This is a genomic window from Bartonella sp. AP36NXGY (genome assembly GCF_042195865.1).
Taxonomy (GTDB): Bacteria; Pseudomonadota; Alphaproteobacteria; order Rhizobiales; family Rhizobiaceae; genus Bartonella.
In genome coordinates, this window is record NZ_JBHIPD010000005.1 from 1 (window position 1) to 114,924 (window position 114,924).

General features: G+C 37.1%; 92 protein-coding genes, 2 tRNA genes, 2 other RNA genes and 2 pseudogenes. 57 read left to right on the plus strand and 41 right to left on the minus strand.

Annotation, left to right across the window (positions count from 1 at the left end; translation table 11 throughout):
* Nucleotides 1–240: 240 nt before the first annotated feature.
* Nucleotides 241–317 (minus strand) — tRNA-Met (locus ACFINX_RS03250).
* A gap of 164 nt (nt 318–481) precedes the next feature.
* Here ACFINX_RS03250 and ACFINX_RS03255 point away from each other — a divergent pair.
* Entirely contained in the window at nt 482–1,438 is a 957-nt protein-coding gene (locus ACFINX_RS03255) for a Gfo/Idh/MocA family protein (protein WP_375612035.1), read from the plus strand.
* A 49-nt stretch (nt 1,439–1,487) separates the two neighbouring features.
* The gene (locus ACFINX_RS03260; RefSeq protein ID WP_375628772.1) at nt 1,488–2,606 is read left to right on the plus strand and encodes a DegT/DnrJ/EryC1/StrS family aminotransferase; all 1,119 of its coding nucleotides are present in this window, start codon (nt 1,488–1,490) and stop codon (nt 2,604–2,606) included.
* Between the two features lie 324 nt (nt 2,607–2,930).
* Here the strand turns inward: ACFINX_RS03260 and ACFINX_RS03265 are convergent, their stop codons facing one another.
* From ACFINX_RS03265 to ACFINX_RS03275, 3 genes are read right to left on the minus strand one after another with little or no spacing between them, the layout of a single operon-like run.
* Nucleotides 2,931–3,197 carry a hypothetical protein gene (locus ACFINX_RS03265; RefSeq protein ID WP_375611955.1) on the minus strand — a complete coding sequence of 89 codons (267 nt, stop codon included), beginning with the start codon at nt 3,195–3,197 and terminating at the stop codon, nt 2,931–2,933.
* A complete protein-coding gene (locus ACFINX_RS03270) occupies nt 3,187–3,573 on the minus strand; it encodes a hypothetical protein (protein WP_375628774.1) in 387 nt (128 codons plus the stop codon). Before ACFINX_RS03270 ends, ACFINX_RS03265 begins: the two co-directional genes overlap by 11 nt.
* 27 nt (nt 3,574–3,600) lie before the next feature.
* A complete protein-coding gene (locus ACFINX_RS03275) occupies nt 3,601–4,197 on the minus strand; it encodes a DUF1134 domain-containing protein (protein ID WP_375613340.1) in 597 nt (198 codons plus the stop codon).
* Between the two features lie 214 nt (nt 4,198–4,411).
* Between ACFINX_RS03275 and chpT the strand changes: the two genes are divergently transcribed.
* Nucleotides 4,412–5,050, plus strand: coding sequence for a histidine phosphotransferase ChpT (chpT, locus tag ACFINX_RS03280; RefSeq protein ID WP_375668331.1), 639 nt, complete (start codon nt 4,412–4,414; stop codon nt 5,048–5,050).
* A 222-nt stretch (nt 5,051–5,272) separates the two neighbouring features.
* On the opposite strand, the gene ctrA is transcribed toward chpT, so the two are convergent.
* Nucleotides 5,273–5,974 carry a response regulator transcription factor CtrA gene (gene ctrA / locus ACFINX_RS03285; protein ID WP_273790819.1) on the minus strand — a complete coding sequence of 234 codons (702 nt, stop codon included), beginning with the start codon at nt 5,972–5,974 and terminating at the stop codon, nt 5,273–5,275.
* A 563-nt stretch (nt 5,975–6,537) separates the two neighbouring features.
* Here ctrA and ACFINX_RS03290 point away from each other — a divergent pair.
* A complete protein-coding gene (locus ACFINX_RS03290) occupies nt 6,538–6,924 on the plus strand; it encodes a flagellar export protein FliJ (RefSeq protein WP_375606932.1) in 387 nt (128 codons plus the stop codon).
* Between the two features lie 139 nt (nt 6,925–7,063).
* On the opposite strand, the gene ACFINX_RS03295 is transcribed toward ACFINX_RS03290, so the two are convergent.
* Nucleotides 7,064–7,339 (minus strand): DUF1153 domain-containing protein, encoded by a 276-nt coding sequence (locus tag ACFINX_RS03295; RefSeq protein WP_273790817.1) that lies wholly within the window; start codon nt 7,337–7,339, stop codon nt 7,064–7,066.
* 390 nt (nt 7,340–7,729) lie between these two features.
* Here ACFINX_RS03295 and mnmA point away from each other — a divergent pair, with 390 nt between their 5' ends.
* On the plus strand, nt 7,730–8,953 hold the full coding sequence (gene mnmA / locus ACFINX_RS03300) for a tRNA 2-thiouridine(34) synthase MnmA (protein WP_375628779.1): 1,224 nt from the start codon (nt 7,730–7,732) through the stop codon (nt 8,951–8,953).
* 280 nt (nt 8,954–9,233) lie between these two features.
* On the opposite strand, the gene ACFINX_RS03305 is transcribed toward mnmA, so the two are convergent.
* On the minus strand, nt 9,234–10,043 hold the full coding sequence (locus ACFINX_RS03305) for a TrmH family RNA methyltransferase (RefSeq protein ID WP_375628781.1): 810 nt from the start codon (nt 10,041–10,043) through the stop codon (nt 9,234–9,236).
* A 765-nt stretch (nt 10,044–10,808) separates the two neighbouring features.
* On the opposite strand from ACFINX_RS03305, the gene ACFINX_RS03310 reads away from it, so the two are divergent.
* Nucleotides 10,809–11,717, plus strand: a complete 909-nt coding sequence (locus tag ACFINX_RS03310) for a cation diffusion facilitator family transporter (RefSeq protein ID WP_375668332.1) — start codon at nt 10,809–10,811, stop codon at nt 11,715–11,717.
* Between the two features lie 1,296 nt (nt 11,718–13,013).
* On the opposite strand, the gene ACFINX_RS03315 is transcribed toward ACFINX_RS03310, so the two are convergent.
* Nucleotides 13,014–13,853 carry a DUF1460 domain-containing protein gene (locus ACFINX_RS03315; RefSeq protein WP_375668333.1) on the minus strand — a complete coding sequence of 280 codons (840 nt, stop codon included), beginning with the start codon at nt 13,851–13,853 and terminating at the stop codon, nt 13,014–13,016.
* A gap of 757 nt (nt 13,854–14,610) precedes the next feature.
* Here ACFINX_RS03315 and ACFINX_RS03320 point away from each other — a divergent pair.
* Nucleotides 14,611–15,831 (plus strand): MFS transporter, encoded by a 1,221-nt coding sequence (locus ACFINX_RS03320; protein ID WP_375668354.1) that lies wholly within the window; start codon nt 14,611–14,613, stop codon nt 15,829–15,831.
* Between the two features lie 872 nt (nt 15,832–16,703).
* Here the strand turns inward: ACFINX_RS03320 and carA are convergent.
* Nucleotides 16,704–17,900: a glutamine-hydrolyzing carbamoyl-phosphate synthase small subunit gene (carA, locus tag ACFINX_RS03325; RefSeq protein WP_375636814.1), complete on the minus strand. Its 1,197-nt coding sequence runs from the start codon at nt 17,898–17,900 to the stop codon at nt 16,704–16,706.
* A gap of 235 nt (nt 17,901–18,135) precedes the next feature.
* Between carA and ACFINX_RS03330 the strand changes: the two genes are divergently transcribed.
* Entirely contained in the window at nt 18,136–18,633 is a 498-nt protein-coding gene (locus tag ACFINX_RS03330; RefSeq protein WP_375611965.1) for a GatB/YqeY domain-containing protein, read from the plus strand.
* 678 nt (nt 18,634–19,311) lie between these two features.
* Here ACFINX_RS03330 and ubiC read toward each other — a convergent pair.
* From ubiC to ACFINX_RS03350, 4 genes are all read right to left on the minus strand, one after another.
* On the minus strand, nt 19,312–19,818 hold the full coding sequence (gene ubiC, locus ACFINX_RS03335) for a chorismate lyase (RefSeq protein WP_375611966.1): 507 nt from the start codon (nt 19,816–19,818) through the stop codon (nt 19,312–19,314).
* Nucleotides 19,819–20,969: 1,151 nt separating this feature from the next.
* Nucleotides 20,970–21,221 (minus strand): GlsB/YeaQ/YmgE family stress response membrane protein, encoded by a 252-nt coding sequence (locus tag ACFINX_RS03340; RefSeq protein ID WP_375611967.1) that lies wholly within the window; start codon nt 21,219–21,221, stop codon nt 20,970–20,972.
* 856 nt (nt 21,222–22,077) lie between these two features.
* Nucleotides 22,078–23,769 (minus strand): Na/Pi cotransporter family protein, encoded by a 1,692-nt coding sequence (locus ACFINX_RS03345; RefSeq protein WP_375613347.1) that lies wholly within the window; start codon nt 23,767–23,769, stop codon nt 22,078–22,080.
* A 69-nt stretch (nt 23,770–23,838) separates the two neighbouring features.
* Entirely contained in the window at nt 23,839–25,056 is a 1,218-nt protein-coding gene (locus ACFINX_RS03350; RefSeq protein ID WP_375638344.1) for a mechanosensitive ion channel family protein, read from the minus strand.
* Between the two features lie 134 nt (nt 25,057–25,190).
* On the opposite strand from ACFINX_RS03350, the gene dnaG reads away from it, so the two are divergent.
* From dnaG to ACFINX_RS03365, 3 genes are all read left to right on the plus strand, one after another.
* The gene (gene dnaG / locus ACFINX_RS03355) at nt 25,191–27,128 is read left to right on the plus strand and encodes a DNA primase (RefSeq protein WP_375668334.1); all 1,938 of its coding nucleotides are present in this window, start codon (nt 25,191–25,193) and stop codon (nt 27,126–27,128) included.
* 391 nt (nt 27,129–27,519) lie between these two features.
* Nucleotides 27,520–29,535, plus strand: a complete 2,016-nt coding sequence (rpoD, locus tag ACFINX_RS03360) for an RNA polymerase sigma factor RpoD (protein WP_375613401.1) — start codon at nt 27,520–27,522, stop codon at nt 29,533–29,535.
* A 610-nt stretch (nt 29,536–30,145) separates the two neighbouring features.
* Entirely contained in the window at nt 30,146–30,607 is a 462-nt protein-coding gene (locus ACFINX_RS03365) for a YcgN family cysteine cluster protein (RefSeq protein WP_375628795.1), read from the plus strand.
* Between the two features lie 29 nt (nt 30,608–30,636).
* On the opposite strand, the gene ACFINX_RS03370 is transcribed toward ACFINX_RS03365, so the two are convergent.
* Nucleotides 30,637–31,380 (minus strand): SIMPL domain-containing protein, encoded by a 744-nt coding sequence (locus tag ACFINX_RS03370; RefSeq protein WP_375638343.1) that lies wholly within the window; start codon nt 31,378–31,380, stop codon nt 30,637–30,639.
* A gap of 170 nt (nt 31,381–31,550) precedes the next feature.
* Here ACFINX_RS03370 and ACFINX_RS03375 point away from each other — a divergent pair.
* A tRNA-Ile gene (locus ACFINX_RS03375) sits at nt 31,551–31,627 on the plus strand.
* Between the two features lie 1,696 nt (nt 31,628–33,323).
* Nucleotides 33,324–33,506: a hypothetical protein gene (locus tag ACFINX_RS03380; protein ID WP_375611974.1), complete on the plus strand. Its 183-nt coding sequence runs from the start codon at nt 33,324–33,326 to the stop codon at nt 33,504–33,506.
* Here ACFINX_RS03380 and ACFINX_RS03385 read toward each other — a convergent pair.
* Nucleotides 33,430–33,744, minus strand: coding sequence for a helix-turn-helix domain-containing protein (locus ACFINX_RS03385; RefSeq protein ID WP_007347852.1), 315 nt, complete (start codon nt 33,742–33,744; stop codon nt 33,430–33,432). The two genes, ACFINX_RS03380 and ACFINX_RS03385, sit on opposite strands and share 77 nt — an antisense overlap.
* A 610-nt stretch (nt 33,745–34,354) precedes the next feature.
* Here ACFINX_RS03385 and ACFINX_RS03390 point away from each other — a divergent pair.
* The 4 genes from ACFINX_RS03390 (at nt 34,355) to ACFINX_RS03405 (ending at nt 35,591) form a co-directional block, all read left to right on the plus strand.
* Nucleotides 34,355–34,480, plus strand: a complete 126-nt coding sequence (locus ACFINX_RS03390; RefSeq protein WP_375613352.1) for a hypothetical protein — start codon at nt 34,355–34,357, stop codon at nt 34,478–34,480.
* Between the two features lie 21 nt (nt 34,481–34,501).
* A complete protein-coding gene (locus tag ACFINX_RS03395) occupies nt 34,502–34,750 on the plus strand; it encodes a hypothetical protein (RefSeq protein ID WP_375613353.1) in 249 nt (82 codons plus the stop codon).
* Nucleotides 34,751–35,056: 306 nt separating this feature from the next.
* Entirely contained in the window at nt 35,057–35,368 is a 312-nt protein-coding gene (locus tag ACFINX_RS03400) for a hypothetical protein (protein WP_375613354.1), read from the plus strand.
* Nucleotides 35,369–35,420: 52 nt separating this feature from the next.
* The gene (locus ACFINX_RS03405) at nt 35,421–35,591 is read left to right on the plus strand and encodes a hypothetical protein (protein WP_375613355.1); all 171 of its coding nucleotides are present in this window, start codon (nt 35,421–35,423) and stop codon (nt 35,589–35,591) included.
* Between the two features lie 530 nt (nt 35,592–36,121).
* Here ACFINX_RS03405 and ACFINX_RS03410 read toward each other — a convergent pair.
* Both ACFINX_RS03410 and ACFINX_RS03415 read right to left on the minus strand, forming a co-directional pair.
* Nucleotides 36,122–36,301: a DUF1508 domain-containing protein gene (locus ACFINX_RS03410; protein ID WP_142416545.1), complete on the minus strand. Its 180-nt coding sequence runs from the start codon at nt 36,299–36,301 to the stop codon at nt 36,122–36,124.
* 389 nt (nt 36,302–36,690) lie between these two features.
* Nucleotides 36,691–37,230, minus strand: coding sequence for a helix-turn-helix domain-containing protein (locus tag ACFINX_RS03415; RefSeq protein WP_375628802.1), 540 nt, complete (start codon nt 37,228–37,230; stop codon nt 36,691–36,693).
* 358 nt (nt 37,231–37,588) lie between these two features.
* On the opposite strand from ACFINX_RS03415, the gene ACFINX_RS03420 reads away from it, so the two are divergent.
* Entirely contained in the window at nt 37,589–38,641 is a 1,053-nt protein-coding gene (locus ACFINX_RS03420) for a DUF475 domain-containing protein (protein ID WP_375668335.1), read from the plus strand.
* 450 nt (nt 38,642–39,091) lie between these two features.
* Here ACFINX_RS03420 and pncA read toward each other — a convergent pair whose 3' ends face one another.
* Nucleotides 39,092–39,700 carry a bifunctional nicotinamidase/pyrazinamidase gene (gene pncA / locus ACFINX_RS03425; protein WP_375621374.1) on the minus strand — a complete coding sequence of 203 codons (609 nt, stop codon included), beginning with the start codon at nt 39,698–39,700 and terminating at the stop codon, nt 39,092–39,094.
* A 46-nt stretch (nt 39,701–39,746) separates the two neighbouring features.
* Entirely contained in the window at nt 39,747–40,283 is a 537-nt protein-coding gene (locus ACFINX_RS03430; protein WP_375611982.1) for a hypothetical protein, read from the minus strand.
* A 160-nt stretch (nt 40,284–40,443) separates the two neighbouring features.
* Here ACFINX_RS03430 and ettA point away from each other — a divergent pair, with 160 nt between their 5' ends.
* From ettA to ligA, 24 genes are all read left to right on the plus strand, one after another.
* Nucleotides 40,444–42,093, plus strand: a complete 1,650-nt coding sequence (gene ettA, locus ACFINX_RS03435) for an energy-dependent translational throttle protein EttA (RefSeq protein ID WP_375613359.1) — start codon at nt 40,444–40,446, stop codon at nt 42,091–42,093.
* Nucleotides 42,094–42,759: 666 nt separating this feature from the next.
* Complete coding sequence (locus ACFINX_RS03440) at nt 42,760–43,698, plus strand: ArsR/SmtB family transcription factor (RefSeq protein ID WP_375636810.1); 939 nt, start codon at nt 42,760–42,762, stop codon at nt 43,696–43,698.
* Between the two features lie 2,170 nt (nt 43,699–45,868).
* Nucleotides 45,869–46,246 (plus strand): hypothetical protein, encoded by a 378-nt coding sequence (locus ACFINX_RS03445; RefSeq protein ID WP_375611985.1) that lies wholly within the window; start codon nt 45,869–45,871, stop codon nt 46,244–46,246.
* Between the two features lie 1,364 nt (nt 46,247–47,610).
* On the plus strand, nt 47,611–48,120 hold the full coding sequence (locus tag ACFINX_RS03450) for a lytic transglycosylase domain-containing protein (protein ID WP_375613362.1): 510 nt from the start codon (nt 47,611–47,613) through the stop codon (nt 48,118–48,120).
* Between the two features lie 83 nt (nt 48,121–48,203).
* Nucleotides 48,204–48,594, plus strand: an RNA gene (gene rnpB / locus ACFINX_RS03455) — RNase P RNA component class A.
* Nucleotides 48,595–48,858: 264 nt separating this feature from the next.
* Nucleotides 48,859–49,857, plus strand: a complete 999-nt coding sequence (gene rsmH / locus ACFINX_RS03460) for a 16S rRNA (cytosine(1402)-N(4))-methyltransferase RsmH (protein ID WP_375613363.1) — start codon at nt 48,859–48,861, stop codon at nt 49,855–49,857.
* Complete coding sequence (locus ACFINX_RS03465) at nt 49,854–50,258, plus strand: hypothetical protein (RefSeq protein WP_375611988.1); 405 nt, start codon at nt 49,854–49,856, stop codon at nt 50,256–50,258. Before rsmH ends, ACFINX_RS03465 begins: the two co-directional genes overlap by 4 nt.
* On the plus strand, nt 50,258–52,000 hold the full coding sequence (locus ACFINX_RS03470; RefSeq protein ID WP_375613364.1) for a peptidoglycan D,D-transpeptidase FtsI family protein: 1,743 nt from the start codon (nt 50,258–50,260) through the stop codon (nt 51,998–52,000). Before ACFINX_RS03465 ends, ACFINX_RS03470 begins: the two co-directional genes overlap by 1 nt.
* A gap of 23 nt (nt 52,001–52,023) precedes the next feature.
* Nucleotides 52,024–53,475 (plus strand): UDP-N-acetylmuramoyl-L-alanyl-D-glutamate--2,6-diaminopimelate ligase, encoded by a 1,452-nt coding sequence (locus tag ACFINX_RS03475; protein WP_375611990.1) that lies wholly within the window; start codon nt 52,024–52,026, stop codon nt 53,473–53,475.
* Entirely contained in the window at nt 53,472–54,893 is a 1,422-nt protein-coding gene (gene murF, locus ACFINX_RS03480) for a UDP-N-acetylmuramoyl-tripeptide--D-alanyl-D-alanine ligase (protein ID WP_375668336.1), read from the plus strand. Before ACFINX_RS03475 ends, murF begins: the two co-directional genes overlap by 4 nt.
* Before the next feature lie 22 nt (nt 54,894–54,915).
* Complete coding sequence (gene mraY / locus ACFINX_RS03485; RefSeq protein ID WP_375611992.1) at nt 54,916–55,986, plus strand: phospho-N-acetylmuramoyl-pentapeptide-transferase; 1,071 nt, start codon at nt 54,916–54,918, stop codon at nt 55,984–55,986.
* Nucleotides 55,987–55,990: 4 nt separating this feature from the next.
* Entirely contained in the window at nt 55,991–57,385 is a 1,395-nt protein-coding gene (murD, locus tag ACFINX_RS03490; protein WP_375613367.1) for a UDP-N-acetylmuramoyl-L-alanine--D-glutamate ligase, read from the plus strand.
* Nucleotides 57,386–57,528: 143 nt separating this feature from the next.
* Nucleotides 57,529–58,683: an FtsW/RodA/SpoVE family cell cycle protein gene (locus ACFINX_RS03495; RefSeq protein ID WP_375638336.1), complete on the plus strand. Its 1,155-nt coding sequence runs from the start codon at nt 57,529–57,531 to the stop codon at nt 58,681–58,683.
* On the plus strand, nt 58,676–59,812 hold the full coding sequence (gene murG / locus ACFINX_RS03500) for an undecaprenyldiphospho-muramoylpentapeptide beta-N-acetylglucosaminyltransferase (protein ID WP_375638335.1): 1,137 nt from the start codon (nt 58,676–58,678) through the stop codon (nt 59,810–59,812). Before ACFINX_RS03495 ends, murG begins: the two co-directional genes overlap by 8 nt.
* On the plus strand, nt 59,796–61,223 hold the full coding sequence (gene murC / locus ACFINX_RS03505) for a UDP-N-acetylmuramate--L-alanine ligase (RefSeq protein WP_375632331.1): 1,428 nt from the start codon (nt 59,796–59,798) through the stop codon (nt 61,221–61,223). Before murG ends, murC begins: the two co-directional genes overlap by 17 nt.
* Nucleotides 61,201–62,178, plus strand: coding sequence for a UDP-N-acetylmuramate dehydrogenase (gene murB / locus ACFINX_RS03510; RefSeq protein ID WP_375668355.1), 978 nt, complete (start codon nt 61,201–61,203; stop codon nt 62,176–62,178). The genes murC and murB overlap by 23 nt, the downstream gene beginning before the upstream one ends.
* Nucleotides 62,179–62,415: 237 nt before the next feature.
* A complete protein-coding gene (locus tag ACFINX_RS03515; RefSeq protein WP_375611998.1) occupies nt 62,416–63,336 on the plus strand; it encodes a D-alanine--D-alanine ligase in 921 nt (306 codons plus the stop codon).
* Nucleotides 63,324–64,235, plus strand: a complete 912-nt coding sequence (locus ACFINX_RS03520; RefSeq protein WP_375618227.1) for a cell division protein FtsQ/DivIB — start codon at nt 63,324–63,326, stop codon at nt 64,233–64,235. The genes ACFINX_RS03515 and ACFINX_RS03520 overlap by 13 nt, the downstream gene beginning before the upstream one ends.
* Nucleotides 64,232–65,533 (plus strand): cell division protein FtsA, encoded by a 1,302-nt coding sequence (gene ftsA / locus ACFINX_RS03525; RefSeq protein ID WP_375613372.1) that lies wholly within the window; start codon nt 64,232–64,234, stop codon nt 65,531–65,533. Before ACFINX_RS03520 ends, ftsA begins: the two co-directional genes overlap by 4 nt.
* A gap of 63 nt (nt 65,534–65,596) precedes the next feature.
* On the plus strand, nt 65,597–67,369 hold the full coding sequence (ftsZ, locus tag ACFINX_RS03530; RefSeq protein WP_375612001.1) for a cell division protein FtsZ: 1,773 nt from the start codon (nt 65,597–65,599) through the stop codon (nt 67,367–67,369).
* A 214-nt stretch (nt 67,370–67,583) separates the two neighbouring features.
* Nucleotides 67,584–68,468 carry a UDP-3-O-acyl-N-acetylglucosamine deacetylase gene (gene lpxC / locus ACFINX_RS03535; RefSeq protein WP_375628837.1) on the plus strand — a complete coding sequence of 295 codons (885 nt, stop codon included), beginning with the start codon at nt 67,584–67,586 and terminating at the stop codon, nt 68,466–68,468.
* 158 nt (nt 68,469–68,626) lie between these two features.
* Complete coding sequence (locus ACFINX_RS03540) at nt 68,627–69,520, plus strand: outer membrane protein assembly factor BamD (RefSeq protein ID WP_375612003.1); 894 nt, start codon at nt 68,627–68,629, stop codon at nt 69,518–69,520.
* 6 nt (nt 69,521–69,526) lie between these two features.
* A complete protein-coding gene (gene recN / locus ACFINX_RS03545) occupies nt 69,527–71,188 on the plus strand; it encodes a DNA repair protein RecN (protein ID WP_375668337.1) in 1,662 nt (553 codons plus the stop codon).
* Between the two features lie 111 nt (nt 71,189–71,299).
* Nucleotides 71,300–73,459: an NAD-dependent DNA ligase LigA gene (gene ligA, locus ACFINX_RS03550; protein ID WP_375668338.1), complete on the plus strand. Its 2,160-nt coding sequence runs from the start codon at nt 71,300–71,302 to the stop codon at nt 73,457–73,459.
* 417 nt (nt 73,460–73,876) lie between these two features.
* On the opposite strand, the gene ACFINX_RS03555 is transcribed toward ligA, so the two are convergent.
* From ACFINX_RS03555 to ACFINX_RS03570, 4 genes are all read right to left on the minus strand, one after another.
* Nucleotides 73,877–74,509, minus strand: coding sequence for a hypothetical protein (locus ACFINX_RS03555; RefSeq protein WP_375668339.1), 633 nt, complete (start codon nt 74,507–74,509; stop codon nt 73,877–73,879).
* A gap of 972 nt (nt 74,510–75,481) precedes the next feature.
* Nucleotides 75,482–77,308, minus strand: coding sequence for an aminopeptidase P family protein (locus tag ACFINX_RS03560; RefSeq protein ID WP_375668340.1), 1,827 nt, complete (start codon nt 77,306–77,308; stop codon nt 75,482–75,484).
* Nucleotides 77,309–77,330: 22 nt separating this feature from the next.
* Nucleotides 77,331–78,200 (minus strand): 50S ribosomal protein L11 methyltransferase, encoded by an 870-nt coding sequence (locus tag ACFINX_RS03565; protein ID WP_375668341.1) that lies wholly within the window; start codon nt 78,198–78,200, stop codon nt 77,331–77,333.
* 28 nt (nt 78,201–78,228) lie between these two features.
* On the minus strand, nt 78,229–78,810 hold the full coding sequence (locus ACFINX_RS03570) for an SCO family protein (protein ID WP_375628847.1): 582 nt from the start codon (nt 78,808–78,810) through the stop codon (nt 78,229–78,231).
* Nucleotides 78,811–78,946: 136 nt separating this feature from the next.
* On the opposite strand from ACFINX_RS03570, the gene ACFINX_RS03575 reads away from it, so the two are divergent.
* Nucleotides 78,947–79,576 (plus strand): DapH/DapD/GlmU-related protein, encoded by a 630-nt coding sequence (locus ACFINX_RS03575; RefSeq protein WP_375668342.1) that lies wholly within the window; start codon nt 78,947–78,949, stop codon nt 79,574–79,576.
* Between the two features lie 56 nt (nt 79,577–79,632).
* On the opposite strand, the gene ACFINX_RS03580 is transcribed toward ACFINX_RS03575, so the two are convergent.
* From ACFINX_RS03580 to ssrA, 5 genes are all read right to left on the minus strand, one after another.
* Nucleotides 79,633–81,972 (minus strand): ATP-dependent helicase, encoded by a 2,340-nt coding sequence (locus ACFINX_RS03580; protein ID WP_375668343.1) that lies wholly within the window; start codon nt 81,970–81,972, stop codon nt 79,633–79,635.
* Nucleotides 81,973–82,093: 121 nt separating this feature from the next.
* Nucleotides 82,094–82,345, minus strand: a complete 252-nt coding sequence (locus ACFINX_RS03585) for a ribbon-helix-helix domain-containing protein (protein WP_375612010.1) — start codon at nt 82,343–82,345, stop codon at nt 82,094–82,096.
* Nucleotides 82,346–82,355: 10 nt separating this feature from the next.
* On the minus strand, nt 82,356–82,538 hold the full coding sequence (locus ACFINX_RS03590; RefSeq protein WP_375612011.1) for a DUF4169 family protein: 183 nt from the start codon (nt 82,536–82,538) through the stop codon (nt 82,356–82,358).
* Between the two features lie 8 nt (nt 82,539–82,546).
* Nucleotides 82,547–83,098, minus strand: coding sequence for an SspB family protein (locus ACFINX_RS03595; protein WP_375612012.1), 552 nt, complete (start codon nt 83,096–83,098; stop codon nt 82,547–82,549).
* A gap of 179 nt (nt 83,099–83,277) precedes the next feature.
* Nucleotides 83,278–83,634: a transfer-messenger RNA gene (gene ssrA, locus ACFINX_RS03600) on the minus strand.
* A 97-nt stretch (nt 83,635–83,731) separates the two neighbouring features.
* Between ssrA and ACFINX_RS03605 the strand changes: the two genes are divergently transcribed.
* Nucleotides 83,732–84,037 (plus strand): DUF2853 family protein, encoded by a 306-nt coding sequence (locus ACFINX_RS03605; RefSeq protein WP_375668344.1) that lies wholly within the window; start codon nt 83,732–83,734, stop codon nt 84,035–84,037.
* 68 nt (nt 84,038–84,105) lie between these two features.
* Here ACFINX_RS03605 and ACFINX_RS03610 read toward each other — a convergent pair whose 3' ends face one another.
* From ACFINX_RS03610 to ACFINX_RS03620, 3 genes are all read right to left on the minus strand, one after another.
* Nucleotides 84,106–85,413: an MFS transporter gene (locus tag ACFINX_RS03610; protein WP_375612014.1), complete on the minus strand. Its 1,308-nt coding sequence runs from the start codon at nt 85,411–85,413 to the stop codon at nt 84,106–84,108.
* A gap of 654 nt (nt 85,414–86,067) precedes the next feature.
* The gene (locus ACFINX_RS03615) at nt 86,068–87,378 is read right to left on the minus strand and encodes an MFS family transporter (RefSeq protein ID WP_375668345.1); all 1,311 of its coding nucleotides are present in this window, start codon (nt 87,376–87,378) and stop codon (nt 86,068–86,070) included.
* Between the two features lie 956 nt (nt 87,379–88,334).
* On the minus strand, nt 88,335–89,642 hold the full coding sequence (locus ACFINX_RS03620) for an MFS family transporter (protein WP_375612016.1): 1,308 nt from the start codon (nt 89,640–89,642) through the stop codon (nt 88,335–88,337).
* Between the two features lie 213 nt (nt 89,643–89,855).
* On the opposite strand from ACFINX_RS03620, the gene ACFINX_RS03625 reads away from it, so the two are divergent.
* The 7 genes from ACFINX_RS03625 (at nt 89,856) to ACFINX_RS03655 (ending at nt 98,667) form a co-directional block, all read left to right on the plus strand.
* Nucleotides 89,856–90,650 carry a thymidylate synthase gene (locus ACFINX_RS03625; protein ID WP_273722957.1) on the plus strand — a complete coding sequence of 265 codons (795 nt, stop codon included), beginning with the start codon at nt 89,856–89,858 and terminating at the stop codon, nt 90,648–90,650.
* A complete protein-coding gene (locus ACFINX_RS03630; protein WP_375628859.1) occupies nt 90,647–91,156 on the plus strand; it encodes a dihydrofolate reductase in 510 nt (169 codons plus the stop codon). The genes ACFINX_RS03625 and ACFINX_RS03630 overlap by 4 nt, the downstream gene beginning before the upstream one ends.
* Nucleotides 91,157–91,275: 119 nt before the next feature.
* Nucleotides 91,276–92,403, plus strand: a complete 1,128-nt coding sequence (gene hflK, locus ACFINX_RS03635; protein ID WP_375613382.1) for an FtsH protease activity modulator HflK — start codon at nt 91,276–91,278, stop codon at nt 92,401–92,403.
* Nucleotides 92,404–92,405: 2 nt separating this feature from the next.
* A complete protein-coding gene (gene hflC / locus ACFINX_RS03640; RefSeq protein ID WP_375606990.1) occupies nt 92,406–93,344 on the plus strand; it encodes a protease modulator HflC in 939 nt (312 codons plus the stop codon).
* A gap of 151 nt (nt 93,345–93,495) precedes the next feature.
* Nucleotides 93,496–95,019, plus strand: a complete 1,524-nt coding sequence (locus tag ACFINX_RS03645; protein WP_375629936.1) for a Do family serine endopeptidase — start codon at nt 93,496–93,498, stop codon at nt 95,017–95,019.
* 705 nt (nt 95,020–95,724) lie between these two features.
* Complete coding sequence (gene miaA / locus ACFINX_RS03650; RefSeq protein WP_375668346.1) at nt 95,725–96,597, plus strand: tRNA (adenosine(37)-N6)-dimethylallyltransferase MiaA; 873 nt, start codon at nt 95,725–95,727, stop codon at nt 96,595–96,597.
* Nucleotides 96,598–96,867: 270 nt separating this feature from the next.
* Nucleotides 96,868–98,667: an acetolactate synthase 3 large subunit gene (locus ACFINX_RS03655; protein WP_375613385.1), complete on the plus strand. Its 1,800-nt coding sequence runs from the start codon at nt 96,868–96,870 to the stop codon at nt 98,665–98,667.
* 659 nt (nt 98,668–99,326) lie between these two features.
* Here ACFINX_RS03655 and ACFINX_RS03660 read toward each other — a convergent pair.
* The 6 genes from ACFINX_RS03660 to ACFINX_RS03685 all read right to left on the minus strand — a co-directional run bounded on the left by ACFINX_RS03660 (nt 99,327) and on the right by ACFINX_RS03685 (nt 102,713).
* Complete coding sequence (locus ACFINX_RS03660) at nt 99,327–99,740, minus strand: hypothetical protein (RefSeq protein ID WP_375668347.1); 414 nt, start codon at nt 99,738–99,740, stop codon at nt 99,327–99,329.
* A gap of 122 nt (nt 99,741–99,862) precedes the next feature.
* Nucleotides 99,863–100,159 (minus strand): hypothetical protein, encoded by a 297-nt coding sequence (locus tag ACFINX_RS03665; RefSeq protein ID WP_375613387.1) that lies wholly within the window; start codon nt 100,157–100,159, stop codon nt 99,863–99,865.
* A gap of 38 nt (nt 100,160–100,197) precedes the next feature.
* The gene (locus tag ACFINX_RS03670) at nt 100,198–100,320 is read right to left on the minus strand and encodes a hypothetical protein (RefSeq protein WP_375613388.1); all 123 of its coding nucleotides are present in this window, start codon (nt 100,318–100,320) and stop codon (nt 100,198–100,200) included.
* A 390-nt stretch (nt 100,321–100,710) separates the two neighbouring features.
* On the minus strand, nt 100,711–101,040 hold the full coding sequence (locus ACFINX_RS03675) for a hypothetical protein (RefSeq protein ID WP_375613389.1): 330 nt from the start codon (nt 101,038–101,040) through the stop codon (nt 100,711–100,713).
* Between the two features lie 30 nt (nt 101,041–101,070).
* Nucleotides 101,071–101,661: an MFS transporter gene (locus tag ACFINX_RS03680; protein WP_375668348.1), complete on the minus strand. Its 591-nt coding sequence runs from the start codon at nt 101,659–101,661 to the stop codon at nt 101,071–101,073.
* A 125-nt stretch (nt 101,662–101,786) separates the two neighbouring features.
* Complete coding sequence (locus tag ACFINX_RS03685; protein ID WP_375613391.1) at nt 101,787–102,713, minus strand: D-2-hydroxyacid dehydrogenase family protein; 927 nt, start codon at nt 102,711–102,713, stop codon at nt 101,787–101,789.
* Between the two features lie 1,040 nt (nt 102,714–103,753).
* On the opposite strand from ACFINX_RS03685, the gene ACFINX_RS03690 reads away from it, so the two are divergent.
* From ACFINX_RS03690 to ilvC, 3 genes are all read left to right on the plus strand, one after another.
* Complete coding sequence (locus ACFINX_RS03690; protein WP_375668349.1) at nt 103,754–104,875, plus strand: ATP-dependent RecD-like DNA helicase; 1,122 nt, start codon at nt 103,754–103,756, stop codon at nt 104,873–104,875.
* 83 nt (nt 104,876–104,958) lie between these two features.
* Nucleotides 104,959–105,693: a pyridoxine 5'-phosphate synthase gene (locus ACFINX_RS03695; RefSeq protein WP_375613393.1), complete on the plus strand. Its 735-nt coding sequence runs from the start codon at nt 104,959–104,961 to the stop codon at nt 105,691–105,693.
* A 1,067-nt stretch (nt 105,694–106,760) separates the two neighbouring features.
* Nucleotides 106,761–107,780: a ketol-acid reductoisomerase gene (ilvC, locus tag ACFINX_RS03700; RefSeq protein ID WP_375612028.1), complete on the plus strand. Its 1,020-nt coding sequence runs from the start codon at nt 106,761–106,763 to the stop codon at nt 107,778–107,780.
* Between the two features lie 115 nt (nt 107,781–107,895).
* Here the strand turns inward: ilvC and ACFINX_RS03705 are convergent, their stop codons facing one another.
* The 4 genes and pseudogenes from ACFINX_RS03705 to ACFINX_RS03720 form a co-directional block, all read right to left on the minus strand.
* Entirely contained in the window at nt 107,896–109,287 is a 1,392-nt protein-coding gene (locus tag ACFINX_RS03705; protein ID WP_375668350.1) for an amino acid permease, read from the minus strand.
* A 1,013-nt stretch (nt 109,288–110,300) separates the two neighbouring features.
* Nucleotides 110,301–111,701 (minus strand): amino acid permease, encoded by a 1,401-nt coding sequence (locus tag ACFINX_RS03710; RefSeq protein WP_375613396.1) that lies wholly within the window; start codon nt 111,699–111,701, stop codon nt 110,301–110,303.
* Between the two features lie 742 nt (nt 111,702–112,443).
* A pseudogene (locus ACFINX_RS03715) lies at nt 112,444–112,941 on the minus strand (LysE family translocator).
* A 144-nt stretch (nt 112,942–113,085) separates the two neighbouring features.
* Nucleotides 113,086–113,694: a fumarylacetoacetate hydrolase family protein gene (locus tag ACFINX_RS03720; RefSeq protein WP_375668351.1), complete on the minus strand. Its 609-nt coding sequence runs from the start codon at nt 113,692–113,694 to the stop codon at nt 113,086–113,088.
* 50 nt (nt 113,695–113,744) lie between these two features.
* Here ACFINX_RS03720 and ACFINX_RS03725 point away from each other — a divergent pair, with 50 nt between their 5' ends.
* The 3 genes and pseudogenes from ACFINX_RS03725 to ACFINX_RS03735 all read left to right on the plus strand — a co-directional run.
* Complete coding sequence (locus ACFINX_RS03725; RefSeq protein WP_375668352.1) at nt 113,745–113,879, plus strand: hypothetical protein; 135 nt, start codon at nt 113,745–113,747, stop codon at nt 113,877–113,879.
* Nucleotides 113,880–114,051: 172 nt separating this feature from the next.
* Nucleotides 114,052–114,226 (plus strand): annotated as a pseudogene (locus tag ACFINX_RS03730) (transcriptional regulator); the annotation flags it as partial.
* A 324-nt stretch (nt 114,227–114,550) separates the two neighbouring features.
* The coding region (locus tag ACFINX_RS03735; protein WP_375668353.1) for an alanine-zipper protein at nt 114,551–114,924 on the plus strand (374 nt) is incomplete at its 3' end.

A 114,924-nucleotide genomic window follows, 5' to 3' on the forward strand; every position in this document is an offset into this window, starting at 1 on the left:
CCAACTCAATGATTGATCATCTCAAATTGCGATTTTGAGCAGAAAAGAAAAAGAGGCTTTAAATGATCTTTGAAAGGTCTTTGAAGACCCTTTGAGAACACCTTAAAAACTCTTTGAAAAAAAATAAATTGGTACAAAACCTAGTGGCAAATTATACAAAACCTGCTGGCAAGCTACACAAAACCTGCTGGCAAGCTACAGCTACACTGCTGGCAAACTACACACACAATAAAAAAGTAATGGTAGCGGAGGAGGGATTTGAACCCCCGACACAAGGATTATGATTCCTCTGCTCTAACCTACTGAGCTACTCCGCCAAAATAAGCAATCATAATTGTCAATAATTACATCTTTTGCGGATATAAGGGGTAGAATAGTAAGATGTCAAGCATCGTTTTTAAGCTTTTCTCTTGTCATTCTATTTTATCCTCGATATGTAAAAGTGTAATTTTCATATGATAAAGTAAGGTAAGGCATGAAAATGGTGCCACGTGTAGCGGTTTTAGGATGCGGTCATTGGGGTGAAAATCATATACGGACACTCCACTCTCTCGGGGCTTTAGCAGCAGTTTCTGATATTGATAATGATCGTGCTGCTAGTTTTGCAACACTGTATGGTGTAGAGGTTGTTACACCAGATGATCTTTTTACTCATCGAGATATTGATGCGCTGGTATTAGCGTTGCCGCCACAATTGCATACGCAAAATGTGCTCCGTGCTGTTAAAAATGGTAAAGATGTTTTGGTGGAAAAACCAATAGCCTTGAATGTTTCTGATGCTAAACGCCAAGTTCAGGAGGCTGAGGCCTATGAGCGAGTTTTTATGGTGGGCCATATTTTGCGTTTTCATCCAGCTTTTGAAAAAATGTGTGAATTGGTGAAAAACGGAGATGTGGGAGATGTGCGATATATTTATTCTCATAGATTAGGCTTTGGAAAATTTCACACACACAGTGATGCTTTATGGGATCTTGCCCCTCATGATCTTTCAATGATTTTGGCGTTGACAGGATGTGAACCTTCCGAAATTCGCGGTGAGGGGGCTGCTGTCGTTGATCAGATTTCTGATTTTTCTCATATTCATATGATTTTTCCAAATGGTGTGCGTAGTCATCTTTTTACTTCACGCTTGAGTTCTTATCGTGAGAGGCGTTTAACTGTTGTTGGAACAAAGGCTATACTCGTTTTTGATGATATGGAACCGTGGAGTCGTAAATTGGCAATGCACCATTTTGCCGTTTGGAAAGAAAATCAAGAGTGGGCTTTTAGCATGGATGAGCTGAATTACATTGATGTTTGTGAAGATTTGCCGCTTACTTGCGAATTACGGCATTTCCTTCATTGTATTGAAACGCGTCAATCACCTCGTACAAATGGTGATGATGCTGTTGCTGTTTTACGGATTTTAACAGCTGCTGATGTCAATTATGATAGATAAAAGAGATAGGTAGCGCTTTTGCATTCTTGTGATGATCAATGGAGTTAATATGCAATTCATCGACCTTGGGGCGCAGCGTGCGCGTATTGAAGATAAAATTAATTCTGCAATTGCGCATGTAGTCGCTAGTGGTAAGTATATTTTGGGGCCAAAAGTAACAGAATTTGAAGAGAAATTGGCAGAATATCTTGGCGTTAAACATGTGATTGCATGTGCTAATGGAACAGATGCTTTGAAGATGCCTCTTATGGCTAAAAATATTGGTCTAGGGGATGCTGTTTTTTGTCCTAGTTTTACATTTTCAGCAACGGCTGAAGTGGTTGCTTTGGTGGGGGCTGAACCTGTTTTTGTCGATGTTTTACCTGATACATTCAATATTGATGTTGAAAAACTTTCTCACGCTATCGAAATGGTAAAAAAAGAGGGACGTCTAAAGCCAAAGGCTATTATTGCCGTTGATTTATTTGGGCTTTCTGCTGACTATGTGCAAATTGCTCAAGTGGCTGCAAAGGAAAATCTTTTTGTAATTGAAGATGCTGCTCAATCTATGGGGGGGAGAAGCGATAATACTATGTGTGGTGCTTTTGGTGATGTGGCTGCTACAAGTTTTTATCCTGCAAAACCATTAGGATGTTATGGTGATGGAGGCGCTATGATGACCAATGATGATCATTTTGCAGAACTTTTACGCTCTATTTTGTTTCATGGTAAAGGTGAAACGCAATATGACAATGTACGTATTGGTATGAATTCGCGCCTAGATAGCATTCAGGCTGCAATTTTACTAGAAAAGTTTGCGATTTTTGAAGATGAAATGGAAAAGCGTGTAGAAATTGCTCAACGCTATTCCAATGGCTTAAGAGATATTGTTACAGTTCCAGAAATAGGAGAAAATATTCGTTCTGCTTATGCACAATATACGATTAAGGTAAAAGAACGGGATAAATTAAAAGATTTTTTACAAAAAAATTCTATCCCTACAATGATTTATTATAAAACTCCTTTACATCAACAGCCAGCTTATAAACACTTCCCTTATGTAAAAGATTCCCTTTCTGTTTCAGAGTCTTTAGGAGAGTGTGTTTTAAGTTTACCAATGCATCCTTACTTGACACAAACGGATCAGGATATGATTATCAAAAAAATAAGAGATTTTTATCACTCTTGAGAGCGTGTTTTTATCCTTAAAATTATGGTCAAAGCTTTATTGGTGATCCATCTTAGAAGGTATTTTTTGTTAGAGTGTGTGGCCAATGTTTTGGTATTATTTCCTTTCTAGGACCTATGAAATGTTGTCCTTTAGAGCGGTGATATGATTAGAAAGTGAAGCTTCTAGACAAGAAGATATTTTTTAACAGAACGGTATGGGCTAAGAAACTTTGTCCTTTAGCTTAGCAAAAAAGTCACGTTTAGTAAAAAGGATTTGGGTTATGAAAGTTACAATGAACCTTTGTTGATTTTACTCTTCATTTAAGGTGTTTTAAAAGATAACTTATTTAACAGGGCTTTTGGAGAGAAAAGTTATTTTTTGGCGAATACGTGATGCTAGGTCATTTTTGCTTTTGGATTTTTGAATCAATGTGTTGATGGGTGATGTATTCCCCTCTTGTAGCGCTATTTGAGCTGCCAATGTTGCTGCAAGTTCTTTTGTTTCTTCTCGGAGTTCTTCTAGCAATTGGTGGTTGGCGGTCGTGTCCAGCTCATGAGTTTGGATTTTTTGTAAGCGTTGCTGATAGTGTGCGACTTTTTCACGCATCATTTGTCTTTCCTTTGGAAGTGTATAGTGTGGCGATATTTTGTTTGATTGCTATCGCTTCTTTGGTGAGAGTATCTTTTGTGGGGAGGCATAGCCGATAAAATTGTTCTGTTACTTGGCTCAGTTGTATTTTTTGTTGGACATATTTTTTTTGCAAAAATTCGTACTTTTGTTGGTTGTTTGCTAATTCTACAGCATGTTGTGCACGAAGAAAATCGTGATTTGCTTCTATTTCCGCGAGTGATAATGGCATTTTCGCACAAACATCTTTATACGCAAAATGAACGGCTTTACGCCAAATAAAAGGAGATAAAAGCACCAGTAACCAGGAAGTGAAAGCAACTCCAAGTATAAAAAAAAGAAATGATTGAATAAGCATAATACCCCTTTTCAAATAAGAAACCGTTTAAAACGGATTCCATGTCGGTCTATGTGTTAATTTTAAATATCCTATATTGATACCAAGGCGTGCGCCGACTCCTGTACGTATTGGGATTAACAAGGTATTGTGGTATTTTAGGACATGAAAACCAACACCTGCAATTAAATAGGCCGAACCTGAAATACCACCATAGCGTCTCCATAAATTATTTATGCCATTAAGATTGTAAACTAAGATCATTAAACGGGAGCCTTGGCCGCCAAAATCCCATCCTACTGAGGGACCTTGCCAAAAAACTTTATGTTGACCATAGCTTTTGGTAAAAACCATTCCTTCGCCATAGGTTAATCCAGCAAAAAAGGCACCAGAAGCTTCTTCTCCTAAAATATAGGCATTGGGATAACCGTATTTTGAAAAAATATTTTGAATTGCAACAGCCAGACCACTGGCTGTTTTTCCAAAAAAAATATGACCAGAATCAATAATTTCTTGGAGTGAATAATGAGGTTCGTTTTGCTCTATTGGTTTTAGTCGAGCTTGTGTAGTGTTTATGGTGATGAATAAAAGGAAGATTAAAGATATAATATTTTTGTACCAGTATTTGAGCAGAGAGAGAGCCATGGAGTTTTCTCCTTTTATTAGTGATAAACAAAAAGATAATATTAGAATTTTCATTCTATTCAAATAAAAAATAAGATATAAGGTTATTTAAATTCTTGAATTTATTTCTGAATTTTTTAGCATGATTGTTAATGTTTCCTATTATGCATCAGATGTTAAGAGTTTTTCTTTAAAATAAAGTTTGTTTTTTTGAATCTAGGAGTTTTCAATCATTATGACGTTAGATATTTCTTTGAAGCCTATGGATCTTGCTGCTTTGCTTTGTAGTCGTATTTGCCATGATTTGATTTCACCTGTGGGGGCTATTCAAAATGCAATGGAGCTTTATGATGAAGGAGGAGCTGAAGAAGATGCTTTACAATTGGTGCGTTTATCCGTTGCGAGTGCTGCTGCACGTCTACAATTTGCGCGATTGGCTTTTGGTTTTGCTGGTGCAAGTGGAGGACAAATAGATACACGGACTGCAGAGCAGGTTGCTCAACAATATATGAAAGAAGAAAAAGCAACTTTAAAATGGCAAGCTTCTTCTTTATTGTTAGAAAAAGATGAAGTTAAACTTTTGCTTAATTTATTATTGATTGCAAACGCAACAGTTTCTCGTGGTGGTGAAATTGTTGTTATGATTTTGCAAGAAGAAAATAAACGTTCTTTTCGATTTGAGGTTTTCGGTAGAACTCTCCGTATACCCCCTCATTTTCTTGCGTTATTTCGTGGAGAAGTTCAAGAAGAGCTTATTGATGCACATGTCATCCAATTTTATTACACAATGTTACTTGCTCAGATGACAAAGATGAAAATAAATATTGATGAAAGTGATGGTTGTATTGTTTTAGAAAGTGTAAAAAAGCTTTGAATAAGAGAGAAGCGCTTAAGCTGTGTTGGGAAAAGTGGCTTCGATTGAACTTATGAGCGATAAGGTTATATGTGTAAATTGGGTGTGGTTACTTCTTAAGCTTTAAGCGCTTTCTATATGAGATTTTTAGTGTGCGAGTTCTCTACTTTTAACAGAGAAAAGATCTCGGAAAAAATCTCGGCCCGCTACACTCCGAGATTTTACAATGTGCATGTTCACTGCTTAAGCGGTTTTTCGTACGTTCTCTTCAACTGGATCACGTAATACATAACCACGTCCCCAAACTGTATCAATGTAATTTACACTGGAAGAGACTGCTTCCAATTTTTTCCGCAATTTACAAATAAAAACATCGATAATCTTTAGTTCTGGTTCATCCATTCCACCATAGAGATGATTGAGAAACATTTCCTTGGTAAGGGTGGTACCTTTGCGTAAAGAGAGAAGCTCTAACATTTGGTATTCTTTACCGGTTAAGTGAACAGGGCGCCCTGCAACTTCGACAGTTTTTGTGTCAAGGTTAACGGTGAGATCTCCGGTAACAATAACCGATTGTGCATGTCCTTTTGAACGACGAACAACTGCATGGATACGTGCAATGAGCTCATCCTTATGAAAAGGCTTCGTCATATAGTCGTCTGCTCCAAAGCCAAAACCACGAACCTTGTCTTCAATGGCATTCATACCAGAAAGGATTAGGACAGGAGTTTTTATTTTTGCCAACCTTAGAGTCCGCAAGACATCATACCCTGACATGTCAGGCAAATTCAGATCAAGCAAAATGATATCATAATCATAGAGTTTTCCTAAATCGATACCTTCTTCACCCAGATCAGTGATATAAACATTAAAGTTAGCCGACTTTAACATCAACTCAATGCTTTGAGTAACTGCTCTATCATCTTCAATTAATAATACGCGCATTTTAGATCCCTCACTTTGCTCCTTCACGAATCATAAGGAGCATTTCTATTTTATATCAGTTAGCAAAACCACTGTTATAAAAACAATTCATTAAATCAAACACTTATAACAAAGCGTTTATGAACATTTCAGTAGTACGCGTAACAATCACTACTAAATTCCCCACTATCCATGATAGTGGTTAACAAAATATTTTTATTTTTGAAAGAGGCTACAAAATTATTTTAGAAAAATCCTATATTTTTTAACATAATAAAAAAGGAGGGCTTTTTCTATAAACTTTAACTTAAAAAAATTTGTAAAAGAGCTTTATAAATTACTTTTTTACAATTTCAGTGTTTATTTACTGAGCTTTAAACCTCTTCAGTTTATAATGGGGGAAAAGTTAAAGAAATAGTTATTGCTCTTTAAAGCAGATTGTATTTTCAGATGCTTTAATGCAAGGCAAAAATTATTATAATTTCAAGTTAATAGACTGTTTTTGTCGGATAGATATATAACTAAGAGATATTTATTGGGTGTGAATGCGAGTTTTGAGTTGGCGCAATCAAGGAGTAGTGAGTATGAAGCCACGAGAAAATATGGTGCGATTGAGGATGTTTCAAGTGCGTGGAAAGCGCCGTGAAATTGCACAGCTTGAGATGATGATCGCAGAATTTGAACGAATGGTGTTAGAGTTGGAAGCACAGATTACTCATGAAGAACGTAAATCTGGAAACAATGATGTTCACCATTTTGCTTATTCTGCTTTTGCGCGTGCAGCGCGGCAAAGACGTGATAATCTGATCAATTCAATTCGTGATTTAGAACTTCAAAAAACAAATGCTGAAATTGCTCTCCATGAAGCTAATACAGAGCTGCAACGTGCACAGCTTTTGGAAGCACGAGAAAAGAAGATTGCTGCGGATGATAAGGATATTTTGATTCAATCTAATTCAATGGTTGGCTAATTTAATGGCTGGATGATAAAAGCAATTATTGAAAAATCCATTCTTTCAGGTTTATCTTTTGGATATAGTATAAAACAGCCAAACTTTTATCAAGTTTGGCTGTTTTATAGATTGCTTTATGTTATTAATCAATGGCAACTTAATGCCTGTAGTGTTGAATCTTGGTCGTTCGTAATCCCGCTAAACCGTGTTCATCGATTAAACTTTGCCATGAAAGAAATTCTTCTACAGTCAAAGTATAACGGTGGCACGCTTCGTCAAGACTTAACAATCCACCTCTGACAGCCGCAACAACTTCAGCTTTGCGACGAATCACCCAGCGCCGTGTTGTTTGCGGCGGTAGGTCGGCAATTGTAAGCGGACTTCCATCTGGCCCAATAACATATTTCATTTGTGTTTTTATCAAGTTGCTCATTCGTATCCTCTACCTTTAGTCAAGGACTTGATTCGTTTATAGAGCATGAAATTTAAAAAAGAGCTAAAAGCGCTGAAAGAAAAAATTAATAAAGTGATTGGGTATGTAAAAAGAAGCTCAAGTTGAAGTGTGTAGAAGAGATTCTTGCAATATTTTACCGGATTTTTCAAAAGAGAAAAAAGGTTTTCTCCTAAACGATTACCATTATGCCTTATTTCCATCATTCTTTTTTTGTTTGCAGCAGCTTTTAAGAAAGTAATGCCTATGGTTGTGGAAAGGATAAAAAAATAATATAAAGACAATCAATCGCGTAAAAGTGCTAAAGAGCGTGCATCAGAATGTCAACATATGGCTAGCCATTAAACAGAGCATTAAATAGAGAACGAATACATGTTTTTAAACAGTCTTGATTTACCAGGACAACCTGAGGATTCTCGCATTGTTGTTGCAATGTCGGGGGGGGTTGATTCATCGGTTGTTGCAGGTCTTTTGAAAAAGGAAGGGTATAATGTTATTGGCATTACGTTGCAGCTTTATGATCATGGGGAAGCAACGCATCGGGTGGGGGCGTGTTGCGCAGGACAAGATATTGAGGATGCACGCCGCGTTGCAGAAACACTAGGAATACCGCATTATGTTCTTGATTATGAAAAGCGCTTTCGCGAAGCTGTTATTGATCCTTTTGCAGAAAGTTATGCTCATGGAGAGACCCCAGTACCATGTATTGCATGTAATCAAACGGTTAAGTTTGCTGATTTATTAACAACGGCACGCGAATTGGGAGCAGATGCTTTGGCTACGGGACATTATATTCGTTCGCGTTCCCACGGAGCGCATCGAGCACTCTTTCGTCCTCTCGATAATGATCGTGATCAGAGTTATTTTCTCTTTGCAACGACACAAGAACAGATTGATTATTTGCGTTTTCCACTTGGTGACCTTCCAAAAGCCCGCGTTCGTGAAATGGCAGCAGAAATGGGCTTTGTGGTTGCCAATAAGCATGATAGTCAGGATATTTGTTTTGTTCCACAAGGAAAATATTCAGATGTTATCGCAAAACTGCGTCCAGAAGCAGCTAATCCTGGCGTTATTGTCCATATTGATGGAAAGATTTTAGGTAAACATTCGGGAATTGTTAATTATACGGTTGGTCAACGTCGTGGTATTGGGGTATCAACGGGTGAAGCGCTTTATGTGGTTTATCTCGATGTGGAAAATGCACGTGTTATTGTTGGACCGCGTGAAATGTTAGAAACGCATAAGCTTTTTTTACGTGATGTGAATTGGCTTGGTGATGAGTCGTTAGATAATTTCCCTTCTCAAGGTATTGAGGTGGCTGTAAAGGTGCGTTCAACGCGTCCTCCTCACCTTGCGCGCTTACATTATAAAGAAGGTATTTTTTCCGTTGATTTATTGGAATGTGAAAATGGTGTGGCACCAGGGCAAGCTTGCGTTCTTTATGATGGAAATGGTCATGAGGCGCGTATTCTTGGGGGAGGATTTGTAACACATTCAGAACGTGCAGCCGATACTGAAATGATGTTGAAGCGCGTTTTATGTAATCTCGAAACAAAAGATTCTGTTTCCTCAGAACTAAAAACAACAGCTTTATAAAGCATAGTAAATTGATTTATAATGATATTTTTTAATCTTAAACTTGAATGAGAGACTTCCGGAAGATTTTCTCATTGAAAGTTTGTTTTATGATTGAATCCATCAAAATTATATCTTTTACACGTCATAAGCGGGGTTAGGGTGTGGAAAGTGATGATAAAGAAAATGTAAAAATGTTTTTTATCAATGCTTTCAAAGGCTAGGGAACGGCAATATTATTGGAGACTGATAGATAACATACAACATTGGGTATGTTTTATAACTTGAAGTGTTATCATCTTTAGTGGTCAAAGTTGGTAAAATGAGCAAGTGCAATACCTGAGGCTGTGGCAACATTAAGGCTGTCAAAACCGTCAGTCATGGGAATACGTAAGGTGTTTGATTGTTGTAGTATATGGGGTGGTAAGCCATCGCCTTCTGTTCCAAAAATAAGTGCCATTCTTTTGGTTTTGTTGGCTTGCTTGAGAGTGTGTGAGGCAGAAGGGGAGAGTGCATAAAGATGAAAGTTTTCATCGTTTAGAGCAGCTATAATGTCATCTATATCAGCGTTTTGCGTATAGGGTACTTTTAAAGCAGCGCCGGCAGACACTCTTATTGATTTGCGATAAAGTGGATCGCATGAGGTTTTGTCGACAATAATGCCATTACTGGCAAAGGCTGCTGCATTACGAAAAATTGATCCCATATTATCGTGATTCGAGATACCACATAAAACAAGAATCAAAGCTTTTTCTGGAAGATGTTGTAAAAAACTTTGTAAGGGTGGCAGTATTTTGCGTTTACCAATACCCAGAACACCACGATGAACATGGAAGCCGGTGATATTATCCATAACTTTTTGTGGAACGCAATAAATGGGACATAGAGGCTGTGTTTTTTCTAAAAGCGGTAGAAGTCCAGAGAGACGGTTTGCTACGATGAGCAGTGAGATGGCAGAAAACTCTTTCGAATGTAGTAATGCGGACAATGTTACTTTGCCTTCAGCAATAAATTGATGTTGCCGTCCAACAAGATCTTTTTCACGGATATTATGATAGGCTTTTAGGCGTGGATCATCTGTTTCATTGATTGTTATGATATTCAAATGCATGCGAGATTTTTAGTGCTTTTTTCTTATGATTTCCAGATGTTAGAATTTGTTTTATTTAAAAAGAAGAGATAAAAAAATATTTTTTAAAACTTATGGTAGAATTTATGTTGACAATATACAACCATAGGTATAATGTAAAAATACTGATACGGAATCATATATTTTTCTTGTATCGGGTGCAGTATCTTGGGTCCCCGCTATTTCCCAAGTTCTGTATGCCCTTAATTTCTAAGGGAAAAGAATCTGGGTCCCCAATGCCCAGATTCTTTTTTTTGAGGGTAATCATTGTTATTCTTTTTATATCTAAATTTTTTAGTAAATCATATTTTAAAATCCAGTTGACCTGTAAAATTACCGTAGAGTGCTAAGATATTTTTTCTAAGGTGCAAAGATGGCTTATAGATGGGTTATAATGCACATCATAAGACTGAAAAATAATGCATGATCATGATAGATTTGAGCAAAAACAAGTTTTTCGTTTATGAGAAGTGAGATGGCTTTAAGTTATTCAGAAAACGATTAATAATGAAGGTTATGTGTTTGATTGCTCTTGGGAAAACTCTTCTTTCTATTATTTTCTCTCTTCTTTATTTATTGGTGCTGTTCGTGTAACTGAGCAGTTTTTACGATAATAATGGTGAGCTGAGGCGTTTATTGTATGATGAAGCTTCTGTAATATTGAGGAAAGATCGTCGTTATGCCAAAAGTATAATGATATGGTTGAAAATATTAATTCCCTATTTCGTGAAGAAAAGGATGAGGTTCATGGATGTAAAAATCAATATACAAAGCTTAACTTTATACTCTATTTTTATTGCGTGTATTGTTTTTGCTTTGAAATATTGGGCATATCACATCACAGGTTCGGTTGCACTTTATTCTGATGCATTGGAATCAATCGTTAATATTCTTGCGTCATTAGCAGCATGGTGGGCTGTTAAAGTGAGTATGAAGCCAGCAGATCATGATCATCCCTTTGGGCATCATAAAGCGGAATATTTTTCCGCAATTCTTGAAGGGGTACTCATTATTATTGCGGCAATTGTTATTTTAAGAGAAGCATGGATAGCTCTTTCTACCGTTAAATTGTTGCAGAAGCCTGGAATATGGCTTGCTATTCATCTTATTGCAACTGTCATAAACTGTATGTGGGGAATGGTTCTTATTGGACAGGGAAAACTCCATCGCTCACCGGCTCTTAAAGCTGATGGAGTACATTTTATAACTGATGTTTTTACGTCGCTTGCAATTTTAATTGGTTTGATTGCTGGTTTTGTCGGAGGATGGGGAGCTTTAGATCCAATTTTAGCGATAATCGTTGCCGTTAATATTCTCTTACAGGGCTGGAAGGTGATTAGAAGTGCTGTTCAGGGATTAATGGATGTTGGCGTTGAATTGAATGAAAGCATGCGGATTCGGGAGCTGATTTCTGCAAATGCATCGGGTGCGCTTGAGGTCCATGATTTACGGACGCGTGTTGCTGGGAGGGTTACTTTTATAGAGTTTCATTTGGTTGTGCCTGCTGTAATGCAGGTAGGAGAAGCACATAAAATTTGTGATAAAATCGAAGCTGTTCTTCAAAAAGAATTTGATAATGTGCGTATTTCTATTCATGTCGAGCCTGAAGATGAGGCAAAATTGCCTCCCGGTACAACGGTGATCCCTTTTATATAAAAAGATTTTTTCAAATTGTCTGTTATGTTATAAGGGCTGTTTTTTTATGATGGGGTGATTCATACCTCTCGAAAATACAATGATGCTCTTTTGTTGATTTAATTTTTGCATCAATCAAGTATACAAGGTTAAACAGAGTATTTAAGGCAAGATTTATTCTATTTCGTTAAAACACTGTCATTTAAGGTGTGGTGAGATAAGGCATATAAAATTTGATCTATTAAGTGTTTTTAGAGTATGGAGTAAATATTCAAAATAGGACTTGCCGGTGTATTCTTTTGTAAGTGAATCTCATGAAATGGTTAGCAGCTTAAATCCATTTAAGAAAACGGATCGTTTACAGACTGTCGGGAGTAGATGTTTCGTTTCTTAGGGCGAAGAGGAGTGAAGCCTTCGTAATAAGTTTTAATGAGATTTAATTATAAATTTTATATAAAAGTTATGAATAGGGTTTTAAAGTTTGTGATCATAGATTAATCATCATTATTGTTGCTAATAAATGTGTTGTTTTATCGATACAATGTGTTCTGTTTAGAGTGTTCTTTATTGCATGAAGGATGGGGGACTCATTAAAAGATGAAAAAAAATAATGCTCATGTCTCTACTCTTTGAAGGATATTATTGTCGTTACTGTAGAAAATTGTAAAGCTGAACTAAAGAATGATGCTAAAGATAGAAACTGGTTTTTAATTGATGCCTTCATATTTTCATTCCAATCTGGCATCAAAATTTTACAAGGACTCGTACAGTTACTGGTGCATCCTAATCATAATATGCTGCTATATCAGGGCTATTTTAATTGATAGACAATAACAAAAAGCAAAGACTTTATAAGGAAAACAATGCTATAAAGTCAAAAATTTATATGCAATAAATTAGAGAGGTAGATTGAATTTTTATAAAATACTTTATGAAACAACACCAAACATATCTGGCTTTACTTTTACTTATTTTTACAAACGTTCGTTTGTGTTTTTTGCGTTATATTCGTAAAGATCAGATTAGCGGTAATCTAAAGATAACTCTTGGTTGAGAATATGAAAGGAAAGCGTGATACTATAATAGAGTCTTTTCTGTCTTTAATCTTTCAACCAGTAAAAGTGATTACAAATCCGTGATTTCTCCAAAAATGATTTTGTCATACCTATAAACAAAGTTAGATCAAAACGACTTTTTTCTCTTAAAACTGTAAACAAATATATTATATCCGTATAGCTTGAACGAAGTTAGATGTTTACCTGAATAACGACAGTATATATTTTAAGAATAGAGAAGATATTTCATATCGCTATGATGTTATTCAAGAGCTCTTAAAACAATGATTCCTGGTGTTTTTTCAACATAACTCATAAAAGGAGAATCAACGACTTTTTCGTTTTCTTTTCGTGAAGAAGCATTTCTTAACATTGGCCCTTTATCTGTCATGATAAAGAAGCCCACATGTGTTACATCCAATCCAGCAAGTTTCGTATAAATACCAATGAAATCACCAGACTGTAAACGACCTATAACCTCCTCATTAATAAAGTTACTTGGAATATACGTTATCGTGCGTTTCACAACTGGCAACCCAGGTAGATAGCTTTCACCATCAGCTTTTTTGTTGAGATATTTTTCTATTTTTACCGCATGGGGACTTATTTCAGCGGTAATATCAGTGGCGAGTTTATATTCTCTATAAGCCCAATCCGTAAAAAAATGTTTCCGATTTAAAAAATCAACATTACCGTTAATATAACGCGTTTTTATGACGTTATTTATGAATTCTGTTTGGGATGTTGATTTGCGCAATGCTTCAACATAATCCAGATAAGTGAAGCAATCTAAGCCTCTAAAGTCAATAATCAGTTTTTCTGGTGTATTTTCTGAGCCATGTAACATATTTGCTTGGTAAGGTGTCCCTAAAAAAGCTTCAGAAAGAAAGTCAATTAGTGCCCCTTTTTCCTGATAATTTGTTTCTGAACGTTTTTTGAGAAGAGTATTTAATTTATTTAGAGTATAGGGATCTAGGTTTACGTTGGTTGTTTGTTGTGTTTTTATTTTATTTTCTAAAATACTCTCTTGTGAATCAGAATCCTGAACATCACATCCTGTTACCAACATTAATATGAGAATTAATAGGGATATTTTTCGCATTTTATACACCATTTTTGAATTAAAAATTCATGACGAACTATTTCTAAAAGTGCTATTTTTTAAATGCTTATCATGATCATCGTTAGATTTAATGGTAGCATACAATCATTAAGAGTATCAATGAATATAAAGATAAAATAAGGTTCCACAAATTGCAAGCGATATGAATATTTTCTAAGATTATAGAATTAAAGAACTTTCTCTATAATATACTTATTTTTTAATCAAAATTATTGTCAAATAAATACTTTTAAAAATATGATGAGCTTTTTACGTTGTTAAGCTATTCTGGTGATGCTGCTTTAACCTTATAGCATATTCTGAGGGTAAGAAAATTTTTTAAGAGCTTATCTTTTAAAAGGTTTCAATTACTATAGTATATCTAACGTATCTGATGGAATTGAGATTCCTGAAAACGGTGGGATGAGAGGGGGAAACGATGTCTGATAAAATTCATCATAATGTCTCTAAAACTATTGGAAATACTTTGTGTTTCATGAAATTTTGTTCATGAGTTTGTCGCACAAATATTTTGTTCGTATAATGCAAAAAAATTTTTATTCTTTGACAATGAGATAGCAATTAAATATATACCAATTAAAACGTAATTTTATAGTTTTATCTTGACTCTTACTTAAATTTTTACTTTGTTATTATTTTGTATGTGAAAAGTATACGGTATAGAATACTTTTAAAAGGAAACGGGAGTTAAAAGAGAGCGGGGGAGTCATTGTATGCGTAAAATAGTGTGTATGTTATGCCAGACCAAATGCTCAATCCGAAATTTGTTCAGCGTGGGCTCATTTTAGTGTTCATCACTTTATTGTTAGATATTCTTTGTATTGCGATCATTTGTCCTGTTTTGCCTGAATATTTTTCTCAATTAACTGGAAAAGAGGTCAGTACATCTTTTGTAGAAAGAGGAAAATTACTTGCAGCTTATTCAGTGATGCAGTTTTTGTTTGCTCCTGTTATTGGCAATCTCTCTGATCGTTATGGTCGTCGTCCTATTTTGCTTCTCTCTATTATTTGCTTTGCTCTTGATAATCTCATATGTGCTATAGCATGGAGCTATTCTATGTTATTTATCGGGCGTCTTTTGTCAGGGATAAGTGGCGCTAGTTTTGCAACTTGTACAGCTTATCTTGCGGATATATCTGATGATAAAACCCGTACACGCAATTTTGGTCTGTTAGGCATTGCATCCGCATTGGGGTTTATTTTAGGATCGTTTATTGGTGGTTTTTTAGGTCAGTTTGGTCCGCGTATTCCGTTTTATTTTGCTGTTGGTTTTTCACTCATTAATTTTATTTTTTCTTGGGTTATGCTTCCAGAAACCCTTTCTTTATGGAATAGGCGCTTTTTTGATATTAAGCGGGCAAATCCCTTAGGTGCTTTTTGGCATCTGAAACAATACCCGATGGTTCTTTGGGTGTTATTGGTCTTTTTTCTTTATTGGTTTGCGGAATCTGTATGGTTAAGCATTTGGGCTTTCATTGCAAAAGAACGCTATGATTGGAGTTCTTTTTCTATTGGACTCTCCTATAGTGTTTTTGGGATAGGCCAATTTATTGTAGTCGCTCTCATTTTGCCTTATTTTTCTAAACGATGGAGTGATTGGCATATTGTTATAGTAGGGCTTTTGTTTGCCTCTGTTGCTATGCTGGGTTATACATTTGCGACGCAGGGGTGGATGGTTTATATGGTTTGTGTGTGTACTATGCTCGAGTATCTTGTTCATGCACCTATACGTGCTATTGCTTCAGCGCAGGTACCGACAAATGTACAAGGAGAACTGCAAGGAGCGATGACATCTGTTATTTCGTTGAGTTTAACATTTGGTTCTGTTTTTTATGTGTTTCTTTTTGAATGTTTTACAGATAAAAATGCACTGTTTTATTTTTCTGGTGCTCCTTTTGTTGGAGGCTTTTTTCTTCTTGTTGTTGCGACAGTTATTTTTGTCTTGCGGGTACGTTAATTTGTTGAGAGGGGCTGGTACGTACTATTTTGCTAAAGAATGCACAAGATAAACAAAATGTATCATTTTATAGGCAGAAAGTTTTTGTGATATTTGTTTCACAAAGTGTTGTATAAAATATCGATATATCCTTCTCATTTAGTAAAAATAATTTTTTTATTTTGTGATATTGTTTGTAGAGGGGGAGTCCGTATTTTTTCTATTGCTTGCAAATTAATATCCAGTGCTAATGCAGCAGCATATTGAAAACAAAGATTAAAACGTATCTGAGTTAGATGTATCAGTATTGTATGAACAATTCCAAATTTTATATGGCAAATTGGAAGTAAAATATTGCTTATATTTGTTGGCATCACTTCTGGAATCGAAAGAAAACCTCATTTTGGAAGAATATAAAGTTGTAAAATTGAAAAGATGTTTTCTGTTTTGCTATTACTTTTTTATTCGGCTTTACAGTTTTCAAAACCATCTACGGCAATATCTTTTAAAAAGTAGAGATTTGTTGCATTGTCTCACACTTTAATTTTTTTTTTATTCTTTAGGAGGAGTTATGCTTCTCATGCACAATAGAATGCTTAAAATTGTATTGTGAATCAAATGCTTATTTGAAGTTTAGACACTTTACTCTTTTTAAAAATAGTTTTTATCGATACACTTACCTTGCTTGGGGGGAGAAGCCAATGATTTTGATGGATACGACCTTAAGAGAAGAGGAGGGAGAAAAATTTAAGTTATTCAGTGCGCTCTTTTTAGTTTTAGAATGATCAATAAGAATATTTATTCAATAAGTTGTAGGTATAAAAATAATATAATTGTGCGTAGGAAGATGATATAATTTAAAGGAGAGAAGTTAAAAGGTGAGGCTTTTTATTTTAAGATATTTTTTTATAATTCATAATGAGATCACTAAAATGCTGAAAGAGGTAGTGGCTATCTTGTGGTCCAGGAGAAGCTTCGGGGTGATATTGAACAGAAAAAACAGGTTTTCCAATGATTCGAATACCACAGTTTGAACCATCAAAGAGAGAAATATGTGTTTCTTGAACATGTTGTGGTAAAGAGGAAGAATCTACGGCAAAACCGTGATTCATCGATACAATCTCAACTTTTCCAGTGTTAAGGTCTTTAACTGGGTGGTTGGCACCATGATGTCCTTGGTGCATTTTCATGGTCTTTGCACCAACCGTAAGAGCGAGAAGTTGATGACCAAGACATATTCCAAAAATTGGTAAATTATGATCAATTAATGTTTTGATTGTTGGAATGGCATATTGAGCCGTAGCTGCGGGGTCTCCTGGTCCATTAGAAAGAAAAACGCCATCAGGGTTCATTGCCAGAATTTCTTTTGCAGTTGTGTGGGCAGGCACAACAGTAATGCGTGCTTTTTGTGTTGCCATAAGGCGAAGAATATTACGTTTAATACCGTAGTCAATTGCAATGATATGAAGATTGTGCACATTGTTTGTACCGTATCCTTTATTCCAACTCCATGGTTTTTCATTCCATTGCATTGATGATTGAGATGTCACGTCTTTCGTAAGGTCAAGATTGACGAGACCTTGCCATTTTTGCGCACGTTTCTTTAAAGAAGGAATATCAAAGTTTCCATTAGCATCGTGTGCAATGACAGCATTTTGTGCACCTTTTTCACGAATAAGAATTGTGAGTGCACGTGTATCAATACCACAAAGTGCAATAATTTTACGCGTTTTAAGCCATTGATGAAGATTTTCATTGGATCGATAATTTGAGGGATGTGTAATGTCTGCTTTGAAAATAGCGCCAACAGCACCATGACAATTGAGAGGAGAGAGATCTTCAATATCTTCGCTATTTGCCCCTACATTTCCTATATGAGGAAAAGTAAAATTAACGATTTGTTGTGTGTATGACGGGTCTGTGAGGATTTCTTCATAGCCTGTGATGGCGGTGTTAAAACACACTTCAGCTTCAGCTATACCTGTAGCACCTGCTCCTTTGCCTTCAATAACGGTTCCATCTGCTAAGACTAAGAGGGCTGTCGGTTTTTTGATACTCCAAGGGTGGCTGGGTGAAGTCGCTTGTATCATAGTATGTATCCACAATTTATTCTAAAGGTATGATGGCTTATTCTCTGAAAGGTATAATGATCAACTTTACACAAAAATCATACCTTTAGCAGATGCTGTGTATATTATTCTGGTAACGTTTCGCTTGAAATAGGCAGTATAAGTACATTCCATGAAGAGGTAAAGTCTTGTTTTAGCTTTTCGAAGATCGAGTCCTTAATTATTTTTTTATTCTCCATTGCAAGATGGATAAAGATTGGTTAAAAGGCATCTTCTTCTTGAACAAAAATTGGATAAATTTATGTTGCGTAACCAGATTGATGGGGCTCTTAGGGCTGCTTTGAAAGCGCAAGATAGTGCGCGTCTTGCTACACTTCGTTTAATGAATGCTGCAGTTAGGGATCGTGATATTCTTTATTATGATGAAGGGAAGCTAGAAGTGGATGATCAGCAGATACAGTCTGTTTTCACTAAAATGCTTCAACAGCGTGAAGAATTGATGCGAGCCTATAAAGAGTCTGGTTGCTTGGAATTGGCAGAGAGAGGACAAGCAGAAATAGAAGTTATTCGTGAATTTCTTCCCTATCAACTTAAGGAGATGGAAGTAGAACAGGTTCTTTGTGAAGCTTTGGCACAAACAAAGGCAGAAAAATTACGCGATATCGGTAAGGTGATGGCATGGCTTAAGGAACGGTATGCGGGGCAAATGAATTTTTCTAAAGTGTGCAATAGTCTTCGTCAAAAATTGCAATAGATCTTGTTAATTCAAGGGGATTGGAAAATATTTTTTATTGTGCGTCGCCTTTGTAAGTCAGTAGGATGTTGATAAATATCATTTATTTTTTATATACATACTATTATCAAAAAAATATTTTTTTGATATCAACGAAATTTTTTTGGCTCTTATAGAGCAATAAACATTCTTTTAAGTATTATATTTTTCTGTTCTTCAAAGCTGTTAGACCATTAAAAAACAAAAAGATTATAGAGTTTTTACTTTTTTAAAAAGATCTATTGTCAGCACTGTTAAAAATTTTAAAACAGAATGATTAAGCTAATTGATACAGATTTCCAATTTTGGGGAGTGTATTATTGTCTTTTTTGCTGTTTCAAAGCATTTGTTTGATAAAGAGTTACCGTATTTTAGAGTAGTGATTATTCAGCAAGAAATTTAAATATAGATGGTTTTATCAATATGGTGTGTATCTTTTTAATTCAAGTGCTGGTTTTAATGATAAGAAAATCAGAATTTTAGAACGTTTTTTCTAGGGAAGAGATTTTTTAAGCTGAGTTGATGAAATAAAAGGATATTTTGAAAAGAAATCTTTGTTTTTAATGTGTTCTTGAGATAATTTTGAAATTCTTTTCTCTGATTAAATCCCTTATAAGCTATATGAAATCTATAAGTTATGCAGAATAAAATGAGTAACCTCTATTTGTGGGGATACAGTGGTGAATCTGTTAAAAATAGTTCAGTTAGCAACAATGGCTTACCCGTTAACCGCAAACGGGAACGGCGTGCCCATAGCGCACCTTGTTGACCAATATGAATGTAATCGCGGGTTAATTTGTCATTGTTAAATAAATAATGTCCTAGAGGTACAGTTCCCAAATGCATCAAGGCTTGATTGTGTAGGAGGGTTTCTTGTGGAATTACAGTGCGTCCAAGGAGCCAAGGTTTATTATCTCCCATTAATATGACTTCGCGTAGCCAATAACGCGCATTTTCGGGGAGATGCTCTGCTTCTTCTGTTAATTTATCTCGCGTAATAAAACATTCGCGTTGTGGTTGAACTTGGAGGCAGGTACAATATTTCTTTAATCGAAGCGTCATTGAGCCCGATTCCATGAGCCAATCGCGAACATTTTCTGGTATTGGAGGATTTTGATCAGAGAACCACTTTAGAGGTGGTAAGATGGAATCTTCAAGATCAGACATCGTTTTACTCCACAGCTAAAGTCTTATTCCATATGTTATGTTGGGTTAAATAGATAGCTCTATTGTAATACAAGGAGTATAAAAGCAGCAAGATTTTAACAGGAAGATATCAAAGGGAAAATCGAAAGCAAAGGTCTTTAAAAGAAGATATGCAGGAAGTATATATTATAGGATTATTTTCATTTAAAAAAGCAAAATAAAGTATTATGTTTTGTTCAAGGCGCTTTCACAATGCATTACGGAAATTTCTTTATCGCATGAGAGCAATGGGAAAAATGTTTCGTGCTTTAAAATTCGTTTGTAACGCATATAAAGAAGAGCTAAAAATTCATCTATGCAAGATGATATAAAGAGGAAATTTTAAGAGGAACAAAACTTTATTTTATACTTTAGAAAGAGAAGAGATATTCAAATCTTTTGAATTGAGATGTAAAGGAGATCGTATTCTTTATAATCAAGAAGTTTATAGTAATGCATATATTTTTGCAAAATATATTATATTATTAAAATTTTGAAATATTACATCACATAATGTGTATTAATTTTATAATAAATTTGCATTAATATTATTAATTTTTACTTATATATTTTTATTATTAAAAATAAATTTAAAAAAACACATTATAATTTAATTTTCATATTTATTTTAGATACTATTTTATTTCATAGATTAGAAAAAATATTTATCATTTTATTCTTGCCGTCTCTCTTTATTTCTTAAGAATGTAAAAAAGCGCTTCGAGTTTTTCGGTAAAAAGGGTATTGTTGATAGAGTGTATAGGTGTTAAGCATTATACGGTAGAATTTTTAATCATCGTTAGTGATTTTTGTAACCTTATGAATTGTTATTACAGTGAGATATGCTGGATTTGCGCACGTGGTACAAAAATCAGTTCGTATTTTGTTAAAATAACGCAACATATCTCTCCTCTGATATGCGTAAGTTTATATAGGTATGAAATGGTGCGTTATAAAGTTCTTTACTGCATTTGGTTTTATAATATGGTGATGGTGTATGCCTAAAATCACAGCTTAAGCATCTCACCATCATATCAAAATTGGTAACAACAAGTTACAGGGGAATATTTTAAACTCTGCTCGTTGTTTCCTAGTTTTGTATTGAATCCCAAAAGGTGTAAAAAATAAATACTCTATGATCGAATTTTTTGTCCTATCCATATAAGAATACAGGCTCCTATAAAACCTGAAATAAGATAGCCAAGCCAACCAGCAAAACTTACACCTAAAAGACTAAAAAGAAAGCTTGCTAGCGCAGCGCCAATAATCCCTAAGATAATATTTAACAATATTCCTGTTTGGCTTTTCATAATATACTGTGCTGCCCAACCTGCAATCCCGCCGATAATAATAGCAGCAATCCAACCGATGTTTGCATTTTCCATGATACCCTCCTTTGCCTGAATTTAAATTGTAACTAGAGTAAACTTTGTAAAAATCAAGGTTTATTCCTTTTTTAACCAGTGGAAAGGATATTTCTTTTAGATATTTTACTTATTACTTTCCTTTATATAAAAATAACATTCACATTTATATCATAATAATACTTAATAAGTATAAATATACAACATATTTTAATTTATAAATAAATTAATTAATTGATAAATATGAATAAAAGAAGAAAATATTAGTAGAAATGTTCTAAGAACTCATAAAGTGTATTTATAAGCTTTTTAAATCTCTCTCTTAAATTAAAAAAACAATTGTGATTAAAGCAATAAGTAAAATGGATATTTAAAAGTTTGGAGCTTGCCAATTGATATCAATGATGTTTGAAATGAAAACTGTTTCGTTGATACGTTATAGCATGGCTGTATAGGTTGAACCTCTACCAATCTTGATATAAATGTTGCATTTTTGTGGGGTTTTGTATTTCTTATAGAGTATTTCTGTTTCGCTGCTACTGTGAAGCGGTTCCCTTTTTACAAGGCGGGTTTAGGTTGGAACTATCATACTCTTGACCTACTCTTTATGTGTTTAACAGTCTTGGCTTTGAGATGGTTAGGCATTTTTACATCTTTCTTCAAGAGTTCTATTCTACATGCTGCTTTGTTTGTAATGTGCAAGCAGATGACTTTGAGCAATTCATCATGTATAGATTTTAAATGAAAGAAACTTACGATGCAGAAAGCTCATTTAAATTGTCGAATAATAAGATATTTTGATTAAATCAATATCTTGACCATATTCAAAATTGAATAATCGATGTGATGTGTGTTTTATTCAAGTTATTTGAAAGGTTTAAGTTTTTTCTGTTTGTTCTTCAGCAGGGTTGCGTAGACGAGAACTTTGAAGAAGTCCCTGTTCTTCTAAAATGGGGTAGATCATTGAGGTCAAAAGAGAGTTGATTTGTTTGAGGTCGCGCACAGTGTCGAGATGAAGACTGGATGATTCTACATTTTTGAGATCCCCTTCACGCAGACGTTTAAAATGTTTTAAACTCATCTCTTTTTCTAAGTTTCGTAGTTGATCTTTTTTTTGTACCAATAGGTGTGCAGTGTGTGTATCACGTGAGACGAGAACGTTAAATGCTATATGCGCGTTGGCTAGTACAATGGCGTGGAAACGAAGGAGGTCACTCCAGCCCTCGCTGCTGAACTGTAAACCTTTTTGTTGTTTCTTTTTAACCAGCATCAACATATTATGAATAATGATATCGCCTGCTTGGTCTAATTTTATACAGGCACCTAGAAGTTCTTGCGTTTGAAGAGCTTCTTCGTCAGATAATTTTTGTCCCGCTAATCGTGCAAGATAAAGTTTGATGGCGATATGTTTTTTGTCCAATATGGTGTTGAGTTGGTTGAGTTCACGAATAATATTGGGATCAGGCTTTTCATAAAGTCCCATAATTTTTTCTAGCATGATGTCTACAAGATCACAAATATGAATGACTTCACGCATGACATTCGAGAGGGCGAGAGTTGGGCGATCAAGAACACTGTCATCAAGAGCTGTTTGATCGGATAAATTGAGCGTTTTGTCGGCTTGCATTTTTTTTGCACTTATATTCACGATCTGAGTGGTTAATTTTAAAACCCATTTTGAAAGCGGTATTCCAGCAAGGAGAATGAAAACATTAAAAATGATATGGGCGTTGATTACTTGAGTAGGGGCGTTATTGCCAAGCCATGTGATGGGAGGGTGAAAGGAGAGAAATAAGATAAGTATAAGGATTGACCCTGCCCCACGCATGAGTAAATTTCCTAAGGGAACGAGGCGGGTATTAGGAGAGGCGTTGCGCGTTAAAAGTGGTGCTATAAGAGAAGAGCCAAAGTTGACACCAAGAACCATGACAACACAGAGTTGCGTATGGATAAGATCGTAGTTGGCAAAATTGACCAGCAAAATGATTCCTGCAATGGATGAATGTAAGAGGTAGGTTAAGCCAGCAGCCAACAAAAAAGTGGAAATAGGATCGGTTGAAAGATAACGAATGATGCTAGGCAAAATTTCGCTTTCACGTAAAGGTTCTGTCGCGGTACTTATCATCTCTAAAGATAAAATCAAAAGACCAATACCGATGACAATACGTCCTATTTGACGCCATTCACGTTTTTCTGTTGTCATGAAGATACAAGTGCCAATTAAAAGACACAAGGGTACAACAAGAGTGAGGTCATAGGTGAGAATTTTTACAACGATTGCTGATCCTAATTCTCCTCCACGTACAGCCATAAGTCCTGCTACTCCAGAGACAAAACCAGATTCAACGAAAGAGCCAACGAGGAGTGTTATTGCTGTAGAGCTTTGTAAAATCATTGCTGTAAAAAGCCCAAAACTTACGGCAAACAATGGTTTTGAAACGACGTGGCACATTTTATATTTAAGTCTGTCACCATAGGCGCGTTCAACTCCTGTGCGCACCATGCGTGTGGCCCAGAGAAGTAAAGAAATAGCGCCGGCAAGATGAAGGAGTACCAATGAACCATTCATGATACTTTATTCTTTCTTTGTTGTTGTGAATGTGGTTGCCTCAAATTAATAAATTGAAGTTTATTGTTTTTATTTCACTTTTGCTTTTAATACTTGATTAAAATCATAACCGCTTGGATTTTGAAAAACCTTTAGACCGAAACAGGGCAGAATGGAATAAAGGTGATCAAAGATATCGCCTTGAATTTGTTCATAGTCGATCCAAACGGTGGTGTTTGTAAAGCAATAGATTTCTAAGGGTAAACCATTTTCTGTAGGAGGTAATTGCCGTGCCATGAGGGTCATATTAGGGTTGATGTTTAGATGCTGTTGTAGATAAGCAAAAACATAAGCACGAAAAGTTCCAATGTTGGTTAAACGGCGCGTATTGGCTAAGACATCATGATTTTTATCTAATTGAGCGTTCCATTGTTCGATTTCTTCTACTTTTTGCGTGAAATAACTTTCTAATAAATTAAATCGGGAAAGATATTTTTGTTCTTCTTTTGTGAGAAAATGGATACTTGATTGATCAATAAAAAGGGAGCGTTTGATGCGTCTGCCACCCGATTCTTGCATTCCACGCCAATTTTTAAAAGGGTCGGTCACAAGTTTACGGATAGGAACTGAGGTGATGGTGTTGTCGAAATTTTGAACTTTAACAGTATGCAAGGCAATTTCAATAACATCACCATCGGCACCGAGATTGGGGATTTCAATCCAATCCCCAACACGAACCATATCAGTGGATGAAATTTGAATACCGGCAACGAGAGAAAGAAGCGTATCTTGAAAAATTAACATGAGAACCGCGGCCATTGCACCAAGACCGGAGAAGAGAATAAGAGGGGAACGGTCAATCAATGTAGCGACCATTAAAATTGTTGCAACAGCAAAAAGTGCAATTTTAGCAATTTGAATATAACCTTTTATTGGTTTTAGTCGTGCTGTTGGTCGTTGTTCGTAAAGGATGTTAATGACATTGAGACAGGAAGAAATTGTCAGGACGACAAAGAAGATAATGAAGGCGTTGGCAACATTACTGATGACAGTGCTAAATGCATCGGGCAATGTTGAGATAAAATTAACACCAATTGAAAGAATAAAAGCTGAAATGATATCCGCTATGTATTGAATAGCATTATTAATATCGATCGTTGTATTTTTGGGGAGAAAAGAAGAGAGTTTTTTTGCTCCGTGAATAAGTAATTTTCGTCCTAGAAAGTTCACTAAAAGGGCAGCTATAGTAAGAATAACAAGCCAAGAAATAGCCTCTAACCACGGATATTGAGCAATAAATTCGATCACTTTTTATTCTCCATTTCTAAAAATATATGCAGTTGAGGGTTTAAAATTTTACAACTGCTTAAGAGGAAGTATTGGAATTATGCTCTAAAGTCGTTAAATATGCAAAAAAGAATTTTCAAACTCTGTGAGAGATAATGCGTTTTCCGCCCGATTTCCTTAATGAATTGCGTACGAGACTCCCAATTTCAACAGTGATTGGGCAACGGGTGGATTTTGATCCTCGAAAAAGTAAGCCTTCACGGGGAGACTTTTGGTGTTGTTGTCCATTTCATGGTGAAAAAACGCCAAGTTTTCATTGTGATGATCATAAAGGGCGCTATTATTGTTTTGGTTGTGGTGTAAGTGGAGATATTTTTACCTTTTTGTGTGAGCTTGATGGATTGCACTTTTCAGAAAGTGTAGAGCGTTTGGCTGATTTTGCGGGAATAAAACTCCCTATTTTGGATTCACAAAGTCATAAACGTCAACTGGAAAAAGCTGACCTTTATGATGTGATGAAAATTGCTACAGATTTTTTTCAATATAATTTACGCGATAAAGAAGGTACGCAAGCACGTCGTTATCTGGATGCACGTGGTGTTACACCAGAGCTTGTAGAGCGTTTCCGCATTGGTTTTGCACCGGTAAGGCGTACAGCTTTGAAAGAAGCTTTGAGTGCACGGGGCATTTCAATAAAGCAAATGGAAGAATGTGGGCTTCTCTCAGTGCATGAGGAGAGCGCAGATTCTTATGACCGATTTAGAAATCGCATTATGTTTCCTATCGAAGATTTGCGCGGACGTGTGGTGGCTTTCGGAGGGCGTGCATTAGAGAAAGAGACACGAGCAAAATATCTCAATAGCCCTGAAACAGTGCTGTTTCATAAAGGAAATATACTTTATAACGCGGCAGCAGCTCGCAAAAATAGTCGCTTTGTTGGCGATGAAAAAATTCATTCACTCCTTGTTGTTGAGGGGTATATGGATGTCATTGCATTGACTAAAGCTGGTTTTGAAGGAGTTGTAGCGCCCTTAGGGACAGCATTAACGGAAGCGCAAATTGAGCTTTTATGGCAGATGGGGAAGGAGCCTATTTTGTGTTTTGATGGTGATGATGCTGGTTTAAAAGCTGCTTTTCGTGTTGCTGATCGTGTGTTGCCTCTTTTAAAGGCTGGGGTTTGTGTACGCTTTGTTTTGTTGCCACAAGGGAAAGATCCTGATGAAATTGTTTGTGCTGGTGGAGCACAGCTTTTTTCTTCTTTTTTGCAAAAAGCTATTCCTTTGAGTGAGCTTTTATGGTGGCGTGCTACCTATGGAAAGCATTTTGAAATTCCAGAGGCACGAGCAGCGCTAGAAAAACAACTAAAACAACAAATTTTTACGATTAAGGATGAAGATGTCCGTCGTTATTATTTGCAAGATGTAAAAAAACGCCTTTTTGATTTTTTTCGTCCCTCTTTTTCGAAAAAAAGGGGGGAAGGGCGATATGGTCAATCTTCACCAAATAGGACCTTTAAAGATCAAACCTTTTCTCTGTTAGCAAATTCTGAAATAGTACGAAATTCTTCGCAATCTATCCCTTTGCGTGAAGCAGTGATTTTACTTACTTTAGCTTACTATCCTGAGTTGTGGTATGAAAATTTTGAAATTCTTTCTGAGTTAGAATTAAAAAATACTCAATTGATAATTTTTCATCAAGCTATGTTGGAAATTCTTGGGGACCAACAGCTTCATGATAAAGAGACGATGGTTGTGTTCTTAGAAAAAAGAGGGCAAAAGGCTCTGTTAGAGCGTATGAAACATCTTGTGCAAAATATTGGTATGCGTATTATTCCTGGTGGAGCCCCTATAGAAGATGCGCGTGCTATATTAAAACAAGCTGTCTACTTGCATCTTCAAGAACACCACCTACATAAGAGGTTACAGGATATTGAAGAGCAACTTGTAGAAAATCCTAAGAGTGAGGTTTTTGATCTGCTTCGTGAGGTAAAAAATGAGCTGGAGCAGATGCAGGCAACAGAAGCGTTAATTGAAGGATTTGGAAGTTGGTTGGATGAAAAAATAGACGGGAATACACAAGATACGATAAAATGATTCGCTTTTTTAATGCGAATCAGTCACTTAAATTTTAGATGAGGAAGTTTATGTGGAGTGACATTTTTATAAAGATGACAATTAAATTTTAGGAAAAGCGGGTAAATTTTAGGAAAAGCGGGAAATTGGTTCTTACGATAGGGTGCAGAAATTATCTCAGAAGGGCTGAGAGGTGTCGGGGAAACTTCTGGAGTTTTCCCGCGTTTTTGTCTGGATGTCAAGTTTGTCTGGATGTCAGGGCGTATACAAAATGTATTCTTTCCAATGGTAATCTCTTAACAGGAAGTATATATGAGTAACTATTGGTAGATTTTAGTGAGAACAAAAAAAACTGGTCACATGGAAACTATGGTTACATGGAAACTATGAAGTGATCGAGTGGAGTTATGGTATGGCAACAAAGGTTAAACAGAAAGATAATGCAGAAGTAACAAACCAAGCGAGTTTGGATAGTCCTCTTCTTGATTTTTCTGATGATGCCATCAAGAAAATGATTAAACTTGCCAAAAAAAATGGTTACGTAACAATGGATGAACTCAATGCTGTTCTTCCTTCTGACGAGGTTACATCCGAACAAATTGAAGATATCTTGGCGATGTTCTCTGAGATGGGGGTTAATGTTGTGGATGATGAGGATGAAGTCGAGTCTGAAAATTATGAAGAAGAAGTTACGGTAGAGGGGGGTGATTTAGTAGAAGCCTCTAGCCACGCAATTGCAACGACAACGAATAAACGCGAAGTAACAGATCGTACGGATGATCCGGTGCGTATGTATTTGCGTGAGATGGGAGCTGTTGAGCTTCTTTCGCGGGAAGGCGAAATTGCCATTGCTAAGCGTATTGAAGCAGGGCGTGAGACAATGATTGCAGGACTTTGTGAGAGTCCTTTGACTTTTCAGGCTCTTATTATCTGGCGTGACGAGTTAAAAGAGCAGCGTATTCTTCTTCGTGAAATTATTGATCTTGAAACGACTTATGCTGGTCCAGAAGCAAAGCAGGCTCCTGTTATTGAGCGAAGTGAAGTTGATAAGACAGTAGAAGAAAAAATGTCTTCTGGTATACGTAATATGGGGGAGAGCGCAGGAGAGAGAAACATTGAAGACGATGATGAAGAGGACGAGGACGATGTTAACTTATCGCTTGCTGCAATGGAAAATGAACTTTGTCCTCAAGTTATGGAAACATTGGATTTTATTGCTCAAACCTATGTGAAATTACGAAAATTACAAGATCAGCATGTTGAAAGCAGTTTGGCAGAGCGTAAAGAGGGGGCTCTTACATCTTCTCAGAAGAAGAAATATATTCAATTAAAGGGTGAGTTGATTCAAGCAGTAAAATCCCTTTCTTTAAACCAAAATCGTATCGAAGCTTTGGTTGAACAGCTTTATGACATTAATAAGAGATTGATTCATAATGAAGGTAAGCTGAAACGGATTGCCAATAGCTATGGCATTGGCCATGAGGACTTTTTAAAAGAATACCAAGGGCGTGAATTGGACGCGGATTGGATGAATTATATTTCTGCTTTGCCTACACCTGGTTGGAAAGAGTTTTCGGTGCGTGAAGCAAAAGAAATCCAAAAACTGCGAAGTGAAATACAAAATCTTGCGCAAGAAACGGCTATTTCGATTGGTGAATTTCGTCGGATTGTTATGCAGGTGCAGAAAGGTGAACGCGAATCAACAATTGCGAAAAAAGAGATGGTAGAATCTAATTTGCGTCTTGTCATTTCAATTGCAAAAAAATACACCAATCGTGGTTTGCAGTTTCTTGATCTTATTCAAGAGGGCAATATCGGTTTGATGAAGGCTGTGGATAAGTTTGAATATCGGCGCGGCTACAAATTTTCAACTTATGCAACATGGTGGATTCGTCAAGCTATTACACGTTCAATTGCTGATCAGGCACGTACAATTCGTATTCCTGTTCATATGATTGAAACAATTAATAAAATCGTTCGTACCTCGCGTCAGATTCTCCATGAAATTGGACGAGAACCAACACCAGAAGAATTATCTAGCAAGCTTTCTATGCCGTTAGAAAAAGTACGAAAAGTTCTTAAAATTGCAAAAGAACCTATTTCTCTCGAAACGCCTGTTGGTGATGAAGATGATTCCCATTTGGGTGATTTTATTGAGGATAGGAATGCGTTATTACCAATTGATGCAGCTATCCAAGCTAATCTGCGAGATACGACAACACGCGTTCTTGCTTCATTAACACCACGAGAAGAACGTGTTTTGCGGATGCGTTTTGGAATAGGGATGAATACCGATCACACATTGGAAGAAGTGGGACAGCAGTTCTCAGTTACAAGAGAGCGTATTCGTCAGATTGAAGCAAAGGCACTTCGTAAATTAAAACATCCTAGCCGTTCACGAAAATTGCGCAGTTTTCTCGATTCTTAAATAAAAGAATTCGTGTGCATTTTAATAACTCCCTCTTTCTTCCTAATGAAGGGGGGAGGTGCTTCATGTTGTACTTGGATACTTTTTTGAGAAAAACATAGGAAGAATTTGAACAATCTAGAAAGTTTTCGATGTTTAATGTTTTTCTTAGCTTTGGGGCTTTATACTTCTCTGTCTCAAAAGAATAGATATAGGGCAAAGGGTGGTTATGGAGTAGAGAGTAGGGGGCTTTCAAGAAATGAACGATAAAAACATTACCTTGCGTATAGCGCGGCTCGTTTTTAAGAAATGAGATCTGTTAGGAGTAAACTTATATTGCAACATACGGACTTTTTGATGAAAAATGTATGTTCTTTGCGGAATTTTTCTATCATTTTAGGTGACGCATTTTATTCTTCGTTAAGTTTACAAAGAGATGTTTCAATAGGTTATGTTCATTTATATGCGCTATTTTTGAATATTCTCTTTTTATTCAGATAGCTTTTAAGAACATGGTTTAAAGTATACATTGAGTTGAATCTTTTTAAGAGACAGAAATAGATAAAATTATAGAAATTAAACGTTTCATTTTTTATAGATCGTCTTAATTAAAAAAGGTGTGTCTGAGTTTATGAGTGGAGAACTTCCCTTTTGGAAAGTAAAAAAATTAGAAGAGATTTCCATTTCTGAGTGGGAGAGCCTTTGTGATGGCTGTGGCTGTTGTTGTCTCCATAAAGTTGAGGACGATGATACGGGTGACCTTTATGCAACCAGTATTGCTTGTCGTCTTTTAGATGGGGAAACCTGCAGGTGTCGAGATTATGCTCATCGTAAATCAATTGTACCAGATTGTATATCGCTAGACATTACGACAGTTAAAACAGCGCGTTGGCTCCCAGAAAGTTGTGCTTATAGATTAATTTATGAGGGAAAAGATCTTCATTGGTGGCATCCATTGGTATCGGGGGATTGTCAGACGGTACATACAGCGCATATTTCTGCACGCGGACAAATAGAGATTTACGAAGACGAATTATTATCTGAGGAAGATTATCTTTATCACATTACTGGTCTTCTACGTGAAGGCCAGTAATATGATTTTTTATACAACTTGTTTGTGACTTAATCGATCGCAAAGACTACAGTGACGCTCACGTTATAATTTAATTCACCACCTGCAAAATTTGTATTTGCATAGCTTACATCTGCTGCTCTACTCATGAGACGTGGTGTTGGGTGATAGTAATCATCCTTTTCATTGATTTCAATAATTTTTCCTAATTTTAAATCGGCTGCTTGCGCTATCGTTTGCGCTTTTTCAATGGCTTCAGTAATGGCTTTTTTACGTGCTTCTTGATAAAATGGTTTTGTATCTGCGTTGGTAAAAGTAATGCCGTTAACTGAATTAACACCTAGTGTCATCGCTTGATCAAAGATTTTACCAGCATTGGTAAGATCACGAATGCGCACGGTTAAAGAATTTGAAACATGATAGAGTTTTTCATTATTCTTTTTTTCGTGGTGTTTATCAGAGATCGACTGATAAATGGATAAGCCTGATGTTTGCAAATCATTTGCTTGGATGCCATTGTTTTTAAAAGCGTTTATAATATCATTGATGGATTGATTATTGGAAGCTAATGCCTTTTGGGCAGTTTTGTCATAGGTAACAACGGCTAGATTAATAATGGCCATATCCGGTGCTGCTTGACTTTCTCCGATTGCTGTCACTGTAATCGTTGCATTTTTCATTTTATTTTCTTCAGCATAAGCACGTACAGTCAACGATGTGGCTAAGAGTGTAAATGCTAATATAACTGTTTTAACCAGAGAACTCTTCAGTGGTTGAATTTTCTTTTCTATCATATCTATACCTTTATATTTGTCAGTTAATTATTCTCTCATTTTTAAGAGTTTTTGTAAAGAAATTAGAGCACTGAAAAAAAAACCAATAGAAAAGAGAAAAAGATGGGTTATAATCTTTGTCAGCTCTTGTATCATAGGGCATTTTAGTTTAGAGAGAAACAACCTATTTAGGGCCTGTAGCTCAATTGGTTAGAGCCAGCGGCTCATAACCGCTTGGTTGGGGGTTCGAGTCCCTCCGGGCCCACCAATAGGGAAATGTACAATAGAAAAATGGATCGCTTATATAAAAGTTTTGAGATTCTACCTTTTTCGTTTTTTATTTATTTTCCTGTTTGTTTTAGAAGCTTTTGGTCGTTGTTTGTTGCAGTTTTTTCTCTCAGTTGCTTTAATATGATGGTATGTTTTCTTAGTCTCATCAAAGAAGTTCTCTCATTTGCAACCTTTTAGCATTTGGATTAACTGATATGGGTCGCTATTTACTTTCTTAATTCATATACTGTTTTGTACTTTTCTATATGGTGTTCTTCATAAAATAGAAGGCTAAAAGCTTCATTGGATAAGTTTATTTATACTTGTTCTGCAAATAAACAGACCTCAATAAAACCAATTTTAAAGATTGTACTTGTTCAGAACAAATGGCTCAAAAAACATTTAGTGTAAATTTGCTTTTTTCTAAGTGATGTTAATGTCTTTTAGATGTTCGAATAGCATCATTGTGATGAAAGGTTAGTGTATAAGAGAATGTGATCTATGGGCATTCATATGTATCATGGGGCAACGATGATAACATTTGTTGATATTTTCTTTTTCCCAAGAAAGGAATTCTATTTAATATCTTGAGAAATATTGTTCATAGTGACGGTGGCGTGTTTTTTGAAAAGAATTTTATTAATTGTTCTTTGAAAAGTCAATTGAGTGATTGTTTCTATCGCTTTGCATCATCCAGATTCTATTGTAATAAGCATTTTATTACTCTGTAAGAAATGTTTTCTATGATATTGGAAAATTTGTTAAAATGCCATTTTCTGTTTTTGTGTATTTTTTGCTTAATGTTTAAATTATAGAGTTTTCATGTGATCCGAATTATTATTGAAGAGCAGATGTCTTTTTTGATTTTACTCTGATAAGGAATTGGCAATATTGCGGTAACCCTAGCACTTTTTTGTATTGCTAACATTTTTCTCGTATTGATCGTATAGAGAGTTTTATCTTTATTATGAGTTTTTTCTCTTATGAAAAATTATTGGCAGGGAGGGTGTTTTTTTGGAAAAGTATACTTCTTCTTCAAAGCCATACTTTTAAAATATAATTCTTCATTTGCATAAGGGAATTTCTCTCTTGTTGTGAATCTGTATAAAATTTACGTACAAAGATTGTGCGTGGTGATTCGTTTTATTTTTTTGATAGTATCATTTTTGCTTATGATAGAGACTTATATTAGTATTTACAAGGTGCGTTTAGAGGGGAGGTTACCTGTAAATGTGTTACAGAGTTTTAGGTAGTGTGGCTCTGTTTATAAGAATTTATTCCTATAACATTGTTATATTCTCGCTTTGCAATATTGTTAAAAAAACATAGATGGTGCTATGTAGAATAAATTGTGATGTATTTTTTTCAAAAAAGCTTTTTCGTGTTCTCTTATATAGAGTTCAGGAGTGTCTTCAGGGATATTTTCACATTAGTTTTTATTGGTCCGAATCGCAAGATCTGCGTAACATTATTCGCGTTTTTGATAGATTATACCAATTTTCATAAGAAGGTCTGGATCGTGTGATGCTTTCTGTTTCACCATGGTACATGACTAATAGAACTTCATCTGATTTTGTAAAATAAGTTTGTACACAATTGCTTCCATACTGCCTATTGCAAATATTTTTTTCTAAGGTATGAGATATATTTTAAACGCTTTAGCGTTATATAGTGTGACTACATGGAGTATGACTATGAAGAATGATAAAAAATTTGAAACAACTTTATCTGATATTATTGTGAAATGGGAGTCTTTATCGACGTCTCAAAAGCAAGCGATATTGGATAAAGTAGAAAATGCTACAGATTCTGCTCATTCAACAGAACATTTAAGGCTTCAATCTTCTTTTTATCTCCAGACGAAATCAAAGTTATGAGTTTTAAGTCTTCATCGGAGATGTTGAAACCAGTTATTACATATATGGCACTAGCATTTCCCAGTGTATTCAAAATAGCCATGAGTTTATCTACAGAAGGCCTCTTGCCTCCATTTATCATTTGTTGGACGTAATTTTGTCCACAGCCTGCAGCTCTGCTTATTTCAATCATTGTTCGTCCGTCACTTTTTATCAATTCAACTAAGCGTTGGAACCAATCTTTTTCAGTCTTTGTCATTTTTAGACCTTTACATATTTACGCTATAGCGTTAATATTGCGTTGCGAATCCAGAATATATGATACAAGGAGCGTGAAAATATCCATGTGTAGCTCTTCGCTAAGGAAGCATATAGAGTTGTTTTTAACTAATAACAAAATGTCCCCATACACTTTCAGATTCGAATCAATAAAAATGGTTGCTTAGTTCCACGGTTGTGAAAAAGTAAATGTGTATACCAGAAAGGGCGATACACACTCGTATGTTTATGAGATTTCACTATGATAGTATACGTAGCAGCATTATAAATCAAGATATACCCCAACATCAGAATTTGTAAAAAAAATTCTGATGTTGGGGTAGTGTGTGAATATAACGAAGCTTTAGAGCCTTAAGAGATAGGATAATGGCTGTAGAAAAAATGTAAATTGCATAGACAAAGAATACTGATTTCTTCTTTATTGTAATAAATTAGATCACTATCAGATGGTATATCGTATATATGCGTAAAAAAATGGGAAATATCAAAAAAGTGATCTTGGATATTTTATTAAACAGGAAGGTAATCTGATCCACAAAGGTGGTTGTTTGGTAGAATTGTACATTCGATCAATGCCCTTATGGGGATGAATGTGTTTTTATGATGCTGCGGTTTATAATGAAGTCTGTGTTTATAATGATATTGTTATTGATAACAATGCATTAACATATGGTTGTTTAGTCGTTCGTAAGAGTTCGCATGTTTATGAAAAATAAGAACTTTATCGTTATTTGAATATGAGTGGAGATGCATATGTTTATGCTAATGCGGTCTTTTTTGATCAAGTTTTGAATGCTCAATGTATTGAATTTTGTGGTGATACTCGTGATTTTAGAAAGGCTCGAGTTTATAATGATGCTTTAGTTTGTGGTGATGTAAAGATTTGTGGGAAGGCAAAATTTTACAGAAATGCTGTGCTTTGTGACACTGAAGATTTTTGTAATAATGAAAAACTTTCATATATAGCCGCATTCCACATGGCGTAAAAAAGGAAGATAGGAACGATTTGGGCAAGGCTTGTATGATTGGATTGCGTCGTTAGTTTTATTTGACGTTCCTTATTTTTTGTATTTTGTGTCAATAAATGTGTCGCAAATAATTGGTGTGAGTGTAGATTTAGCCGCTTTCAGAGATTTGTTTGCGTCATTTATCAATGCTTTAATGGAGAAAATAAGAACGCCGAGAGTGATTGTTCACACTTGGAACATGCAATTTATTGCATTCTTTTTTTGATTGAGGATGAAACAAATTGGTCAAGATCATCACTTGAGCGACAATTAAGGGAGATCCAAATGAGTGTAAACGAAATTTTATTGGGAGCAATGATTGTTGTTTTGTTGTGCAGCGGGGTTATATTTCGATTTTCTTTATATTATCGCAGTCAAGTGAAAATTTTAAAAGAGGAATCTAGAAGAATAAAGCATGAGTTTTTAAGAGATTCTATGAAGATGACTGAAGAACGAGATAGGGCTATTAGAGAGCAAAGTATGGTGATTAAAAGACGCGACCAAGCAATTGAAAAACTGAAAAAACAAATTAAGCAATATGAAAAAAATGAAAAGAAATATAAAAAAATGCTTAAATCTGAAGATGATAAAGAGTGATTGTATTCATATTTTGCATTAAAGGGTTTGGAAATGTGTTAGGAAGATTGGAATGACGAGAGAGATAAACTTTAATGAAGCCAATTATGGTGCTGATGGAGAGATTGTATTGGAAGAGAATATTCAAGTTTACTCTGATTTTATGACAACATTTAAGGTTATAAGACAGAGCGTCGTTGATCATAAAATAAGAGTTTATGATGATAAACCAGTTTATAGGTAGGCTAGTTATTAAAAAGCGCGTCTATACAATCCAGCAATTTTATATTATTGCTGGAAACAGTTTTGCACGTTCTTTTTAGATGTAAGGTATAAATGCTACGATAGTTTCAGCTAATAGGTATAAAAAATTGCATGATAATAGAAAGAAAGAGATATTTGCTTTTTATGAAGATGAAATGGGTAAGTCAGTTATGATTATCAGATACAGAAGAGGAATATGAACGTAAAAGATATTAATATCTTTTAGAGTAAATATATTTCTCATTGATGATTTATCTTCTCTTCATGTGCGTTTATTTTTTATGAAAAATACAACACTTAAGAGATTTTCTTTTTGATAAAGGCTATAGAGATTTGAGTATGATTGAAAATAAACATATAATCTGTAAGAATATGAATGTTCTTTGTGAGTGTCAGAAATAATACAAAAACTTCCTCTCATTGAGGGCAAATCAATCACTTTTCATTTATCACAAAAGTAACTACCATACCATTATACAAAATAAACGCTTGTTTTAATGTTAAAGAACGTTAGGACTGTAGTTCTCTAATAAGAGCCTTATGTGTAATTTCTTTTATTTGCTCAATATTGATTAGGATATCTTGTTTTGTTGGATAACCTTTACTAGAAAAAGCAATTTTTTGTGCATCTCCTGAGATTAAACGCCAGTACCATTGATTGTGAACTCCTTGAAACACCTCAAAATACATGCTTCCCACCTCATAAAATAGCTGATAATTTTCAGGATAAATATTTAACTAATCCGCTTGTAAACATTAATGTATGTCTCTCTAGGAAGTCGTCAATATATTCCCCTTAAATTTTCTGACCTTAAAAAATAATTTCTATGAGAGCTATTATTCTTTTAACAAGAAAAAATTTATTGTCAATAAGATATGAATGAGAATTTTATACTATAAAATTATTTTTTTTAATTTAAAGACACTATACTTTCATTTACAACGCAAATATTTTTCTGTCGTTACAGAAATAAAGTTTATAAATTATATAAAACTTCACCAGCACGGATAAAGTAAAAAAATACTTCTTTCCATACTGGTGTTTAATCATTTCTTGCTTTTTCTTTTGAAATAGACGTTTATTGATTAGCTATAACCTCTTTTTGGGATACGCTTCGAATGAGTAAATCAATGAATAAGCTAAGGGTATAAGAATTGGCCATTTTAGCTTTCATATCGATAAGAGAGGTTGTAGTTTTAGAGTTAAAACCATTTGATAAACCTTGTCTTGACAAATATTGCTGCAATTTTTCATAAGAACTGTCGATTTTTTCTTGATTTAGTTTTTCGTTACGATCACTATCGGCAAGTGTTTCTTCCAGTCCCTCGATTTTTTTAATAAAATAATTCCAGTCAAAATCACCTTTTGTATATTCGGTGTCAAACATTTTTCCTTGTCCAGTTAAAAGCCAATTAATATTGACACCATATAACGTGCGGTATGTTTGTAAGACACTAAGATTGGGTTCTCTCTCTCCACGCTCATAAAAAGCAATGGAATTTTTTGTCATGCTAAAACTTTTAGCTAAGGTTTCACGCGATGGATCGCCTAAAGCAAGACGTACATAACGTAAACGTTTTCCAAATATGGTTTTTGATTCAGTTTCAGGACGTGCCACGAATTATCTCCCTCGGTAAATCATCATGGTATAAATCATTAAATAATAAAAGCACACTATGTATTAATATTCTATGATATAATGTCAATATTATAGCTTTAATTTCTTGTTATTTTTTTATTTGTGTAGATAGAAAGCAATCTTGCACTTATTGTATTGACAATTGATATTCACTTCAAAACAAAATTCCTTGTTGCTACATTTGTCTCTTGCTTTTTTTGAGAGAATTTTCATGTAACTTTACCATATATATTCTATACACCTCTGCATTAATAGATGCAACTTTAAAGAGATGCAAACTTTGGATTGGTACTGGGTGTGCTTAGATGAAGTAGAAAATAAACTTTGAGGAATGATCATGTCCCTATTACGCTATTTTGGGTTTGCTTTTTTTTTCACGATTATTGGTGTCTTTTTAGGAGGGGTTATTGGTTGGTTTGAAACGGAAAGTATTACTGGTTTTCTTAAATATTTTTTTATTTGCTTTGTTTTAGGAATTTTGGAAATTTCTTTATCTTTTGATAATTCTATTATCAATGCGCGTGTTCTTAGTAGAATGAGTCCATTGTGGCGTCGTCGTTTTCTTATATGGGGTATTTTGATAGCTGTATTTGGGATGAGAATTGTTTTTCCATTATTGGTGGTTGTCGTTGCTGTTGGGATTAATCCAATTGCGGCAGTCAAATTAGCGATATGGGAACCACATCGATATGCTGAAGTTTTAACCGATGCGCATATGGGGATTGCTGCTTTTGGAGGAACTTTCCTTATGATGGTTGGCTTAAAATATTTTTTTGATTCTGAAAAAGAAGTGCATTGGCTTAATGTTATAGAGAGATCTGCTCAAAAGTTTGGGGCGCTTGTTGGAATTGATATTGCAATTGTTTTGATTTTGATCTTATTTGTTTCAACTCAGATTGACGCAGAAAATAAAATAACTTTTTTATTAGCAGCACTTTATGGACTTTTGACCTTTATCGGTGTTGAAGTTGTCGGTCATCTCTTGGATACTCCTCAAAAGACTTTAACAACAGTAGCTCACGGGGGAGTAGGGGCGTTTCTTTACTTAGAAGTTCTTGATGCTAGTTTTTCTTTCGATGGCGTGGTTGGTGCTTTTGCCTTTTCACACAACCTTTTTATTATTGCGATAGGTCTTGGTATCGGAGCATTTTACGTTCGTTCTATGACAATTATGTTGGTTGAATCAGGAACATTATTGCATTATCGTTATTTAGAGCATGGTGCTTTTTATGCAATTCTAGTTCTTGCAGTGATTATGTATCTGCAAACGATTATATCGGTTCCTGAAGTTTTAACAGGACTTGTGGGAGTCTGTATTATTGGAATGGCATTATATTCTTCGATTCGTTTTAAGCATCGTCAATTAGATGAACATGTTGTATCTAAGTAATGGAGATTTCTTCCTTTTTCACACTTTTGTTTATCGCATATCTTTGAATAGAAAGAGGTCTTTTATGCAAAATAAAATACTATTTTATTGCTTATTTGCGTTTTTTTAAAGTTGAGTTCATTGCATGATACTACCCATGAAGCCAATAATGTACAATCTCTAGGATACTTTTTGACCTAAATATAAGACAGAAAGCTGATGTTATACTTTTTACCAGCTTTCAATATTATGACAAGCCCTTGCATTTAATGGGTCATAAGAAGCATTCTTACTGTTTTTTTGAATGATTTATTCATACATTGATTCTCTTTGTAACGTGTAAAAGAATGTTTTTCAAACAGGTTTGAAATGAGAGAATTTACGATATTCTGGACTCTTACTTAAATATGTGCAAAATGATTTATCCTTTATAAATCAGTGTATTATAATGGTAGATTAGAGAAGGATATTTTAAGAGACCATTAAAAGTTCTATACCGGCTTCGTTCATTGTTTTAAGCATAGTGTTTAGTGATCCGTTTACATCAATACCAGCACAGGCATTTAATGAAACACTGACTTTAAAACCGCATTGTATAGCGTGAAGAGCAGAAAATCCGACGCAAAAATCAGTTGCTAAGCCACACATAATGAGCTTAGTAAAACCATGTTCTTTGAGATAAACTTGTAAACCTGTTGGTGTTTTTTGATCATTTTCAAGAAAAGCAGAATAGCTATCCATTTTTTGATTATAGCCTTTTCTAAGGATAAGTTGTGCCTTTTCTGCTCTAAGAGATGGATGGAATTCTGCTCCTTGTGTTCCTCGTATGCAATGATCAGGCCAAAGTATTTGAGGACCATAGTCAAGAATGACTGTATCATAGGGCTTTTTTTCAGGATAACAGGAAGCAAAGCTGCAATGGTTTTTGGGATGCCAGTCTTGGGTTAAGATAACGTGGTCAAAATGATTTATGAGATTATTGACGGCGGGTAAAATAGCATCACCTTGAGGTACGGCAAGTGCTCCACCTAGTAAGAAGTCATTTTGAACATCAATGACGATTAAGGCTTTTTTTTCCATAAATATATTCCTATACGAGATGAGCTTTTATCGTATTTTTAAAAAGCTATATGTCGTCTTGAAGTTTTGAAATGATGTGCTGGATATTGATATTATTTTTATAATTATCAAGCCAAAAGAGGGGGATGGATAAGTTTTTACAATTGGTTTTATAGTTTTTTACGAATTGTAACCACGTACCAATGGGAAGTGCGCTGTAGTCATTTGTTGCTACGTGTTGATGCAAAGCTTTCATGATCATTGGGCTTGGGACGTCAGATCCCATAAGGCGGCGGTCGTTTTGTAAACGTAATTTAAGCCATATCAAGGCAAGGGGTGAAGTCCATTGCTTTCCGTAGCAAAAAATCGATGAAAAAAGAGAAGGATTTTTTACTGCGTAATATAAAGCCCATAAAGCGAGAAAAGAAGGCGCATAGAGAATTGCTTTTCTTTGTGGTATCATATTACATTGATAAGTCGGTTTAATACGATAAAAATACAATGTTATATCTGGTATGGAAAAGAGAGGCAATGTTTGATAACAGGTTTCAGGTACAGCTAAAAAGATTTGCTTTTTGCTCTTTAGGGGGATGTTTTTTTGCATTCAGGACCATACTGGGGCTTGTGAGATTAGAAAAAATGTACCAATATAAAGCGAAAGCTTTTGATACGACGTAAGTGCTATTTACTGTACAGTTTCAAAAAGCAAAAGCAGTTTTTTCAAAATCCTAATCTTTAATATCGCATAATATAAAGAGAAATTTATGGCACGTCAATTTATCTATCATATGGCTGGGCTTAACAAGTCTTACGGCAATAAAAAAGTTCTAGAAAATATTCATTTGTCTTTTTATCCAGATGCGAAGATCGGTATTTTAGGGCCGAATGGTGCAGGGAAGTCAACTATTTTACGTATTATGGCTGGGCTAGATAAGGAATATACGGGAGAAGCATGGATTTCTGAAGGAGCACGCTGTGGTTATCTACCACAAGAACCTTTGCTTGATGCGAGCAAAGATGTGCGTGGTAATGTGATGGAAGGTGTTGCAGATAAACAGGAAATTCTTGAGCGTTATAACGAATTGATGATGAATTATAGCGAGGAAACGGCTGATGAAAGCGCACAGCTTCAGGACATTATTGACAGTCAGAATCTTTGGGATTTAGAAAGTCAAGTGGAAATGGCTATGGCTGCTCTTGGCTGTCCGCCAGCCGATGGGGATGTAACAAAACTTTCGGGTGGTGAGAAGCGGCGTGTTGCACTTTGTAAATTGCTTTTGTCAAAACCTGATTTATTACTTTTGGATGAACCGACAAACCATTTAGATGCTGAAACGACGGCTTGGCTTGAGAGGCATCTACGTGAATATCCTGGGGCTGTGCTTTTGATAACCCATGATCGTTATTTTCTCGACAATGTAACGGGTTGGATTTTAGAATTAGATCGCGGTAGAGGTATTCCTTATGAGGGGAACTATTCTGCTTATTTGGGGGCTAAAGCCAAGCGTTTGGCTCAGGAAGGCCGTGAAGAGGCGGCGCGTCAACGTGCTTTATCACGTGAGCAAGAATGGATCGCTTCTAGTCCAAAAGGGCGACAAGCAAAGTCAAAAGCTCGGATTAAGGCTTATGATGAGTTGGTTCAAGCAGCACGTGAGCGCCGTCCTGGAGAGGCGCAAATCATTATTCCTATTGGAGAAAGGTTAGGACAAGTTGTTATTGAGGTTGATAATCTCTCTAAAGCTTATGGTGAACGTGTATTGATTGATTCTCTTTCTTTTAAACTTCCTGCTGGTGGCATTGTCGGCGTTATTGGGGCCAATGGTATGGGAAAGTCGACCTTGTTTAAAATGTTGACGGGACAGGAAAAGCCCGATTCAGGTCAGATACGTATCGGTGAAACAGTTCACATGAGTTATGTGGATCAGAGTCGCGATTCCTTGGTGGGGGATAAAACTGTTTGGGAGGAAATTTCTGGTGGAAATGACATTATTAAATTAGGCAAATATGAGATGAATAGCCGCGCTTATTGCGGGGCTTTTAATTTCAAGGGGGCAGATCAGCAGCAGAAGGTGGCAAATTTATCAGGAGGGCAGCGCAATCGCGTACATTTGGCGAAACTTCTAAAAGAGGGGGGGAATGTGCTTCTTCTTGATGAACCGACAAATGATCTTGATACTGAAACATTGGGTGCATTGGAAGATGCATTGGAAAATTTCGCTGGTTGTGCAGTTATCATATCGCATGATCGTATGTTTCTTGATCGATTGGCAACACATATTTTAGCCTTTGAAGGTGATGGTCATGTAGAATGGTTTGAAGGTAATTTTGCTGAATATGAGGCTGATAAAGTTCGTCGTCTTGGGGCGGAATCTCTTAATCCTAAGCATGCAAATTATAAACCTCTTACACGCTAGAATTTTTTATCTTATCGCAACTTTGTTAGAATAATAGTGTATTTTATTGCGTTTGTTATTTCATAAATAAAGTGTGTGTGTACTCTGTGGGAGTTTTTATTCATTGAAAAGAGTAAGAGACACTTTATGAAATTATGACCTAAATAGGGTTATTTTACTCATGATATATAACCGGTTATTTTTTGTAAAACTGCAATGAAAAGGAGGGGATGGAGCGTATAGTATTACTTCTACAAATGCCTTGGTCATTGAGCATTATCATCTTTACTTAATAAAAATGCAAGCTGGCATTATCATGTTATTTTTTCTCAATAGTATGCAGTTCTTGTTTTTAGGTGGGCATAAAAGGTATTTTTATCCATCTGTCCCCTCCGTTTATGAGCTGTAAGAGAATGATTTGGATTGATTTATCATGAATAGATTTGAAATGAGAAAAATCTACGGTATTCCGGTTTTTTATTCAAGTTAAAAATGAATTATTATTATAAATCAATGTATTCTCATTATAACGAGAAGCAGGGAGATAAGATCTGTTCGTTTTTTACATTAGCCTATTTTTTTCATAGTATGATAAAATAGAGAGAACAAAATAGATGAGAATATGCGTTGTATGCTTGACTTTTTTTCCTATAAACAAATGTTTATAGGAATGTTTAGGGGATAATTATGAAAAAAAGTGCAAGTTTAGATGCAATGATTGTGCTGCTGAAAGCGGTCGCAGAAGTAAGCCATTTACGTGTTCTTAGGCTCTTACATCATGAAGATTTAACAATTCCTGATTTTATTTTTATTCTTGATCAGTCGCAAGCGTGTATATCACGATATTTACGTTTATTGTACGAAGCACGATTGATTGAGCGTTATCAGAAGGGGGATAGCCTTTATTTTAAGCTTTGTCATGATTTTTGGGGTAAAGACATTGTGATAGGTATTCTTTCGGCTTTGCCAAAGGATGATGTGTTGTTAGCGCATGATTTAGAACGTTTGAAGGATGTTAAAAAGCAGCGTCAAAAAACGAGGAAGAAGCATTTCTTACAAAATGCGTTGCAACGGGATGTATTACGGTCATCCTATATGGCAGATCATGGTGTAGAAAACTCGTTACTTGAAATCATTGGCGATAAACCATTTCAGACGATGTTGAATATTGGAAGAGGTGGAGACTCTATCTTAAAATTGTTTTCTAATCTTTATACGCATGCGGTTCAAGTTGTGCTTGATAGCAATGTTTTTCACTTGTCTGTTGGAGATACAACTTTTGATTTAGTTATTCTTCATTGGGTTTTACATTTTCTTGAAAATCCTGAAATATTCCTTCATGAGATATCAAGTGTTTTGCGTCCTCATGGCCGTTTATTGATTGTGGATTTTGGTTATCATGAAATTGAGTCTTCATATTCTGATCAAGTGCATATGCGTTTTGGATTTTCGGCTTTACAAATAGAACAATGGCTTAAAAATGCGGGACTTGTTCTAGAACAAACGGTTTGTCTTACTCCTATACAAAATGAAAACAGTGAGGAGGGGAGTGCTACGCTTTGGCTTGCTCGTGATCCGCGTTTATTAGTTGACGATATCAAAGATAAACAAGTAGATTTTGCATAAATCGCGTTTGTTAACGTACTTTATACTCTGATTTTTCTCAAGAATAGCGTAGAGATAAAACTTTATTCAATCATTGATAAGCTATTGTTTTTTACATTTGTATTATGTTTTTATATGGGAGTATTGGTGTTTTATAGCGGCGTGTAGGCTGTATAATGAAGCACCTTCTATAGAGTTAAGCCTATGAGGATCATTATTTAAGGTGTTCTTGATATCATATTTATGTTATTAGCCAATATATTGATTTTAAAAGATCATTGATTTTTTTAGACTCAATAAGAGGTTTAAATACAGGAATGTTGTTTCATTTCAAATTTCCTGTTTCAGAATCCGAAAGAGTCTGTTTGTCTGCTACAAAAGAAGGTATTTATCTTAATGATACCGTTTGTAAAAGAAAATACATCTTTCATACATTTTCTAAATGTGGGAGCGGCTGCAATATGATATAATGCCGCACAATATAATCATAGTGAAGGCTCATACCTTCATAAATGTCAAAGATGGTGGTGCCCAATAGATCTTAAAATATCTCTTTAAAACAGGTTTTTAGATAAGGAGTACGTTGGAACTTTTAGTGAGGGGTGCAAAAAGATGCTCTAAAAAGACGAAAAAGTAAAAGGGTAAGACAATGCATTATATTCATAAAAATAAGATCGGCGATGATCTACGGATAGTCTGTGGCTGAAAGTAGGAAAGAAAAGTGTGATATTACACTAAAGTTTCGTATCTCTTTATCATGAGAAGTTATGAAGGTTATTAAATAAGTCCATTGTTTTTGCCAAAAGTATTTTCTTTCTTTTTATGTTTGCCGCTCATCTTATGACGCAGTCCGTTGGTATAGCGTAAAATTGATAGGGCACCATCGTCTTTAGTTTAAGTAAAAGTTGTAAGCCGGCATCATCGTTTTATGTTTTTTATCCATATGCTTCTTCTTGTTTGTGATGTGCGGTAGTATGGCTATTCATTAATTCAATAGACGAAGATTTAAAATAAGGGAACCTTACGTTCTTGAGATCTCTCATGTAAATTGTAAAATGATGAGTTATGATTGTAAATCAATGAATTGTTTACGTTAGAAGAACAGAATATAAAAATTTTTGAGCATAGAAACTACTGTGTGTATTATTTTACGGGATCATTTAAATGATAGAGATTAAGAGAAAATGTCTGTATTGATTTCGGTTTGTTATGTTAAAATGCGTTAGAGACTGTTGGTTATTGTAAAATGGTTTATCGTTATTTGGAATGACGATGGGGCGTGATTCGAAACAAATACCTTCAGAGCTCTCATTTTTTCATAAGATTAAGCTGTTTAAGTTCCTCATTGATTGTTACATGAGGGATGTAACAATATTTTAATGATCATTTACAGAAATTTTTTATAAAGATAGATAAGATTTTATTTTCTCTAATTTATTGTTTTATTTAAATAATTCATAGCTTTCTTGCAAGAAGATGTTTTCCATTTTTTACGGTTATTTGTGTAAGATTTTAAAAATCTACGTTTTTCTTTTTGTGGTGATTGCTGTTGGAAAAGTGATTCTACTTTTACGTAGTTTGATTTTTATAGGGTGGATACGTAGAAATTACTGTTTTTTAATATGATCATCAGAGTTATGAAAGAAACTATTTAAAAGTTATAATGATCGTAGATTCTAATTGATGCTTCTTGAAATAAAATTGCTTCAAATTGGGTCATTTTGAACTTTTTTTGCCTAAATTTAAACATTTTTAAATAATTTATAATTCTTTTATGTTTTTTTGCGTAGAAGATGATAAGAATTTCTTGTTGTTTAAAGAATTTTATTCCATAGCAAGAATATTGCATCGGCTATCTTAGTGGTTGATGTAAGAGGACAATCGGGGAACCTCCTCCCCCCCCCCCGCGTGGATCCCCTAGATTGTCTGGCCTGACTGAGGATTTCCTCAGTCAGGCTTTTTGTAATTATTTTAGGAAATGTAAGGTGTTATTAGGGGGGAGGTGTAAAATTTGTTATTGTTTCGCCTATAGTACCTAAATACATAGAGGGGCGAGTCTTATTGGGCGGATAGTGTTAGCGTATTCATTTTTAATAATTTGATTTTTCTTTATTGAGGCATTGTTGAATGCTATAAGGGGAATCATAAAAGGAATCTATGTTTGTATTCTGTGGTCTTTAGGTAAGAGATAATGGGATCTTTTTCGCATCGTATTATTTTTATTTTATTCGTATTTTTTATTTTTGGCGCTGTCTTTTTTGCTTCTCGAAGTGGTGTTGTTTATCAGTTTTTTCCCGGTCGCTCTTCTTTTTCTTCTCAGCAGCTTGATGTAACAGAGGAGGAGTTATTAGAGAGATTATCCGTATCTTTTCCAGATATTATCAAGCATCTTTCTAAAATGACCCCTCAACAGCAAGAGTTGTTTATTGCGCAGCTGCGTCGTGATGTAATTGCGCTTGCTTCTAAAAGTGGTCAGAGTCGTGAGCAGGCTCAAAAATCTGGTGAAACTGTTGCTATGGCTCTCTCGAAAGCGATTTCTCGTCCTTCCGTTGCTAATGCTTATTTTTAGCTATTTTTTTAATCGCGCTTTTGGGGTTTATTTTAAGGAGAAAGAGCTTCTCTTGAAATTTTGAAAAGTGCGAGGAGATGATCAATTTGTAAGGTATTAACAAAATTTATCTCTCAAAAGGTAAGCAATTGGAGTATAAGGGTAATGTTGCAATCATTACAGGAGTGATAGAAAGTCTATCAAGGGTATTGGTCCAAGTTAATTGCATTATCAATCGCTACAATGACAAAAGCAGTATTGACTATAATAAAACACGTTAACTGCATTTTATATGCCGGTTATTTTTTTATTTGATATGAGAAAATAAAATTTTTTAAAGGATTTAAGCTTTTTTTGTTCTACAGATTTTAGGATATTTATCCACTTGTATGATTTCTGAAAATGAGGTGCAAGACTGATAAGATGATAGTCTGTGACAAAGAAAAAATATTTGAATGAAGATGAGAGGTCTATTTTTATTTAAAAAGGCTTTGGGGGTATTGAGTTTTCTAACATTTTTCAAAAAAAATAGACACAAGTAATTGTTAAGCTTTGTTGTAGGGATAAAAACGGATATAACTTTTTTAGTATATTGTTTTATAATGATAATTTATCATTTTATATTGAATGAGAATCTTAAGAATTGTAAAATCCTCTCATTTTAAATTTATCCATGGTGAAAAAATTAAAATCAGTTTCTTGTATACCACAAGTAGAGGCTTGTGTGGATAAAAACTCTTTATAAAAAGGAATTAAAAAGCTTCTTTGAGACATCTTGAGAGCTAAAAGTCTGTTCCAATATTTTGAATTGGTAAAGAGTATGATGGTTTTAGTATATTTATGAATTTTTTATGCGCAATGATGGGGGGATTTGTTTTGTGATTTTTTGAGGTTTTATCGGACATAAAGAGTGCAGTGGGTGTTTATTAATCAGAGAGAAGCGTTGATAACGATTTATATTTTTTGTGAACCTTTTTTGATATCGAGCATCTTCGGTAAAAAGATGCTCTTGTCTCTCTTTCTTTGAGGGATTGATCTCAATAAAAAAATTAATAATCTTATGTAAAAAATATTACATCTAGTTCAGATGCTATTTTTTTAATATAAAAATTGATTGATACAACAGAGATAGCCGCAAGTTATAGATTATATCATTTTATTTGATACGCTATAAGATTAATTATAGTCTTTTTATTTTTTTATTTTATGATATAGAGAAATCTGAGACTTGTGCATAAAGATATATTCTTTTATTTCATAATTTTAGCTTGAAATTGTCTTACTATTTCCTTTTTAAAGACGTTCTTTTGCTTTCTTTTTTGTATAATACATTTGCAAATTACTTGCGGCTAGAATTTGAGAATGTTTGAGTGAAGAGAAAGAAAATGCAATTTTTGAAAATCTTGTTAAATACAGCATGTGCTGTATTTTTTGTATTTGATATAAGTTGGACTCATAGTGTCTTAAATGTTGCGGAATCAGGAGAAACCTCAGTGATTGTTGCTTCTAAGATTTCTGCTCGTCCTTATGAGTTTCTTATTCAGAAACTTGCGAATAAATATAATGTTCCCGTTAATTTAGCACATGCTGTTGTAAAAGTTGAAAGTAATTATAAGGCAGGTATAAAGGGGGCTGCTGGCGAAATAGGTTTGATGCAAATTAAACCCTCTACGGCACGAGGGTTGGGCTTTAGTGGTTCTGTACAGGATTTGTACGATCCTGCGACCAATCTTGAATATGGTATGCGTTATTTGGCAAGGGCCTATAAACTCAGTGGTGGAAGTACGTGTGGTACAATCCTTAAATATAACGCAGGTCATGCTGCAAAAAAAATGAATTCCATTTCAGCGAAATATTGCGCAAAAGTAAAGACTTATCTGGCTTCATTAAAATAAAAACATCTGTTGAGAGAGGTTTGTCATAAAATATTTTAAGATGCTATTTTCACGGAGCAGAAAATGTTTTATAAATCAGTATGTCAGTCGGCTGGGCAGCCGCGCTTGTCTGATACTGAAATACGGCAGGTGAGGAAAGTCCGGGCTCCATGGAAAGACGGTGCCGGGTAACACCCGGCAGGGGTGACCCTAGGGAAAGTGCCACAGAAAGTAAACCGCCTATTTTTATAGGTAAGGGTGAAAGGGTGGAGTAAGAGCCCACCGCGCATTCAGTAATGAATGTGGCAAGGTAAACCCCACCGGGAGCAAGACCAAATAGAAATGACGTGCAAAATTTAATTTGCAGCCGATTTCCGGGCGAGTCATTCGGGTAGGTTGCACGAGGCGGATGGTAACATCCGTCCCAGATGAATGGTTGCCATGTAAAGTGTAAGCTTTACTCTACAGAACCCGGCTTATAGGCCGACTGATATTTCATGATGATAGGCGATATTTTATAAGATCAATTATATATGGTCTTTTATGGAGTCTATGTGTTTGAAATGGACACTTGAGCAAAGGGTGTTTAAAAAAATTATAACATTTCTTTAAGTATAATGCGTTAGGATCTGTTTTGGGATAACTTTAGTTTTTTCGTTCATTGTGATTAATGTGAAAGTTGAAGGTCAGGTTATTCTAAGATCAGTTGCCATGAGAGAGCTGTTGATTTAAGACAGCATAACTTCAAGACGGATTATTTTGATAAAGCAGGATCAAAGAGCTGAACGCCATATTCCAGTGTTGTTACAGCCAGTTTTGGCTGGGCTTATGCCATTGGTTGGAGCAAAAGTAATTGATGGTACCTTTGGTGCTGGTGGGTATACGCGCGCTTTATTAAAGGCAGGAGCACAGGTGATTGCTCTTGATCGTGATCCTCATGCTATCAGCGCGGGACAATCGCTTGTTGATGAATTTTTTCCACGCCTTCGTTTGGTCCATATGGCGTTTTCACAGCTCGATCGTGTCGTTGAAGAGAAGGTGGATGCAGTTATTTTGGATATTGGTGTCTCTTCAATGCAGCTTGATGAAGCAGAAAGAGGTTTTTCTTTTCAAAAAGATGGTCCATTGGATATGCGAATGGCTCAGACTGGTTTTACAGCCAGCGATGTTGTCAATCATTTAAAAGCAAGGGATTTGGCACGTATTTTTAAGATATTAGGGGAAGAGCGTTATGCGGGGCGAATTGCACGGATGATTGAAAAGCGTCGTGTTGTGCAGCCTTTTTTGCGTACAGGTGATTTGGCGTATGCTATCGAAACGTTGATAGGACGTAAGCCGGGAGATCGTATTCATCCGGCAACACGTGTATTTCAGGCTCTTCGTATCTATGTTAATGATGAAATTGGTGAATTGGCATGTGGTTTATTTGCTGCTGAACGCGTTTTAAAAGCTGGAGGCCGTTTGGGGGTTGTCAGTTTTCATTCTCTTGAAGATCGTATGGTCAAAAGATTTTTTTCGGCTCGTTCTGGAGAATGTATGAGATCACGCTATCTGCCAGAAATAAAGGCTGCTCCAGCAACATTTTTTCCTTTGTTTCGAGGTGGGATCACGGCAACTAAAGAGGAGTTACAGAAAAATCCTCGTTCACGTTCTGCGAGGTTGCGTATTGGTGTACGGACTGAAGCAGAGGCTCTTGCAGCAGATATGAAATTATTTGGTTTAGCAGAGATTGCCAGTTTTGAAGGCAGCAAAAAATGACAGTTTTTCGTACATTTGATATGATTTTAGTGTTGATTATGATTTGTATGGCAGGACTTACTTATAAGGTAAAATATGATGTTCAAAAGCGAATGAACGAAGTTCTTCATCTTGAGCATGAAATTGCTGCAGCAAAAAATACGGTAAGTTTGCTTCATGCTGAGTGGGCTGTGATGATAAGGCCTTCACGCATGCAAAAACTTGCGAAACGTTATCAGAAAGAACTTGGGTTAGAGGTTATACAGCCGCGTCAAATCGTGGAGTTTAAAGACATTCCGGTACGGGTACATGATCAAATTGAAGAAGTGATTAAACAAAATATCTTGGAAGATAATCAAGATATTTTGACAAATAATCGGGCTTCTCAGATCAATAGTGTTGTCCAAAAAGGCGCGCAGTAATGAAATCGACTTTTTTATTCTCACAGAAGAAAAAGCGCTTAAAGAATTCGTTGAATAATCATAATGTTTCTGTTCGTCGTCCCTATTCTAGTCGTCCACGTTTGCTTTTTTCGTTGTTCTGCTTTTTAATTTTATATGGCATCATGGGGGCTTGCCTTATTTCTTATGGGTTGGAAGGTGGACAGATTGAAGAAGCAAAAGGGCCTGGAGTTCTTCAATTGATGGCACGTCCTGATATCGTTGATCGTAATGGTCGTTTATTGGCAACAGATATTAAAACTTATTCACTTTTTGCTGAGCCACGACGTATTATTGATGTGGATGAAACAATTGAATTGCTCTCAACAGTTTTGCCTGATCTTAATTGGCAGGAAACCTATAAGCGCTTAAAAAGAAAATCTAGTTTTTCTTGGATACAGCGGGGGTTAACACCAATGCAGAAGACGCAAATTATGGCTCTTGGTATACCAGGAATTGGTTTTCGGACTGAAATTCGTCGTTTTTATCCTGATGGACCTGTAACTTCCCATATTCTCGGTATGGTGAATGTTGATAATCAGGGCATTGCAGGTATGGAAAAATATATTGATGATGCGGGGTTGAGTGCTTTGCGTGCCGCTGGTCTTGCCATGGAAGAATCGTTAAAACAAGTTCAGCTTTCGATTGATGTGCGTGTTCAGGCAATTGTTCATGATGAACTTATTCAGGCTATGAAGCGTTATAAGGCAATTGCTGCAGGAGCTGTTATTTTAAATATACATACGGGGGAAGTTTTGGCTTTGGCATCACTACCAGATTTTGATCCTGGAAATCCTATCGAAGCTTTAAAAAGTGATCGTCTCAATCGGATGACGGCAGGAGCTTTTGAAATGGGATCAATTATTAAAAGTTTTACGACCGCCATGGCACTTGATTCCAATATTTTTCATTTAAACAGTATTATTGATGCTTCAAAGCCAATAAAAGCAAGTAGTGGGTATACTATTCATGATTTTCATGGAAAAAATCGACCCTTAACGTTATGGGAGGTTTTTATTTATTCTTCTAATATTGGTTCTGCTAAAGAGGCATTGGCGATAGGGATTGATAAACATCGTGGTTTTTTACAAAAACTTGGATTACTGGATCGTCTCACAACAGAGTTGCCTGAAGTTGCCCACCCTATTGTGCCACATCATTGGAAGGATATACATTCTATGACGATTTCTTTTGGGCATGGTATGGCAACAACACCCTTGCAAACAGCTGTCGGGGCTGCTGCTTTAATGAATGGTGGTTGGTTAATTGCTCCGACATTTTTAAAACGCACAAAAGAACAAACTCTGCACCATGCAAAACGGGTTTTGCAGGCTAAAACAAGTCAAAATATGCGTTACCTTTATCAATTAAATAGTGATATTGGTTCTGGACGTAATGCAAAAGTAGAAGGCTATCGTGTAGGTGGTAAGACAGGAACAGCTGAAAAAGTTGAAAATGGAAAATATTCTAAAACAAAAAATTTCAATAGTTTTCTTGCTGCTTTTCCTATTGAAGATCCTGCTTATGTTGTTTTAACAATTATCGATGAACCAAAGCCAGAGGAGGGACAGCGTTCAGCAACAGCGGGAATGAATGCTGGACCAATGCTTGCTAATATTGTTCGTCGCACAGCTAGTTTTCTTGGTGTAAAACCCGATTTTAAAAAAGAATATGAGCCTCTTTTAAGTAAAAAGAGCAATTCAAGTTTCGTTAAACAACGGTAAAATGAATATAAAGGTGCGTTATCATGTTGTTGGGAACAGTTTTTACAGAATGTGTTGAAGATGAAAGTCTTTCTTCAATAGAAATAACAGGAATCAGTGTGGATTCTCGGCAAGTTTTGCCAGGCTATGTTTTTGTCGCTGTTCAAGGAAAAAAAAGTGATGGAAGGCACTATATAGATGATGCGATAAAGCGTGGCGCACGAGCAATCGTTACAGATTATCATGCTGTTCTTGAGGATTTATCTGTTCCCATTTTACGTGTTTCTAATGTTCGTCATAGTTTAGCGTTGGCAGCTGCACGTTTTTACGGTTCTCAGCCTGAAACGGTCGTTGCTGTGACTGGTACAAGTGGTAAAACATCTGTTGTCTCTTTTCTTCGGCAAATTTGGACTTATGCTGGATTTTGTGCTGCGAGTATAGGAACGGTTGGTGTTGTTTCTCCTAAACGGAATGTTTATGGTTCTCTCACAACACCTGATCCGGTCGTCTTGCACCGTCTTCTTTATGAAATTTCTCATGAAGGTGTGACTCATGCAGCTCTTGAAGCTTCTTCGCATGGGCTTGACCAAGGACGACTTGATGGAGTCCGTTTAACGGCTGGTGCCTTTACCAATTTAGGGCGAGATCACATGGATTATCACACGGGGGTAGAGGATTATTTGCGGGCTAAAATGAGGTTGTTTGATACACTTTTGCCTGTATCTGCTCCTGCTTTGATTTTTGCTGATGATGTTTATTCACAAAAGGTTATTGATGTTGTTACACAAGCGCGCCGCCGTGTCTTGACAATTGGTCGTAAGGGGCAATTTATCACGATTAATCGTGTCGAACATCAACGCTCAAAACAGTGTATTGAGTGTCGTGTGGAAAACAATATTTATACATTTGATTTGCCTTTAGCTGGAGATTTTCAGGTCGCCAATGCGCTTATGGCAGCGGGGTTAGCAATTGCAACGGGCGTTTCACCTCGTAAGGTTTTTTCTGCGCTTGAAACTTTGCAGGGAGCACCTGGGCGGTTAGAGTTTGTGGGAAAGACAGAAAATAATGCGCTTGTTTACATTGATTATGCCCATAAACCAGAAGCTTTGGAGCAGGTTTTGCTTTCTGTTCGTCCCTTTACGCAAGGGCGCTTGATCGTTGTTTTTGGTTGTGGAGGAGATCGTGATCAAGGGAAAAGACCTTTGATGGGAAAAATTGCGGCGGATAAAGCGGACATTGTTATTGTAACGGATGATAATCCTCGCACAGAAATGCCAGAAAAAATACGCAAGGATATTTTACAGGCGGTGCCAACAGCAATAGAGATAGCAGATCGTGGAGAGGCTATTTCTTACGCGGTGGAGCTTTTGAAAGTTGGTGATACATTAATCATTGCTGGAAAAGGTCATGAGGATGGCCAAATTATAGGGCAGACAACTTATCCTTTTTCAGATCGTCTGAAAGCGATAGAAGCTTTAGAGGACCGAAAAAAATGACAGCTTTATGGGATAAGCAAGCACTTGTTGCTGCAGTTAATGGTGTTGTAATGGGAAGCCTGCCAGAAACTTTTTCTGGGGTTTCCATTGATAGCCGTACTCTTGCGGAAGGGGATGTTTTTTTCTGCATTAAAGGGCATCATCTTGATGGTCATGATTTTGCTGCGCAAGCTTATGAACGAGGTGCAGGCGTTCTTATCGTTGCGGAACACCGTTTGAGGGATATGAAAAAGATATCGGCTCCACTCATTGTCGTTCCTGATGTTTTGAAAGCCTTAGAACAACTTGCACAAGCTGCACGCAAACGTTCAAGAGCTAAGATTATCGCGATAACAGGATCGGTGGGAAAAACAACGACAAAAGAAGCTTTGAAACAAGCACTTGCAACGGCTGGGAATGTTCATGCGAATCTCGCTTCTTTAAACAATTGCTGGGGGGTTCCACTCACTTTAGCGCGGATGCCTGTGGAGAGTGATTATGGTATCTTTGAAATTGGCATGAATCACAGAGATGAAATTCGCCCTCTGGTCAAACTGGTTTGTCCGCATGTTGCTCTCATTACGCATATTTGTGCAGGACATATGGGTTTTTTCAAGGATCTTGAAGAAATAGCAAAGGCAAAAGCTGAAATTTTTGAAGGATTGGATGAGGAAGGCATTGCCATTTTAAATGCGGATAGTGATTTTTTTTCTTATCTCGTTCAAAAAGCAAAGAAATGCGGTGTAAAAAAGATCTTAAGCTTTGGTGAGACTAAAGATGCTGATTATCAAGCGCATGATATACGTCTTCTAACCGATAGTTCTTCTATGATTGTGCGTATGGGGGGGCGGGATAGGGAGGTCCAAATTGGTGCTCCTGGGCGCCATATTGTGCAAAATAGTTTAGGGGTTATTGCTGCTTGTGATGCTATGGGGGTTGAGCTAGAGCCTGTTTTTCTTTCTTTTCGCCATTTTTCTTCTCAAAAGGGGCGAGGTGTTCGTTATCGACTGTCTTTATCAAATGGGGGTGAATTTTATCTCATTGATGAAAGCTATAATGCAAATCCTGCTTCTATGCGTGCTGCACTTGAGCTTCTTGCTACAGGGCCTGTAGGGAAAGGGGGGCGGCGAATTGCTATTTTAGGAGATATGCTAGAGTTAGGGGAGTATAGTGAAAAGCTTCATCGTGATTTAATAAAACCAATACGTCTTTCTGGTGCTAATCCGGTTTTTCTATTTGGTGAGGCGATGAAATCTTTAGTCAGTGATTTGTCTGCTGGTGTTAAGGTTCATTATGCTGAAAATATTGAGAAAATTTTATCGCTTCTTTTAGCAGAAATTTCTTCTGGGGATCTGCTTATGGTTAAATCATCCAATAGCCTTTGTTCATCAAATATTGTGACTGCATTGCTTGATCGCTATAAAGCGGTTTCTTCATAGTTTTAAGAGGTTTTTTTATTCCATGATGCTATTTTTTTCTTCGTTTAGTGATTGGCTTCCAGGTGTGAATGTATTTCGTTATATTACTTTTCGCACGATAGCGGCTATGCTTACTTCGGGGCTTATCGTCTTTTTGTTTGGACCTAGCATCATTGCTTCTCTTAAATTGCGGCAGGGTAAGGGGCAACCGATTCGTGCTGATGGTCCTCAAACACATTTTAAAAAGGCTGGAACACCTACAATGGGTGGATTGATGATTTTAATCGGCATTGTGGTATCGGCATTTTTATGGGGTAATTTATCGAATATTTATTTTTGGGTATCGCTATTGGTTATGCTTTCTTTTGGGGGAATTGGATTTTATGACGATTATCTTAAGGTCACAAAACAAACAGACAAAGGATTTTCTGGGAAAGCACGATTAAGCTTGGAGTTTTTTGTTGCGGCAATTGCGGCTTTTGCCATCTTGAAAATTGGCTCATCTGGATTAGCTTTGCCTTTTTTAAAAGATTATCTTATCAATTTGGGCTGGTTTTTTATTCCTTTTTCTGCTTTCGTCATTGTTGCGACGGGTAATGCGGTTAATTTAACGGATGGACTCGATGGGCTTGCTATTGTTCCTGTGATGGTTGCAGCTTTATCTTTTGCTCTGATTGCTTATCTTTCTGGTAATATGAATTTTGCTGATTATCTCCAAATCCATTATGTATCGGGAACAGGTGAATTGGCTGTTTTATTGGGAGCTGTTGTTGGGGCAGGGCTTGGTTTTTTATGGTTTAATGCACCACCTGCAGCTATTTTTATGGGAGATACTGGTTCATTGGCTCTTGGAGGACTCTTAGGGACTGTTGCGGTTGCTACGAAACACGAAATTGTTTTGGTTCTTATTGGTGGGCTTTTTGTTGTGGAAGCTTTTTCAGTCGTTATTCAGGTTGGTTATTTCAAATTAACAAGAAAACGCGTGTTTCTTATGGCACCGATACATCATCATTTTGAGAAAAAAGGCTGGACTGAAAGCCAAGTCGTGATACGCTTTTGGATTATTTCGATTGTTCTCGCTCTCATAGGTCTTTCAACACTTAAATTGCGGTGAGAATGTGATTTCTGTTACGTGTTATAAAGGTCAAAAAGTTGCTCTGTTTGGATTGGGACAGTCTGGACTAGCAACGGCACAAGCATTGATGTGCGGTGGCGCAGAAGTGGTGGCGTGGGATGATAGTTCTTCAAGCGTGCAAATGGCTTTTCGGCACAATATTCCAACACGAGATCTCCGTTATGAAGATTGGTCAGAATTTGTTGCATTGATTGTAGCTCCTGGAGTTCCTTTAAGTTATCCTCAGCCCCATTGGATTGTTGAAAAAGCACGAAAAAAAAATATAGAAATTATCGGTGATATTGAATTATTTGTTCGTGCGCGCCAGCATTTTTTACAACATTATGGTTTGTGTGACCAAGATGTTCCTTTCATTGCGATTACGGGGACGAATGGCAAGTCAACCACAACGGCTTTACTTGCGCATTTGTTGGAAAAAATGGGCTATGATGTGCAGATGGGGGGAAATATCGGAAAAGCAATATTGACGCTTAAGCCATTTGTTAAAAAACGTATCTATGTGATTGAATGTTCATCATTTCAAATTGATCTTACTCCCTCTCTTCAGCCGACCATTGGACTTTTATTGAATTTAACACCTGATCATATTGATCGACATGGGAGTTTTGCCTGTTATGTGCAAACCAAAAGGCATCTGATTGCTCAGGCTTCTCAGGCTTTCATTTCAGTTGATGATGCAGCTTGTCGGGTTTTATATCAACAGTTACTTCATGATGGGAAGCAAATTGAGGCAATTTCCAAGGATCATTTTGTTGAAAATGGTTTTTATGCAGATGGGACCAAGCTCTTTTCTGTTCGTCAAGGACAGAGTCATATGCTTGCAGATCTTGCTCCTATGGCGGGGTTACGTGGGAGTCATAATGCGCAAAATGCCCTTATGGCATTAGCAACATTGCAGGCTTTAAAAATAACCGATCCTTCTGTGAACAAGCATTTGGCAAGTTATAAAGGGTTGGATCATCGTATGCAGCAGGTGCGTAAAATGGGGGCGGTTTTGTTTATCAATGACAGCAAGGCTACTAATGCAGATGCAACAGCTCCTGCGCTTTCCACCTTTAATGATATTTTTTGGATTGTTGGAGGACAGGCAAAAAAGGGAGGGATAGAGTCTCTTAGAGAATTTTTTCCTAAAATTCGTAAAGCTTATTTGATTGGGAGCGCGGCGGAAGAATTTGCTCGCACTATTGGATCTGCTTTTCCCTTTTCTATGAGCTTAACTTTGAAAAATGCGGTGCGTGAAGCAGCTGTTGACGCAATGGGTTGTAAGGAAAAAGAGGTGACGGTTCTTTTGTCACCTGCTTGTGCAAGTTATGACCAATTTAAAAATTATGAAATGCGAGGCGAAGCATTTGTCTCTTTTGTGATGCAGTTACAATAAAAAAGCATCAGTTATAAAAAAATATTTTTGCGTTAAGACTCCAGAATCTTTTTTTGTGTAATTTAGTTTTTAAAGTGTTTGTTAAACAGGCTGGGGAACCATATTACTTTGAGATAATTTATAAAATGGATAAGGTGGATACCATGGTGACGCGTGCAGATAGAGATCCAATTGCTAATTGGTGGTGGACGATTGATCGCTCTATCTTTGCAGCTTGTTTAATTTTAATGGGAATTGGCATTATGCTGTCTTTTGCTGCCAGCCCTATTATTGCAAAAAAAATCGGAATTGCTGATAGTTTTTATTTTGTTCGGTGGCATATCATTTTTAGCATTTCAGCATTTTTTACGATGGTTACCATTTCCTTTTTTTCGCTTTCTAATATTCGTCGTTTATGTGCTCTTTTGCTCATTGTAACGCTTGCTCTTATGGTTGCAACCTTATTTTGGGGTCCAGAATTAAAGGGAGCACGGAGGTGGATTCTACTATTTGGTTTTTCTGTACAGGCTTCAGAGTTTATGAAGCCAGCTTTTGTGGTTATGTCCGCTTGGCTTTTTTCGGAACAGATACGCAAGAGGGGCATTCTGGGTTATACGTTAGCGATTCTACTTTATGCCATTTGTTGTGTGCTTCTGGTTTTGCAGCCTGATATTGGACAAACAGTTTTAATAAGTGCAACATGGGGGGGGCTGTTTTTTATTGCTGGTGTCCCTCTTACTATTATTTTTCTCTTTCTCATTTTAGGCGTTGTAGGAATTATTTTAGCTTATCTTTTTCTGCATCATGTGCGCGAGCGGATCAATGGTTTTTTGACAGGTGAAGGGGATACTTTTCAAGTGGATGTGGGACGTGAGGCTATTTTGAATGGTGGTTGGTTTGGGCAAGGTCCTGGGGAGGGCACAGTAAAACGTATCATTCCTGATAGCCATACAGATTTTGTATTTTCCGTTGCTGCTGAAGAATATGGTATTATTCTTTGTTTATTAATTATGATGCTGTTTGGCTTTATCGTTATGCGTTCATTGTATATAGCCATGAATACACGTGATTCTTTTATACGTCTTGGTATTACTGGCATAGCAATGATGATTGGCTTTCAATCAGCTATTAATATGGCCGTTAATCTTCACTTAATTCCTCCAAAAGGTATGACATTGCCTTTTATTTCTTATGGTGGTTCTTCGATGGTGGCGATTGCGTTTTCAATGGGCATTTTGCTTAGTTTAACACGTCGTTGGCCAGAAGCGCGCCTTTCAGCTTTTTCTTCCTCTTCTGTCTTGGATACCCCTTATGAATGATAAAAAAGTTATTATTTTGGTGGCTGGTGGTACAGGTGGACATCTTTTTCCTGCTGAAGCCCTTTCTGTTGAATTAAGGCAGCGTGGATATGATGTTCATTTAATAACAGATGAAAGAGCACGCCCTTTTGTTCGGTGTTTTGATGAAGAGCATATTCATATCGTTTCATCGGCAACATTTACACGACGCCATCCTTTTGCTCTGATAAAGACGTTTTGGTCTTTGCTAAGGGGTATGGGGCAATCGTTGGCGTTGTTTTATAAATTACGTCCTGTTCTTGTTGGAGGATTTGGGGGGTATCCGAGCTTTCCTCCTCTTTTTATTGCGGCTTTAACGAGGCGTGTGACATTTATTCATGAACAAAATGCTGTTATGGGGCGTGCCAATCGGGTGTTGGCAATTTTTGTGCGTGCAATCGCTGGTGGTTTGTTGTCGCCAAATGGCGCTTATGCTCATAAAATACTTTTGACGGGGAATCCTGTCCGTGAGGCTGTGTTGAAGGCGGCCAAAATTCCTTATCATTCTTCAGAGGGAGAAAAGCCATTTAATTTTTTGATTTTTGGAGGTAGTCAAGGGGCTTCTGCTTTTTCACATATTGTTCCAGAAGCTATTGCTTTATTTGATGATAAGAACCGTAAACGTTTACGAATTGTACAGCAAGTCCGCGGTGAAGCAGGAAGGTTGATCAAAATCTATCGTGATATGGGGGTACAAGCAGAAGTTGCTCCTTTCTTTGATGATATGGCTGAACGTATGGCACATGCTCATTTTATTTTGTCGCGCGCTGGGGCTTCGTCCGTTTGTGAGATAGCGGTGATTGGTAGACCTGCTCTGCTTGTTCCCTATCCCCATGCTTTAGATCATGATCAGGCTGCCAATGCAGCTTTGCTTGCTCGTGTGGGGGGAGCACAAATTATATCAGAAAAAGATTTAAATGCACAAAAGCTTTCTTCTCTTTTAATGCACGCTTGTTGTGCGCCCCATTTATTGGAAAAACAAGCGCTTGCTGCAAAAAAAGTTGGACAACCTCATGCAACCCGTCGCCTTGCTGATATGGCTGAATCCTTAACTGCAGGGCGATTGTTGTCAGATATAAAAGAGGAGCTTTTTAATGAAAATGCCACTTGATATAGGCGTTATCCATTTTATCGGAATCGGGGGGATCGGTATGAGTGGAATTGCGGAGGTTTTTTATAATCTTGGCTATAAAGTTCAAGGGTCAGATCAAGTTGAAAGTGCAAATGTTGAACGTTTGCGGAAAAAAGGAATTAACGTTCATATAGGTCATTGTGCTGAAAACTTAGGGAATGCAGAGGTTGTTGTTTTTTCTACTGCCGTTAAAAAAACAAATCCTGAGTATATTGCTGCAAAGGAAAGACATTTGCCGCTTGTCAGACGTGCAGAAATGCTGGCGGAGCTGATGCGATTTCGGCGTGCAATTGCAGTGGGTGGTACACATGGTAAAACAACAACCACATCAATGGTCGCAGCCCTTCTTGATGCTGGTCATTTTGATCCAGTGGTGATTAATGGCGGTATTATTAATGCTTATGGTACGAATTCTCGTACGGGAGATGGCGATTGGATGATTGTTGAAGCTGATGAAAGTGATGGTACATTTTTAAAGCTGCCTGCTGATATTGCTGTTATTACTAATATTGACGCTGAGCATTTGGATCATTATGGAAGTTTTGATGCTGTGCGTGAGGCTTTTCGGCAATTCGTAGAAAATGTTCCTTTTTATGGTTTTGCTGTTTTGTGTCTTGATCATCCAGAGGTTCAGTCATTGGCGGGCCGTATTGATGATCGTTGGGTGATCACTTATGGTGCAAATCCACAAGCGGATGTTCGTTTTCTTAATCTTTCGATGGATGGTCAAAAAACGCATTTTGATGTTCTTGTTCGCTCACGCAAAACAGGAAGAAAGATTGAGTTGAAAAATTTGCTTTTGCCCATGGCAGGGCAGCATAATGTTGCCAATGCAACGGCGGCGATTGCTATTGCGCATGAACTTGGCATTTCAAATGAAGCTATAAAAAGGGGCTTAGCAGAATTTGGCGGAGTAAAACGGCGTTTTACGCGAACAGGAAGTTGGCGTGGCATTGAAATATTTGATGATTATGGACATCATCCTGTTGAAATAAAGGCTGTTTTGCGTGCTGCACGTGAGAGTGCAAAAGGGCGTGTTATTGCGATTGCACAACCCCATCGGTATTCGCGTTTGTATCATTTATTTGATGATTTTGCTGCTTGTTTTAATGATGCAGATACAGTGTTGATTACGCCCGTTTATGCGGCTGGTGAAGAGCCTATTGTAGGATTTGGTTCTCAAGAATTGGTAGAGCATATTAAAATGGCGGGTCATCGTGATGTGCGCTTGATACATGGTTTGGAAGATGTTGTGTCTCTTGTCTCAAAATTTGCTCAGGCAGAGGATTATGTTGTTTTTCTTGGTGCTGGCAATATCACACAATGGGCTTGTGCTTTGCCTCATCAGTTAGCGGTATTGGATGGTCATGATAAATTTTCAGCACATTGATGGTGAGGCGCTATTGGCGCAATTGCAACCACTGTTAGGTGGCGTGAGAGGAAAGCTTACACCTAATGTTGAGATGCGTAAGGTAACGTGGTTTCGCACGGGCGGGTTGGCAGAGCTTTTTTATCAGCCTGTCGATGAAGAAGATTTGGCTCTCTTTCTTCAAAATTTGCCTGAATTTGTTCCTGTAACAATTGTCGGTATTGGTTCTAATCTTCTGGTGCGTGATGGGGGGGTTCCTGGTGTTGTGATTCGTCTTTCGCCAAAAAAATTTGGGCAAGTGAAGCAAGTTTCTCCAAAAGGCTTTTTAGTTGGTGCTGGTACGGCGGATAAACATTTAGCTGCTGCCGCTTTAGAAGCTGAGATTGCAGGTTTTCATTTTTATCATGGTATTCCTGGAGGTCTTGGAGGAGCTCTCAAAATGAACGCAGGTGCGAATGGTGTTGAAACCGCAGCGCGTGTTGTCGAGGTCTATGCGCTGGATCGTAAAGGGCAACGTCATATCTTGAGTGTGGAAGATATGCATTATTCCTATCGCCATTGTGATATTCCTAAAGATTTTATTTTTACGGCTGCTTTATTAGAAGGAAAACTCGGCAATAAAGATGATATTCGTGCTGCTATGGATGAAGTTGCCCTCCACAGAGAAACTGTGCAACCTATTCGTGAAAAGACAGGGGGATCAACTTTCAAAAATCCTGAGAATGGATCTGCGTGGCGCGTGATTGATGAAGCAGGGTGTCGTGGTTTACAGATTGGTGGCGCTCAAATGAGTGAAATGCACTGTAATTTTATGATTAATACAGGGCAAGCAACAGGATATGATCTTGAAGCATTGGGAGAAACAGTGCGTGCGCGTGTTTTTGCAAATTCAGCCCACCTTTTACAATGGGAAATAGAGCGTATTGGTCAATTTGAGCGTGGTCGAAGTGTTTCTCCTTTTGATCCATTTCATTGATTTATTGTTCACTAAAAAGTGAAAATAAAAAATTGAGTCATTTCAAAGAGATAATAAAAAATTTCTATTAAGAATCAATAAATTAACAAAGAATCTCTTGCATCAGGCTTTTGAGTCTGATTCATTATGCAAAATGCTAGGTTATTGATTCGCAAGGATAAACTTTGTTTTTCCTGTATGTAGTGCTGATGTATTCTATATAGACTACATATAGTATGCGAAAGAGGGTGATTTATTATGAAAGATAAACATATAGCTGTGTTAATGGGAGGTTTTTCTTCTGAACGGTCTATAAGTTTATCTTCAGGGGCGGCGTGTGCTGATGTTTTAGAGGTGCAGGGGTATCGCGTGAGCCGCGTGGATGTTGATGCTCATATTGCTTCTGTTCTTGAACAGTTGCAGCCCGATATTGCCTTCAATGCATTGCATGGTCCATTTGGTGAAGATGGCCGGATTCAGGGGATTCTTGAATATTTAAAAATTCCTTATACTCATTCTGGCGTGATGGCATCTGCTTTGGCAATGGATAAGGGACGTGCAAAAATTATCGTTGCAAATGTTGGGGTTTGTGTTGCTCCTTCTCGTATCATGAGCCGCTTTGCTTTGGGCCGAACGCATCCCATGGAGCCTCCTTATGTAATTAAACCTGTGTGTGAAGGATCAAGTTTTGGTGTTGTCATTGTTCAAGGAAATGAAGCTGCACCGCCGCATAATATTGGGGGAGCTGAGTGGGGGTATGCCGATGAGGTGATGATTGAAAAATATATTCCTGGTCGTGAATTGACTTGTGCTGTTTTGGGGAACGAAGTGCTGGATGTGTGTGAAATTCTTCCCGATAAACACTTTCCATTCTACGATTATGACTCAAAATATAAAACGGGTGGTTCTCTTCATATTTGTCCTGCACAACTTTCACTAAATATTTACCAAAGTGTGCAAAGAATGTCTTTAGCAGCCCATCAGGCGATAGGGTGTCGAGGTGTTAGCCGTTCTGATTTTCGTTTTGATGAAAAAACGGGAGAATTGGTTTGGCTTGAAATTAATACGCAACCAGGTATGACCTCGACGTCTCTTCTTCCTGATATTGCAAAAGCGAGCGGCCGTACTTACGGCGATATTGTTCAATGGATGGTGGAGGACGCATCATGTATGCGTTGAATGTTAATAAAACAAATGTTCCGATGGAGGTGCTTTCAGTGCCGGCTTTGCCACGTCTTTATCGTCGTTTTCTTCGGTTTATGTTTGAGTTTGTTTTTGTCAATATTCATATTCCACGCCATTTTGGCTCTTTTGCTGTTGTGTGGTTTTTCTTTGTTACGGCTTTTTATGGACTTTCATCAAGTGGTCAGATGGCTGTGATCGTAAATACGATCATATTGGATAGTAGTTTTGTGGTCACTCATGTCGATATAAGCGGTAATAAGCGCTTGGCAAAGCAGGATATTTTTAAAATTTTAAAACTTGATGTTGCGCCTTCTATATTCACTTTTGATGTTGAAAGAGCGCGTTCTCTGTTGGAAAAACAGGCTTGGGTGCAATCGGCTAATGTTCAGAAAATTTATCCCAATAGAATGCGCATTTCCATCGTGGAGCGTGAACCCTATGCCATTTGGCAACATGATGGCATAATGGATATTGTTGATAATACAGGTCGTGTCATTGTGCCTTTTAAAGGAGAAATTGTTCGGGATTTACCTCTAGTGGTTGGGCAGGGTGCACAAAATGCTGCTAAAGTGTTTATTCAAGCGCTGTCAGTCTATCCGGAAGTATATGATCGTATTCGTGCTTTTGTGCGGGTAGGTGATCGACGTTGGGATCTTGTTTTGAATAATGGAATGCGCGTTATGTTGCCTGAAAATGGTGCTCTTGAAAGGCTTTCTTCTCTTTTTTCGTCCGGTACAATGCAAGATCTTTTATCTCGCGATATTCTCAGTGTTGATTTACGTCTTGCTGATCGAATTACTGTTTCTTTATCAGATGAAACGTTGGAGCGTTATCATACTACTGTAGCAGAAGAAGAACGTATTTTAAAAGCGCGAAAGGCAGGAAGCCTATGATGCTACTCAGATCACATCATTTGAAGGGGCGTAAAACACGTTTTTTAACGGTACTTGATGTCGGTTCAAGTAAGATTGTTTGTCTTATTGCTTGTTTGCGTCCTTTGAAGCATGCACACTATTTACATGGTCGTACACATTCTACGGAAATTCTAGGCTTTGGAGTGCAGCGTTCACGTGGTATTAAATCCGGTGTTGTTATGGATATGTTTGCAGCAGAACAATCAATAAGATTGGCTGTTGATGCGGCAGAAAAAATGGCGGGTTTGGTGGTGGATTCAGTGATTGTGAATTTTTCCTCAAGTCGATTACAAAGTGCTTTGATTAATGGAAAGGTTCATTTGAATGGTCGTGAAGTCACCAAGCGTGATATGCGTATGGCCTTTTCAGATGTTTCGCGTAAAGCCTTTGATGCTGAACGTCATGTTATGCACTCAGTTCCAGTTTCTTATGTATTGGATGGAGATAAAGGAATTTTTGATCCTATTGGCATGGCAGGGGAAACATTTGGTGTCGACGTGCATGTGGTAACAGCAGAAACAGCCTCTTTGCGTAATTTGGAAACTTGTATTAATCGTGCACATTTGAGTGTTGAAGCAATGGTTGCTACTCCCTTTGCAAGTGGTCTTGCTGTCTTGATGAATGATGAGGCGCGTTTAGGGGCTGCATGTATTGATTTTGGTGGTGGAACAACAACATTTTCAGTGTTTTTTGAGGGGAAATTTATTCATGCAGATGCTCTTGCTGTTGGGGGGCATCATGTCACTCTTGATGTTGCGCGCGGATTTTCTATGTCTTTAACAGAGGCGGAACGTTTAAAAGTTGTTTATGGTTCAGCACTTTTAACAAGTGCTGATGAGCGGCAAATGATTAATGTAGCAGAAATTGGGAGTGAACAGCGTGAAACTCAATATCCTCGCGCGGTTCTTGGGCGTATCATTCGTGCGCGTGTTGAAGAAATTTTAGAAATGGTCCGTGATTGTTTAAATCGTTCTGGTTTTGGTCACATCATTGGTAAACGTGTTATTTTGACTGGGGGAGCAAGCCAGTTAACAGGATTGCCAGAAATGGCACGTACTATATTAGGAAGAAATGTTCGTATCGGGCGGCCTTTAGGTATTTCGAGGCTTCCTTCTCTTGCAAAAGGGGCGGCGTTTACATCTGCTGTTGGGTTGTTAATTTATCCGCAATTGGTGGGTTTTGAAGAAAAAACAATGCAGGCGGCAGGAAATCATTTATCGATGGGCACGCGTGGATATTTTCAGCGTGTTGGTCAGTGGTTGCGTGAGAGTTTTTAGTTAAGTCTAGTTGGATAAATTTCATCGCTTTGGCTTGCGGTGTCTTATGAGAAGGAAAAGAAAATGACGATTAATCTGCATCGGCCAGATATCGCGGAATTGAAGCCACGCATTACCGTTTTTGGTGTTGGAGGTGGTGGCGGGAATGCCGTGAATAATATGATAAATGCTGGTCTTCAGGGAGTTGACTTTGTTGTTGCAAATACGGATGCACAGGCTTTGGCTATGTCAAAGGCTGAACGTGTTATCCAACTTGGGGCAGCTGTGACAGAAGGTTTGGGTGCTGGGGCTTTGCCTGAAGTTGGACAAGCGGCGGCGGAGGAATGTATTGATGAAATTATTGATCATCTTGCAGACTCTCATATGGTTTTCATTACTGCTGGTATGGGGGGAGGAACTGGAACAGGGGCTGCTCCCGTTGTTGCTCGCGCAGCGCGTGAAAAAGGTATTTTGACTGTTGGTGTTGTGACAAAGCCGTTTCAGTTTGAAGGCGCACGTCGTATGAAAACGGCAGAGGCTGGTATTGAAGAATTACAAAAGTCTGTCGATACATTGATTGTTATTCCCAATCAAAATCTTTTCCGTATTGCAAATGATAAGACAACGTTTGCTGATGCTTTTGCTATGGCTGACCAAGTGCTTTATTCTGGTGTTGCTTCCATTACGGATTTGATGATTAAAGAGGGTTTGATTAACCTTGATTTTGCTGATGTTCGTTCTGTTATGCACGAAATGGGTCGAGCTATGATGGGAACGGGTGAGGCATCTGGTGATGGGCGTGCTTTGGCTGCGGCTGAAGCTGCTATTGCAAATCCATTGTTGGATGATACCTCTATGCGTGGGGCGCGTGGTTTATTGATTTCTATTACGGGTGGTCGTGATATGACTCTCTTTGAGGTTGATGAAGCTGCTAATCGTATTCGTGAAGAAGTAGATGCTGATGCGAATGTGATCTTTGGCGCTATTGATGATGAGTCATTGGAAGGTGTTATTCGTGTTTCTGTGGTTGCCACCGGTATTGATCGTGAAGTTAGTGATGTGGTTCAGTCCTCTCATCCTCAGATTCAAAGGCCTGCTTCTTCAATACGCAAGAGCGATCCTGGAACGTCACATAGTTCTTTTCATGTTCAATCATCGCCTCTGCGTTCTGAGTCAATGGTAGAAGTGATCGAATCACTTGAAATAGAGAAGGGTAAATCAACCGGAGAACAGTTCCGTCCCAAAAGTCAAATTTTTGCACAACCTGCAGAAGCAATGACGACACGAAGTGCCACGAATGCTGTTGCGTATGGTTCAAATGCTGTTCAGGAACAGAGATCAAATGTGCCTCGTATGCAAGTAAGCCGTGGTTCTCAACAGGCGATGACGGCTCCTGTGAGTATGGAGGCAACAGCGCATGTTCTTGATGAGATGACAGGGCTTGTGAAGCAAAAAGAAAAGCCAGTGCAACCAAAACAAATGCAACAAATGCAAGCGCGCGCTCCAATGCGTATGCCTGAGTTAAAGGATTTTCCTCCTGTTGCTCATGGACAAAGCCAAAGAACATTTGTGACGGATCAGGGTCCTCGTAATCTTTGGCAGCGTTTGAAACAGAGCTTGACACATCGTGAAGAAGCTGAGCCAGAAGCGAGGCTGGAGCCTGCTGTTAGATCGTCTCAGCAGAAAGATTCTCATGTTTACAATAAAAACTCTCAGGCGCTTTCTCAAGATGCTTCTGTTTATGTTCCACGTCGTTCTGGTGAGCTGCATCCTCAGGTACCACAAGATCAGCGTACTTTTATAAGTGAAGAAGATCAGTTGGAAATACCAGCATTTTTACGTCGTCAGGCAAATTAATTGATGAAAAATGAGGTAAAGTAAGAAATTTTATTATTTCTTTAATGATCAGACAAAAATTATACAGTAAAATATATTACTGTATTTTGGATAAAATACTTTGTTTTAAAAAAACCGCTTACAATAAGCGGTTTTTTTGTATTATTTACTATGAATATTTTTTATAGTTTTATAAATTTTGTTAAAAGATGTACAAGCAATTTAATAAAATGATATGATGAATTTAGTACCAAAATATCAGTCTACTCTTAAAAAAGCAGTAACATTTAAGGGGATTGGCGTTCATAGTGGCTGTTTGTCAGTGGTAAAGGTTTGTCCAGCGGATGTTGGGTGTGGTATTGTTTTTAAGCGTTGTGGATTAGACGGAACAGAGAAAATATTTCAAGCCCATGCATCGCAAACAGGAGAAACTGAATTATCAACAGTACTTGGAGATGGAGATGTAAGGGTTGAAACAATTGAACATTTGATGGCGGCAATTGCTGCTTATAATTTGGATAATCTTGTTATTGAAGTGTCACATAATGAGATTCCTATTTTGGATGGTTCAGCGTGGCTATATTGCCAAGCTTTTGAAGATGTTGGTATTGTACAGCAAAATGCGTTGCGTTCTTATTTCATTATAAAAAAGCCGGTGCGGGTTGAAGGAGCTCATGGTGTTGCAGAGCTTTTGCCATTCGATGGACGTCGTTTTGATATAACGATCTCTTTTCCTTCTTCTGTTATTGGTAAGCAACATTTCAGTTTTGATCTTACCACACGAGGGTTTAGGGATGATTTGTCACGTGCGCGCACTTTTGGTTTTATCAAAGACGTGGAAGAATTAAGGCTTTCTGGAAAGGCGAGAGGCGCTTCTTTGGAAAATTCTCTTGTTATCGACCTTAATGATAAAATTTTAAATCCCGATGGTCCTTATTGGGAGAATGAATGTGTTCGGCACAAGATGCTTGATGCGATTGGTGATACTGCTTTGCTTGGGGCACCTTTTATTGGATTATTTCGTTCTTATTGTAGTGGGCATAGAATTAATGCGCAATTGGTGAAGGCTGTTTTGGCAGACGAATCATATTATGAAAAAAGCTTTTTAGAGAAAAAGTAAAAAAATTGGCAAGATTTTTTTATCGTTTATTTGATTTTTAAGGGGATGATTGACCTAAACTGCTAAATTGGTTATGTGGATTTTAAAGTGATATGGTATAAAACCTTTGATAAATTGTTTTTGCTACAAGGTGATATTCTGTGGAGGCCGGAAAAACTATGAAAAAATCTCATGTGTGCATTGGAAATATGACATATAGAAAATCTAACATTGTACGCAAGATATTGGGGGTGGTGCTTTTGGGAAGCACCTGTATGTTAGCGGGATGCCTCTTTAAAGAGAAAAATACCCTTGATCCATCTGCTTATGTTTTGAAAATAGAGCCACCAGATGTTCTCTATAATCAGGCGCTTGCTAGCCTTGAAAGTGGGCGGCTTGGGGATGCATCGAAGAAGTTTTTGAAGATTGAAAAACAGTACGCTTATACAGACTGGGGACGTAAATCTTTGGTCATGGGTGCTTTTACTAATTATCGACTCGGAAAGTATGATGATTCAATTAGTATGGCTCAACGCTATATTACTCTTTATCCAGGGTCGACTGACTCGGCTTATGCATACTATATTATTGGTCTTTCTTCTTTCCGTCGGATTCCTGATGTTACACGTGATCAACGTGATACGAAACGTGCTATTGCTGCTATGCAGCTTCTTATAGAGCGTTATCCTAATTCTGAGTATGTCAAGGATGCTAAGGATAAAATCCGTTTTGGTCGCGAACAGCTGGCTGGTAAAGAAATGCAGATTGGCCGTTATTATGAAGAGGGGCGGCGCTATCTTGCGGCAAGTAGACGGTTTCGTACCGTAGTTGAAGAGTATTCTGATACAAATCAAATTGAAGAAGCACTTTTCCGCTTGACTGAGGTTAATCTTGCTCTCGGCTTAACGGCGGAAGCACAGACGGCAGCAGCTATTTTAGGACGTAATTATCCCAAAAGTGAGTGGTATAAATTTTCTTATAATCTCTTGCAGAAGAATAAAATATCACCACGTGAGCATAAATCTTCTTGGATCTCAAATGCTTTAGGTGGTGACAAGAAGAGGGTACGTTGATTCTCTATGTTGGTACAGCTTTCGATTCATAATATTGTTTTGATCGAAACGCTCGATATTCATTTTACAGCGGGGTTGACGGTTTTAACTGGAGAAACGGGTGCGGGGAAGTCTATTCTCCTTGATGCTTTATCACTTGCTCTAGGGGGGCGGGGTGATGCTTCGCTTGTGCGTCATGGGGCTGACCGCGGGCAGGTCACAGCTGTTTTTGATGTGTCTGTTTCACATCCTGCACGTCAACTTATTCGTGAGAATGGTCTTGATGATGAGGGTGATATTATTTTACGACGTGTGCAATCAAGTGATGGACGTAGCCGTGTTTTTATCAATGATCAGGTGTCTAGTGTTGCATTGATGCGGAGTGTTGGCCGTTTGCTGGTTGAAATCCATGGACAACATGATGATCGTGCGCTTGTTGATGTTGCTACACATCGCCAATTATTAGATGCCTTTGGTGGTCTTGAAGATGAAGTGGAAAATTTGCGTCAGTGTTATCACACATGGCGTGAATGTGAGGAGCGTTTGCAACAGCAGCGTCTTAAAGTAGAGAGCGCTGTACGTGAGGTTGATTATCTTCGTGCGTGTGTAGAAGAGCTTGAAAAGCTTGATTTTCAAGTTGGTGAAGAAGATGCTCTTTCTCTTCGCCGTGCAGATATGCTTAAATTAGAAAAAATAGCAACGGATATAAAAGAAGCGGATGATCTTTTAACGGGTCAAAAATCACCAATCCCAGTGCTTTCCAATTTGGTGAGGCGTTTGGAGCGGAAAATTCCTGAGGCGCAAGAACTTATTGCACCAGTGGTGAAATCTATTGATGAGGCATTGCATGCACTTGCAACAGCACAAGAAGGTATTGAGGTGGCAATACGAGCATTGGACTTTGAACCTGATGAATTGGAACGGATAGAAGAACGTCTTTTTGCTCTTCGGGGTTTTGCTCGTAAATATCAAGTTTCTGCGGATGAATTGGTTCAGTTGCGCGATAAAATGGATGCTGAACTGGCTGATTTTGAAGAGGCTCAGACCATATTGACACGTTTTGAAGATGAGGCAGAGCAGGCAAAGAAAAATTATGATACATTGGCGCAAGCCTTAACAATAAAGCGTCGGGAGACAGCAAAGCATTTATCTGAAAGTGTTATGGCTGAGTTGCCGGCATTGAAGTTAGAGAGGGCTGAATTTATTGTTGAAATGCAAAGTGATATGGAAAAGCGGAGTGCAGAGGGATGTGATCGTATTGAATATTGGGTGCGGACAAATCCTGGAACACGTGCTGGGCCGATGCTTAGTGTGGCTTCTGGCGGTGAATTATCCCGTTTTTTGCTGGCATTAAAAGTTGTTTTATCTGATCGAGGATCAGCACCGACGCTGATTTTTGATGAAATTGATACAGGCGTTGGGGGGGCTGTTGCAGCGGCTATTGGGCAACGGTTGCAACGCTTATCAGAACATGTCCAAGTTTTTGCTATTACGCATGCTCCACAGGTTGCATCGAAAGCGCATGGTCATTTTCTTATTTCAAAAATTGAGAGTCATGATAAAGGACGCTTTGTTACTGCGATTCATAAAATGAAAGAACATGAGCGTGCAGAAGAAATTGCCCGTATGTTGGCTGGAGAACAGATTACTGAAGAAGCGCGTGCAGCGGCTCAAAAGCTTCTCGCATAAAGGTAATTAGTCAGCGATAAAAATACTAGAAAGCTTATATTTATTGAGATTCACTTGATGAGGAGGCGTGGGAGGCCCTTGTGGCAGCGCTTGTAATTTGGAATAGATTTTATGAACAAAGATGCATGTAAAAATCTCACAGCTGTTGAAGCAGAACGTGAATTAGAGTGGTTGGCAAAAGAGATTGCACGTCATGATGTGCTTTATAATCGTGATGATCAGCCTGAAATTTCTGATGCAGAATATGATGCTTTACGTCGTCGTAATGCAGAAATTGAAGCTCTTTTTCCAGAGCTTATACGTATTGATTCTCCTTCACATAAAATTGGAGCACCAATTTCTGAAAAATTTGAAAAATCTGTTCATGCACAGCCTATGCTTTCACTTGATAATGCGTTTAGCTCTGAAGATGTTACTGAATTTGTTGAGCGTATTCGTCGTTTTTTACGGCATCCAGAAACACAAGTGTTGGAAATAACAGCGGAGCCAAAAATTGATGGTTTATCTTTGTCTTTGCGCTACGAAAAGGGGCAGCTTGTGCGTGCGGCAACGCGTGGGGATGGAACTGTCGGTGAAAATGTGACGGCAAATGCCCGAACAATTGCTGATATTCCACAAGTTTTGCAAGGTGATTTTCCTGATATCATTGAGGTGCGTGGTGAAGTTTATATGGGGCGGGAAGATTTCCAAGCACTAAATATCAGCCAACAAGAGAAGGGCAAGTTAACCTTTGCCAATCCTCGAAATGCGGCGGCTGGTTCTCTCCGTCAGCTTGATTCACGGATAACCGCTAGCAGAAAACTTCAATTTTTTGCTTATGCTTGTGGTGAGGTGAGTGAAATATTGGCAGAAAGTCAAATGGAGATGATGAAAAAGCTAAAAGAGTATGGCTTTGTTATCAATCCATTAACAAAAGTTTTTAAGACAGTAGAAGATATTATTTGCTATTATCACGATATCGAAGAATGCCGTCATTCTTTAAGCTATGATATTGATGGTATTGTTTATAAGGTTAATGATTTGATGCTCCAAAAGCGCTTGGGGTTTGTTTCTCGTTCGCCGCGTTGGGCTATCGCCCATAAATTTCCAGCAGAAAAAGCGATAGCGCTTTTGGAAGATATTGACATTCAAGTTGGTCGCACGGGAGCTTTGACACCTGTTGCACGTCTTACGCCTATTACTGTTGGTGGAGTGGTGGTGACCAATGCTAGTTTGCATAATGAGGATTATATTAAGGGAATTGGTCATAAAGGAGAGCCCATTCGTGAAGGACGTGATATCCGTGTAGGTGATAGCGTGATTGTACAACGTGCTGGTGATGTGATCCCTCAAGTTATTGATGTTATCATTGAAAAACGCCCGAAAGATGCTGCTGTTTTTATTTTTCCTCATTTGTGTCCAGCTTGTGGGAGTCATGCTGTTCGTGAAGTGGGAGAAGCCGTGCGTCGCTGTACAGGGGGGCTTATTTGTCCTGCACAAGCAATTGAACGTATTCGTCATTTTGTTTCACGCAATGCTTTTGATATTGAAGGCTTGGGTAAAAAACAGGTAGAGTTTTTTTTCTATGCTCAAGATGAGGCGCTTTGTATTCATACACCAGCCGATATTTTTACTTTACAACGGCGCCAAGAAAAGTCTTTGATACGTTTGGAAAATATGGAAGGTTTTGGTACTGTTTCAGTGCGAAAATTGTATGATGCCATTAATGCGCGCCGAGAAATTCCTTTGAGCCGTTTTTTGTTTGCATTGGGGATTCGTCATGTTGGCGAAGTGAATGCACGCCGCCTTGCACGTGCTTATAAAAATTATACAGCTTTTGAGACTGCGGCTATGGAAGCATTTATGCCATGTGATAAGGAAAATGAAGAAGGAAATGAGGCTTGGATAGAGCTTACCAATATCGAAGGAATTGGACCACAGGTAGGGAGCGCAATTGTTGATTTTTATAGAGAAGCGCATAACCGTGAGATTTTATCTGTTTTGCTTGAAGAAGTAACTCCTCTTGATGAGGAGCCTATCATAGCAGATTCTTCACCAATAGCGGAGAAGATCATTGTTTTTACAGGAACTTTGGCGCATATGTCACGCGATGAAGCAAAAGCATTGGCAGAGCGATTAGGGGCTAAAACATCTGGTTCACTTTCTAAAAAAACAGATCTTCTTGTTGCAGGACCTGGAGCGGGCTCCAAATTGGCTAAAGCTGAAGAATTAGGTGTTGAGGTTATCGATGAAGAGGCTTGGCTACAGCTGATTGAGAAACATAATGTTTAGAGGATGTTTTCTAGAAGATGCGTATGCTGTTTGTGTGGTTATCTCTCTTACATTTGGGGGAGCTGGAATCAAAAAGGAGATAAAGGGGCTATTTTTTGTAAACATAGAATGCCAATATATTTTGATATTTATTAAGTTATTAAAAATGATTAACGCTGAGCTTAAATATTAAACTTAAACTATTATGATGAAGAATATGCAAGGTTATTATTAGTAAAAGATATAAATTATTACTGTGAAGAAAGGTAAAATTTTTGAACAAATATGTAGAGTTTAATCCAAAATGCCGTAATAAACCGATTATAATGACGTAATAGAAATGTAACGCGGAAGATTACAAAATATAATAAAACATTCCGCTATAAATGAATAAGGGATATAAATGCGAGTTGTTTATTATGTTGAATTTATAAAAGATTACTGGTACCTATACTTATCAGGCATTATTAGATGGTACACTTGTCCAATTTCATTACAAAATTTCGGATATTCGCTAATGCGTCTAGCAGCATAATTTTTTTCCTGACTTCCTTCATCTCTCTCAAATTTCTCAGCATAGGAAATTTCATTTATTAGAGCTAGTATTTGGACTGAGAATATTTCAGAATTAAATACCATTCGTGCATATCCAAACATTGGATCTGTCGAGTTCATGACCAAATTTTTTGCCCAAATGAAATCGCTTTCTTTCCAATTATATTGAGAACGTAGCTTATGTATGTAGGTAGGTAGGGATAATGCTGGAAATTTTTTAGTATACTCTCCCTGTAATAAGTCCACAAGGCATGCACACCAAACAACTTTCGCATGGATAAGATTTATATTTTCAGGAATTAGCACTATCATACCAGGGCTTAGAACATGATATACACCATAACTCTTATTATCTAGATATTTTTTCGCAATTTCTAGGCGTTCTTCGTATATATTATCAGGATATTGTGTCTTTACGTATTCTTCATATAATTTATCGTACTGATTTGGAGTAATGACTTGATTTTCAGAAAATACAGCAATAGGAACTCGCTTAAATTTAGTAATTTCATTCAATACAGAAGGTCCAATATAGTATCAAAATAATAATATTACGGAACAAAATAAAATTACACGCATTAGGATAATCACTTTATTTCTAAAATACTGGATAAGGAAAGGATATAGATTACTAAGATCTGTGCTTAAGATTTTGTTAACTAATAAGCTATAAGACACACGTTTTATTGTGTATTTTTCAGAGCATTTGTAAAACTCTGTAGAGAGTTTGAATCTTCTTTATTTACGTGACTGTTTTTGTGTTATCTAGTTTTTATATCCTCTGTTATTGTTGTTAATTTTTAGCTGAATAACACATTCAGGTAAAAACACATGCCTCCATATATGTTGTTTTTATACTGTGCAGTTGGAAACTATCTATATTGTGGATAACGTTTTTTCAACAGTAAGTAATAGTCTAGAAAATAATATTGTATTGTTAACTATGCAAATAAATAAAAAACCTTAACGCTGATGTTATCATCATGCTCCTTCTTTTAATTCTAAATACTTAATTTTATTTCATGGCAGATTCTATTTCATTGTAGCAATATGTATTATAATGAATTACAGCTATTGTAAATGATTCAAGAATTAAAATAATATAAATTATCATTGTGAAGCAAACAAAAAGGTAAAATTTATTCGAATAAATATGCAGAATTTTTGAATCCAAACAGCGTAATAAGCTGGTTATAATAGGTGTTTTAGAAATACGATGCGGAGGGTTACAAAATATAACGAAAGTTTCCATATAAAGAAACTAGGGATATGAGAGTGTCTAGATGGAGATCGCCAAGATAAGTATTACCGCGTATAGGTGTATCTCATCTTGCTTCACCGAGGTTAGCGTTTACCGTACCAGCAAAAAACTTGAAGTATCTTGTAGAAATATTTTTTGTGTTTGCTGATGGTAAATTCGCACTTCTCTCTTTAAAAGAGAAGGGTGTAGTGTTTTGTAGAAAGGGTAAAAGTTATAGGTTGCTTCATTTAAAGGGGCATTGTTGCTTCTTTTGCCCATTTTTTATCTTCTTCATTTAAGTAAGGTGCATTCATCTGATAAACGCGCGCATGGTAATCATTGAGCCATTGTCGTTCTTCTTGTGTCAAAAGCTCTGGAAGGATTAACCGTCGATCAATGGGGCAATGTGTGAGTGTTTCGAACGAGAGCATTTCTATATCTCCACCATCAATTTTTTGTGCTGGCTTCACAATCATCAAATTTTCAAGACGGATACCAAAAGCGCCTTCGCGGTAATAGCCTGGCTCGTTTGAAAGAATCATACCGGAGATGAGTTCTTGGCACCCTTTGCGAGAAATATTTTGCGGTCCTTCATGGACACAAAGATAAGATCCAACACCATGACCGGTGCCATGGGCATAATCAAAACCAGCTTTCCACAATGCAATGCGTGCAAGAGCATCAAGGTCTTGTCCACGGGTTCTTTTGGGAAAGCAAGCAGTTGAAAGAGTAATCATGCCCTTGAGAACAAGAGTGAAACAGCGTTTTTCTTCTTCTCCAATATTCCCAATTGCTACTGTACGTGTGACATCAGTCGTGCCATCACGATATTGTCCACCTGAATCAACGAGGTAAAGTTCACCGGCTTTGAGTTGTTTATTTGTTTGCGTTGTTACACGATAATGAATAATGGCACCATTTTCTCCTGTTGCGGAGATTGTATCAAAAGAAAGATCTTCAAGTTTTTCTCCCATTTCTTTTGCTGTATTTATGCGAAATTCTTCTAATTTTTGAGCAGCAGAAATTTCACTTATTGACCCTGGTATTTGTTTATCTAACCAAGAAAAAAAACGGGTTAGGGCAACACCATCGCGTAGATGCGCTTTGCGTGCGCCATTGAGTTCTGTGTCATTTTTAATGGCACGTGGTAGAGCAGCAGGATCGGTAAGTGTGATAAAAAAGCTATTTTTTTCTTCAATAACAGTTCGTAATTTTTCGCATGTTAGCTGTGGATCTAAGGCAAACACTGTCCCTTTTTGAACATACTCTTTGATCTTGGGAATAAGCTGTTCTGGTTCATATAATTTTGCATAACGTTCTAGATATTGTTTCTGTTCTACACCAAGTTTTTTGCTGTCAATGAATAAAGCTGGTGTTTTGTTAAGTGGAATGAGAGCAAAACAAAGGGAAAAAGGCGTGTTGGAAACATCATTGCCCCGTATATTGAATGTCCATGCAATGGAAGAGGGGTCTGTAAAAATAAAAGCATTTGCATGAGTTTGCTGTATATCTTTGTAAATCAAAGCGAGTTTTTCATCTGTATCGCACCCAGCATATTTGAGAGGGTGAATTGATAAGGCAGATTGTGGTAATTTTGGTTGATCATGCCAGAGCAGATCAATGGGATTATGTTGAACTTCTACAAGTTTTCCACCTGCTTTCATTTCTAATGCGTTTTTTAATGCATCGGTGGCAGCAATCGTGTGGAGCCATGGATCAAAGCCAATAGAAAGTTTTTGACCATTTTTTTCAAGCCATTGTGAGGGAGGACAAGTTATGAGATCTTCATAATTAAAAATATCAGGATCAGTTTGTTGGCGAACTTGGAGCTTATATCGCCCATCTGTAAATATGATGGCTTTGTTTTTTAAAATCAGTGCAATCCCAGCTGATCCAGTAAAGCCGGTTAACCAGCTAAGGCGTTGAGCATGAGGAGGGACATACTCTCCTTGGTGTTCATCGCACCGCGGAACAAGAAAACCATCGAGTCCAAGGTGATCGAGTTCTTTACGAAGGCAAGAAATGCGTTCTGCTGCATAAGCAGGATTTGTTGTCGCCTCAAAAGATTGATACATAACGACGTCCTTTTCTTTTATTTTATTTCAGGTGTATCGTAACCCATCCTTGCCGGTGGTATGTTTCGATATGCTTCAGTCCTTGTTTTATATAAGTCTCCAAAACATGGGCATGTTGTTCTTCAAGAATTCCAGAGAGTATAAGTGATCCCCCTTTTTGAAGTGCCGTTACCACTTCTTGCACAAGTTCAATAAGCGGATTAGCAAGGATATTGGCAACAATGAGATCAAAAGGAGCTCGTGATGCAATTGCATCATGGGCAAAACCTGTTGCTGTAATAGCTGTAACATATTCATTGACACCATTGAATTCGATATTGTGTTGTGCAACTTGAATAGCAATTGGGTCAATATCGGATGCAAGCACAGTAATTGGTTTGAGCATTGCTATGCCAATGGCTAGTACACCGCTCCCAGTACCAAGATCAAGGGCATTTTGGGGATTTTCGTGTTTCATGACTTTGGCAATCATTTCTAAACAACCGGCTGTTGTTCCATGATGTCCGGTGCCAAAAGCTTGATTAGCTTCAATTTCAATAGGGAGAACATTTGCTGGAATGGCGTTTCGGTTGTGACTTCCATGAAGGAAAAAAGGACCGGCTTGCACAGGTTTTAGTCCTTCTAGGCTTTTTTGTACCCAATCAATGTTGGGTAAAACTTCCATATTAATTTTATCAAAATCTATAGAGAGAACGCTTGCAAAATGTTTTAATGCGTTCTCTTGATTGTCTTGATCGACATATAGAGAAAGCTCATATACAGCATTTTGTTCATCTATCTCTGTAAGAGCAAGAGGATAACCTTCTTCGTCAAAGGCTGTTTCTATAAGGGTATAGAACCGTTCTGCTTCATTTTTAGAAGCAGTATAATAGAGGCGAATTTGTTGCGACATGCTGTTCTTTCTTTTGATCGGCTTTTTTTTAGTTTAAGATGAGTTTTTTTAACCGTTCAATGGCGATTTCATCTTTTAATTCGCTATCGCTTTCTTTCGTGTCATAACGAATAACGCCAGCTAATTTTCCACCTTTTTTGAGTAAAAAAATTGCTGCTGTATGGTTATATGTATAGTTTCCATCTGTTTCAGGGACTTTTTCAGCAACGATGTTGAAAGAATTGACCATTTTATGAACTTTATCAGGATCTCCACTAATGCCAACAATTTTATTGTTAAAATTACTGAGATAATCATGGAGTACTTTTGGTGTGTCACGTTCAGGATCAACAGTCACAAACCATATACCTAATTTATCAGCTTCAGGCCCAAGGGCTGTAAGCCATCGATCAAGATTCATCAGTGTGGTAGGGCAGCTTTCAGGACACATAGTGAAGCCGAAAAAAATTATTGAAGGCTTGCTTCGAACATCAGCCTCAGTAATATTTTTTCCATTAGAATCAGTGAGAGTAAAGTTATCACCTAAAGGCTTATTTGTCAGCGTATCATAAATAAAAACACCTGCAAGAAATATGATTGTCAGCCCCAAGATGCGTATTACATTTTTCATAGTTTGACTCTCTTAGATAGATCGAGAAATTGTAACATCGGCAGGTTTGTTTTGCAATGTTTGTTTCATGGTTGATTTTATTGGCTTGATTGGTATGTCTTTCCATATCTATTGATAAAACATTGGTGAAAGATGTATGAATATTGAGAAAGATCTTCGATTTCATGAAAGTGAACCTCGTATCCATACGACAGCGCGGCTGCATGGTTGTAAATTAGGGCGCTATGTGGAAATTAATGAGCGGGTGATTTTACGGGATGTAACCGTTGGAGATTTTTCTTATTTAGAGCGTAATAGTGAGGCTATTTATAGCGATATTGGGCGTTTTTGTTCTATTGCATCTCATGTACGGATGAATGCGTTGGAGCATCCTATGGAGCGCGTTTCAACGCATAAAATAACCTATCGTCCAAACGAATATTTTCGTTATATGGCATTAGATAGTGGTTTTCGTGAAAGGCGTTGTGCAAAACGTGTTATTATTGGGCATGATGTGTGGATTGGACATGGTGCGGTTATTATGCCTGGGGTGACAATTGGTCATGGCGCTATCATTGGCGCGAACGCTGTTATAACGAAAGATGTTATGCCTTATACGATTGTCGTTGGGGTGCCTGCTAAGCGATTGCGGATGCGTTTTCCCAATCATGTGATAGAATGCCTTTTAGATATGGCTTGGTGGGATTGGCCACTTAATAAAATTCACGACGCATTGCCTGATATGCAAAATTTGCCCATTGAAGCCTTTGTTCGCAAATGGAAATGATAGTCAGAATAAAACAAAGTGGTTTCTTGAAAAAACTGATCGTGGTTTACTTGTAATTAAGCTTTGTTTACAAAATTGTCTAGTACACGCTTTTCTCCGGCTTTTTCGAACATTATTGTCAATTTATGATCGTCTATTGCTGTAATATGACCATAGCCAAATTTTATGTGAAAAATCCGATCATTGACAGAAAAATCTGATGGTGCATGAGAGATTGATTGAGAGATAACTTTCCCTTCAATATTCTTGTTTTTTTGTGCACGCTTTTGTCTTGCTGTTGCATAGTCATTATAAAAAGAATCGTGATATTGAAAGGAAGATTTTCCATAACCACCATAGGATGTTTCCATTTCTACAACTTCTATATGTTCTGCTGGTAATTCATCTAGAAAACGGGAGGGAAGAGCAGGTTGCCAAAGTCCATGAATTCTTCGATTCGATACAAACCATATATGCAAATGTTTTTTTGCTCTTGTTAGACCTACGTAAGCAAGACGCCGTTCTTCTTCTAATCCTGAACGTCCACCTTCATCTAATGAGCGCTGGTGGGGAAAGAGTCCTTCTTCCCAACCTGGAAGAAAAATTGTTTCAAATTCAAGCCCTTTGGCTGAATGAAGTGTCATGATGTTGACTGCATCCATATTTTCATTATTTTCCGTTTCCATAACGAGTGCAACATGTTCCAAAAAACTTTGAAGATTTTCAAATTGTTCCATGGAACGAATCATTTCTTTAAGATTTTCTAGTCTTGTAGGAGCCTCTGGTGAACGATCTTCTAACCACATGGTTGTATAACCAGAATCATCAAGGACGATCTCGGCAAGTTCTCTATGAGGAGTGTCTTGAAGCATATTTTGCCAGCGGCGGAAGTTTTCAATGAGGCTTCGTAACGCACTGCGTGCCTTAGGCTTTAATTCATCTGTTTCAATGATGTCAGCGGCAGCAGAAAAGAGAGGAACAGCACGTGCACGTGCACTCTCATAAAGAATGCGCAGGGTTGCATCTCCTATGCCGCGTTTCGGTGTATTAATAACACGCTCAAAAGCTAAATCATCAGTAGGTTGGACAACAACGCGTAAATAAGCCATGGCATCACGTATTTCCATTCGCTCATAAAAACGAGGACCACCAATGACGCGATAATTAAGGCCAAGTGTTACAAAGCGATCTTCAAATTCACGCATTTGAAATGATGCGCGTACCAATATAGCCATATGATTTAATGCATGACCGGTTTGTTGTGCGCGTTCGATTTCTTCTCCGATTGCTCGAGCTTCTTCTGCCGAATCCCATGCTGAATGAATTTTTACCTTTTCTTCCTCACTCTTTATTTGAGCAGAAAAAAGGACTTTTCCCAGTCTTTCTTCATTATGAGCAATGAGATGGGAGGCGGTTTTAAGAATATGAGATGTTGAGCGATAATTGCGTTCTAGACGAATAATTTTAGCAGAAGGAAAATCTTTTTCAAAACGTAATATGTTTTCGACTTTTGCACCACGCCATCCATAAATGGATTGATCATCATCACCAACACAACAAAGATTAACATGTTGATCTTGAGGATGTTGGGCCAAAAGGCGAAGCCAAAGATATTGTGCTGTATTTGTATCCTGATATTCATCGACAAGAATATAACGAAATTGAGAATGGTATTCGCGAAGAATATCTGGATTATGTTGGAAGATAGAGATAGAATGAAGTAGAAGGTCACCAAAATCACAAGCATTAAGATCTTTTAATCGATTTTGATAACTGTGATAAAGTTCACGTCCCATGCCATTACCAAAGGAATGAGCATCACTTTTTGAGATATGTGTTGGTGAGAGTCCTTGATTTTTCCAAGAATCAATCATCATGGCAAGGTTTCGTGCGGGCCAACGCTTATCGTCTAATCCTTCAGCTTGAATAAGTTGTTTTAAAAGTCGAAGAACATCATCGCTATCGAGAATTGTAAAGTTTCTTTTTAAATCAACAAGCTCTGCGTGACGGCGTAAAATTTTAGCTCCAGTGGAATGAAAGGTTCCAAGCCAAGGCATACCTTCAACAACTTCTCCAATAAGTTCACCAATACGTATTTTCATTTCACGTGCTGCTTTGTTGGTGAAAGTGACAGCAAGTATTTGCTGAGGAGAGGCAAGTCCAGAGCGTAAAATGTGAGAAATACGGGTTGTTAAAACGCGTGTTTTTCCTGTACCAGCACCTGCAAGAACTAAAAGAGGTCCCTCAGTATTCATAACAGCTTGTTGCTGTTCTGGATTGAGTTGTTCTAAATAGTCTGTGTTATATGATTTTTGTTCTTTTAGAGTATGGGAGAAAAAACCAGAGCTCTTCTTATCATGGTCTGGAGGGGAATCTTCTTCAAAGAAAGGTATGGTATGATCAGAAAAATTACTCATTATCTCTCTTTTGTAGTCTTTTTTTTATTGAAGTTCTAGATTAAAAAAACTTCTCTTAAAAAGTCACAACAGTTTCAGTTGAACAGACAGAAAGAGAACGTAAAAAAAATAAGCACAAACATTAAAGGCTTTGGGTGAGAACGCTTTGAAGGGCATAAACGCGTAACGAAGCCGAAAGATTTACTTGTTGTGGTCTTTTGCTATCAATATCGGTAATAATAAAGGCTAAAGATTGTCCTTTTTTGCGGGCTATATCTTTTAGAATATCTAAAAATGGTGGTTCTAAAGAGACGCTTGTTGCGTGTCCATCAACGCGAACAGATATCTTTCGTGGAATGACTTTTGACCAATCGATAGAATTATTTTCGTGCATTTTTCCACCTTTATTCGTCGTTTCGCAAACGATTTTGATCAAGAAATTTTTGCATTTTTAAAGATTTTTGCTGCTCAAAATTTTTTTCAGTTTTTGTTCGTCCAAAACGATAACGATTTTGCTCAGCACAAAGAGATTTTTCTGTACGTTTTTTTTGTTTTCGAAATTGGCGAAGATTAATCAATTCAGTCATGAGAAAAATTATTTTTTCCGAAAGGAATCTAAAGAGACAACATCAGCACTTTGATTTTGTTTTGCATCGTTATTTGAAGGTTCTTTATTTGTACTGAGATTTTGTTCTTTTGTAAGCGTATTTTCTTTTTTTTGTTTGTTTGATAAGGTAATAGGCGTAGTTGAGGTATTTTCTGAATTTTCACTTTCTCCAGAGGTCAGATTTGAGGGCAGATCAAATGCTGCTTCAAATGCTGCTACAGGATCATAAAAGACCTGAATGGAAGTAAAAGGAATCACGAGCTTTTCGGTTATTTCCCTGAAAGAGAGGGTTACTTCGAAAGCTGTTTCTGAAACACTGAGATCTCTAAATTGATGTTGTAAGACGATTGTCATTTGCTCGGGATAGCGATTTTTTAGCCGAGGAGAAATTTTAACGCCTGGGGCATTTGTCAAAAAAGTTATAAAAAAATGATGATTTCCCGGAAGACCTGCTTTGGCAACTTCCGATAAAACTTTACGGATAACTCCACGAAGCGCATCCTGAACGAGAATATCGTAACGGATTTGATCTTTAACCATCGAAGTTTATTCCTTTTATTTCACGTAGCAGAATGGGGCGTATTGATATTGTGTGACAGAATATATTTTAAATTAGCAGATTTTTTCTACGATGCACCTCAATAAATCGAATAAATACGAAACTCTATGGTAAATAATGTCTGATAATGTCTGAAAGATCAATCAACAACATTTAAAAAAGTGAAGGCTTCTGTTGCCAGGTGCCTCCGAACCCCGCTTAAACCTGCGACGGTTTAAGACTTAAATTGAAACATTCACACCACCTTAAGCGGCGAGACGTGCTTCCGCATAGTTGTCATTTGCAACTACTCATTTAGCCCGATAACGGTGGTACAATGCCGAGTAAAAGAGCGATCTTTACACCCTTGTCGATCCTATTTCGCCCCCACCAAAATATAATTTTGATTTTTTATATTTTGGTGGAGGCGCCGGGTACCGCCCCCGGGTCCAATAGGTTTATTTCACCGTCCATTTATTACCATAGCTGGTAAACCAGCCCTCTAAATATAGATGAAGAACAGTCTTAGGAAAAGGGGGGGTTGTTAATATTTTTAATCCTCTAATTATTTATGGAGCTATATGAGGCGGCTATAAAGTATAGACCGCTCATTTTTGGAGAGGAGATGATGCAAAATGACAAATAATTTAGCAGATATTAAACTATATGATTCAAATCCCGATGAAGCAGCAGTAGAACGACTTAGCCATCGTTTAGCTTTGGTGATGAAAAAGCAGGATGCAGCGCTTGTTGCTACATCGGATCCAAAAGAGTTAGAACGTGTTGAAAAATGGGTTCAAGATGTTTTAGAAGCTGATGAGAAGAGTGCTAAAACGGCTGTTTCAAAAGTGGCTGAGATGATGTCTGGAGAGCGTAGAAAAAGTCGACTGACTTTTTATTATCTAGTTGCTAAGCAACTTAATGCACTTCATAAAATTTAAACAATATTAAATTTGTGATAATGATAAAAAAAGCCCAATTTCTTGGGCTTTTTCGTTGATAAAAAGGGTTAATGTTTTTCATCCTCTTGGAGGTAGCCTCCTTTACGCATACTCGGGACAAAGAGAAGAGCAATGAATGCCATGATCATCACGACGGTTATATAAAAATAAAAGAGTGATTCATGACCGTACTTTTTTAATCCAAGCGCAACGTATTCAGCAGAACCACCAAATAAGGCGTTGCCAATGGCATGAGAGATGCTAACGCCTAATGCGCGTATTGAAGAGGGAAACATTGCTGATTTGACGACACCAGAGATGGATGTATACATGCTCATAATGAAGAGCAAGCCAATAATGACGGAAAAGGCAACCCATATACTATGCGTATTACCGATTATCCAGAGTCCAGGAAATGTAAAGATGACAGAGAGTATACTCCAAATGATAAGTAAAGTTTTTGTTCCAATTTTATCGGCTATGATACCAGCTATGGGTTGGAATAGGATGAAAATAAATAGTACAGCTGTCATAATCGTTGTTGCGGTATGTTTATCAAAGCCGGTGGTTGTGATCAGATATTTTTGCATATAAGTCGTAAAGGTGTAAAATGTGAGTGATCCTCCTGATGCAAAGCATGCAATTACGACAACGGCTTTTGTATGCTTGGTGAGAAGTTCCTTAAGACTGCCAGAGTGTTTGTGAGAGCGGCTTTCTTTCGTGGTTGTTTCGTGGAGAGAACGACGCAGATAAATCGCAATCACTGCCCCGAAACCACCAATCACAAAAGGAATGCGCCATCCCCATGCTTTTAACTGATCTTCAGAGAGATAAGATGCTAGAATAAATATAATGAAGCTGGCAAGAAGTTGACCTGTAATAAGGGTGGCTGATTGGAAAGAAGCAAAAAGCCCACGATGTTTTTTGAGGGCAACTTCGCTCATATAAGTGGCTGCTGTACCATATTCACCACCTGCTGAAAGTCCTTGCATCATCCGAGCTAAAAGTAAAAGGATTGCTGATGTTACTCCTAAGGTTTCATAGGTGGGAAGTATGGCGATGAAAAAAGAGCCACCACACATCATAAAAATGGATATAAGCATCGAGCGTTTACGTCCATAACGATCGGCGACAAACCCTAAAAACCAAGCTCCAATAGGGCGCATAAGAAAGCCAATAAAAAACACACCTGCGGTTTTTAACAGTGGCGTAATCGTATCACCATCGGAGGGAAAGAATTGTGATGCAAAATAAATTGATGCAAATGAGTACACGTAAAAATCATACCATTCTACGAGATTTCCTGATGCGCTTGCTATAATAGCAAAAACACGTTTTCTTGCATCCTGTGATGCTGAAGTTGTTTCATTTTTCATGAATTGTTCCCCTTTTGGATTTATAGTTCATATTTTCTAAACATAATTGTTTATGATTTCCAGAAAAATTCAATGGTATTATAACAATTTCTTAGGGAAACTCTTTAAGATGATTTATTAGAGTTATGTTGTCATTCGTTTTAAGATTTTTACTTGTGTTGTAGAATAAAAAGTTATCACATTGCATTTAAAGGGAGAGAACATTGAAAAGTAGATCAAGATACCTTTAAACTTGATGAGAAGAATGCAATATTGGCATCATACCGGAAGATTATAGAAGAGATGGTCTTTATGAGCAGAAAGCCCAAAAACTGAAGACATTTCATAAAGCTTAAGTTAATGTAAAAGGGGATTTTGTGTCCTTAATTATCTTATTGTATCATAACACATCATCATTTAGGAGGGTGAGGTAAGTCTCAGATAAGGTTTTCCGTATGAGGTGTTTTTTAGATATCGTGATAAATATTTAGGGTAGGGCTGCCCATAGAATCTTATCAAGTAAATTACATAAAGAGGGCAGTAACTATAGACAATTTAAAAGAAACTGAGTTGTTTGTAAGATGAATGCGGGGCGGGCTTTTCGTTCTTTACTAGGGTGGAGAGGAGATCAAAAAAAGCCCAATTTCGTGGGCTTTTTTTATCCAGAAAATAAGTTTAATGAAGTTTATCGTCTTTATCGAGATATCCTCCTTTATCTATATCGGGCATAAGAAGAATAGAGATGAGTGCAATGACCATCATACCAACGATGTAAAAAAAGAAAACAGATTCGTATCCCATATTTTTTAATCCAAGCGCTACATATTCAGCAGAACCGCCAAAGAGTGCGTTGCCAATGGCAAAAGCAAATCCAACACCAATTGCTCGGATTGAAGCAGGGAACAATTCTGCTTTTATGATACCAGCAATGGACGTATAAAAACTCATAACACAGAGTATTCCAATAATAATTAAGAGTGCTGTCCATGGATTATGGGCATTACCGATCATTTTAAGTACAGGAATGGTGCAGATAATGGATAATGCCCCCCAACTAATGAGTGAAGCTCTTGCTCCAATTTTATCGGCTAGGGAACCAAAAAGGGGTTGGAGTAGCACAAAAACAAAGAGGGCGGCAGTCATTATCGTTGTTGCGGTTTGTTTATCAAAACCAGTGGTTGTGATCAGATATTTTTGCATATAAGTGGTGTATGTATAAAATGTGAGAGATCCACCAGCTGTAAAGCCAACAACCAAAAAGAAAGCTTTTTTATGATTACGAAAAAGTTCTTTAAGACTACCAGCGTGTTGTTCAGAGCGGCTTTTGAGGGTTGTTGTTTCATGAAGCAAGCTACGCAGATAAATTGCAACGATTGCTCCAAAGCCACCAATGACAAAGGGAATACGCCATCCCCATGCTTTTAACTGATCCTCGTTAAGGTAAATGGCTAAAATAAATATTATAAAACTTGCCAGAAGTTGACCTGAGATCGTTGTTGCATATTGAAAAGAAGCAAAGAGACCACGACGATTTTTGGGCGCAACTTCACTCATATACGTTGCTGCTGTACCATATTCACCGCCAACGGAAAGCCCTTGAAACATACGGACTAAAAGGAGAAGAAATGCTGCTGTTATTCCCAAGGTTTTATAAGTGGGAAGTATGGCAATGAGAAAAGAGCCACCACACATCATAAAAACAGAAATAAGCATTGAGCGTTTACGTCCATAACGATCCGCAATGTATCCAAAGAGCCATGCTCCAATTGGACGCATAAGAAAGCCAATAAAAAAGATTCCTGCCGTTTTTAACAGTTGTGTAACAATATCTTCATCTTCAGGAAAAAATTGTGATGCAAAATAAACCGATGCAAAGGAGTAAGCATAAAAGTCGTACCATTCTACCAGATTTCCTGATGCGCTGGATATGATAGCAAAAATACGTTTCCTTGTATCATGTGGATCTAAAGTTGTTTGATTATTCATGAAGTATTCCCCTTTTAGATTTATAACTTTTCTTCTTTTTAAAGCTATTTACGATGTGCATTATAAAAACGCCATTGTATCATGATAATTTTTTAGGGAAACATAAAGATTTTTTCTAGAGCTATCAGTGGTGTTTTGGGCTCATGGTGTTGTTACATTGCGTAAATCATACGCTTTTTACTATCCTTAAGGAAATATTATTTTTTGTTTGATTGTGAATTATTTGCATATGCAGAGTGTTTATGAAGATATGATACTCTTTAGTTTATATGCTTGATGTTGTTTCGTAAAATGATGTTATTGACTATTTCATGCGAGGTTGGTGTATCAGTTAAAATAATTTTTAGGAATGATCTTAAGTGTTAAGGGGGAGTACAATATTAAGAGTTCCTCAATAGTATAATGATAGCGGCTTGCACTTTTATTAAGTGTAAAGAGAGTGATGCCCATGTTTATACTTTACGGGGCTTTTACGTTATGTCATTCACGGGTGCCGTTGTGAAATGGAGTTGGGTGCATTGAGAAATGTTTCTCAAAAAAGTGTGCGAATTCATAATATAATGGTATTTTCTATTTTTCATGAAAGGATTTGTTTTGCATGAGGGGGTACTATTAAGAACGTATTAAACAAAATCATGAGTGTAATCTTTATTATTGATAAAATTATCTTGAAAGATAATCACTTTTCTTCGATTTTGAGTGGGCATGGGAATATTAAAATAAATCAAACGTTTTTTATCTTCAGTGAATTAAATTCAGCTAAAGAAGTATTTATTACATAATAATATGAAGCCATTTATTTTTATAAGCGGCGTGTGCAGGAGGGAACATTGCTTCTTTAGAGTGTTTGAAGGGATAAAAAATTGTGAGCTTTAAACTTCTATCGGAAAGAATATAAAAAAAAGCCCAGTACTCTGGGCTTTTTTGTTAAAATCCTTGTTTGTTAACATTAAAGGTTAATGAATATCGTCTCCTTGTAAATACCCTTTTTTGCGAGCATCTGGCATTAAGAGAACAGCAATGAATGCAATAATCATCATGCCGGTTATATAAAAATAGAAGACAGATTCATATCCAAGATCTTTTAATCCAAGTGCGACATATTCAGCAGAACCGCCAAACAGTGCGTTGGCAATAGCATAAGAGAGCCCAACTCCTATTGCTCGTACTGAAGCAGGAAACATTTCTGATTTTACAATGCCAGAGATAGATGTATAAAAGCTCATAATGCAGAGCATTCCAGTAATGACTGATAAAGCAATCCATGTACTATCAGTACTACCAATCATATTAAGTCCAGGAATGGTAAAGATAATAGATAAGACACTCCAAATAAGGAGTGAAGTTCTTGTTCCAATTTTATCTGCAAGAGCACCAAAGAGGGGTTGGAGTAACATGAAAACAAAGAGAGCAGCTGTCATGATTGTTGTGGCTGTATGTTTATCAAAGCCAGTGGTTGTGATCAGATATTTCTGCATGTAAGTCGTATAGGTGTAGAATGTGAGCGATCCTCCAGCTGTAAAGCCAATAACCAGAAAGAAAGCTTTTCGGTGGTTGCTCAGAAGTCCCCTAATACTACCAGCTTGTGCACTAGAACGACTTTCTTTGGTCGTTGTCTCATGGAGTGTGCGGCGTAGATAAATCGCAACAATTGCACCGCATCCACCAATGGCAAATGGAATACGCCAGCCCCACGCTTTTAGCTGATCTTCGGTGAGATAAAGCGCTAAAATGAATATAACGAGACTGGCTAGAAGTTGACCACCAATCAGTGTGGTATATTGGAAAGAGCTAAAAAATCCGCGGCGATTTTTGAGGGCGATTTCGCTCATATAAGTTGCTGTTGTACCATATTCACCACCGACAGAAAGCCCCTGAAGCATTCTGAGTAAAAGTAAAAGAATTCCTGCTGCCATTCCAATGGTTTCATAGGTAGGAAGTAGGGCGATTAAGAACGAACCACCACACATCATAAAAACAGAGATAAGCATTGAGCGTTTGCGTCCGTAACGATCGGCAATGAAGCCAAAAAGCCATCCGCCGATTGGGCGCATAAGAAAACCAATAGCAAAAACACCCGCCGCTTTTAAAAGTTGCGTAACGTCATTGCCATCTGAGGGAAAGAATTGTGATGCAAAATAAATAGATGTAAAGGAATAAACATAAAAGTCATACCATTCTACTAGATTACCTGATGCACTGGACACGATAGCCCAGATACGTTTTCTTGTATCATGTGGTTTTAAAGCTTCTTGTTTTTCCATAGTCGATCCCTTTATTTGATGTTCATCCATCTTTGTTCATTTATGTCATTTTTTTAGAAGCTGTCTATAGTATTTTATCTTTTGCATCAAAAATTTAGTTAGATCATGATAATTTCTTGTGTAAGATGTTTTTGGAAAAAGATTTGAATTATGTTTGTACGGATTTTACAGTTTTTATTTTCTATAATAAGAAGAATCGGACATAATACCCTCATGAAATCATATCTTGCTCTTTTATCTCATGTTTTAAATCAGGGTATTGATCGGACAGATCGAACGGGTGTTGGAACGCGATCTATCTTTGGGTATCAGATGCGTTTTGATTTACAAGCAGGATTTCCGTTGTTGACAACAAAGAAACTACACTTACGTTCAATTATTTATGAACTTTTGTGGTTTCTTAAAGGCGATACAAATATCGCTTGGTTGAAAGAGCATGGTGTGTCAATTTGGGACGAGTGGGCTGATGAAAAGGGAAATCTTGGTCCTGTTTATGGTTATCAGTGGCGTTCTTGGCCCGCTCCTGATGGACGCCATATTGATCAAATTAACAATCTTTTAACGATGATTAAGGAGACGCCAGATTCTCGTCGCTTGATTGTATCAGCTTGGAATCCTGCATTAATAGAGGAAATGGCGTTGCCTCCGTGTCATTGTCTTTTTCAATTTTACATTGCGGAGGGGAAATTATCTTGTCAACTTTATCAGCGTTCGGCGGATATTTTCTTAGGTGTTCCATTCAATATTGCATCCTACGCATTGCTAACGATGATGATTGCGCAAGTAAGCGGTCTTAAAGTAGGCGATTTTATTCATACTCTGGGAGATGCTCATCTTTATTCTAATCATTTTGAACAGGCAAAATATCAATTGTCTCGTATACCAAATGCTTTGCCATGTATGCGCATAAACCCAGCGGTAACAGATCTTTTTTCTTTTCAATTTGAGGATTTTGAGTTGCTTAATTATGAAGCACAACCTCATATTAAAGCGCCGGTAGCAATATGACGATTTCCATTTGTTTAATTGCTGCTGTTGCAGAAAATGGTGTTATCGGTCGTGAAGGTGCCATGCCGTGGCATTTATCGACGGATTTGCAACGCTTTAAAGCTTTGACGTTGCGTAAGCCCATTATTATGGGAAGAAAAACTTGGGATTCTATTGGGAGACCTTTACCAGGGCGTACAAATATCGTCATTACGCGTGATTGTACCTTTTGTGCTGAAGGGGCTGATGTTGCTCACTCTTTATCGCAAGCTTGTTCTCTTGCAACAAATGTTGCTTCTCAAAATGATGTAGAGGAAATTTTTATTATTGGTGGGGGTGAAATTTTTCAACAAGGGTTGCATATGGCTGATAAAATATTCCTTACAGAAGTTTTAGCTTCTATAGAAGGTGATAGTTTTTTTCCTGTTTTTGATAAAGAAAAGTGGACTATTGTGCAAACACAAGATATTCCAAAAGGGGATAAAGATAGTCATCCGACACGTTTTGTTGTTTATGAGCGGAAATAATTTTTTGTAATATGAAGTGAAAGGGTTTATCAGTTGTATTGTAATGAGGTAAGAGACACCCTATAAGATCAAGCAAATGGTTGGTGTTCGAGTAGTGGTAATCAGTTAAAGAGGTGATAATGCCCTGGACAAATCAAAATGGTGGTGGCCCGTGGAGTGGCGATAAAAACAGTGGTGACAAAAAGACACCAGCTAAGAATCTCTTTGGTTCTGGTGGCGAAAATGGTCCTAATCTTAATGAAATTTTGCGCAAAGGGCAGGATCAGTTTAAACAATTCGGGAGAAGCAGTTTTTCTGTTTTATTCCTTCTGCTTATTGTGTTTTTTTGGCTATACCAGTCAATTTATATTGTTCAGCAAAATGAACAAGCGGTAGAGTTGCGCTTTGGCATCCCTAAAGAAGGCATTATTGGTGATGGGTTGCATTTTCATTTTTGGCCAATTGAGACCTATATGAAAGTACCTTTAACGGAAAAAACAATCGCGATTGGTGGGAAGCCCGGTCAGGCGCAACAAAGTGATGGTTTAATGCTTTCGAGTGATCAAAATATCGTTAATGTTAATTTTTCCGTTTATTATCGGATTTCATACCCTAGTCAGTTTTTATTCAATGTGAATGATCAAGAGGGAACTGTCCGCCAAGTTGCTGAGAGTGCAATGCGTGAGGTCATTGGTTCGCGGCCGGTTGATGATGTTTTACGTGACAAGAAAGAAGAAGTTGCTAATGACGTTAGAAAGATTATCCAGTTGACTGTGGATAAATATCAACTTGGTGTCGAAATAAGCCGTGTTTCTATCAGTGAAGCTGCTCCTCCGACAAAGGTTGCTGCTGCGTTTAATTCTGTTCAGCAGGCGGAGCAGGAACGTGGAAGAATGATTGAAGAGGGGAATCGTGTGCGTTTTACGAAAATTGGTTTAGCAAATGGTGAAGCTTCACGCACACGGGAAATCGCAAAAGGTGAAAAGGCACAAATGGTTGAAGAGGCAACAGGGCGTGCTGAACGTTTTCAGGCGATAGCTCGAGAGGCTGCGATTTCACCAGAAGCTGCTCGCTACCGTCTCTATATGGAGACGATGGGGCGGATTCTTTCTTCACCAAATAAGCTGGTTCTTGATCAGGCAAATTCTCCAGCGGTGCCTTATTTACCTTTGAATGAATTGTTGCGTAGCAAGTCATCGGAAAAAGTAAAGGCAACAGCAGCGCGTCCTGCGTTACTCTTAGATTCTCGTATTTCTGGAGGAGATTAATTATGCAGCAATCTCGCTTTTTGTTTGTTTTTAGTGCTATAGTGTTTGTTTTGATGATTTTGTGGATGTCCGTATTTATCGTCTATCCTCGTCAACAAGTAGCAATTAAGCGTTTTGGACAAATTGTTCAGGTAGAATCTAATCCTGGAATCTATTTCAAGGCGCCCTTTATCGATAAGATGATCATTGTTGATAATCGGTTATTGCGTTACGATGTTCCTACACAATCTGTACAGGTTCGTGGTGGTGCGTATTATGAGGTGGATGCGTTCTTTATTTACCGTATTACAGATCCTAAGTTGTTTTTACAGCGCATTGCTTCTGGGCGTCCACAAATTGCGGCACGTGAAAACCTTGCACCACGGTTTATTGACGCTTTGCGTGCTGTTTATGGTAAGCGAGAATTTAAAGCAGCCTTATCGGATGAACGAGGCGCGATGATGGCTGAAGTACAGAAGCAATTTTCTGTAGATGCAGGCTCGTTGGGTATTACCATTGTTGATGTGCGTATTCGTAAAACCGATTTGACTGATGCTGTTTCAGAAGATGTCTATCGGCAAATGGCAGCTGAACGTGAAGCTGCTGCGGAAAATATCCGGGCTCGTGGTCAGCAGGAGCGAGATCGTATTGTGGCAGAAGCTAATCGTGAATATGAAGAAATTGTAGCAGCTGCAAAGCGTGATGCTGAAATTACCCGTGGTGAAGGTCAAGCTGAAAGTATTCGTCTTCTATTGAATGCGAGGGAGGCTAATCCGTCTTTTTACGATTTTTGGTTGGCGATGGAACAATACAAGAATTTAGAGAAAACACCGATGGTGATTTCTCCAAATGAGGATTTCTTTTTCTATTTTCGTAATCCGCCGCAGGCAAATAAAGCATTCTTACCGACAATGAATACTGGCCTCAGTAAAACTGATCCAAAATCGGGAGAGAATAGATAAAATAATGGATTGCAGATACGAGATTTTGCATGAAAAGAATGATCTGTGACCATTTTCTTTTATGGTAAAAGTGGTAGAGAGTATCGAGCCGTGCTGGTTTTACGTAGATAAATTTAGTGGGGCTCTTTGCATCTTTGATTAAAGGCATGTCATGGATAGAAGTATCGTGAGTAAAAATACGTTTTTAAAGTTTTTTATCACAAGAGTTGTTTTTTGTGTGACTTTGTTTCTATCAGGATCAGTGAGTTTGTCTTGGGGAGCCGAGACAAGCAAGGCATTGCTTTCTATTCCTGATTTAGCTTCTGAGCTTTTGGAAACAGTTGTGAATATTTCCACGGCGCAGACTGTTGAAGGAACAGAACAGGATGCAAACACCTCGGTACCCGTTATCCCAAAAGATTCATTGCTGGAGGAATATTTCAGTGATTTTTTTACACCCAAGGATGGTCAAAAAGATAGTCAATTTCAAAAGGTGCGTTCTTTAGGCTCTGGTTTTGTGATTGATGCGCAAAAAGGGATTATTGTTACAAATTATCATGTTATTGTAGATGCTGATGATATTGAAGTTAATTTTACGGATGGTACAAAACTAAAGGCAAAGCTTCTTGGAAAGGATAGCAAAACTGATTTGGCGTTGCTTCAAGTCGATGCAGGAAGTAAAAAATTAAAAGCTGTGCGTTTTGGTGACTCAGAAAAAGCACGTATTGGTGACTGGGTTATGGCTATTGGTAATCCTTATGGTTTTGGTGGAAGTGTGACGGTTGGTATTATTTCTGCACGTAACCGTGATCTTAATGCTGGTCCCTATGATAATTTTATTCAAACAGATGCAGCAATTAATCGGGGAAATTCTGGTGGGCCGTTATTTGATAGAAATGGTGAAGTCATTGGCATTAATACAGCAATTGTTTCACCTTCGGGAGGATCTATCGGTATTGGATTTGCTATTCCATCGGATATGGCTCTTTCTGTTATTAATCAATTGCGTGATTTTGGAGAAATAAGGCGTGGTTGGTTGGCTATTCGTATTCAGCCGGTAACAGAGGATATTGCAAAAAGTTTAAAATTGGACAATGCTGTGGGAGCATTGGTGGCTGGTAAAATAGAACAGACGGAAGAAAATAATGTAGATAATAGCCAGTTACAAACTGGAGATGTTATTCTTTCCTTTGGTAATTCCAAAATTAAGCATGCACGTGATTTGCCGCGTTTAGTTGCAGAAAGTTCAGAAGGAAAAGTGGTGGACGTTACTATTTTACGCAATGGGCAAGAAGCAACAGTAAAAGTTAAGCTTGGACGTTTGATTGAAACAGATCCAAATGAAGATACAGAAGAAGTTGATGATAAAAAAAATCAAGATCTGTCGAAAAACGCGACAATGCAATTTATGGGAATGACGTTATCTGAACTGACAGAGGATTTGCGTCATCGTTATTCAATTTCAGATAAACTTCGAGGACTAGTGGTGACATCTGTTGCACAAAATAGTGCAGCGGATAAAAAGCGTATTCGCGTTGGTGAAGTGATTGTTGATATCAATCAGAGTTCTATCACAACAATTGATGAGGCTAAAAAACGTATTCATAAATTACGTGAAGCTGGACGCAAAAATGCTCTATTTATTGTAGCGCGTCCAGATGGAGAGTTACGGTTCGTAACGCTCCTAATGGATTGATCCTTAAAAAATTATTTTTTGTTTTTTATCAGCCTTAGTGTGTGGGATATTTTGCAAGTCAGCCATGTGATGTCCAATATTTCTCAAGCTCATTTCACGATAGAGAGTATGGGGTGTGCAATATAAAATCCATTGGAAATCATTATATCTTTATGCTGAATATCAAAGTATAAATTGGTGTCATCATAGTATTTTTCAGTTCTCAATATTGTAACAGCCTAGACTTTGAAATGCTGCATAAGAGCTATTGGTACACCTTTCTTAAGTCCATTTTTATCTCTGCTTGTGATGCGCAAGTAAATGGTATTGATATGATACTTTATGAGGCTCTTATTATAAACCGGCGTAGCATGCTATTTTTATAGGAAAAAATAAAGCTATTTGATTGTATAGATTAAACTTAGTATTATTTTCATAAATGATGACAGAGAGTATATTTTTAATGGCCTTAACGGACAGAATTATTATAGCTGTGGTTTGTTATTGAATTATGATAGCAAAAAATGCTTGGAAATTCCTTTGGTGTTGTTATTAAGTCCATTTTTTCTTTTTTATAAGTTTCATAAGGGGCTTTGTCTTAAGGGGAATTTGTGTTCGTATTTTTGTTTGAAGTATTTACTCTATGATAATGGAGAGAAAATACAGGAAGGCTTTGGGGGTGTCTGCATGTTGCAATAAGTTATTGATTGGGAGAAATTGCTATTCATGACACAGAGAACAGTTACATTAATAGCAGGGCCAACGGCAAGTGGGAAGTCAGAACTTGCCTTGCAAATGGCTCAAGAAAAAAATGCTCTCATTATTAATACTGATTCAATGCAGGTTTATGATGTTTTAAATATTTTAACGGCACGGCCGAGGGAGGCTGACACCGCGATTGTTCCCCATTATCTTTATGGTCATGTGAGTCCTACTTTGAACTATTCAGTAGGGCAATGGTTGTGTGATGTCGAGAAGCTATTGGCTACTTTTTCTTTAAGATCAGTTATTTTTGTTGGTGGAACAGGACTTTATTTTCGTGCTCTTTTAGAGGGGATTTCGGAAATCCCTCATGTTCCAGATGTTGTGCGGCAGAAGTGGCGTTTGCTGCTTGATAAAGAGGGACCTGAAAGTCTTTATCGCCAGTTGTTGCAGATTGATGCTGTTGTTGCTGAAAAAATTTCTTCGCATGATAGGCAGCGTATTGTACGTGCTTTGGAAGTTTATGATGCAACCGGTAAGACGCTCAGTTGGTGGCAGAAACAAAAAACAACACCTCTCATTGCGCCAAATTTGACCGAAAAAATTCTTCTCATGCCACCACGTCCTCTGCTTTATGAACGTATTCATAAACGCTTGGATTCTATGATTGAAAGAGGAGCTTTAGAAGAAGTGGTGGCTATGAAAAAACTTAAACTTTCCCCTTCATTACCAGCAATGAAGGCTATTGGTATACCTGAGTTTATGGCTTATTTGGATGGATATAGAAGCTTTGAGAGTGCTCTTGAAGCGGTGAAAATACAAACGAGGAGATATGCAAAAAGACAAATGACATGGTTTCGTAATCAATTTGATGAAGAATGGATGCTTACTTTTTGATAAAAGAGTTAGAGCTTTGCAAAGAAACTTATCGAAAGATAAAAGATAATTCGTGAAAAAGAAATTTTTTAGAAAATATAATTTTTTATTGACGAATGGTATCAATGGAATTAGAAATCTCTCTACAAGGAATTTTTTATATATTTTATACGTTGGAATAATGGGGGTAATCATACAGTATGTGTTGTGTAATGGGCTCCTTTGGGGGCTTTTTTTATGGGCTCCGTTAGGGGCTTTTTTATTGTCCTATAAAGTAGGTGAGTGGGAAAAATGAGAAATGATCCAAGAAAGCAAGAGAGTGCAGATGGAAAAATAATGTCGGGCGCTGAAATAGTGGTTCAAGCTCTTATAGATCAAGGCGTTGAACATATTTTTGGTTATCCTGGTGGGGCTGTTTTGCCTATTTTTGATGTTCTTTATCACCAAGATACACTCCAGCATATTTTGGTGCGCCATGAACAAGCCGCAGGGCATGCAGCTGAAGGCTATGCACGCAGCACAGGGAAGGTAGGGGTTATGCTTGTGACTTCTGGTCCAGGGGCAACGAATGCTGTTACACCTTTGCAAGATGCTCTTATGGATTCGATACCTCTTATTTGTTTTTCTGGGCAGGTGTCAACAACGGTGATTGGAACAAATGCTTTTCAAGAGGCTGATACAGTTGGAATTACAAAGCCTTGTACGAAGCGTAATTGGCTGGTTAAAAATGTCAATGATCTTGCGGCTATTATTCATGAAGCTTTTTTTCTTGCTCAATCAGGTCGTCCTGGGCCGGTTTTGATTGATATTCCTAAGGATGTTCAATTTGCTTCAGGATTTTATAGAGCACCTCAAGTTCAGGAGTCTTTACATTCTTTTCCATCGTTGAAAGGGAATACTAAGGCTATTGAATCTGCCGTTTCTCTTTTAGTTGAGGCAAAACGCCCTATTATTTATTCTGGTGGTGGTGTTATTTCATCGGGGATGAAAGCTATACAGCTTTTACGTAATTTGGTTCAATTGGGGGATTTTCCGATTACTTCAACATTAATGGGACTTGGTGCTTATCCTGCTTCCGGTAAAAATTGGCTTGGAATGCTTGGAATGCATGGAACCTATGAGGCTAATATGGCCATGCATGATTGTGATGTCATGTTAGCTGTTGGAGCACGATTTGATGATCGTATCACCGGGCGCCTTGATGCATTTGCACCTCATGCGCGTATTATTCATATTGATATTGACCCTTCTTCTATCAATAAAATTGTAAAAGCAGAAGTTCCAATTATTGGTGATGTGGCTTGTGTTTTAGGAGATATGACGCAACTCTTAAAGATACAGCAACCAGCGTTTAACAGTGAAGTCCGTGAGGCGTGGTGGACGCAAATTAACCGTTGGAAGGCTCGTAATTCATTAGCATATGCGGAGAAAAAAGATGTCATTATGCCGCAATATGCTCTTGAACGGCTGTATGCTTTTACCAAAGATGCGAATGCTTATATTACAACGGATGTCGGGCAGCATCAGATGTGGGCAGCGCAGTATTATCATTTTGATGAACCAAAACATTGGATGACTTCTGGTGGTCTTGGAACGATGGGGTATGGTTTACCTGCTGCTATAGGTGTTCAAATAGCGCATCCTGATGCGCTTGTTGTGTGTATTTCTGGTGATGCCTCCATTCAGATGAATATTCAAGAGCTTGCAACAGCTATTCAGCATGACACACCGGTGAAAATTTTCATTTTAAATAATCAGTATATGGGAATGGTCCGCCAGTGGCAGCAATTGCTGCATGGTAATCGTCTTTCTCATTCTTATACGGAATCTATGCCTGACTTTGTGAAATTGGCACAAGCTTATGGAGCCGTGGGAATTCATTGTTCAAAACCCGATGAACTTGATGATAAAATTCAGCAGATGATTGACTGTGATAAGCCTGTTCTTTTTGATTGTCGTGTTTATCATTTAGAAAACTGTTTTCCTATGATCCCATCGGGATGTGCTCATAATGAGATGTTATTACCCGATGAGGCAAGCGAAGAAGCTATTGCAAATGCTATTTCTTCCGAAGGAAAGATTCTTGTATAAAATGAATATGTTAACAAAATGGTGAAGGATGGTGATGATGAAGTCTTTGGAGTCTTCATCTCTGTCACTTCTTTGTGGAGAGTTCCTATTATCCTTAGAGCTCATTTTATGATTTTCATTCTTTGTTTAAAGACATGGGGTGTATTATTATTTGTTCATCTAAAAAATGTTATAAGTCGTGTGCACAATTATGTTTGAATTTATTTGTACGCGATGTTTGTTTTTTTAATTCATATGTTCACATTAATAGCTATTTCGTTGCATTTTTTAGATAATACATTGAATTATCTGTTATAAATTAATTATGTTGTCTCATATATGAATGATTTCATCGTGCAAGAAAAAAAGCCACACTGCTTGAAGGGTGCAACCATGCAAGCCATTATGCCTATGAAAACAATAGAAAAGTTTGTTACTATGTTTTGGTTTTGCATTATGAAATTACTCCAAATAGCTCTTTCAGGGGCTTGATAGGAAAATCCCCCTAGCGGTTTGAAAGGAAGGGAAAAAATAACAAAAATCAAATGCAGCCATAGAAAACCAATAGGTCACCATAGCTTATAATCAGGTATGATTATGCGGGAGAAACCTATACATATGAGATGTATCGTCAATATATAAACCAGAATAATACTCAACATCATATCATTATCAGGATATTAACATTGAAAATTAAATACTCTTTCTTTTATTTGTTCTATATATCTATGATTCCATAAATCTGCAGACATAAACACTCTTTGAATCCACCGCATTGGATTTTCATAACTATCAAATGATCCAAAAAATTTATCTCTAGAGTGTAAGGCCATTCTGTTATCAATGTATAATAATCTTCCTGGTTGTACATCAATTCCAAAAGATACAGCCTTAATAGCTTCATAAAAATGATCTGAAGCTTTCTTGGCTTTTTTTGACTGTGGCTCTAACATGCCTGGATAAAAAACAGCGCTGATATCTGGGAATTCACCGTCCCCTTGAACGAGGGGCACTTTACTTGTAGAAGTTACCCCATTTTTTCTCCATCTATAGGGAACATTAATTATATATAAATTATCCCTGAAGCTCCTCAAATCCTCCTCACTTAAAAGTTTTAAAGCTAGACGTGCATCATCGTTAACGGACCATCAACACCATTGCGAACACCAGATAAAAGTATCCCCTTTAGGAGATAAATTTAAATCCGTTATAAATTTTAGTGCAGCATTTTCATATGAAAATCTAACTCAACTTCAGATCCTAATCCTGTATAATCTTTTTTATTATCCTCTAAAGGAACTAGGTTATTTACTATATGTTCGCCTTCAAACTTAATTGAATAAGGCTCTCCGATCAATAAAGAAAACATCATAATTAAATTTTCGCTAATATAGCCACTTTTACAAGACGCATCTAAATTGTAAGGATTAGGTGACATATTAATTTGTCTATCAACAGGAAGGTTTTCAAAGATTAAATATGGTCTAGGGGTAATAGACACCTTTTGGTTCATAATAATTGTCAATATGCTATGTGGTAGCAGCGAAAATGCTATTTTTTTAACTCAACCGAATATTCAATACCACCGTATGGATCATAAATAACATGGTCTAAAGCCTCCCAAAGTTTGTCTCTTTCGATATTGCTCAACTCAAAAGTATTTTCATTTATCATTATAATTTCCTCCCCAATTATATTTCCCTACTTTTTTATTAAGAAAAGTGAAAAAACAATAATTAAAATTAAAATCAGCCATGTTAGTAAATAAGTGTCTGTAAAATCTTAGATTAATCCAAATAATGGTGGAGCAGTAATGATTGCGATTTGATTTATAGACATTGCTAAATCCAGAGAAAAGCCAACACTTTCTTTTGGCGAAGAGTCTACAATATAAGCAACCCAAGGGCCATACTATCCCATTCCTCCAAAAACTAACCAAGCAGATAAAATAGTTAAATAAATTATGGATCCACTCATGCCCAAAATTAATATTAAAAATCAAAAAACGACTGCAATCATACAAAACAAGACAGGAAAAAACCGTCCTTTTCTACAATGATCACGCTACGCTGCTAAAATAATTCTTCCTAAGGCACCAGAAGCCTGTGAAACAAAAAATAAATAAGTACTTTTATCTAAAGACAGGTGATAGATTCTATAAAAATAGATCGTTATAAAAATGGTTAAAACATATTGAACGATCACAAGTGAAACGCTTGGAAAAATAATATTCTTCATATGAGGCGCAGCCAACATTGCAAGACGAGATCTTACATTTGCATAGAACGAAATTCTTGCCTTGCTTTTTGGAACGATAGCGATAACTTTTGCTGGTGAGTGATAAAAAATAATAAATATACATCCCCCTAAAAAAGAAACTATGGCACCGACCAAAACGCACCTTGTATGCCATAGACAAGCACACTAGCAGGAAGAACTATTCCAGCTAATGCCCCCACAACCTAATGTTAACCCCGCCTGCCTTATTCCCATTGCAAATCCGCGCTGCGATTGTGGAAACCATGCAGAAACAGATTTAGCGCCACCGGGTTGAGCAGAACTATAAAATTCCCCTATAATTAGCAAACAAACCAAAAGGGAAATATAGTTATCTGCGATTGCTCCCAACAAAAGAACGACAGAAACGCCGACCGCGCCAACTCCAACAATATAGCGCTCGTTAAACTTGTCTAGTAATTCGTCAGCTACAAGTAAGCCAATAATAGGTAGGAATTGCGCTGCTGAAGACAGCAAACCTATTTGAGAGTCACTAAGCGAGAAATCCTTCTTAAAAAATTCAGCTAAAGGACCAATCCCTTGAACAAAGAAGCAGGCTGATGCTTGAGCGATCGTGGCAACAAGCAATATAATCCATCTATAATAATTTTTTCCTATAAATTTATTATTGCTCACTCCGCCCCCTCCAATTAAAGTGTATTCCAATGAAGTAGCCTTTTTTAATGATTGCAATAATAAATTGTGTATTTTATGCTGATTACATAAAAATCTGTCCATACTATTGGTATTAATATGAAAACTAAGGAATATGCTTAATTTAAGGAAATAAGCTATTATGTGTCGTGCAAATTTGATACGCTAGCGATATAAGATAAATTTTACAAACATTGGCTCAGCCGGCATTAAGCGCTCTTCATAAAAGATGCTATATTTTGGCAAGCTTTTTCAATATAATTCTCAAAGCTTTCTTCAGTCACATAGCCCAGATGTGGCGTGCAAAGAACTCTATCTGATTGCAATAATTTGCTCCCATATACTGGCTCGCTGTCATAAACATCCAGTGCAAAGTAAGTTGAATTTTCCAAATTTAGTATTTTTTCTATCGCCCCTTTTTCAACCAAAGCTGAACGCGCTGTGTTAACAAAAATAGCATGTGGTTTCATGCTCAATAGATCATCTAATTTTATGATTTCTCTGGTTTTATCGCTTAAACGTAAATGTACGGATATAATATCAGGACGTGTAAAAAATTCATCTTTTGAATGCGTAAAATGATAACCTAAATTTTTTGCTTCTTGCGTTGAACGCTCGCTCCCATAAACTAAAATGGACATGCCAAAAGCTTGAGCATATTGAGCAACCATTTTACCAATACGCCCAAACCCGAATATTCCAAGAGTAGCCCCTTTCATTTGGTTGCCAAATGTTGTTTGCCAGCGTCCTTTTTTCATATCAGACACAGATTTATAGAGTTTTCTACGCGCAGACATAATTAAGAGCCAGGCAAATTCAGCAGCAGAAGTTGGATCTCCACCACCGTCTAATATTTCAATTCCTAAGTCTCTACAAGCTTCTATATCAATATGTGAACCTATAGGGCCTGTTTGGCAGATTAATTTTAAATTTGGCAGTTTCAGGAGAAGATTTCTATCAACTATAGTCCGCTCTCTAATTAAGATAAGAATATCTATCTCTTTGAGCTTATCTTCTAAATTACATTCTTTAGCTAAATTATTTATAACCAGCACTTCATGCGATTTCATTAATTTTGTAATAGACTGTAATGTTAGAGTGGCTTTTTGATAGTCATCTGGAATTAATATTTTCAATTTAAACCTTCCGTTTCATTCATCAATATTTGAGCTCATTATTTCATTTCTAAAACAACCAAAAAGCAATCTCATCGCTGATATTTTGACATAACACCAAGCCTATTAACAAATTATACCCCTTGATTTATTGTTATTTCTAGCAATAAGAATAGCATTAATCAGTTAGTTTTTATAAACTTTAAAACATTGCGACAAAAAGAAAAAGTTTAACTCAATAGATGGAGAATTGCGCTTTTCTCATATTCTAGAGGACGAACCTGAAGCGCTACGCTGGACTGAAGCCATGTCCCAGTTTTCTATAATAGACTACCAAGAAGGCCATACTTACGAACCATATTTTATTGTTGAAACAGAAAAAGCTACATATTTGTGCGAGATAAAGCGTGCTTCATATAAGTGTGATGTCTCTCTTTATTCGTTGAGATATCACTTATTTGTAGCATGAAGAGTAAATTTATTAAAATCATGATGAGAGGGAGATAGGAACTTTATAGGTGTATCATCATAGGATTAAGTCGTTTTGTTGAGAGCTATTTTTATTTCTGCTAAAAGGTTTTTGATATATTTAATTATTATTTCGTAATAGTGGATGTACTTTATTTTTATGTGCAAGAAAGCTGATTGATTGTGTAAAATAGCGTTCAAAAATTACATTATTTTTATCCTGTTAAGGACATTTTTTCTAGTGAGGGTTTTGCAATTGCAATGCTCTTTTTCTCATTCTAAATTTTGGTTAGAAAAAGCGTATATAGGTGTTATTTTAAATTTAAGATATGCATCTTCCATTGTTGGTGTTACTGTTGTAAAAAATGATATTTTATTTGATACGCATAAGGTGTTACCAAGAAGATCGATGTATAGATAAAATTTAGATTGTTTACAATATCTTGAAAAAACAATGGGTCAATAATTGATAATTGTGCTACGAAAGTTGTTAGATGGGCGTGTGTCAGCAATTCTTAATAAAAAGGTTTTTCTTGATAGTCGGTTTTTTTCAAAATACTGCTCTTTTTATGCAAATCTTATGTTGGTAAGCTATGCAGTTTTCGCCGGAACAGGATAATGCATTGAAGGCTGTTGCCGCGTGGTTGAAGGAAGGGCGTTCTCCTCTTTTTCGCCTTTTTGGCTATGCGGGGACGGGTAAGACGACGCTTGCGCGCTATTTTGCAGAGACAGTTGATGGTTCTGTTCAATTTGCTGCTTTTACAGGGAAGGCGGCGCAGGTTTTGCGTTCTAAAGGTGCAAGCAATGCTTGTACGATTCATTCGCTAATTTATTGTCCACGTGGTGAAGAGGAAGTTTCCGATGAAATAACAGGAAAAAAATCTATTGCTCCAACATTTACGTTAAATCGAAGAAGTGCTGCTGCACAAGCTAAACTCATTATTGTTGATGAGTGCTCGATGGTAGATGAAAAATTGGCCCGTGATTTAATGAGTTTTCGAACGCCAATTCTTGTTCTTGGTGATCCAGGTCAATTGCCTCCTATATCAGGTGGAGGCTTTTTTTCTAATGGAGAACCAGATTTTCTTCTTTCAGAAATTCATCGGCAAGCGCGAGATAATCCGATTATACGTCTTGCTATGGATGTACGTGAAGGACGCGATATTGCTTATGGTGACTATGGAGAAGCGCGCGTTGTGACACGTAAAGAGGTCAATCAACAATTGGTTTTGGATGCTGATCAGGTCTTGGTAGGGGTTAATCGTACACGCCACCTTTATAATCAGCGTTTGCGTGTGTTAAAGGGATTTACAGCAGATTATCCGCAAGCGGGAGATAAGCTGGTGTGTTTGCGAAATGATCCCATTAAAGGTTTGTTGAATGGCTCTTTATGGAAGGTGATGACTTCACAGAAGGAGACCGTTAAACCAAGTATTAATCTTCTTGTGAAACCAGAAGAAAGTGAGCGTGGTGTAGCAAAGATTAAACTTTTAAAAGCAGCGTTTGAAAACCCTGATCAAGAAATTTCATGGCAATTAAAAAAGCGATATGATGATTTTGATTATGGGTATGCATTAACGGTTCATAAGGCGCAAGGTTCTCAATGGAATAATGTCGTTTTGTTTGATGAAAGTTTTGCATTTCGTGATATGTATGCACGCTGGCTTTATACGGGAATTACCCGCGCAGCAGAGCATTTAACGATTGTTCGATAGAGAAAATGTGTGTATCATCCCAGTTTCAGATAGAAAATGCCTTTTTTCTATCTTGTTACACACTATAAAAAATGGAAATGGGCATGGCGGTAAAACTTTCGGTTAATCTTAATGCTGTTGCTGTTTTGCGTAATCGACGTAATCTTCCGTGGCCAAGTATAACAAATATTGGGCATATAGCGCTTGCTGCTGGAGCAGCAGGTTTGACGGTTCATCCGCGCCCTGATGAAAGGCATATTCGTTTTGCGGATTTACCAGATATATACTGTTTAATAAAGAACACTTTTCCTACTGCTGAGTTTAATATTGAAGGTTATCCCAGTGATCAATTTTTGGATATCGCTAAAAACTATGCGGATCAGATTACCCTTGTTCCTGATGATCCAGATCAGTCAACGTCTGATCATGGTTGGAATTTTGCTCATGATGCAGAATTTTTAGCACCTATTATTCAGAATTTAAAAAACAGAAAGATTCGTGTATCCCTTTTTGCTAATCCTACTGTCGATGGTCTTGATATTGCTAAAGCAATGGGCGCTGATCGTGTGGAATTTTACACGGGACCTTACGGTGGTGCATTTCAGGATAAAACAAAACAAGATCAAGAGCTCAATAAACTTGTTTTAGCAGCAAGAAGAGCAAAAGAATTGCAGTTAGGTATAAACGCAGGGCATGATCTGACACTTATGAATCTTCCTGCTCTTGTCAAAAATATTCCTTGGCTTGATGAAGTTTCTATTGGCCATGGGCTCATTGCTGATGCATTAGAGTATGGAATACATGAGACTGTTCAGCGTTTTATCCGGTTGTTATCGTAATCTTTTTCTCTCTATAAAAATTGGAAAAGAAATTTTTATAGAGGTTTGCCAATTTATCTTAAAAAACAATTTTATATATGTTGATATAAATAGCACTATTATCGTGCATTATAAATATTCTATTGTTCCTCTATTTATTGGTTGCTTTCTATCTTTTGTTTTTGAGTGCATACGATGTTTTTTATTTGTACTATCCATTATGAGGAAGTTTTAAAATCTTCTTATTATAATTTCTTTGAATGGAGAAGAAGTAGGGTTTTGAAAGTATTTCCCTTATAAAGGAGTGCGTAGGATTTTAATGGATTAATACACAAATTTTCTTGATATTGGAGCTCATTTTTGGGTTATCTGTAAATAGTATAACGTAAAATCTCCTTATGAATAAGCTTAATGCAATAGGAGCTGTTAAATAGAATGATGATATCGACTTGTAGCTTTATGAAGTAAAGAGAGTGATGTGCAATAAATCTTACACTATTATAGGGAATTTTTGAAAAGGGCTTGAGCATATTAAAATTTTTTTATAAGGCGCCATAAATGGATAACATAATAGCCGTATGGGGGCTTCTTCGTGTGAGAGGCGTGGGTATTAAAAGAACGTAAAAAGTAAAAACATCCTCTCTATTATTCTAAAGATATTGTTGTATATGCTTTTGAAGGTTGTATTAAAACAATACTTGTTATTTTGTAATTTTTCTTGCTATCCGTATTGATTTGGTTCATGTTAAAAATTGTGTGTTGTATCTTAATTTTTAGAATATAGCGTTTTGTTGCACGATAAAAGAGTAGAATATTAGCTAAATTTTCTTTAGAAATCTTATTTTGTGTAATTATTGTTTTTGTAGAATAGCAGTTGAAGTTTATTTGGGGATCCGTATATGTTTTAGGAATGTTTGGGGACTACAGTTTTTTCTATGCAATATGTAAACTTTAAAATTATTCAATTGCTGTGTTCTTATAAGCGGTGTTTTTTGTCTTTATAAGTGTGTGATGCACTGTAGATAATGTTTCTTATTGAATAAAAGTAATCTGAAATCCAGTTTAAATAGAGAAAGAAGGAATTTTTTATGCGTGTTTATTATGATCGTGATGCGGATGTTAATCTCATTAAAGGGAAAAAAGTAGCCATTGTTGGTTATGGTTCTCAAGGGCGTGCGCACGCTTTAAACTTGAAAGATTCTGGTGTTAAAAATGTGCAAATAGCTTTGCGTTCAGGGTCGGAAACAGTAAAAAAAGCCATGGCTGATGGTTTTGAAGTGGTGAGTGTTGCTGAAGCAGCAAAATGGGCAGATCTCATCATGATGGCAACACCAGATGAATTGCAAGCTGATATTTATAAGGAACATATTCATGATCATTTACACGATGGGGCAGCGATTGCTTTTGCGCATGGTTTGAGCATTCATTTTGGCTTGATTGAACCTAAAAAAAACGTTGATATTGTGATGATTGCTCCTAAAGGTCCAGGGCATACAGTTCGTCATGAATACCAACGGGGTTGTGGTGTTCCTTGCTTAATAGCGGTGGCGCAAGATGCTTCAGGGCATGCACATAATGTAGCATTATCTTATGCATGTGGACTTGGTGGTGGACGTGCTGGGGTGATTGAAACAACATTTAAAGAAGAGTGCGAAACTGATCTTTTTGGTGAACAAGCGGTTCTTTGTGGTGGTCTTGTTGAATTGATTCGAGCAGGTTATGAAACATTAACACAAGCAGGTTATGCGCCGGAAATGGCTTATTTTGAGTGTTTGCATGAGGTTAAACTGATTGTTGATCTCATGTATGAAGGGGGCATTGCAAATATGAATTATTCGATTTCTAATACAGCTGAATGGGGTGAATATATGTCTGGTCCACGTGTGATTACGGATGAAACCAGAGCAGAAATGAAACGTATATTGAAAGATATTCAAACGGGTAAATTTACATCGAATTGGATTCAAGAATATAAAGCTGGTGCTGCTCATTTTAAAAGTATGCGGCGTTTAAATGATAATCATCCTATTGAAGAAGTTGGTAAAAAACTTCGTTCTATGATGCCTTGGATAAAATCGAATGCTTTGGTTGATAAAGAGCGTAATTGAAGATTCTACAGAGATATTTTGTCAATAGCTTTTATAATTTTATAGATAAATATCAAAAAAAGGGTAACTTTAGTTACCCTTTTTTATATGTTTTTGGAAACATAAGCTTTATTTTTTAATTTTTTGCATAATTCTTTTTCCCAAAAAGAAAGTATACAATTCCTAAAAATATGAACCATGCTGGAGTGTATTTTAAAGCTATGGCAGTGTCAGCTTCTAATGACAATAAATAGATAATGAATGCAAAGAAAACAAGAAGCGCCCAACACATAACAACACCTCCTGGCATTTTATAAGGAGAGACAGTATGCTGGAGAGGACGATTGCGGCGATAGACGATATAGCTGATCAAAATGATAGACCATACAAATATAAACAAAGTTGCGGCAATTGTCGTAACAATTGTAAAAGCAGCTATGAGTGTTTGAGATAACGATACAACGGCATAACCAAATAAGATGCATATACATGAAAAGAATAATGCGTTGGCTGGAACGTGGTTACGAGAAAGTTTTCCTAAAAATTTAGGAGCACCTTTTTGTGTTGCTAGCCCATATATCATACGGCTGGTAGAAAAAATTCCACTATTTGCTGAAGATGCGGCAGCTGTGAGGACAACAAAGTTCATCAAACCTGCAGCAGTTGGGATACCAATAAGTGCATACATTGTTACAAATGGGCTTTTTTCTGGACTGATTTGATCCCACGGCGTCACAGACATAATCACAAGAAGAGAGAATATATAAAAGAATACAATGCGGATTGGTATTGAATTAACAGCCTGTGGTAAAGCTTTTTGAGGCTCTTTTACTTCAGCAGCAGCTGTTCCAGCGAGTTCAATGCCAACAAAAGCAAAAATAACAATTTGAAATCCAGCAAAAAAGCCTGTAATTCCTCGCGGAAAAATATTCCCACCGTTCCATATATGGTTAAGAGAAGCAACCGTACCGTTTGGAGAGACAAAACCGGTAAAGATCATATAAAATCCTACAACGATTAGGACTAGAATTGCTACGATTTTGATAAAACCAAACCAAAACTCAAGTTCGCCAAATAGTTTTACGGCGACGAGGTTAAGAATTAAAAAGGACATAAGACCAATTATAACAGGAATCCACGGATTGAGCTCAGGCCACCAAAAGTGTGTATAAGTGACAATAGCAATAATTTCAGCAGTTCCAGTGACAATCCAACACAACCAATATGTCCAGCCGATAAAGAATCCGGCACATGGCCCTAGAAGATCGGTTGAGAAGTCAATAAAAGATCGGTATTGTGTATTAGAAAGCAATAACTCTCCCATAGCACGCATGACAAAGTATAGAGCACAACCAATAATTGCATAAACGAGTAGAATTGAGGGGCCTGCTACACTGATTGTTTTTCCTGATCCCATGAAGAGACCTGTTCCAATCGCTCCACCAAGGGCTATAAGTTGTATGTGTCGGTTATGTAGTCCACGTTGCAATTTCTTCTTAGGTTTTTTTTCTAAATTTTGTTTGTTCATTTTTGGGGAGTTCTCCTTAGTTATTTTTAAATAAAAATTACCCTAAAAAAGGTAATTCCTTCTATCGGAACACGCTATGGTTAAGGAGTAAAGGAATTTTTTTCTATGACTATATGTGAATAAAGCAAAAACATTATTAATTAATGGAATAATTATTTTATATATAAGAAAAAAAAGATAAATTGTATTATATTTTTTTGATTTTTTATGTTTTATACATAAGTAATATATATAATATATAATATAATTTATATTATATATTATTATTATATGTATATAAATAATAATATATATTTATGTATATTTGTTTATAGTAATTTTTATATAAATATCTTTATATTTAAAATTATTTATTTATAGATATTGTTATCTATATAAAAATATAAATAAAATTGTAAATTTATTAAATATAAAACTTTGTATATAAATAAAATAAGTTTAAATGGTTAAACTATTATTTAAAACATTAAAAAATATATTTAAAATTTACACTTAAGTATTAATATTTAAAATTTATTACAAATAGAAAAATATTTTCATAGAATCTTTTTTTATTGCAGATAGCTATTAAGATATATTCTGTTTAGAGCTATATTTTTAATTTTGATAAAAAATTGAATATAAATTTTTTGGGGGGGAAAGTTTTAGATAAATCTCATGTTTTATTAGTAAACAATGTCAGTGAAGTTTATAGAGAATTTTTTACAGAATAGCTCGTTTCTTATCCTATTGTGCAGTAAAATACTGTTGTGTAGAGTAGTGATATAAAGCATATAACATTTTACGCATTAAGTATTTTTAGAATGGGTGGTGAGTGTTCAGGGCAGGGCTAGCCCATAGAGCCTTATGTAGGTGAACCATATAAATGATCAGCAGCATTCCCCCTTAATAAGCCGGATTGTTTACAAACCGGTGCCGGTAGGAATCGTCGTTTTTTGATGTTTGGGGAGGAGGTTAAGTAGAAAAAGGGTAACTAAAATTACCCTTTTTTGAGATGTTTTTATGTATAGACTTTATTTGTTACCTTGAGTTATTTTTTTCTTTACAAACATAAAATACATTATACCTAAGAAAACAAACCAGAATATACTATATTTTAAGGCTAGTAGAGTATCAGCTTCTAATGTCAACAAATAGAGCATGAAAACAAAGAAAACTAAAATTATCCCACACATGATAACACCTCCTGGCATTTTATAAATGGATTCAGCGTGTAGATGAGGGCGATTGCGACGATACACAATATAGCTAATCAAAATTACAGACCATACGAATAAAAATGCAATAGCTGAAATGCTTGTCACAATTGTAAAAGCACTTATGAGGCTTGGAGAGAGTGAGGCAATTGTATACCCTATTAAAATACATAAACAGGAAAAGAATAGAGCATTGGCTGGAACATGGTATCTGGAAAGTTTACCTAAAATTGGAGGTGCACCTTTTTGTGTTGCAAGTCCATATATCATACGGCTGGTAGAAAAAATACCACTATTTGCTGAAGAGGCAGCTGAGGTAATAACGACAAAGTTTACCAAGCCAGCAGCTATCGGAATGCCTGCAAGCCAAAACATCGAGACAAAGGGGCTTTTATCTGGAACAATTTGATCCCAAGGTGTGACAGACATAATTACAGCGAGAGAAAAAATGTAAAAGAGTACAATACGGATCGGTATTGCATTAATTGCTTTGGGGAGAACTTTTTTAGGTTCTTTTACTTCAGCAGCGGTTGTTCCAGCAATTTCTATACCAACAAAAGAAAAAATGGCAATTTGAAATCCAGCAAAAAAACCTGTCATTCCTCGCGGAAAGATATTGCCATCGTTCCATACGTGATTGAGAGAAGCAACCGTACCATTGGGAGAGGTAAAGCCCGTAACGATCATATAAAATCCCACAACAATTAATGCTAAAATTGCGACGACTTTGATAAGACCAAACCAGAATTCAAGTTCACCGAATAGTTTCACGGCAAAGAGGTTAAAGATTAAAAAGACACTAATGCAGGTAAAAACGGTAAACCATGGATTGAGTGTTGGCCACCAAAAGTTCATATAAGTGATGATGGCAATAATGTCAGCAGCTCCAGTTACAACCCAGCTCAACCAATAGCTCCAGCCAACAAAGAAAGCGATTCCCGGTCCTAGCATATCGGTTGAAAAATCAATAAGAGATCGGTATTGTGAATTAGAAAGCAACAATTCTCCCATAGCACGCATGACAAAGTATAGAGCAAAACCGATAATAGCATAAACGAGTATGATGGAAGGACCTGCTACACTAATTGTTTTTCCTGCCCCCATGAAGAGACCTGTTCCAATAGCACCACCAATGGCTATAAGTTGTACATGTCGGTTGTGTAGTCCACGCTGTAACTTATTCTGAGAATTATCTTTTAAATTTTGTTTGTAGCTCATTTTTTGGGGGTTCCCTTTAATTATTTTGAGATTAAATTACACTAAAAAAGCATTATTTTGTATCGAAGCATGATATAAATGAGGTGTAAAGGAAAAAAACGTTTTTTATGATTTTGTGTGGATAAAGAAAAGAATATGTTTTAGGAATATGCTTTTGAAAAAAGAGAATGTTGTCCTCTTAAATAACGTAACAGATATTTGAATGGGGAGCTTTTTATTGTTATGAATAACAAATTAATTGTTCATTAAAAGACGTGGGGCTTTTAAAATTATTTCAGAAAGTTGTCAGGAGTTTTTATAATTTTTTGAAACTTATTATTTGTAATCAGTGCATTATTTATTATTATTCATAATGGTGAGAGTTTACTTTTTGCTCAAGTAGCACTCGAGAGTTCTCATCTTAGTTTAAGAAACAATTTTTAATGGAAAATTAAAATGATTTTTAAATCATTTTTTTGTTTGTATGGTGCTATCATAAATCAAAAAGTTACTTTTGTTTCATAAACGAAAAGAGGAATATCATAGCTTATTTTTTTAAAAGTGATGAATAAGGATTTTGTTTAGATATTGGTAACATTTTATAAAATGTTGCGAGAAACTCACATTGTTTACACAAAGTTTACACAAACGTCCTTGAGAGTATGATAAAGAAATGCAACGTAATTCAGTTATACAAAGAAAAAAGAACTGGGGATTGTATAAGCTCTGTTAGAGATTGAGCTATTCATAGTGAGAGACAGAATCAGGAAAAGATTGCTCTATTAACTTTACAATTTGTTATCAAAGATAAAACTGTTCCTGTCGCAATGTTAATCGAGCCTTTTACCCGCTGCTTTTTTAAGGCGGTACTGGCAAATGATATAAAAATGGTCATTAAAGTAAACCATGCAAAGATGTTGAAAGAATGTATTGTGACAAGTTCAAAACCTTTTTTAATGCTACCTCCAGAAGCTAAGAATTTTGGAAAAGCTGCTATGTAAAATATAGATACTTTGGGGTTTAGTATTTGTGTCAGAAAACCGTCCATATAGCTGGTTAAAAGCTTTGTTTAACTCGTAGCATGCTTTTCATTCGTTGAACTTCTTTCTTTTGAATTTAAGCTGTGTATTCCAGATTTAATTGATTTAAAGCCCATGTATAATAAATAGCTGCCACCCATGAGTTTTACTAAAAAAAACAGCGTTTTGTTGTTGAGAATGAGCGCTGATACACCTAGGTGTGGAAAATGCCCCATGCACATATGTTGCTGTACACAATCCTAAAACGTTTACAAATGCGTTCTTTCTTCCCAATCTCGTTGCATTATCGATGATAAGGGCCATATTCGGCCCCGGTGAGATGACTAAAAAAAATGAAACAATGAAAAAGGTCAGTATTTGATGATTCATTTTACTTTTAGCTCTGAAATTAATTGATTTTCGAGATACAATTCTATTCTGTCAAACTGAGAAAGTTTTCCGACACCCTGTGGAGTGCCTGTGTATATGAGATCACCACGTCTTAGCTGAATGTAGTGACTTAAAAATGAGATTACCTTCTCAAAGTTAAAGATCATATTTTTCGTATTGCCAACTTGTCTTGTTTCGCCATTTAACTTCATTGCAAAGGTTATTGGGTTGTTTATTTTTTCCTTGTTTATGAAGTCAGAGACGTATGCGGCGCCTTTAAATCCTTTCGATAAAAGCCAAGGAAGCTTTTTTTCTTTCAGTTTTGTTTGCAAATCCCGCGCTGTGAGATCAAGACCTATTGCTACGGCATCATAGCATTCTTCTGCTTCTTCCTCCATGATCATGAAAGCGTCCTTTGAGATTTTGAGTACAATTTCGGTTTCAAAATGTATTTCTTTGGAAAAATTAGGGAGATAAATTTCATTGCCTAAAACGAGTGAACTTTTTGGCTTGCTAAAGATAACAGGTTCATCTTCAACAACATTACCTAGTTCATGAACATGTTCAACATAATTGTATCCAACACAGTAGATGTCATTTATCATGGGAGCCCTCCAAATTTTTCATTTTCTCTTTGTATAGGCAAGAGAAAACTTTGCAAACAACATTTTTTCTTATATCGCGTTTTGCGTTTTCTGGAAAAGAAGCATTATGTGGGTTAATGACTAACCACGATGACAGCCCTTCGCATTATCCTCTTTTGAAGAGTGCTCAATCTTATAGTCTTTGAGATTATTTTCATTTTGATTGCTAATCTCCTGAAATGACTTTATTACTTAAAGAGTAATTTTGCTCGTCTACGCAGCGATTAGTAGGGTCTGAAAGCCCTAAAGTTCGATCATAAATGAGCCCACTCTGTGGGTGTCTCGGAATTATGGGATATTTTTCTATATCTAGGTGCTATGAGCACTAAAAGTAAAAATCTGGTTCGTATTCAATACTTTCAGGCTCTCGGAATACTAATGCGAGGGTGCTCGCAACCGGCGGGGGACTTGAAAGTGAAAAGCAAAAAGCCACATTTTAACGACATTTCTATAGGCAAAAAATCGCTTTCAAAGAAAAATGCTGGGAATGTCGTAAAAGCAATTAGGGCACCAATTAGGGATAACTTTTCAACAAATCCAAAAGTATGAGAAAGTCTGTGATGATTAAAAAGAAGCAGACCGTGGCAAACTTATTATGGCATTTGGAACGGAGAAGATTTTTACCAGCTTTAAGATAGCACAACAAATAGCCGGAACTGGAGAGCGTGTTTTGTTTCTCGTGCCTTTTCTGGCTTTGATGTCATAAACGATAAGAGAATGGACACGCTATACAGAAGTACTGTTTCATTCCTTTGTGGTGTATTCTGATACATAAGTTGGCAAGCGTCGTAAAACAAAGATGCTGTTGTCGAACTTGATGTCTCAGATCTTGGCTCTATCAGCTACCAACGGATGTTCAAAAGCTTTGAAAAAAACAAATAAAGTCTTAGCGAATGCAATGACCGTGGTGTTTGCTACTTACCAATTAATCCAAGTGATTGCGGATGCGCAAGAGAAATACGGTTTATCAGAATTTGATCTGATCATTTATGAAGCAGCGCAGGTTAAGGCAGATAAGGTAGAACCTTTGGTTGTAGAAGCCAAGGAAGTAGCTGAGACTGCGAAGATAACAGCGGAAGAAGCGATGAATGTTGCGGAGCAAGCAAAAGAAGAGGCTGATACGACGAAGCAAGGGCTTGGAGAGGTCAAGAGTTCATTAGACACGGTGACAGCAACGACAAATTCTGCGAA

Bases quoted from the DNA above. Each gene is read 5' to 3' on its own strand.
- ACFINX_RS03255 (WP_375612035.1), top strand. From the start codon at position 482: ATGGTGCCACGTGTAGCGGTTTTAGGATGCGGTCATTGGGGTGAAAAT.
- ACFINX_RS03260 (WP_375628772.1), top strand. From the start codon at position 1,488: ATGCAATTCATCGACCTTGGGGCGCAGCGTGCGCGTATTGAAGATAAA.
- ACFINX_RS03265 (WP_375611955.1), bottom strand. From the start codon at position 3,197: ATGATGCGTGAAAAAGTCGCACACTATCAGCAACGCTTACAAAAAATC.
- ACFINX_RS03270 (WP_375628774.1), bottom strand. From the start codon at position 3,573: ATGCTTATTCAATCATTTCTTTTTTTTATACTTGGAGTTGCTTTCACT.
- ACFINX_RS03275 (WP_375613340.1), bottom strand. From the start codon at position 4,197: ATGGCTCTCTCTCTGCTCAAATACTGGTACAAAAATATTATATCTTTA.
- chpT (WP_375668331.1), top strand. From the start codon at position 4,412: ATGACGTTAGATATTTCTTTGAAGCCTATGGATCTTGCTGCTTTGCTT.
- ctrA (WP_273790819.1), bottom strand. From the start codon at position 5,974: ATGCGCGTATTATTAATTGAAGATGATAGAGCAGTTACTCAAAGCATT.
- ACFINX_RS03290 (WP_375606932.1), top strand. From the start codon at position 6,538: ATGAAGCCACGAGAAAATATGGTGCGATTGAGGATGTTTCAAGTGCGT.
- ACFINX_RS03295 (WP_273790817.1), bottom strand. From the start codon at position 7,339: ATGAGCAACTTGATAAAAACACAAATGAAATATGTTATTGGGCCAGAT.
- mnmA (WP_375628779.1), top strand. From the start codon at position 7,730: ATGTTTTTAAACAGTCTTGATTTACCAGGACAACCTGAGGATTCTCGC.
- ACFINX_RS03305 (WP_375628781.1), bottom strand. From the start codon at position 10,043: ATGCATTTGAATATCATAACAATCAATGAAACAGATGATCCACGCCTA.
- ACFINX_RS03310 (WP_375668332.1), top strand. From the start codon at position 10,809: ATGGATGTAAAAATCAATATACAAAGCTTAACTTTATACTCTATTTTT.
- ACFINX_RS03315 (WP_375668333.1), bottom strand. From the start codon at position 13,853: ATGCGAAAAATATCCCTATTAATTCTCATATTAATGTTGGTAACAGGA.
- ACFINX_RS03320 (WP_375668354.1), top strand. From the start codon at position 14,611: ATGCCAGACCAAATGCTCAATCCGAAATTTGTTCAGCGTGGGCTCATT.
- carA (WP_375636814.1), bottom strand. From the start codon at position 17,900: ATGATACAAGCGACTTCACCCAGCCACCCTTGGAGTATCAAAAAACCG.
- ubiC (WP_375611966.1), bottom strand. From the start codon at position 19,818: ATGTCTGATCTTGAAGATTCCATCTTACCACCTCTAAAGTGGTTCTCT.
- ACFINX_RS03340 (WP_375611967.1), bottom strand. From the start codon at position 21,221: ATGGAAAATGCAAACATCGGTTGGATTGCTGCTATTATTATCGGCGGG.
- ACFINX_RS03345 (WP_375613347.1), bottom strand. From the start codon at position 23,769: ATGAATGGTTCATTGGTACTCCTTCATCTTGCCGGCGCTATTTCTTTA.
- dnaG (WP_375668334.1), top strand. From the start codon at position 25,191: ATGCGTTTTCCGCCCGATTTCCTTAATGAATTGCGTACGAGACTCCCA.
- rpoD (WP_375613401.1), top strand. From the start codon at position 27,520: ATGGCAACAAAGGTTAAACAGAAAGATAATGCAGAAGTAACAAACCAA.
- ACFINX_RS03365 (WP_375628795.1), top strand. From the start codon at position 30,146: ATGAGTGGAGAACTTCCCTTTTGGAAAGTAAAAAAATTAGAAGAGATT.
- ACFINX_RS03370 (WP_375638343.1), bottom strand. From the start codon at position 31,380: ATGATAGAAAAGAAAATTCAACCACTGAAGAGTTCTCTGGTTAAAACA.
- ACFINX_RS03380 (WP_375611974.1), top strand. From the start codon at position 33,324: ATGAAGAATGATAAAAAATTTGAAACAACTTTATCTGATATTATTGTG.
- ACFINX_RS03385 (WP_007347852.1), bottom strand. From the start codon at position 33,744: ATGACAAAGACTGAAAAAGATTGGTTCCAACGCTTAGTTGAATTGATA.
- ACFINX_RS03390 (WP_375613352.1), top strand. From the start codon at position 34,355: ATGTGTTTTTATGATGCTGCGGTTTATAATGAAGTCTGTGTTTATAAT.
- ACFINX_RS03395 (WP_375613353.1), top strand. From the start codon at position 34,502: ATGAGTGGAGATGCATATGTTTATGCTAATGCGGTCTTTTTTGATCAA.
- ACFINX_RS03400 (WP_375613354.1), top strand. From the start codon at position 35,057: ATGAGTGTAAACGAAATTTTATTGGGAGCAATGATTGTTGTTTTGTTG.
- ACFINX_RS03405 (WP_375613355.1), top strand. From the start codon at position 35,421: ATGACGAGAGAGATAAACTTTAATGAAGCCAATTATGGTGCTGATGGA.
- ACFINX_RS03410 (WP_142416545.1), bottom strand. From the start codon at position 36,301: ATGTATTTTGAGGTGTTTCAAGGAGTTCACAATCAATGGTACTGGCGT.
- ACFINX_RS03420 (WP_375668335.1), top strand. From the start codon at position 37,589: ATGTCCCTATTACGCTATTTTGGGTTTGCTTTTTTTTTCACGATTATT.
- pncA (WP_375621374.1), bottom strand. From the start codon at position 39,700: ATGGAAAAAAAAGCCTTAATCGTCATTGATGTTCAAAATGACTTCTTA.
- ACFINX_RS03430 (WP_375611982.1), bottom strand. From the start codon at position 40,283: ATGCAAAAAAACATCCCCCTAAAGAGCAAAAAGCAAATCTTTTTAGCT.
- ettA (WP_375613359.1), top strand. From the start codon at position 40,444: ATGGCACGTCAATTTATCTATCATATGGCTGGGCTTAACAAGTCTTAC.
- ACFINX_RS03440 (WP_375636810.1), top strand. From the start codon at position 42,760: ATGAAAAAAAGTGCAAGTTTAGATGCAATGATTGTGCTGCTGAAAGCG.
- ACFINX_RS03445 (WP_375611985.1), top strand. From the start codon at position 45,869: ATGGGATCTTTTTCGCATCGTATTATTTTTATTTTATTCGTATTTTTT.
- ACFINX_RS03450 (WP_375613362.1), top strand. From the start codon at position 47,611: ATGCAATTTTTGAAAATCTTGTTAAATACAGCATGTGCTGTATTTTTT.
- ACFINX_RS03465 (WP_375611988.1), top strand. From the start codon at position 49,854: ATGACAGTTTTTCGTACATTTGATATGATTTTAGTGTTGATTATGATT.
- ACFINX_RS03470 (WP_375613364.1), top strand. From the start codon at position 50,258: ATGAAATCGACTTTTTTATTCTCACAGAAGAAAAAGCGCTTAAAGAAT.
- ACFINX_RS03475 (WP_375611990.1), top strand. From the start codon at position 52,024: ATGTTGTTGGGAACAGTTTTTACAGAATGTGTTGAAGATGAAAGTCTT.
- murF (WP_375668336.1), top strand. From the start codon at position 53,472: ATGACAGCTTTATGGGATAAGCAAGCACTTGTTGCTGCAGTTAATGGT.
- mraY (WP_375611992.1), top strand. From the start codon at position 54,916: ATGATGCTATTTTTTTCTTCGTTTAGTGATTGGCTTCCAGGTGTGAAT.
- ACFINX_RS03495 (WP_375638336.1), top strand. From the start codon at position 57,529: ATGGTGACGCGTGCAGATAGAGATCCAATTGCTAATTGGTGGTGGACG.
- murG (WP_375638335.1), top strand. From the start codon at position 58,676: ATGAATGATAAAAAAGTTATTATTTTGGTGGCTGGTGGTACAGGTGGA.
- murC (WP_375632331.1), top strand. From the start codon at position 59,796: ATGAAAATGCCACTTGATATAGGCGTTATCCATTTTATCGGAATCGGG.
- murB (WP_375668355.1), top strand. From the start codon at position 61,201: ATGATAAATTTTCAGCACATTGATGGTGAGGCGCTATTGGCGCAATTG.
- ACFINX_RS03515 (WP_375611998.1), top strand. From the start codon at position 62,416: ATGAAAGATAAACATATAGCTGTGTTAATGGGAGGTTTTTCTTCTGAA.
- ACFINX_RS03520 (WP_375618227.1), top strand. From the start codon at position 63,324: ATGTATGCGTTGAATGTTAATAAAACAAATGTTCCGATGGAGGTGCTT.
- ftsA (WP_375613372.1), top strand. From the start codon at position 64,232: ATGATGCTACTCAGATCACATCATTTGAAGGGGCGTAAAACACGTTTT.
- ftsZ (WP_375612001.1), top strand. From the start codon at position 65,597: ATGACGATTAATCTGCATCGGCCAGATATCGCGGAATTGAAGCCACGC.
- lpxC (WP_375628837.1), top strand. From the start codon at position 67,584: ATGATGAATTTAGTACCAAAATATCAGTCTACTCTTAAAAAAGCAGTA.
- ACFINX_RS03540 (WP_375612003.1), top strand. From the start codon at position 68,627: ATGAAAAAATCTCATGTGTGCATTGGAAATATGACATATAGAAAATCT.
- recN (WP_375668337.1), top strand. From the start codon at position 69,527: ATGTTGGTACAGCTTTCGATTCATAATATTGTTTTGATCGAAACGCTC.
- ligA (WP_375668338.1), top strand. From the start codon at position 71,300: ATGAACAAAGATGCATGTAAAAATCTCACAGCTGTTGAAGCAGAACGT.
- ACFINX_RS03560 (WP_375668340.1), bottom strand. From the start codon at position 77,308: ATGTATCAATCTTTTGAGGCGACAACAAATCCTGCTTATGCAGCAGAA.
- ACFINX_RS03565 (WP_375668341.1), bottom strand. From the start codon at position 78,200: ATGTCGCAACAAATTCGCCTCTATTATACTGCTTCTAAAAATGAAGCA.
- ACFINX_RS03570 (WP_375628847.1), bottom strand. From the start codon at position 78,810: ATGAAAAATGTAATACGCATCTTGGGGCTGACAATCATATTTCTTGCA.
- ACFINX_RS03575 (WP_375668342.1), top strand. From the start codon at position 78,947: ATGAATATTGAGAAAGATCTTCGATTTCATGAAAGTGAACCTCGTATC.
- ACFINX_RS03580 (WP_375668343.1), bottom strand. From the start codon at position 81,972: ATGAGTAATTTTTCTGATCATACCATACCTTTCTTTGAAGAAGATTCC.
- ACFINX_RS03585 (WP_375612010.1), bottom strand. From the start codon at position 82,345: ATGCACGAAAATAATTCTATCGATTGGTCAAAAGTCATTCCACGAAAG.
- ACFINX_RS03590 (WP_375612011.1), bottom strand. From the start codon at position 82,538: ATGACTGAATTGATTAATCTTCGCCAATTTCGAAAACAAAAAAAACGT.
- ACFINX_RS03595 (WP_375612012.1), bottom strand. From the start codon at position 83,098: ATGGTTAAAGATCAAATCCGTTACGATATTCTCGTTCAGGATGCGCTT.
- ACFINX_RS03605 (WP_375668344.1), top strand. From the start codon at position 83,732: ATGACAAATAATTTAGCAGATATTAAACTATATGATTCAAATCCCGAT.
- ACFINX_RS03610 (WP_375612014.1), bottom strand. From the start codon at position 85,413: ATGAAAAATGAAACAACTTCAGCATCACAGGATGCAAGAAAACGTGTT.
- ACFINX_RS03615 (WP_375668345.1), bottom strand. From the start codon at position 87,378: ATGAATAATCAAACAACTTTAGATCCACATGATACAAGGAAACGTATT.
- ACFINX_RS03620 (WP_375612016.1), bottom strand. From the start codon at position 89,642: ATGGAAAAACAAGAAGCTTTAAAACCACATGATACAAGAAAACGTATC.
- ACFINX_RS03625 (WP_273722957.1), top strand. From the start codon at position 89,856: ATGAAATCATATCTTGCTCTTTTATCTCATGTTTTAAATCAGGGTATT.
- ACFINX_RS03630 (WP_375628859.1), top strand. From the start codon at position 90,647: ATGACGATTTCCATTTGTTTAATTGCTGCTGTTGCAGAAAATGGTGTT.
- hflK (WP_375613382.1), top strand. From the start codon at position 91,276: ATGCCCTGGACAAATCAAAATGGTGGTGGCCCGTGGAGTGGCGATAAA.
- hflC (WP_375606990.1), top strand. From the start codon at position 92,406: ATGCAGCAATCTCGCTTTTTGTTTGTTTTTAGTGCTATAGTGTTTGTT.
- ACFINX_RS03645 (WP_375629936.1), top strand. From the start codon at position 93,496: ATGGATAGAAGTATCGTGAGTAAAAATACGTTTTTAAAGTTTTTTATC.
- miaA (WP_375668346.1), top strand. From the start codon at position 95,725: ATGACACAGAGAACAGTTACATTAATAGCAGGGCCAACGGCAAGTGGG.
- ACFINX_RS03655 (WP_375613385.1), top strand. From the start codon at position 96,868: ATGAGAAATGATCCAAGAAAGCAAGAGAGTGCAGATGGAAAAATAATG.
- ACFINX_RS03665 (WP_375613387.1), bottom strand. From the start codon at position 100,159: ATGAACCAAAAGGTGTCTATTACCCCTAGACCATATTTAATCTTTGAA.
- ACFINX_RS03670 (WP_375613388.1), bottom strand. From the start codon at position 100,320: ATGATAAATGAAAATACTTTTGAGTTGAGCAATATCGAAAGAGACAAA.
- ACFINX_RS03680 (WP_375668348.1), bottom strand. From the start codon at position 101,661: ATGGACAGATTTTTATGTAATCAGCATAAAATACACAATTTATTATTG.
- ACFINX_RS03690 (WP_375668349.1), top strand. From the start codon at position 103,754: ATGCAGTTTTCGCCGGAACAGGATAATGCATTGAAGGCTGTTGCCGCG.
- ACFINX_RS03695 (WP_375613393.1), top strand. From the start codon at position 104,959: ATGGCGGTAAAACTTTCGGTTAATCTTAATGCTGTTGCTGTTTTGCGT.
- ilvC (WP_375612028.1), top strand. From the start codon at position 106,761: ATGCGTGTTTATTATGATCGTGATGCGGATGTTAATCTCATTAAAGGG.
- ACFINX_RS03705 (WP_375668350.1), bottom strand. From the start codon at position 109,287: ATGAACAAACAAAATTTAGAAAAAAAACCTAAGAAGAAATTGCAACGT.
- ACFINX_RS03710 (WP_375613396.1), bottom strand. From the start codon at position 111,701: ATGAGCTACAAACAAAATTTAAAAGATAATTCTCAGAATAAGTTACAG.
- ACFINX_RS03720 (WP_375668351.1), bottom strand. From the start codon at position 113,694: ATGATAAATGACATCTACTGTGTTGGATACAATTATGTTGAACATGTT.